This is a genomic window from Collinsella sp. SGI.033 (assembly GCF_050315135.1).
In the GTDB taxonomy this organism is placed as follows: Bacteria; Actinomycetota; Coriobacteriia; order Coriobacteriales; family Coriobacteriaceae; genus Collinsella.
The window spans coordinates 1-81,110 of sequence record NZ_JBNPOK010000009.1 but is presented as its reverse complement, the minus strand read 5'-3'; the positions used below and the strand labels follow the sequence as shown (position 1 = coordinate 81,110).

Genomic DNA, 81,110 nt, shown 5'->3' with positions numbered 1-81,110 from the left:
AACGTCCCTAACTGTCGCGTTCGGAGCAAGACGGCGCCGCAGGTAGAGGACGGACAGCGAGCGGGCCGCATTTGAGACAAGGTGACGTGAAACGAAAGGGCGCTGACCTTCTGGTCGCGCCCTTGAAGTTGAGCGTCAGATTGTCCAAATGCGGCCCGCGCAGCGTCGAGTAGTTACGCGGTTTGGTAAAACCGCGTAACTAAACCCGTTCTGCGATCTCGTGGATGAGGTAGTCGGTCTTTTCCCAGCCCAGGCACGGGTCGGTGATGGACTTGCCAAAGACGCCGCCGTCGACAGACTGGTTGCCGTCCTCCAGGTAGGATTCGATCATAAAGCCCTTGACCAGCTTGGAGATGGACTCGTTGCGGCGGCAGCTGTCGAGCACCTCCTTGCAGATGCGGTGCTGCTCCAGCGGGCGCTTGCCCGAGTTGTCGTGGTTGCAGTCGATGATCGCCGCCGGGTTGGCGTAGCCGGCATGCTCGGTATAGCGCTCAGCCAGACGCTCCAGATGCTCGTAGTGGTAATTGGGGTAGGTACGACCGTCGAGACCAATGTAGCCACGCATGACGGCGTGCGCGAGCGGATTGCCGTCGCACTCGACCTCCCAGTTGCGGAAGATGAAGCTTTGATGTGCCTGGGCGGCGTAGATGGAGTTGAGCATAACGGTGGTGGAACCGGCGGTGGGGTTCTTCATGCCCACAGGCACCGAAATGCCGCTCGACACCAGACGATGCTCCTGGTTCTCGACCGAGCGCGCGCCCACGGCGACGTAGCTCAGCAGGTCGACGAGGTACTGGTAGTTGGACGGGTAGAGCATCTCATCGGCGGTAAAGAAACCGGTCTCCTCGATGACGCGCAGGTGCATATGGCGGATGGCCTTGACGCCCTCGAGCAGGTCGTCGGGAGCCTCGGGGTTGGGGTTGTGCAGCAGGCCCTTGTAGCCAGTGCCCTTGGTACGCGGCTTGTTGGTATAGACGCGCGGAATGATGATGAGTTTGTCCTTGACCTCTTCGGCGACCTTGGCCAGTCGGCTCATGTACTCAAGCACCGAGTCCTCGCGGTCGGCAGAGCACGGGCCGATGATGAGCACCTTGCGCGCGTCCTCGCCGGTAAAGACCTTGGCGACCTCGGCGTCGAATGCCTGTTTTTTGGCGGTAAGATCGGCGGAAAGTGGCATTTCCTCGCGGATTTCCATGGGGATCGGCAGCCTGCGCTTGAATTCCATGGCCATACGGGGCCTCCTCAATCAAATAAGACAAAGTGTGCATTGTCGAATGCTCGGCATTATCCGCTGTCGCACGCTAAAGTGCAAGCCCTCATCACCCCAAAACCTGCCAAAAAGGGACAGGTTTATTTTGGCAGGTTTTAACTGGTCAAACGTCAACTGGCCCTGGAATGGAATGATGCCACGCGGCTTGGAAGAGGCCGTCGATTTGGTCCCAGGGGAGGCGGTTTGAGGGTCGCAGAACAAAAAACGGGAGCGCAGGTTGTCCTGCGCCCCCGTTCTCGGGTGTTATTCGTTCCCTGCGGCAGAATTTACGCGGCTTCGTCGAACTGCGAGTTGTACAGGTCGGCGTAGAAGCCGCCCTGGGCGAGCAGCTCGTCGTGCGTGCCCTTCTCGACGATGTCGCCGTCGCGAATTACCAAGATCACGTCGGCGTTGCGGATCGTGGACAGGCGGTGTGCGATAACAAAGCTGGTGCGGCCCTGCATCAGCGCATCCGTGGCGCGCTGAATAAGCTCCTCGGTGCGGGTATCGACGTTGGATGTCGCCTCGTCCAAAATCAGCGCCGGGCGGTCGGCCAAAATGGCGCGGGCAATGGTCACGAGCTGGCGTTGGCCCTGCGAAAGGTTGGTGCCTTCCTCGTTGATCATAAAGTTGTAACCGCCGGCGAGCGTATGGATAAAGTGGTCGCAGCGTGCAGCGCGTGCAGCGGCCTCGACCTCGGCATCGCTTGCATCGGGGCGTCCGTAGCGGATGTTCTCGCGGATGGTGCCGTTAAACAGCCACGTATCCTGCAACACCATGGCAAACTCGCCGCGCAGTGCCGCGCGGTCCCAATCGCGTACGTCGACGCCATCGACGCGCAGCGAGCCGCCGTCCACGTCGTAGAAGCGCTGTAGCAGCTTAATGAGCGTGGTCTTGCCCGCGCCGGTGGGACCGACGATGGCGATGGTCTGGCCGGGCCGTGCCTCGCAGCTAAAGTTGTGGATGATGGTCTTGTCGGGCGTGTAGCCAAACTTGACGTGGTCAAACTCCACATGGCCAGGGCGCTTTTCGGGAATCTGCGCGTCGGCCTTCTGCTCCTCCTCGGGCGCGGCCAGGAACTCAAAGACGCGCTCGGTGGCAGCGGCCATAGACTGCATCGTGTTGCTCACGTTGCCCAGCTGCTGCACGGGTTGCGTAAAGTTGCGAACGTACTGGATAAAGCTCTGGATGTCGCCGGGCGTGGCATTGCCGGTCAGCGCGAGCTGTGCGCCCACCACGACCACGCCCACGTAGCCCATGTTGCCCACCAAGCTCATAAGCGGCATCATCAGGCCCGACAGGAACTGCGAGCGCCAGCCACTAATAAAGAGGCGGTCGTTTTGACGGTCGAACTCTTCGATTGAGGCCTCGGCGCGGTCGAACACCTGAATGACGTTCTGGCCGGCAAAGTCCTCCTCGATAATGCCGTTGACGGTGCCCAGGACCTGCTGCTGCTCGCGGAAGTACGGCTGCGAGAAATGAATCATCACGGTCAGGATAATCGCGGCGGCCGGCAGTGTGAGCACGGTGACGCCGGTAAGCGGCAGGCTGATCGACAGCATCATGACGAGCACGCCGATAATCTGCGTCACCGACGTGATGAGCTGCGTCACGCTCTGGTTGAGCGACTGACCCAGCGTATCGACGTCGTTGGTGATGCGGCTGAGCACATCGCCCTTGCTGTGTCCGTTAAAGTAGCTCATCGGCACGACAGCGATCTTGGCGGCGATTTCCTTGCGCATGCGGTAGCAAATCTTTTGCGTGACGCCGGTCATGAGCCAGCCCTGGATGAGGCTGCAAACAGAGCTTGCCAGATACAGGCAGAGCAAAAAGCCGAGCGTCTTGGCGATCCAGGCAAAGTCGACATCGCCGGTACCGTTGACCTTGGCGACCAGGCCTTCGAACAGCTTGGTCGTAACCTGGCCGAGCACCTTGGGTCCCACAATGTTAAAGACGACCGAGCACACGGCAAAGGCGACGGCGGCAAGCACGGCAACCTTGTGTTGACCGATATAGCCGAGCAACTGCCGCATGGCGCCCTTAAAGTCCTTGGCCTTCTCGCCGCGGCCCATGCCACCCATGCGGCCCATGGGACCGCGCTGGCGGGTGGGCTTGGGAATCTGAGTCTTGGTCTCGTCTGCCATTAGTGCTCGCCTCCCTCCATAACGGCTGCAATTTCTTCTTGAGTGAGCCCCAGCTCCTCGGCGGAAAGCTGCGACTGTGCGATCTCCAGGTACGCCGGGCAGCTGTGCAGCAGCTCCTCGTGCGTACCAGTGCCCACCACGTGACCGTCGTCGAGCACGATGATCTGGTTGGCGTGCATGATGGTCGCGATGCGCTGGGCTACGACAACGAGCGCGGCGTCGGTAACGTTTTTGGCAAGCTCTTCGCGCAGGCGCGCGTCGGTCTTGTAGTCGAGGGCGCTAAACGAGTCATCGAACACCAGGACCTCGGGCTTTTTTGCCAACGCGCGGGCGATGGCCAGACGCTGGCGCTGACCGCCCGAGACATTGGAGCCGCCCTGGCTGATGGGGGAGTCGTAGCCGCCCTCGCGCTCGGCGATAAAGTCCTCGGCTTGGGCGATGCGCGCGGCCTCGTGCATGTTCTCGTCGCTTACCATGTCGCCGGCAAACTTAAGGTTGCTCTCCACGGTGCCCGAGAACAGACGCCCCTGCTGCGGGATGTAACCAATGCGGCGGCGAAGCTCGGAAAGGGTCATATCGCGCACGTCGATGCCGTCGAGTGAAATGCTGCCGCCCGTGACGTCGTATAAGCGCGGAATCAGCTGTACGAGCGTGGACTTGCCCGAGCCCGTGGAACCAATGATACCGAGCATCTGACCGGCATGCGTGGTGAAGTTCACGCCGCTAATGACGTCGGCGCGGGCATCGGGATACTGGAAGCTCACGTCGCGGAAGGTGAGCTCACCGCGCGGTGCGCTGGCGGCGGGCAGTTTGGGCGAGGCGGGGTCGTTGATGCTCGTGGGGCAGGTGATGACCTCTTCCACGCGCTCGGCTGCGACCTCGGCGCGGGGCAGGATGACCGAAACCATGGTGAGGATCATAAACGCCATGACGATCTGCATGGTATAGGAGATAAACGCCATCATGTTGCCGACCTGCATCACGCCATCGGACACGCCCTGCGCGCCAAACCAGACGATAAGCACGGTGATGCAGTTCATGACGAGCATCATGAGCGGCATCATAAAGCTCATGGCACGATTGGTGTAGAGCTGCGTGGTCATTAGGTCGAGCGAAGCCTTGTCAAAACGCTCGAGCTCATGCTCCTCGCGGTTGAACGAGCGGATGGGCATAAGGCCGTCGAGCAGCTCGCGGGCGGTGAGGTTCACGCGGTCCACAAAGCTCTGCATCTTTTTGAACTTGGGCATGGTGAGGCCCATAAGCACGCCGACGACGGCCGAGACCGCGATGATGGCCACAGCGATGGTCCATTCCAGGCCGGTGTGGTTGGCCAGGACGCGCATGACGGCGACGATGCCCATGACGGGGGCCATCAGGCACATGCGGATAAACAGGGTTGCGGCCATCTGAATCTGCTGAATGTCGTTGGTGCAGCGGGTGATGAGCGAGGCCTGGCTAAACTTGCCCACCTCGGCCGGCGAGAAGTGCATAACCTTGTTGAAGGTCTCGCGGCGCAGGTCGCGTGCGATGGAACAGGCGGTGCGCGAGGCCACGGCGCCGGTCAGGATGGTGGCGATGAGCGAGATCAGGCACAGACCAAACATCGTGGTTGCCATGCGGCCCAGATAGGCGTTCTGCACGTCGGCGGGGTCGATGCCCTGCGCCTTGTACTCGTCTTGTACATAGCTCACGGCGCGTTGGGTCACGATGGAACCCGACATGGAGCCCATTTTGTCCGCCATATCGTTGGCGCCCTCGACGAGCTTGCCCTGGTCGATTAGGCCGCCTTCAACGCCTAGGCGCAGGCTCTTCATGGTGATCTTACCGCCGTCGGTATCAATCTGCTTTTGCATGTTCTGCGCCGCCGCGGCCTTCTGCTGCATCTCGGCGAGCTGCTCGGGCGTCATTGCCGCCATCTGCTCGGGGGTGGGCATGGCCTGGGCGGCGTTGTTGTTATTCTCGCTGGACGAACCCATCATGTCATCCATGGAGTTGGCGTCAATGCCCTGGTTGAACGAAAGGACGACGGTCTCGGGCAGGCTCACGATGTCGGCAATCTTGCCGCCGTCGGCGCGCTCTTCCTCGGTGCCCTTGTACGTTCGAATGCCGTTATTATCCGCCTTGCTAAACACGGCCTCCACAGCTTTGGCGTCCTTATCGCTCATAAAGAGTTCGAGGTCGTCGAGCGATTCGGTGCGAATGGTGTCAGGTACGGGCGAGGCGATACCGCCTTGCTGCACGCCCACGTCGACGATGTCGCTCATATACGTAGGCAGCGCCAGATCGGCGTTGCAGCTGATTACGATAAGTACGATAGCTGCGAACAGTGCCAGGACATGCTTTTTAAAGAGCTTGAGAATTCTCACTCGGCATCTCTCCTTTCTTGATTGCGGTCGATAATTTCGTTGGCACGCCTAAGAAGGCGCACCATCTCTTGGGTATCTGTTTCGCCGAGCTGCTCGAGGAAGGCCGCGGTGCGGTCCTCGAATTCCCGATGCTTGATTTCGAGATCATGGAATCCCTTGTCGGTCACCGTGACGTGTACGCGACGACGGTCGGTCTTTGAGTGCTCGCGCTCGACCCAGCCTTTGGCTTCGAGAGCGCGCAGGATATTGGCGATGCGGGCGCTCGAGACCCAGGCACGATCGGCGAGTTCGCTTGGCGTGAGCGAACCGCCTGCGAGCATGAGGGCGCGCATGACGGCCATCTCACCACTGAGGGCTTTGTCCGCAAAGCGCGAAATGCGCTGATGCATACTGCCGAACTCGGTAAGGAGCTGACGCCCAAGTTCACGGAAATCGGTATCTTTCACCGAAAACCCCTAACACTAGAAACTATTTTTGGTAGAAGATGATACCCCCATATGCGGGCCTCATGCAGTGGGCAATATTAAGAGCGCATAAAGACTTAAAATAATTCAATTGCTGAAGCGTTTCAAAGAACTATCATGCCCGCGGTTAGGCGAGGGGTTGTCACCACCATGACGACTGGGACTCATTTATCGCCATGTGCGATGCTCCAACTTCCCGCAAGGAGACATCTGAATCAAGGGGGTTGGAGTCATGGCATTTGACTTCACGGGTAAAACCGCGATCGTTACCGGTGGCACTCAGGGCATTGGCCTCGAGATTGCCAAGGGTATCGTTGCGGGCGGCGGACACGTCGCGCTCATCGCAAGGAACGCTGCTAAGGGCGAGGCGGCTGTGGCCGAGCTTGGCGAGGGCAACAAGTTCTATCAGCTCGATGTCGCCGATGCGCCCAAGGCGCGCGAGACCGTCGAGCAGATTTTTACGGACCTGCCGCAAACCAACATCCTGATCAACTGCGCCGGTGTCATCAGCACCAAGAAGTTTGACGAGATCGACGACACCGAGTGGCGTCGCACCATCGACATCAACCTCAACGGCACCTTTACCATGATGAATGCCGTGTACCCGCACTTTAAGGCGGCACATGCCGGCACTATCGTCAACGTGAGCTCCGTTGCTGGCAAGATCGGCGGCGGCCTGCTCGGCACCGCGGCCTACGCGAGCTCCAAGGCCGGTGTCAACGGCCTTACCAAGGCGGTCGCCAAGGAGGGCGGTAAGTTCGGCATCCGCTGCAACGCTGTGTGCCCGTCGCTCACGCTTACCGACATGACGTCGATCCTTTCTGACGAGAACTCTCAGCGCATCATCAACGGTATTCCTCTGGGCCGCGCCGCCCAGGCCAGCGAGCCTGCGCAGATGGTGCTGTTCTTCGCTTCCGACCTCGCCAGCTTCGTGAACGGCGAGATCGGTGACTGCGACGGCGGCATCGTCCTGGACGGGTAATACCCCGCGGTAATCGTTTGGCGGCGACCCTGGCGAATCGGGGTTGTCGCCTTCTTTCTGACATAGGCGCGTGCGGCTACGATTCGCATGCATCCAAAGGAGATATATATGAGTGAATCGACTGCGGTGGAGGCGCCGGCTGCAAAGGAGCCGTTCTTTAAGATGTCCTCCATCCCGGGCGCCAATATTTTGGTGCCGCTTTTGCTGGGCTGCTTGCTCAACACGCTATTCCCCGACCTGTTCAAAACGCTCGGCAGCTTTACGCTTGGCATGACCCAGCTGGGTGCAAGCCCGCTCGTGGGCGCTTTTTTGCTCATCGTCGGTACGACGATTTCGTTTAAAAGTGCTCCTGCCGCCGCTGCACGCGGCGCCATCATCATCGCTGTCAAGCAGATCGTGGTCGTTGCCGTGTCGCTGCTCATCCTTTATGTATTCAACGACAACCTGTTTGGCATCTCTGCCATGGTGATGCTGGCGGCTTGCACCGGCGCCAACAACGCTATGTACGCTGGTCTGATGGGCACCATGGGCAACGAGGCCGAACGTGGCGCCGTCGCCATCACCACACTCGTTGTCGGCCCTCCGGTCACAATGATCGTGCTCGGCGCTGCTGGCCAGGCTCCGATCGGCTGGTCGCTCGTGGGCGCCATCCTGCCGATCGTCGTCGGCATTATTCTGGGTAACCTCTTCCCGAGCTTTAAGAAGATGATGGCTCCGGCACTTTCCGCCATCATCGTGCTCGTCTTCTTTGCCATGGGCTCGACCATGACCTTTGGCCAGCTCATCAACGGCGGTCTTCCCGGCATCCTGCTCGGCGTGATCTGCTCGGTGGTCTTTGCAATTCCCGTCATCGCGGTCGATAAGTTCACGGGCGGCACGGGTGTCGCAGGTGCGGCCATTTCGAGCTGCGCCGGAGCCAATGTGGCCACGCCTGCCGCCATGGCGAGTGTCAACGAGGCCATGTACGGTGGCGCCGTGCTCGCGACGGCTACGGCGCAGGTTGCAGCGTGCGCCATCGTGACGGCCATTTTGACCCCGCTGGTCACCAGCTGGTGCTACAAGCATTTTGAGGGCCAGGGTCACGGCGACAGCAAAAAGGCCGCGGCCGACAGGGTCACCGCAGCCGCTTAATGCCAAGCGGCAATCAAAGCTAAATAACTAGCCACGCCACAGGGCGGCCCCGGGGGAAATCCCGGGGCCGCCCTGCAGTTTCTGTGGGTCTCTGGGACACTTTACCCTGCTAAAGCTGGCATAACAGCTAGAGTGAACGTCGTACAAAGGCAAGGAAAAATACCAAACAAATCGGTGAACGGTAGTTGTTCACGCTCGCATTTCCTGCGGATTTGTTAAAAACGCCCTAATGGTATAAAAAAAGAAACATATAACAGCCCTGATGAAGGGGGTAGCTATGTTATCCTTCTCAAACGGGTGAAATCTTGGGTTTTGGGTTGCAGTTCCAAGGTGGACAAACGTTTTTCCCTGTGCTAACGCGCGATGGAAGGCGAATGAAGCCGGTCATGCAACCCGAACATTCAAGAATTCAATAAGCAGCGGTGTGAGAGAGCGCCGCATTATACGTAACTAGGAGCGTGGTTACACAATGCAGGAGGCATGGGAAGGCTTCAAGGAAGGCATCTGGACGGGAGAGGTTGACGTCCGAGACTTCATCCAGAAGAACTACACCCCCTACGAGGGCGACGAATCGTTCCTCGCCGGTCCGACCGAGCGTACCAAGGAGCTGTGGGGCGAGGTTCTCGACCTGCTGCTCAAGGAGCGCGAGCAGGGCGGCGTCCTCGATATGGACACCAAGACTGTCACGGGTATCGTGAGCCACCCCGCTGGCTACATCGATAACGCCCACCGCGAGAAGGAGACCATCGTCGGTCTTCAGACTGACAAGCCGCTCAAGCGCGCTCTGCACGTCAACGGTGGTATCCGCATCGCTTGCCAGGCTGCCAGCCAGCACGGCTACAAGATCGACGAGAACGTCGTCGAGCGCTACACCTTCGAGCGCAAGACCCACAACGCCGGCGTCTTCGATGTCTACACCCCCGAGATGCGTGCTTGCCGCTCGGCTCACATTATCACCGGTCTGCCCGATGGCTATGGCCGCGGCCGCATCATCGGCGACTACCGTCGTGTCGCCCTGTACGGCGTCGACTACCTGATCAAGGATAAGGAGGCCCAGAAGGCTTCCACCCCGACGGTCATGACCGCCGACAACATCCGCGATCGCGAGGAGCTGCAGGAGCAGATCCGCGCCCTCGGCGAGCTCAAGATGATGGCCGAGACCTATGGTTTCGATATTTCCAAACCTGCTACCAACACGCAGGAGGCCATCCAGTGGATGTACTTCGCCTACCTCGCTGCCGTCAAGGAGCAGAACGGCGCCGCTATGTCCATCGGCCGTACCTCTACGTTCATCGACATCTACGCTGAGCGTGACCTTGCCAACGGCACCTTCACCGAGGAGCAGATCCAGGAGTTCGTGGATCACTTCATCATGAAGCTCCGCATGGTCAAGTTTGCCCGTACCCCCGAGTACCAGGCCCTGTTTACCGGCGATCCGCAGTGGGTCACCGAGTCCATCGGCGGCATGGGTGTTGACGGCCGTACGCTCGTTACCAAGATGAGCTTCCGCTACCTGCACACGCTCGAGAACATGGGCACCAGCCCCGAGCCCAACATGACCGTTCTGTGGTCGACCCGTCTTCCCGAGAACTTCAAGAAGTTCTGCGCCAAGACTTCTGTCGCCAGCTCCTCGGTCCAGTACGAGAACGACGACCTCATGCGCGTTTACCACGGCGACGACTACGGCATCGCCTGCTGCGTGTCCTCCATGCGCATTGGCAAGGAGATGCAGTTCTTCGGCGCTCGTGCCAACCTGGCCAAGTGCCTGCTGTACGCACTCAACGGCGGTGTTGACGAGGTCTCCAAGAAGCAGGTCGGCCCCAAGTATCGCGCCGTCGAGGGCGACACGCTCGATTACGATGACGTTATGGCCAAGTACAACGACATGATGAAGTGGCTCGCTGGCGTGTACGTCAACTCGCTGAACATCATTCACTACATGCACGACAAGTATTGCTACGAGCGCATCCAGATGGCTCTGCACGACAAGCACGTGCACCGCTGGTTCGCTACGGGCATCGCTGGCCTTTCCGTCGTGGCTGACTCCCTGTCCGCCATCAAGTACGCCAAGGTTCACCCCGTCCGTGACGAGAACGGCATCATCGTCGACTTCGAGACCGAGGGCGAGTTCCCCAAGTACGGTAACGACGACGACCGCGTCGACCAGATCGCTCACGACGTTGTGCACCAGTTCATGGAGTACATCCGCATGAACGACACCTACCGCAACTCCGTGCCCACGACCTCGGTTCTGACCATTACCTCCAACGTCGTGTACGGTAAGAAGACCGGCTCCACGCCCGACGGCCGCAAGGCTGGCCAGCCGTTCGCCCCGGGTGCTAACCCCATGCACAAGCGCGATAGCCAGGGCGCCATCGCTTCGCTGTCTTCGGTTTCCAAGCTCCCGTTCCGCGATGCCCAGGACGGCATCTCCAACACCTTCTCCATCATCCCGGGCGCGCTCGGCAAGGAGGACCAGGTGTTCTTTGGTGATATCGACCTTGATCAGCTGGGCGAGTAACTATTGTTAGTGCTATACTAACAATAACGATTACTGATTAGTGCGCCGGTTTCGGCCGGCGCCGATCGATTGAAGGAGACACATTATGAAGGTTTCTGAAGTTTCCGAGACTCAGGCCGATAACTTGGTCCACATGCTCGACGCTTACGCCGAGAAGGGTGGCCACCACCTGAACATCAACGTCTTCAACCGTGAGACGCTGCTCGACGCTCAGGCTCACCCCGAGAAGTACCCGCAGCTGACCATCCGCGTTTCCGGCTATGCCGTGAACTTCCACACGCTCACCAAGGAGCAGCAGGACGAGGTCATTTCGCGTACCTTCCACAACAAGTTCTAAAGGGACTCAACTCCCACCGGAGACCCGGTAAGGCCTACGCACTTTGCCTCTCAAACGTCCTCGCCGCTTCGCGGCTGCGGAATGTTTGCGAGGCAAAGTGCTCCCGGCCTTGCCGGGTCTCCTGCGTTATCGCACTTTAGGGAACCACGCTAAATTAAATTGGTGTCCTCGGACATGCAAGAAGCCCTCGCTGCGCACTTCGTGCGGCGAGGGCTTCTTGCGTCCTGCGGAATGTTTTGGGAGGTAGCCCAAACAGCCCCGGCGGGGGTCCTGTGTAGTCACCCTTTAGGCGGAACTCTCCTAATGGGTTGAGCGTTCTGGATACTTACTTGCTACCGTTTATCGCATATAGCTACCGTTTGCGGAGTAAGTAACACTTAGTAATAAACCGTGTAAAATCTCAGTTAAGAACGGAGTTTTCCAGGGAGACGCTGTCCTTTGTTTTGTGCAAGGGACGGCGTCTCTTTGGCGCTTGGAGACCGTTCTGTAGCAGGACGGCGGACGTGCGTCACATATTAAAAAGTCAACGTCGAGATGGGTCGTGATGAGAATGGGCAAGTACGTAATCGTGGTTGAATCTGGTTCGGATGTGACGCCAGAGCTCTGCGAACGCTACGGCATCATGCGTGTGCCCATGCATGTCACGATTGGTGACGAGACCGTCGAGGACGGCTCGATCGATCCGCTCGAGATCTATTCGCGCTGCAACGAGTTTGGCGTGATGCCCAAGACCAGCGGCTGCGCGCCGGCAGATTTCTCTCGCGTGTACGACCGCATTCACGCCGAGCAGCCCGACGCGACCATTTTGCATCTTGCGTATTCCGAGGCCACGACCTGTTCGCATCAGTCCTCGAAGATCGCGGCAGAGGGGCGCGACTACGTGTTCTCCATGGACACGCGTTTTGTCTCGGTGGGCCAGTCGCTTGTTGTCGTCGAGACCGCCAAATACATCGAGGCTCATCCCGATGCCACCGTCGACGAGATCTTTGCTTTTACGAACTCCGTTATGGACCGCGTGTTGCTGGGCTTTGTTCCTACCGACCTTGCCTTCCTTAAGGCGGGCGGTCGCTTGTCCAACGTGGCGTTCCTAGGTGCCCATCTGCTCAAGATTAAGCCCTGCATTGAGGTAACGGGCGGCAAGTTCGTGGCGACCAAGAAGTTCCGCGGCTCTATGCTCAAGTGCGCCCGCGCCTTTATTGACCACATGGTTGCGAAGGGCGAAATTGACTACTCGCACATTGGCCTGGCGTATTCGGTAGGCCTTTCCGAGGAGCTGCGCGACGACATGGAAGTCTATGCGCACGACCTGGGCTTTAAGGACGTTACCTGGACTCAGGTCGGCGGCGTCATCTCGAGCCATTGCGGCCCGACCGCCTTCGGCGCGGTGCTCACGCTCAAGGCGTAACGCCTGGCGTCTATCGATTTCTATTGCCTCGGCGGCGGGCGGGTTGCGACAACCTTCCCGCCGCTTTTGCATGGGGCCAAATAGGACAATCCAATTGACCGCTAAACCGTTTCGCCATCAAGCATATAGGCTAGAATGACTCTGGCATTTATGTAGCTAAAACCAATGAGAGGTAAGGTAGCGGGAATGGCTGAGATGAAGCTCGAGGGTATGGACGCTCGTCCTGAGGACTCCGCGTTTGCCCTGGGCCGCGTGCATTCGATCGAGACGATGGGAACGGTCGATGGACCCGGCATCCGCTTTGTGGTGTTTGTTCAGGGCTGCCCCATGCGCTGTGCGTATTGCCACAACCCCGATACCTGGTCGGTTAACGGCGGCACCATGGTGACCGTCGAGCACCTGATAGACGAGTTCCAGAGCAACCATGAGTTTTACCGCAGCGGTGGTATTACGGTATCCGGTGGCGAGCCGCTCCTGCAGCCTGAGTTCTTGGCCGACCTGTTCCGCGCAATGCACAACAACCCCGATGGTCGCGTACATACCTGCTTGGATAGTTGTGGCTATGCGTTCGACCCCGCGCATCCCGAGAAGTTCGATGCCGTACTCAACGAGACCGATATGGTGCTGCTCGACATTAAACACGCCGATCCCGTCGAGCATAAAAAGCTGACCGGTTGCGATCCTGCGCGCATCCTGGCGTTTGGCGATGAGCTGGCGCGTCGCAGGATCAAGGTCGTTATCCGTCACGTGGTAGTACCGGGCATTACCGACACGGCAGAGGAGTGCGAGGCACTCGGTCGTCTGATTGCCCCGTGGCATAACGTGGTGGGCCTGGAAATGCTGCCGTATCACACGATGGGCGTCGTCAAGTATGAGCAGCTGGGGATTCCCTATAAGCTCGAGGGCGTTCCGCAGATGGATACCGCGCGCATGCCCGAGCTGCGCAACGCCGTCATGACGGGCATGAAAAAACGCCGCGCGGAACTCAAAAACGCCATCGGCTAGGGGTAGCTCATTTGGGGCCGGTAGGGTGGAGAAGTAGCTAAAAGAGCCCCGTCCTAAAAAGACTGCTCTCTGGGTTGCGGTGAGATGTGCAACAGAATCGTGCCATTTGGATAAATACGCTTGTGGTTTCTTTAAAGACACCTTAAACGCTTCTGAATATCTTTGGAAAGAAATGCCTGCTCGGTATTATGCTGCTCGTATATGAACGGGAGCAGCCAGGAGACCACGTGCGAAACGACGCATCGCGGGACGAGCATGTGCCGCAGCATAGCAGCAGATATGAGACGAAGGGCACGTCTTCGCGTGGCCTTGCCGACGCTCGCATCCGCGTGACGAAGATTGCCGCCATGGGGATACTAACGTTGGCGGTTATTATCCTCGGAATTACCGCTAAAACCTACGCGTCGGAGCGAATGGCACACTCAGATGCGTCAACGGTACAGACGCAAAACAAAAAGATCTCTGAATCTAAAGCCACCGCAAGTCAAACCCTGTCGACAGCGAGCCTCAAGACGAGGCTTTCGAAGGCGGACTTTAACGATATTCCCTCAGGCGATACCGTGCAGACCTTCTCACTGGTTGATGACCAGATCCCCGCCCTGGAGGATGAGAGCCTCGCCGCGCTCCAAGATACCCTTGATCAGGCCCAGGAATTGGGCGACGTGGGCGTGGTGTTTTACAATCTGTCGAGCGGCAAGGGCGTGACATATAACGCGGACGCCGAGGTGTACGGTGCGAGCAGCTACAAGGCGCTCTATGTACTCTACGTCTGCGAGTTACTGGTCGAGACAGGGCAAGTATCGCTCGATGATACTCTGGGCACCTATGGCGGCTACAGTATGGGCTGGCTGACGGTTCGCGACCTGATCGAGACCTCGGTCGTCAACTCGGATAACGACTCGTTTATCGCGTTGCGTGCAACGTTTGATCAAGATGGCTACGAGGATTGGATTGCCGCACTCGGCGTCGAAGACGAGGTCGCGCTCGATCCAATGAGCGATTTCCCAACCTACTGCCCGCGCACCTCGGCCAAGTTGTGGCGCGAGATGAGCGAGTATTTGAGCCGCGAGAGCGAGACGTCGCAATGGCTGTCGGGCCTTCTGGCCTCTACGACCCGGTCCTTTATCCGTGACGGCATTGCGGACGACCATGCCATGGTGCGTAACAAGGCCGGTTGGATCAGCGAGGCAGGTTGCAATGCGACGTGCGATGCTGGCCTCATCGATGTCGATGGCGACACCTACATTATGAGCATCATGTCATCGATGCCGTGGAGTGACCGTTCGAGTGAGGCCGTGGCCGCCATCGCCAAGGCGCTCTACGATACCCGCGCTGCGCTGGCCTAACGGCTTCGTATTGCGCGGTTGAGTCAAAATGCTGGTACCATACCGTGGATAAACAGTTTTCACGGGTTTGGGGGATGGTATGCCTACCATCGCAATCATCGGTGCACTCGAAAAAGAGGTTGCGCAGATTAAAGAAGAACTGAACGGCGTCCATGTGTCGCAAGAGGCAGGCTTGAGCGTTGTAAGCGGCGAGCTCAACGGTCTGTCAGTGGTCGCCACGACCGCTGGCATGGGAACCGTAAACGCCGCTGGCGCAACACAGCATCTCATCAGCAGATATGCTCCGCAGGCCGTTGTGTTTTCGGGCATTGCGGGTGGCTTAAACTCCAAACTCCATATCAATGACGTGGTTATTGGCAAGTGCCTGCGCTATCTGGATACCGACACGGCGCTCATCGCCGAGTCGGCGCCGGAGCTTGAGGAGTTTGCCTCGACACCGGCTCTGGTTGACATCGCCACCACCGTGCTTGCCGAACATGGGTTTATCGATGCTTACGCTTCTGATTCCGCTGCGGAGAAGGACCCTAAACAGTTCCTGGTTGGCACTATCGCTACAGGCGACCGCTTTGTAACGGGCGACGCCATGCGCACCGCCGCCATCGAGGCGACGCATGCCGATTGCGTTGAGATGGAAGGTGCTGCGATTGCCCATATTGCAGCCAAGAACGGTGTCGATTGTCTGGTGCTGCGTGCTATCAGCGATAATTGTGACGAGGCATATGACGCGTTTTGCGAGCGAGAGTTCGATTTGGACGAGTACGCCCGCACCGCGAGCGGCATTACACTCGATATCGTCCGCTGCATCGCCGCTGCGTAATCGTGCATCCCTATTGTAAGAACCTACGACCAAGGAGTATCCATGGCCGATTCCATTAACTACCAGCTTGCCAAGTTCGTTGCCAGCTACGGCAAGGTTTCGCAGATCCCCGAGTCCACCTGTCCCGAGGTGAGCTTTGTGGGCCGCTCCAATGTGGGCAAGTCGTCCATCATGAACAAGCTCTTTGGCCGCAAGAACCTGGTTAAGGTTTCGAGCACGCCGGGCAAGACGAGCAATATCAATTTCTTCGAGGCCGACGACGTGCACTTTGTGGACCTGCCGGGTTACGGTTTCGCCCGTCGTTCCAAGGCCGAGCGCGACCGCTGGGCCGATCTCATCGGCGACTTCTTCGACTCCGAGCGCAGCTTTAACCTGGTTGTGTCGCTGGTGGACATTCGCCATGACCCCAGCAAGCTCGACCATGACATGATCGACTACCTGCAGGGCAACGAGTTCAACTTTATCGTCTGCCTCACCAAGGCCGACAAACTCAGCCGCACCCAGCAGGCCCGCCAAGCGGCAGCCATCAAAAAGCAACTCAACGTCCCGGCCGAAAACGTAATCATCACAAGCTCCCAGACCGGCACCGGCATCGACGAGCTCAAGCGCCGCATTGCCGAGGCCTGCCTCTAGTAGGGGCCCCTATCAATAAAATGCAGAACATCAGCCCGGCGACTTTCCAGAGTGTAGGTCCCTGTAGCCGCCGCCGGCGAAGTTAACATAGGGGAGGCCAGGGGCTTTGCCCCCAAATCTTTCCGCAGGACGGCAGGACCCCCGCCGCACGAAGTGCGCAGCGGGGGTCCTGCCATGTCCGAGGACGATTTGGGGGCAAAGCCCCTGGCCTCCCCGGCGGGTATAAGGTACGGCGACTACAGGTATTCGATCTGGGCGCCTTCCGTGTCGCACGTCAGAATGTGCGTCTCACACTTGGGGAACTGCTCGCGCAGCTTGACCTGCAGGAATTTTGCCACGATGGTGTCGTCGGTCACAGCCATAAGGGTAGAGCCCGAACCGCTGATCCAGATGGTCTTGGCGCCGCCGTTAAGGCAGGTGTCGCGCACAGCGTTGTAGTCGGGAATCAGGCGACGACGATAGGGCTCCTGGATGCGGTCGTCATTGGCGGCGGCAATCAGGTCGAGGTCGCCGGCCTCCAGGCCTCGCGTCATGCCGGCGATACGGCCCATTTGCCATACGGCGGTGGAGAGCGGAATCTCCTGCGGCACGACCTTGCGCGCCTCGCTCGTGTGAACCTCGTAGGGCGGAATCACGGTAATAAAACGCAAGCGATCGCTTACCTCGTAGCGCAGGCACTGGGGGAGCGAATCGGTCGGCGTAAAGGAGCAGACGGCGCCGCCCAGAATGGCGGGAGCGACGTTATCGGGATGGCCCTCGACCTCGGTGGCAATGCGGACGAGCTCAGCGCGGTCGACGGTGTGGCCTGTCAGTGCGGCGGCGGCCATAATGCCAGCGACGACGCAAGTGGAGCTGGAACCCAGGCCGCGAGCGACGGGTACATCGGTTTGAATGTCGATGGCAACGGGAAAAGCCGGCTCGCCCCATGCGGCCAGCGCATCGACAAAGCTGACGTAGACCAGGTTGTTCTCGTTTTGGAACTCCTCGGGGCAGCCCGTGATGGTGAGCTTGTCAGCGCGCTCGAAGGTGAAGTGCGAGTAGAGGCTGACGGCCATGCCGAGGGTGTCGTAGCCGATGCCTAGGTTGGCGCTGGTTGCTGGGACGGTGATTTTGATCATGTGGGTCCTCCTGGCGTGCCTGGCTGTTTAGTTCGCTGCTCGGGCAGTCCTGCGCAAGACGGAAAGCACATTAAGTGCTTTCCTTTGCGTGCGGAACTCGCGACGAACTAAACAGCCAGGCACGCTGTGGGCGTTCGTCATCATCCCGGGGGTTATCTGATAAAAGAAGGTGCGCCGGCTTTCGCCGGCGCTTAATAAGGGTTTTAGTTGGTAGCCATCTTTTTTGCTGCAGACTCGACGTAGCTTGCCATCTCATCGACGTCACAGACGTCTTCGAAGCGGACGGGTTTGGACTCGAGCTCGGCGAGCTGTGCCGGTGCGGCCGTATTGGTGGCCTGCTCGAGCACGCGCATGGCCTCAAAGTCGTCCTCGGGAACGTTGAGCCCCAGAGCATCGCAGCAGGCACGCGGGAACTTGTAGGGGCTGGCGGTCGAAAGCAGCACACGGGCCTTGGCCCCCTCAGCGGGAGCGACCTTTTCAAAGACGTGATAGCCGCAAGCGGTGTGCGGGTCGATCACGTAGCCGTTCGCATCCCAGCAGCTCTTAATGGCAGCGAGGACCTCGTCCTCGCTGGCCCAGCCGCAGCCAAAGACGCTCTGAATCTTTGCCAGCAGGTCGGCGGGAACCTCATAGCGACCAGTCTTTGCCAGCTGCTCCATAAGGCTGGCAACAAGCTCGCAGTCGCCATCGGACAGGAAGTAGAGCATGCGTTCCAGGTTGGAGCTGATGAGGATGTCCATCGACGGCGAGATGGTCGTGAAGAACGGACGGTTGCGGTCGTAGACGCCGGTGGTCAGGAAGTCAGCCAGCACGTTGTTCTTGTCGCTCGCGACGACGAGCTTGGCGACGGGCAAACCCATGCGCTTGGCATAGTAGCCGGCCAGGATATCGCCAAAGTTGCCGGTCGGTACGCAGAACTCCACAGCGTCGCCGGCCTCGATGGCGCCGGCGCGCAACAGCTGCGCATAGGCGGCAAAGTAGTAGACGACCTGCGGCACCAGACGGCCGACGTTGATGGAGTTGGCACTCGAAAGCACCGTTCCGGCGGCCTCCAAGCGCTCGGCAAGCTCCTTATCGGCAAAGATGCGCTTGACGGCACTCTGGGCATCGTCGAAGTTGCCGCGAATGCCGCAGACGGCGACGTTATCGCCTTCCTGTGTGGACATCTGCAGATTCTGCACGCGGCTGACTTTGCCTTCGGGATAAAAGACGGTGATGCCCGTGCCCGGAGCGTCGGCAAAACCGGCGAGTGCGGCCTTGCCGGTGTCGCCCGACGTGGCGGTGACGATCATGATGCGCTCGGCGCCGCCGTCCTTGGCGGAAGTGCGGGCCATGAGGCGGGGGAGCATCTGCAGGGCGACGTCCTTAAAGGCACTCGTGGGGCCGCCAAAGAGCTCCATCACATAGGTCTGAGGGGCGTCAGCGCCCGGCGCAGCGTCGAGTTTGACGAGCGGCGTAACCTCTTCACTCGCGAACGTGCCGCGATATGCCTCATTCACACAGGCCGAAATTTCTTCGCCCGTGTAATCATTCAGTAACATTCCCAACACATCTTGAGCGATTTCAAAGTACGATTTATCTGCAAGCGAGCTGATATCGACCTGCTGGGTGCCGAGCTCGTCCGAGACAAACAAACCCCCGTCGGGAGCGATGCCGGTGCGGATTGCCACCTTACTTGAGCACGATAAAGTGCGTCCTCGTGTACTATGATAAGTTCCCATATAACACTGCTCCTCGGATGCCTTGGTCCCAATCGGTGAAACCATGGTATCAGAGCGCGCAAAACAGGTTCGCAGAGGCTTTTAGAAAGGTAACCTCCAGCCCATGATTAAGATTGCCAAATTTGGCGGCTCGTCGGTCGCCGACGCCGAACACTTTAAGAAGATCAAGGCCATCGTCGATGCCGACCCGGCCCGCCGTTTTGTGGTGGTTTCCGCCTGCGGTCGCCGCTTTAAGGGCGACACCAAGGTGACCGACCTGCTCTACCTGGTTAACGCGCACGTTAAGTATCACGTGTCGTGTGAGGAGCTGCTCGAGGACATTGGCCAGCGCTATTTTGATATCGCTGACGAGCTGGAGCTCACCTATCCCATCCGTGAGGAGTTCGCGGCCTTTGCCGAGCGCGCCCGCTCGGGCGGCTACTCCACCGAGGAGCTTGTGAGCCGCGGCGAGTACTTCACCGCTCGCCTGATGGCCGAGTACCTGGGCCTGCCGTTCCTGGACGCCGCGACGGTTGTGGCGTTCCATCACGACGGTACGCTCAGCATGAACCGCACCTCCGAGCTGGTGCAGGAGTACGGTCAGCAGGGCGGCTTTGTTATGCCTGGTTTCTACGGCGCGACGCGTGAGGGCCAGATTAAGCTGCTCGATCGTGGCGGCGGCGATATCTCGGGCTCGATTCTGGCCAAGTGTCTGGACGCCGACCTTTACGAGAACTGGACCGACGTCTCGGGCTTCTACTCTGCCGATCCGCGTATTGTTCCCGAGGCTCAGCCCATTGCGCGCGTTACCTACGAGGAGCTGCGCGAGCTTTCGTACATGGGCGCAAGCGTCCTGCACGAGGAGGCCGTGTTCCCCGTGCGCGAGGCGGGTATTCCGCTGGTCATCAAGAACACCAATGCGCCGCAGGACCCCGGCACCATCATTAGCGAGACGGCTGATGAGGGCGAGGCGGAGCCCATCATTACCGGCGTGACCGGCAAGCGCGGTTTTGTCGCCATCAACGTGGCCCGCGATCGCACCAAGCCCCGCGTCGGCTTTATGCGCCGTGCACTTTCGGTCTTCGAGCGCTATGACGTTTCCGTCGAGCACATGCCCACCGGCGTCGACCGCTTTGGCGCCGTGGTGCAGGAGCAGGATGTGCACGATTCGCTGTACTCGCTCGTGGGCGACATCCAGCAGGAGGTTGAGCCGCTCGAGATTGAGGTTGTCGAGGGCCTGGCGCTCATCGCGACCGTCGGTCGTAACCTGCGCGGCCGCGCAGGTATTTCCGGCCACCTGTTTGGCATGCTCGGCCAGGCTGGCGTGAGCGTGCGCATGATTTCGCAGAGCTGCGACGAGATCAACATCATTATCGGTGTCGAGGATAAGGACTTCGACCTGGCGATTCAGACCATTTACCGTGCCTTCTCCGACGAGAACGGCATTGTGAAGGTCTCCGATCTGGAGGCTCCTGCACCGATTGAACCTGCCCTGGCTGCCCTCCACAAATAGCGACCATTCCGGTAGATTTTTGGGATATGTCTAGAAATCTACCTTTTGGCGCATGAGTGGGTTTTGAGGCATGTTCCAAAAAATCTAGCGCGGGGCGTTTCGTTTCGGTTTCGTTTCGACGGGGTGGGTTTCGTGTCCGCCCCGTTCTTGTATACACTGGGCAAGAATATCCTGCCTGCTCGGCGTGCGGGCAAAAGCCACAACCTTTAAAGGGGGAAGCATGAAACAGTACACGGTTGCTATTTTGGGCGCGACGGGGGCCGTGGGCACCCAGATGCTCGAGTGCCTCAACGAGCAGGAGTTTCCGGTTGGCAAGCTCAAGCTGCTGGCGAGCGCGCGCTCTGCGGGCAAGACCGTCGAGTTCCGCGGCGAGCAGGTTGTTATTGAGGAGGCTTGTCCCGAGGCCTTTGAGGGCTGCGACATCGTACTCGGCGCTGCCGGCGACGATATCGCCAAGGAGCTGCTGCCCGAGGCTGTCAAGCGTGGCGCCGTCGTGGTCGACAACAGCCACGCCTTCCGCATGGATCCCGAGGTGCCGCTCGTCGTGCCCGAGATCAATGCCGACGACATCAAGTGGCATCACGGCCTTATCGCTAACCCTAACTGCGCAACCATCATCGGCCTGGTCCCCACCTGGCCGCTGCACAAGCTCGCCGGCGTGAAGCGCATGATCGTCTCGACGTACCAGGCGGCTTCGGGCGCTGGTGCTCCCGGTATGGCCGAGCTCGAGGCCCAGCTGGCCGCCCTGGGTCGTGGCGAGGAGATTCCCGAGCCGCGCGCATTTGCCGCCCAGTTGGCGAGCAACCTGATTCCGCAGATTGGCGGCATCAAGGAGGAGGGCTTTACCTCCGAGGAGATGAAGTTGCAAAACGAGGGTCGCAAGATTATGCATCTGCCCGAGCTGCGCGTGAACTGCACTTGTGTGCGCGTGCCTGTGCTGCGCTCGCACTCCGAGAGCATTACGCTCGAGTTTGAGCGCGACATTACGGTCGAGGAGGCCCGTGCTGCGCTGGCTTCTGCCCCGGGTGTCAAGCTGGTCGACGACCTGGGCGCCGAGGATGCGCACGACCGATTCCCCATGCCGATGGACACCTCCGACCAGGACCTGATCTGGGTCGGTCGCGTGCGCCGCGACATCTCGAACCCCGAGGCCGCGCGTGGCATCACCTTCTGGTGCTGTGGCGACCAAATCCGCAAGGGCGCGGCAACCAACGCCGTCCAGATCGCCAAGCTGCTCTGCGAGTAGCGGTGGAACTGTCCGGCGGTGGCCGGGCTCAGCTTTCAGCTTTCAGAACGTCCTCGACCATGTGCGGCGCCTTGTCCTGCTCCTTCGGAGCCGCGGACAAGGCGCCGCACTGGTCTGTGGAGTGTTCTGAAAGCTGAGCCCGGCCCCGCCTGCAGTGACTCGGCTGCGAGCGGCCTGCGATGGGGCCGTTGTTGGTTGGGGCCGCTGGGCTGATGTGAGGGCACGTGGCCGTTGCGGGCCCTGGTCCCGGCGGCGGCCTCGGCGCTTTGCGCCTGCCTCCTTTGGGGACTGCGGGTCCGTGACGGCAGCTGCGGCGCTTCGCGCCTGCTGCCTGAGGTGACTTTGGGGTTGGGGTTAATTGAAGTTGAATACTTTTCCCGAGAAGTGAACGACCTATTTTGGACCCCCGAAGCATTGACATATTTTGACCGCTATTTCCTGCGGTTTTGCTGCGCGAATCCTGCGGTTTTGTAATCAAAAAGTGTGGATGCTTTGGGGTCCTATTTTTACTCGTTCACTTCTCGGGAAAAGTATTAGAGCTCAGCTGGCATGGGTACCGCTCTGGCGTCGAAGCCCCGCGTCTTCTTCTCTTGATTGGGGAAAGCGGCCTCGCTTAAACAATTACGAGCCTGCCCGGGCGTATCAGACAGGTTGTCTGCACAATTCGCGGTATTATGGTGCGGAGTTTTGAAAGGAGCCGCTGGTGGTCACGACGACGTTTGCTTCGCCTTTGGGCGAAATCCTGCTTGCCGCTGATGGCCGCGGTCTGACGGGGCTTTGGTTTGAGGGGCAGGAGCACTTTGGCTCCACGCTTCTCCGGGAAGACTCCGAACATGTTGAAGGGGCCGATGCGGTTTCCGGTGCTGGTGGCATGTCGTCGGCGAGTCCGGCTCATGGTGCGGCTTCTTCGGTGCTTGAGCGTTCGTGGGCTTGGCTGAATGCTTATTTTGCAGGGCAGGAGCCTCTGTATACGCCGCCGTTGCATATGATCGGTACGGCGTTTCAGCGTGAAGTTTGGTTTGAGCTGCTTTCTATTCCGCGTGGCGAGGTCGCCACGTATGGCGAGATTGCGGCTCGTATCGCCGCCCGCCATCGGGTGCCGGGGAACGAGGACCCCGTTATGTCTCCTCGTGCGGTGGGGGCTGCGGTCGCTCGCAACCCTATTTCGATTATCGTGCCGTGCCATCGCGTGGTTGCCGCCGACGGCTCGCTTAACGGATATGCCGGCGGGCTCGATCGCAAGGAGTGGCTGCTTCGGCTTGAGGGCGCGTACGAGGACTAGCGCTCGAACACTTTGCATAGCCGAGATGCCGTGAAAGAACGGGACACGCTTTCCGAATGGAGACTCAGACGGAAACCACGTCCCGGAATTCCGTTTTAAAGCGGGATGCGCTTTCCGAATGGCGTCCCAAGCGGAAACCGTGTCCCGGAATACAGCCTCAGAGTGGGACGCCGTTTCCGGTTGAGACCACCTGCTTGGACATCTTTCTACGCCCGCTTCTGCAGGGCGTAGATCGACTTATCCATGTTGAACAGGTAAGCCACGACGCAGACAATAAAGAACATCGGCAGATTACCAAAGCCGAAGACCTCGCAGCCAATAAGGATGGGTGCGAGCAGCGTATTGGTGGCGCTGCCAAAGACGGCTGCGTAGCCCAGCGCGGCGCAGATTTCGGCGGGCATGCCGAGAATCCCGGCGAGTACGACGCCCAGGCTGGCTCCGATGGAGAACAACGGCGTTACCTCACCACCCTGATATCCTGCGGCAAGTGTGGCGATGGTGAGTACGAATTTGAGCGCCCAGTCCCAAGGCATGATGGCGACCTTACCGTTACCGTTGAGCGCCGCCGATATCAGGTTGGTGCCAAGGCCGCAGTATCGACCCTGCCACAGTGCGAACAGAATCGCCGATAGCGCGATGCCGATAGCGGCGATGCGCGCATAGGGGTTGGGGAGTAGCCGCGCCGCAAGGGTCTTGGCATGCGCAAGGCACCAGGCAAAGGCACCGCCTACCATGCCAAACGCGATGCCTAGTACCGCAAGCCGTCCAAGACCGGGGAGATCAAGCGCGCATGAGGCGACAACGGCGACCTCGAACTTCTCGAGTCCCAGGGCACCGGAGGTCATACTTGCGGCGAGCGAGGCTGTAAGCGCGGGAAACAGCGCGCGGTATTCCATGCGTCCTGCGACCAGTACTTCGATAGCAAAGACCGTGGCAGCAAGGGGCGTTCGAAAGAGCCCGGCAAAGCCGGCGGCCATGCCGATAAGCAAAAACGTGTTGCCGGGGTCTCGGAAAGGTAGACGTCGGCCGATCCAATGTGAGACGGTTGCACCGATCTGCACGGCCACGCCCTCGCGTCCCGCACTGCCGCCAAAGAGGTGCGTCCCCCACGTGCTCAGCATAATGAGCGGCACCAAGCGCGGCGAGATGGCGTCCTCACGCCCGTGGCCTACGTCGAATACCAGGCTCATGCCGCGGTCGGTGCCCTTGCCCCAATCGCGGTAGGCAAACACGATGGCAAGGCCCATAAGGGCGAGGAAGGGGAGGAGCAGGGTGATGTGTTCGTCGCGGAAGGCGCCGATCGCCAAAAGCACGCGTCCAAAGAGCGCGCAGATGGCGCCAACAATGATACCGACGGGGATTCCGACGGCACCCATAAGCACAAGACCGCTATAGGTGTTGAACAGACGTTTGATTCTGCTCGATGCGCTGCTTCCCGACACTTCTCCTCCAAAACAAAAAAGACTCCTGCCGCGGCGTGATGCCTAGGGGCATCACGTAACAGCAGAAGTCATCAGCAACAAGGCGGTTTAGGGTAACGCGGCAGCTTGGCTGGCGCACTCAACGGAGACATTCATTCCGCAGTGGCATCATAGCGGTGGATACGGTTTGGGTCAAATGGTTGCCGTGGACAGTCCTGGTGCCTGCCCGCACCCCTCGTTTCCCCATATAAAACCTGCCAAAATAAACCTGTCCCTTTTTGGTCGGTGCGAAATGGGTAATACTAAAGAGTTATCCGACCAGATGGGAATTAATCGATGGCTTATATCGAATTCAAAGACGTCGTCAAAGCATACGGCGAGGGTGACGCCCGCATTCACGCGCTGGACGGCGCGAGTTTTACGGTCGAGCGTGGCGAGCTCGCCATCATTTTGGGTGCTTCGGGTGCCGGCAAGACCACGGCGCTCAACATTCTGGGCGGCATGGATACGGCGACTTCCGGCACCGTAACGGTGGATGGGCGCGACGTGAGTTCCGCCAATGAGGCGCAGCTCGTGGAATACCGCCGCGCCGACGTCGGCTTTGTCTTCCAGTTCTATAACCTGGTTCCCAACCTGACGGCGCTCGAAAACGTCGAGCTTGCGGCGCAAATCTGCCCCGATTCGTTCGATGCCGAACAGACACTTCGCCAGGTTGGCCTGGGCGAGCGCCTCGCCAACTTTCCGGCGCAGCTTTCGGGCGGCGAGCAGCAGCGCGTGTCCATCGCCCGCGCACTGGCCAAGAATCCCAAGCTGCTTCTGTGCGACGAGCCCACGGGTGCCCTCGACTACAAAACCGGCAAGCAGATCTTGCAGCTGCTGCAGGACACCTGTCGCAAGCAGGGCATTACGGTCATCATCATCACGCACAACTCCGCGCTCGCGCCCATGGCCGATCGCCTGATCTGCTTTAAGAGCGGTCGTGTGGAGAGCGAGACGGTCCAGCAAAATCCCGTGCCTATCGAGACGATCGAGTGGTAGCGCCCATGGACCAAGATCGCCAAAACAGCCAAAACCACGATACGGAGCACGTGGGTCACGATCGGGAGTTCGCGACCTACCGTACCGCTCAAAGCTCAAATGATATGGCGCCGACGGTTTTTCGCCGTGGCATCTCCCGCACAATCCGAGGCAGTCTTAAGCGCTTCCTATCTATCGTGGTCATTACCGCGCTCGGCGTGAGCGTGATGTGCGGTCTTAAGGCGGGCTGCGAGGATCTGCGCGATTCGGTCGACGTCTATTTTGACCAGCAGAATGTCTATGACATTAACGTGCAGTCGACCTATGGCCTTACGCGCGACGATCTTGCGGCTATCCAAGAGGTCGACGGCGTCGAGACGGCCGAGGGCATCTACACCGAGACCGCCTACACCGCCGTGGGTACCACGCGCGAGCGTGTAGTCGTGCAGAGCTTTTCCAGGAAGAATATCGATCAACCGGTGCTGGTGAGCGGCGATTTGCCCGAGAGCGCCGGCGAGGTCGCGGTGACTTCGAAGTTCCTGAAGGCTTCGGGCAAAAAGCTCGGCGACACGGTGAGTTTTGCCGCCAATGACGCGAGCTCGTCGAACCAAAGCGCCAAGGACCAGTTTGCCGCGGGTGATTACACCATTACGGCCGAGGTCCTCGATCCTACTGATGTGAGCTCCGACTCGACAGTCAACGCCTTTCGCGCTGCTTCGGCTGCGGACTATAAGTTCTATGTGAGCGAGGATGCCGCGACATCTTCTTCCTACTCCGCGGTCCACGTGATCGTCGAGGGAGCCAAGAGCCTCAACTCCTATTCAGATGCCTACACGACAAAGATCAACGAGGTCAAGGGTAATATCGAGAAGATTCGCGACGAGCGTGAGAAGGTGCGCGCCCAAGAGCTGACGGTCGACGCGCCGGCAAGCTTGGATGCCTCCGAGCGCCAGGCGAATATGCTCTTTGGGATTGAGCAGGACAACATCAACCGCATGCCCCAGGGCAGTGAGGAGCGCGCTCGGGCTCAGGCCGATTTGGACCAGCGCCGCGCCGCCACCGACCAGCAGTTTGCCGATGCACGCGCCGAGCTTTCCGATCTGGGCGAATGCACTTGGTACATCCAGGATCGCGGTAACATCGCAAGCTACTCAAGCGTCGAGAGCGACAGCTCTTCGATTGAGGCCATCGCCACGGTTTTCCCATTTATTTTCTTTGTCGTAGCCGTACTCATCAGCCTTACCACCGCCACTCGTATGGTCGAGGAGGAGCGCACGCTCATTGGCCTGTACAAGGCGCTCGGCTATTCACGCGGGCGAATCCTGTCCAAATACGTGGACTACTCGCTGTGGGCATGTCTGTTCGGCGGCGTACTCGGCAACATCATCGGATTTGTGGGGTTGCCGCTGTTCCTGTTTACGGTGTTCGACGACATGTACTCACTGCCCCAGATGCTGCTTTCGTACGACATCGTGTCCTCGATCGTCTCGGTGGCGCTGTTTACCGTGGGCGTGGTGGGTGCCACGATTATCGCCTGCCGCCACGAGATGGCCGAGACCCCAGCCTCGCTTATGCGTCCCAAGGCCCCGCGAGCCGGCTCGCGCATCTTGCTTGAGCGCATCGGCTTTATTTGGCGCCGCATGGGCTTTTTGAACAAGGTGGCAGCGCGTAACCTGTTCCGCTACAAAAAACGTGCCTTTATGACCATCTTCGGTATCGCCGGCTGCACGGCGCTCGTGATCTGCGGTATGGGCATCCGCGATACGTCGGTGGCGCTTTCGCCCAAACAGTACGGGCATATCACGCGCTATGACTTGCTGGCGGTCGCCAATCCCGATGACTATGCTCAGACGTGTGCGGCGCTGGAAGAGCGTAGCGCGGCCGGCGACTCCGGCGTACGCGTGACCTCAACCCTGCCGATTATGACCGACAACGTCACCTTTACGTTTGGCGGTAAGAGCGAGACCGTACAGCTCATCGTGATTCCCGACGACCGCACGAATGACCTGGACGATTACGTGCGCCTGGAGGATGAGTCCAAAGAACCGCTCGCCCTGCGTGACGGGGACGTGTATTTAAGCAAGAGTTCACAGCTGGTGCTGGGGATTCAGCCGGGCGATACGGCGCAGGTCCAGGATTCGTCGCTCAATGTTACCAAGGTCAAGGTTAGCGATATCTCGCTCAATTATTTGGGCAACACGCTTTATATGACGCAGGGCACCTATGAGCGCGCGTTCGGTCGAAGCGCGCGTCTTAACGGCATCTTTGCGCTGCTTAAGGGCTCGTCGGCCGACCAGATTGCGTTTAGCAAGAAGCTTAAGAGTGACGGTTGGCTTACGATTTCGAGTACGGCCGAGCATTGGGAGAACTATGAGTCGAACTTTACGATTATCAATTCGGTCGTAGTGCTTGTGACCTTTATGGCGGCGTGCCTGTCGTTTGTGGTGGTGTTTACGCTGTCTAATACGAATATTTCGGAGCGCGAACGCGAGCTGGCGACCATCAAGGTGCTGGGCTTCCGCCGTGGCGAGGTGCACCACTACGTCAATAAGGAGACGTTGATCCTTACGGCGATTGGTACCGCACTGGGCGTGCCGCTGGGTGGCCTGCTTGCCGAGAGCTTTACGTACGTTCTTCAGATGCCGTCGCTGTACTTTGATGTTGAGGTCGAGCCGCTGAGTTTCGTGCTCGCTGTGGTGCTTTCGTTTGGCTTTACGTTTATCGTCAACATCGCCACCAACCGAACCCTCAACAAGATTGACATGGTCGGTGCCCTCAAGAGCGCCGAGTAACCTGTTCTTGGATTCAAGTTGTAGCGAGCTGTGACGTGCCGCAGTCGCTTTATTGCATAAACCGCCCTGCAGAATGCATATTTTGGCGGGGCGGTTGCTTTTTACCCGCAGGTACCCCCAGGGGCGGCGTGCAAATTCCGGAGAATTCAGCATTCCGGAGTCCACGAGTATGGGAGCGGGCGCACAAAACTGCGCTGAAAGCCCTGATTCTGAGCTCCCAACGCCTCAAGAGCCGCTCGTTTTTACAAGATGCGGCCCATGGCGCCTGCCTTTCGCCCAAAATTCAGTATGCAGGCACCCTCGGCTGCTGAAAACTCCCAAAAATGCACGGCGCCTCCTGCCCTAGGCACCCGCAGCAAGAAGACGAATAACCTCGGCGAGCATGTAAACGCAGGGCCCTCCGACCCCGACCGACGATTTCGATTGGCGACCTTTGACGGAGTCAAGGGAGGAGCCAAATCGAAATACGTCGGGCGGGGTCGGAGGGCCCGATGGGATGGATTTCGGCCGAGGCTATTCGTCGCCGAAGCTGATGCCCAGCGCCTTGGCCTCGCGTACCAGGTCGCTCTGGGGATCGACAAACTTGAGCTTGCCGGCGACCTCCTCGAGCGGCATGTGGCACATCTTGCCGTCACGCAGGGCAATCATGTAGCCAAACTCGCCGCGTAGGCAGCCCAGTGCCGCCTCGACGCCGCACTGGGTCGCAAAGATGCGGTCCTGGGCGTCGGGCTGACCGCCGCGCTGCGTGTGGCCGGGGATGGCGACGCGGGTCTCGCGACCGGTCTTGGCCTCGATTTCCTTGGCAATGTCGTAGACAATCGACGGACTCGTGCGCTCGGCGAGCTTCTTCTTGTACTCCTTCTTGGGCAGCGCCGCGTCCTCCTTGGAGATAGCGCCCTCGGCGACGGCCACGATCGTAAAGCGGCTGCCGGTCTCCATGCGATGCTCGATGGTCTTGATGACGTTACCCATGTCGTAGGGAATCTCGGGAATCAGGATGACGTCCGCGCCGCCCGCGACGCCGGCGTACAGCGGGATCCAGCCAACCTTGTGGCCCATGATCTCGATAACGAACACGCGGCCGTGACTCGAGGCGGTGGTGTGGATGTCGTCGATGCACTTGGTGGCGACGTCGATGGCGCTCGTAAAGCCAAATGTCATTTCGGTGCCCCAGGTGTCGTTATCGATGGTCTTGGGCAGAGCGATAACGTTGAGGCCCTCTTCGCGCAGGCGGTTGGCAGTCTTGGTGGAGCCGTTGCCGCCCAGCATAAACAGGCAGTCGAGTTGCAGCTTGTGATAGGTGTGGACCATCGCGGGCACCTTCTCGACACCGTCGGCCTCGGGAATGTCCAGGCGCTTGAACGGCGTGCGGCTCGTGCCCAAAATGGTGCCGCCGCGGGTGAGGATGCCGCTAAAATCGGCGGGCGTCATGACGCGGAACCTGCTGTAGATAAGGCCCTGGTAGCCGTCCTCAAAACCATAGATCTCGATAGGTTCTTCGCTATTGGTCATAAGCGTTTTGACGATGCCGCGCATGGTGGCGTTGAGCGCCTGACAGTCGCCGCCACTGGTAAGAAGACCGATCCTAAGCATGATGAATCCTTCCGGGCAAGTTATAACATGCGCATAAGTTTACCCCCGCACACTGTTGATACGGGGGTAAAACGTGTTAGCTCAAGCGTATAGAAATGTAAACAACGTCAGGCGAGCGTAAGGTCGACGGGCATGGCTCCTTACAGCGCGAAGGCGTCGACGTCGCCCCAGTGGCGGCGCAGCGTAATAGCGGCGGCGGGTTCGGTATTGTCAAAGACGACCGACCATTGCGTATTGCTGGTGATGTCTTCCGGATTGGGCTCTTGCGCTGCAGCGCGCAGGGCTTCCCAGGCAATCGTTTCGTCCTGGGCACCGACATGGGCGTCAAGGACATCGGCAATTGCGACGGCGCGCTCTTTACCATGGCCCAGCTCGCCGTTCCTTTGGTTGGGCAGCACTTCGTCGCCATAGCAGGGGTAGAAGTTCGTAACCTGGCGTACAGGAGTCGCTTTGAAAGCGCGGTCCGGATCGTGCGGATCCCACTCTACTACGCGCGCGTCACCGGTGGCGTCGTTGATAAAGAAGTGATAATCGCGTCCTGCCATGGCGTGCATGTCGTAGGCGGAAAGCAGGTCGACAGCTTCTTGCGTGGTGGCGGCACGGTCGAGCACCAGACGGATGGCGAGCGAGGTATTGATGACAGGGCGTTGCGTGTCCTGGTCACAGGGCTTGGAATCAAGGGTGAGTACGGCAACGGAAACGCCGCATTCGTTAACACCGTCGAGCTGGGCAAACGGACCCATGAGTGCGGCGGCGCGTCCGGCGACGGAGTCAAGCGGAGTGTTATCGCCCAGGTTGTTAAGGGCGGCAAACCCGATGGAGGCATAGCCGCCGCGTGGGTGATTGCGCACCAGCAGCGCCGAGGTGTCGTCCTTAAAGTCGTAATTGCGACCGGTGCGCACGCGGCCTTCGGCATCTACGGCGACAAAAGCGCTGCAGGCAAACTGGGGAGCCTGGACATGTGCCGGCATACCGGGCAGCACCTGCGCCACCACGGCATCGATGTAGGCCTGGTCGTCGCGCACGCCAGCGGCGATGATGCGATCAAGATCGTAGTCGTAGGCGATGTCGATTGCGTACAGGTCATAGCCATCCGCGTAGCCGGTCAAGCGTCTGAGCGACGCGGCGGACTTGATTTGCTTGCGGTAAACGATACCGGTGGCAGCGGCAAGGCCGACGGTGACTCCCGCGACACCGCAGGCGATGGCAATGTTACGTGGCTTCATGACGGCTCCTCTCGTCCTGTTGGCGTAATTATCGCAAAAGGAGCGCGGGCATGATGGCTCAACCTGGTGAGCGGCACGGGATTAAACATGGAATGAAGAGTGCGGCGCTGGCGTGGCGGGGTATGCTGGAGGGGACCATCAACCCAGCGAAAGGGGAGAGCATGACGGATCAGGAAACGCCCGAGCGCGCGCATGTGACGGCCGACGATATCGAGGCCGCCAACGACCTTATCGACTTTATCGAGGCGTGCCCCAGCATGTTCCATACGGCGGCGACCATTATGGCCGAGCTCGACGAGGCGGGCTTTACCTACCTGCCCGAGAATGCGGCGTGGGACATCGAGCCGGGCGGGCGTTATTACACGCAGCGCAACACCTCGAGCGTTATCGCCTTTAAGGTGGGCGAGGACCTGGCCGCGACGTGGGGCGAGGACGGCGTTGCCGGCGACTATCATTTTCAGCTCACGGCGTCGCACAGCGATTCTCCGACGTTTAAGGTCAAGGCCGTGCCCGAGCTTGACGGCGCGGGCGAGACGCTGCGCCTGAACACCGAGGCCTACGGTGGCATGATCGACTACACCTGGTTCGATCGCCCGTTGGCGCTGGCTGGACGCGTGTTGGTGCGCGAGGGCGACCGTATTGAGAGCCGCCTGCTTGCCACCGAGCGCGAGGTCGCTATCATTCCGAGTCTTGCTATCCATATGGACCGTGGCGTCAATGAGGGCTTTGCACCCAACCGCGCTGTCGACCTGTGCCCGCTCATCAGCGCCGGCGAGCTTAAGCAGGGCGACTTCGATGCTCTGATCGCCGACGAACTGGACGTCGAGCCCGAGCAGATTTTGGGCCGCGATCTGTTTCTGGTCAATCGTCAGGACGCGCACATTTGGGGCTGGGCCGACGAGTTTATCTCGACGCCCAAGCTCGACGACCTAGCCTGCGCCTACACCTCGCTGCAGGCATTTTTGGGCGCCGAGAATGCACATGACATCTCGGTCTTTTGCTGCTTCGACAACGAGGAGGTTGGCTCCGAGACCAAGCAGGGCGCCATGTCGACGTTCTTGGCCGATGCGTTGCGTCGCATTAACGGGTCGCTGGGCTTTGATGACGAGTCGTACCACCGTGCGCTTGCCGCCTCGATGCTCGTGAGCTGCGACAACGCGCACGCCGTGCATCCCAACCACGCCGAGAAGTGCGATGCCCACAACCAGGTCGTGCTCAACGGCGGTATCGTCATCAAGGAAGCCGCCAACCAGCACTACTGCACCGATGCCTTTAGCCGCGCAGTGTTCCAGGCCATCTGCGATGACGCAGACGTGCCCACGCAAGCCTTTGCCAACAAGAGCGATATGGCGGGTGGCTCCACGCTCGGCAATCTGTCCAATATGCAGGCGAGCATGCACGCCGTGGACGTGGGCCTGCCGCAGCTGGCCATGCACTCGAGCTACGAGACCGGTGGCGTGCGCGACGTGATGTACGCGATTCGTGCCCTCACGGCTTTCTACGAGCGCGACCTAAACATCAACGGTGCCGAAAGTGTGGAGCTCTAAAACCTGCCAAAAAAGGACGGGTTTATTTTGGCAGGTTTTATCTGGGCAAATGCCGCAATGTCAACGGTAAGACGGAGCTGCTAAGGCTTGCAGATGAAGCCGACGCCAGCGAAACCGCCTCAGGTAGAGCAAAAGTCAGCGAGAGCCCGCCGTTTGAGCCAAGGTGCCGTGAAATGAAAAGGCGCTGACCTTCTGGTCGCGCCTTTGAAATTGAACGGCAGATTGGCCGAACGGCGGGCTCGCAGCGTCGAGGGGTTCCGGCGTTTGGTAAAACGCCGGAACAATCTAATGCTCAATCCAACAACGTAAAGTTTCGCCGGCCAGCAGGTGACGCAGATTCTCCGCGGCGATGTCGACCACGTTATTGAGCGTGGCGGCTAGGTGGAACCAGCCGGAGACGTGCGGCGTGATGAGCATGTTGGGTGCATCCCACAGCGGGCTTGTGGCGGGCAGCGGCTCGGGATCGGTGACGTCGACCGCGGCGCCGGCGAGATGCCCCGATTCCAGAGCGGCAACCAGGTCGTCGGCGACCACAAGATCGCCGCGGCCGCCGTTGGCAAAGAACGCGCCCGGTTTCATCGCGGCGAAGAACTCGGCGTTCGCCAGGCCGCGGGTCTCGGGCGTGCTGGGCATAAAGGATGCGACGATGTCGGCCTCTGCCAGGCGCTCAGACAGGGCATCCATGTCGTCCATGTCCTCAAACACAATGGGGTAGACGAGCGGATGGCGCTTGATGCCGCGGACGTGCGCACCCATGCTGCGGCAGAGCGTGGCAAAGTGGCCACCGATATCGCCTGCGCCCAGCACCAGCACGTTGGCGTTTTTGAGCGAGGTGACCGGCCCCAAATCCTCCCAGCGATGCTCGCGCTGCAAGTCGTGATAGCCGGGCAGGCGCTTCATCATGGAAAGGACCATGGCAAACATGTGCTCGCTCACGGCCTGACCGTAGGCGCCGATCGAGCAAGACAGCTTGGCTTCAGCCGGCACGGTGCCGGCGGCAAGGTAGTCGTCATAGCCGGCGGTCTGCAATTGCAACAGCTGGAGATGGTCGCATGCCGTGAGCATGTCAGGGTCGATGTTGCCCAGGATCACGTCGGCATCGGCGACCTGTTCGTGCGTGATGTCGCCGGCGCTCGTGTAGATAAAATCCTCGCCCGGAGCGCTCGACTCAAGAATTGCACGATGGCGGTCGTTGACGGGCAGCAAAACCAGGATGTTCACAAGCATTCCTCTCCGCTCAACCTGCCAAAAAGGGACAGGTTTATTTTGGCAGGTTTTATCAGGCAAAACGTTCAAATAAAACGCCGGAGGCAAGACGAGCGTGCTCGTCAGCATCTGGCGCATCTACGGCTACCAGCTCAGCAGCTCGTAGCCGTTCTCGGTCACCACGAGCTGTACCTCGCACTGGGCCGAGTCGCTGCCGTCCTTGGTGCGCACGCACCACCCATCGCCCTTGCTAATCTTAATGTCGGGTGCTCCGGCGTTGACCATGGGCTCGATAGTAAAGACCATGCCCGGAACCATGATAGTGTCTACGTCGGGCGCCTCGGTGGTAAAGCCCACAAACGGGTCCTCGTGGAACTCCTTGCCAATGCCGTGGCCACCGTACTCGCGCACCACGCTAAAGCCGGCGTCCTCGACCGTCTTTTGTACGGCCTCGGCCATCACGGAGAGCGGCAGCCATGGCTTGACGGCTGCCAGGCCCGCCTCCACGCTGGCGCGGGTGACGTCGACCAAGCGCTGGCGCTCGGCCGAGACCTTGCCGATGCAGAACATGCGGCTCGAGTCGCTAAAATAGCCGTCTAAGATCGTTGAGCAGTCCACGTTGATGATGTCGCCCTCGTGCAGTACGTCCGTATCGCAGGGAATGCCGTGGCAGACTACGTCATTGATCGAGGTACACACGCTCTTGGGGTAGCCCTCGTAGTTGAGGTCGGCCGGCGTTCCACCATGCTCGACGGTGTAGTCGTAGATCATCTGGTCGATCTGGTTGGTGGTCATGCCCGCGGTGATATGCTCACCCACATAATCGAGCACGCCCACGTTGATGGCGGCCGAGCGCTTGATGCCCTCGATATCGGCAGGCGTCTTATAGAGCGTGCGGGGCAGGACGTTCCAGCCCTCTTCCCACAGGCGCTCGAGGCGCTCATCAAAGGAGCTGTGACATTTCTTGTATTTTTTGCCGCTGCCGCACCAGCAAGCGTCGTTGCGGCCAGGCACGGGTCCATTGTCAAACATGGCTAACTTCCTTTCATCCGAGGCTAGTATAGCCCACCCGCAGAGCAGCTAATTTGGGACGGGGCTTTTTTGACTGCTTTTGTCCGCGCGGCCTTGCGCCGCCCATATCGCTCCCAAAAGCAGTCAAAAAAGCCCCATCCCAAATTAGCTGCTCTTGGGCAGACGGGTGCTAGTAACTCACCTGGCAGGGGATGCCGAGGGCGCGCACGCGTGCGGCAATCGCGTCGAGCGCCTTGGGAGCCGCTTTAGCAAGGCCGGCGACTGGTGTCTCGCGCGCCACCGTGTAGATGGTCGCCTCCTGCGGACGAATGCGCTCGAGCGCCGCAAGCCAAGGGCCGACGTATTCGTCGCCCGTGTTGTCAATAGACTTGCCTTGGTACTCGCCGGTTAGGAATAGCGTCTGAATGATAACGTGGCCATCAAAGCTCGCGAACGTCTCGATCTGGTGCTCGACGTCGTAGGGACCAACGGGCTGGTCGAGCAGCTGGATAAATGCCGGATCGACCGTATCGAGCTTGAGGATGTTGTCGTCGACCATCATGAGCGCATCATGCACCTGGGGACGGTCGGCGCGCGTGCCGTTGGAAAGCACGGCGATCTTGGTGTTTGGGGCAAGCTCGTCGCGCAGCGCGACGGCACCGGCGATGGCCTGCGGAAACTCCGGTGCGGCAGTGGGCTCGCCGTTGCCTGCGAAGGTGATCACATCGGGGAGCTCGCCCTCGGCTGCCATCTCGCGCAGCTTTGCTTCGAGCGCGTCGAGTACTACGGCGGCTGTGTTGCACGGCTCATGGCAGGGGCGCTCGGCGTTGAGGCCGTTTTCGCAGTACATGCAGTCGAACGTGCAGATTTTGCCGCTGGCCGGCATCATGTTGACGCCGAGCGAGAGACCAAGGCGACGGCTGCGAACGGGCCCAAAGATAGGGCTGGCATTCAAAAACGTAGACATAGGCATATGCTCCTCTAGACAATTGTGCCTAAGCATAGCATCGGCTCCAAAACAAGGTGCGGGCTCTTGCTTTACAAGTTTCGTTTTTTCACGTCGCTCATGATGCTGTGCCATGAAAAGCCTCGGCTCGGGTACAGTTAATCTGTTAACAAGGCATAAGGCAATGCGGGTCCATCCAACCGTACTGACGTGCAACTGGATGGGCATTGATGATGGGGGCACAACATGGATTTTACGGTCGAAAATGCGGGCACCACGATTGCCTGCCGCGAGTATGCCGGCCCGGATGTATCGTCCGATGCGCCCGCCTTGGTGTGCGTGCACGGTGCGTGCGTCGACGGCACATTTTTTGACGGCATCGCCCGCGAGCTCGCCTGTGGCTATCGCGTCATTGCCTATGACCGCCGTGGTTGCGGCGAGAGCGACGATGCGGCAGACGGACGCTACGATCTGGCAGTTCAGGCTGCCGACCTGCGAGCTGTTATCCAACATGCCGGCGCCCCGGCAAATGTCCTCGCGCACAGCGCCGGTACGTTGGTGGCGCTGGAGCTTCTTCGCACCGAACCCCATCTCGTCGCCCGTGCGATTTTGCATGAGCCGGCTGTGTCGGCCGAAGGCGTCGGCATGGGCGCAGCTCCGGTTTTGCTCGATATGATTGCGGCTGGAAAGGTTTCAAGGGCGCTCCGGCTTTTCTTGGGAGCCCTCGGCGACTTGGACCCCGAGGCTCCTGGGACGACCGAAGCGGAAGCCAAACATGCCCTGCGCAATGGTCGTTGCTTCATGGCCAATGAATACGGAACAAATATGACTTACGTTCCCAATTGGGATAGTGTCCGCGCATCGAAGTCCGTTGCTGCTGTGCTTCTCGGCGAGCTTTCGGTCGGTACGCCCCGCGAGGCTGGTACGCGAGCGGCTGCCGAATATCTCGATTGCCCCCTCGTGACGATCCCGGGCGCGCATAACGGTCTGCGCGATCGTCCCGTTACGGCGGCAAACGCCGTTCGCGATGTCTTGGAGCGTTAGCGCGCTCGATGACCTGCGGGGAGGGAGACTGTTGGCGTTTCGTCATTGTTAACGAATGCGCCCATAACCGCGCGCCCGCGGCTCCATTACCGCTGTTTGCCAGGTCATAAAAATGCAACGATAATCGCGCATTTGCCTGCAGCTGTTAGATGATACCCTTGTATCATTTGATATGCGCCGTTGCCGTGCGTGACGATAGAAAGGGCCCCATATGCTCAATAATCACGAGGCAAATCTAACCGACGAGGAGGCTGCCGCTGAGGTCGCCCGCGTCGCGAAGACCTACCCCGTGGTGCGTTTGCTGTCGGCCGATCAGATTAAGAGCGAGCCTAACTGCTTGCTCGCCGGCGATCGCTGCCCTTGTCTGCGTCAGTCGAGTCTTGAGGCCTTGGCAGATTCGGGTGAGGTGTCGGAGCAACTGCTCAACGATGGTGTTGAGTACCGCGCCCGTCTGCGCCCTCTAAAGGTCGAGGGTGAGCCTCACGTCTTGCTGATGGTGCGTCCGATTGATGAGCAAGAGGCCACAGAAGAGGACCTTGTCTACACCGACGTGCTGACGGGCGTGCGCAATCGCCGATATTACGAGGAAAAGCTCCGTAGCGCCCGCATGAATGCCGGCGTTGCGATGATCGACCTTGATGATTTTAGGGTCTTCAACGATACGTGTGGCCGTCATGCCGGCGACCTTGCGCTCGGTGCTGTGGCGACAGCCATGCGCAGCGGAATCCGTTCGACTGACGAGCTTGTGCACTATGGCTGCGACAAGTTTGTGGTCGTCATGCCCAATATTCCCTCCGATGACTTCACCCGTCGCCTGCATCAGGTATCCGATGCCGTTCATGCCACGATTATTCCGGGCCATGAGCACGCGAGCTTGACGGCATGTGTTGGTGGCGTTCTCATTCATGGCGAGACGGTCGATGAGGGCGTTGGCCGCGCCGTCCAGTTATTGAGCCGCGCTAAGGCAAAAGCCGGTACGGTCGTGACCGATGCCGATTCCATCGAGGCCTTCCAAAGCGAAAAGCCTTTGGTGCTTATTGTCGATGACTCCGAGATGAACCGAGCCATTCTCAACGAGATGCTTAAGGATGAGTATTGCATCCTCGAGGCTGATAACGGTCGTGCGGCGCTCGACATGGTCGACCGCTATGGCGATGAGTTGTCGCTCGTGCTGCTGGATATTGTCATGCCGGGCGTAAGCGGCTTTGAGGTGCTGGCCGATCTGTCGCGCCGATCGGTTAGTGACAATCTACCTGTCATCATGATTTCGAGCGAAGATTCCGATGATATGGTTCTGCGCGCGTACGAGCTGGGCGCCTCGGACTATATCAGTCGCCCGTTCGATGACCGCATTGTGCGTCGTCGCGTCAACAATATTATTCGACTGTATGCCAAACAGCGTCGTCTGACGAGTCTGCTGTCGCAGCAGTACAATGCGCGCGTCAATAACAGCCGTATACTCGTCGACATCATGGCGAGCGTCATGGAAGTCCGTAATGGCGAAAGCGGCAGGCATGTCACGCATATCGAGAAGTTGACTGAGCTGCTGCTTGGCGACTTGGCGCGACGGAGCGACAAGTACTCTCTTGGCAACGAGGAGCGTTCTTCGATTGCGTTGGCGTCGGCGCTGCACGATATCGGCAAGATGTCGATCGACGATGCGATTCTCAACAAGCCCGGACGTCTGACGCCCGAAGAGTTTGAAATAATGAAGACGCATACTACCATTGGCGCCGACATGCTGCGCAATCTGGGCAGAAACCATGAAGGAAGTGCCCTTTTGGACTATGCGTACCAAATCGCCCGCTGGCATCATGAACGTTGGGATGGTACGGGCTATCCTGACGGTCTTAAGGGCGACGATATCCCCATTGCCGCTCAGGTGGTCTCGGTGGCCGATGTGTACGATGCGTTGACGAGCGTGCGTGTGTACAAGGACGCCATTTCGCAAGAAGAGGCGATTCGGATGATTCTGGACGGTGAGTGCGGCGCTTTCAATCCGCTGCTTATCGAGTGTCTGCTCGAAGTGCGCGATCGCATTGCCGAGACGCTGGAGCGCCCTGCGGACGTTGTCGCGTTCCCTTCGGTTTAAGCTAGGCAAAGGGACGCCCCGTCGGACCATGTGGCCGGCGGGGCGTCCTTATCTGTTGTGCGGTTCGCGAACTAGCGGGCCTGCTTTACCTTGGCCGCCGCCTCGACAAACGACTTCCACAGGTTAAAGTCGGTCTCGAGCGTCTGCCAGGTGTACTCGGGATGCCATTGCACGCCCAGGCAGAAAGGCTGGCCTTCGACTTCGATGCACTCGGGAACGCCGTCGGTTGCCTTGGCGACCAAGCGCGTGCTCTTACCCAGACGCTCGACGCAGCAGTGGTGTGCGGAGTTGGTCTGGATCAGCCTGTGCCCGCCAACCGCGCGCTCCAGAAGCGAGCCCGGCACGACCTCGACGGGATGCACGGGGTCGTTGAGCACGTGGGTATGGCGCCACTGCGTGCGGCCCTCGCGCGCGCCCAGGCTCGGTACGTCCATGCACAGGGTGCCGCCGGTGGCGACATTGAGCAGCTGCGTGCCGCGGCAGGTGGTAAAGAGCGGCTTTTTGGCGCGGAGCACCTCGTCGACCAGCTTAAACTCAAAGCTATCGCGGATCTCGCAGCAGAGGGTGGGGTCGTAGGGTCGATCATCGCCCCAACGTTTGGGATTGACATCGGGGCCGCCGGGAATGGCGATGCCGTCGGCGATATCGACGTAATGACGGATAACATCAATGTCCTCGGTGATGGACATCTGCAGCGGCAGGCCGCCGGCGGCAAGGATGGCATCGACAAAAACACTGGCGATTTCCTCGTTGGGGGAGAGCGTCTCGCTTAAAAACGGCTTTGCCTCTTCCCAACGCGGCGCCACCAGGATGAGCGGGCGGTCGGCGGGGGCAACGTCGACGTGCGGGGTATAGGACGAGGAAGTACGTGTTCCGATCATGGGTGCTGCTTTCGAATCTGTAGGTGACAGGGCGCATGAGAGACGTGGGACAACACTTTCAATGGATTTGTCCCACGGGGTTGCTGGTTAGTGGCCCTTGATGGAGTTGAGGAAGTCCTGGGCGCGCTTGGTCTGGGGGTGGTCGAAGAACTCGTCGGGCGTGCCGGTTTCCACGATTTGGCCGTCGGCCATAAACACGACGCGATCGGCCACGCGGCGGGCAAAGTTCATCTCGTGCGTAATGACGATCATCGTCATGCCCTGCTGGGCCAGACGGACCATGACCTCGAGCACCTCGTTGATCATCTCGGGGTCAAGGGCGCTCGTGGGCTCATCAAAAAGCATGGCCTTGGGTTGCATGGCAAGCGAGCGGGCGATGGCTACGCGCTGCTGCTGGCCGCCCGAGAGCTGTGCGGGCACCTTATCGGCCTGTTCGGCAACGCCCACGCGGCCCAGCAGGTCCATGGCGCGCTCGCGGGCCTCGTCCTTGGAGACGCCCAGCACGTCGACCGGTCCCAGCATGACGTTCTGCAGCACGGTCATATGTGCGAACAGGTTGAACTGCTGAAACACCATGCCCAGCTCGGCACGCATACGGGCAAGGTCCTTGCCTTCCTGCGGCAGGGGCTCGCCCTCGATGAGGATCTCGCCCGAGTCGATGGTTTCCAAGCGGTTGATGGTTCGGCACATGGTCGACTTGCCCGAGCCCGAGGGGCCGATCACGACGACGACCTCGCCGCGGTCGACCGAGAGATTGATGTCGTTGAGGACGTGCAGATCGCCATAGTGCTTATCGACGTGTTTGAGCTCGATCAGCGGCTGATTGCCGGTGGAAGAGGTGCTCTGTGCCATGGTGCTCGGCTCCTTATGACTGGAAATGGTAAAGCGTTAGCGGATGATGGTCGCGCCGGTCTTGTGCGAAACGTAGACAGCGGCCTTGTTGATCGCGACGTTGATGAGGATGTAGATGACCGCGATTACCAGGTAGACCGACACGAGGGCGTCGTAGTTGGTAATGAGCACGCGGGCATTTTGCATGAGGTCGGGGTAGCTCACCACGTAGGCGACGGTGGTGTCTTTGACTACGACCACAAGCTGCGAAATCAACGACGGAATGATAAACCGAATCGCCTGCGGCAGCACGATTTTAAAGGTGATTTTAGCTTTGGAGAGACCGAGCGCTTGGGCTGCCTCGACCTGCCCGCGCGGTACGGCGTTGACGCCCGCGCGAAAGATCTCGGCCAGCACGCCGGCTGCAGCGAGCGCGACGGGGAGCGTGAGCATCCAAAACGACGGCAGCGCAATTTTGTACTGAGGCAGCACCAAAAAGAAGAAGTAGATGAACAGCAGGCTCGGTACGCCGCGGAAGAAATCGGTGAGCACGCGGCAGACCAGCTGCAGCGGCTTAATGTCGCTGGTGCGGCCGAGCATAAGGGCTAGGCCCAACACCAGCGCGATGGCGCCAGCGGTGAGTGCGACTTTAACGGTGCCCTCAAAGCCGGCAAGCAGGAACTTCCAGGTGGTGAGGTGCGTAAAGAAATACCAATAGTGGACCGAAAGCTGACCGGTCACATAAAAGCGCTGCAATACGAGGACGACGAGCGCGGCGACGGCAACAAGTGAGATAGCGGTGCCGATGCGAATCTTGGCGCGCATCTTGGGGCCGGGAGCCTCGTAGAGCGCATCGCGCATGGTGAGCGCAGAAGAGGAGTGCTTGCTCATCGGAGGATCCTCACCTTCTTATCGATGTAGTTGCCAATGTGGCTCACCACAAAGGCCGTGCCCAGGTAGCCGAGCGCCGAGATAAAGAACGCGGCGACGCCGCCGAGCGAGCGCGTGTTGATGTAGCTCACCACGCCGGTGAGCTCCTGCGGTTGAAGCGGTACCTGGCTGCCGAGTGCGGTGGTGAGCATGACGGCGATAAAGAGGTTGGTCATGGGCAGCACGCTCGAGCGCAGTGCTTGCGGAATCACGATCTTGGCGAGGATGCGGCTGAAGCTCATGCCGAGCGAGCGAGCGGCTTCCACCTGGCCGACGCCGACGGTGTTGATGCCGCTCATAAAGTTCTCGGAGCCAAAGGCCGAGCCCAAAAGGACCGTGGCGACGATAACGCAGGTGCGGTAGGGCAGGACGACCTTGAGCGGCGGCAGCGCATAGACGACGATGATAAGCAGCGCGATGCCGGGGATGTTACGGAAGACCTGAACATACAGGTCGCCAAAAATGCGCAGCGGCTTGAGCGGCGACACGCGCATCACGGTGACAGCGACGGCCAGCACCATGGCGATGGCAAACGACTCAAGCGTCATGCCCCAGGTTGCTAGCAGCGCGTCGATATAGTTCTGGCCATAGAGCGACCAGAGCTCGGAGAGACTCATGCGGACCTCCCGCCGATAAGGAAAGGGGCTCCCGTGTGTACGGAAGCCCCGACAACTCAGTGTGGAAACAGTTTAGCGCAATAAAGCGCATCGTGCGTTTCCGTATGGTTTCGTAGCGGCCGTTACTGGGCTCGCTGTCTAGGCGCCGATCTCGGGCAGCTCGGGAACGTTGGTGTCGCCCGTGCGATCGCCGATGCAGATCTGCCACAGCTCGGTCCAGGTGCCATCGTCCTCGATCTTCTTAAGGAAGTCGTTGACAAAGGCGACGCCGTCGGAATCGAGCGGCAGGCCGATGCCGTAGGGCTCTTTGCTGCCGAAGGGCTTGCCGGCGATCTTGTACTTACCGGGCTCGCGGACCAGGGCGCTCTGCTGCATGTTGTTGTCGATGACGTAGGCGTCAACGCGGCCCTGCTGAAGTGCCTGGCGGGCCTCCTCGTCGGTCTTGAACTCCTGCTGGCTGGCCTTGGGGGCGAACTCCTCCAGGATGGCGGGGCCGTTGGAGCCGGACTGGACGGCGACGTTCTTGTCGGCCAGGTCGTCGACGCTCTTGATGTCGTCGTTGTCGGCGAGCACCAGGATGGCCTGCTGGGTGTAGTAGTAGGGGCCGGCAAAGGAGACAAGCTTCTTGCGCTCATCGGTAATGGTGTAGGTGGCAAAGACGGCATCGACCTGGCCGTTCTGCAGGACGGACTCACGAGTGTCCGAGGTCACCTGGGTGATCTCGACCTTGTTCTCGCCCAGAATGTAGTTGGACAGGAGCTGCGCGATGCCGGCGTCGAAGCCACGGGTCTTGCCGTCCTTCTCGTTGAGGAGGGAGAAGAGCGTGGAGGTCTGAACGCCACCGATCTTAAAGACGCCGGCGTCCTTGACGGCCGTGGCCCAGGTGCTGGCGGCGATGGCGTCATCATCGGCCTTGGGGCCGTTGTCGACGAGCTTGTCGAATGCCTTGGCATCGAGCGTGGTGGAAGCCTCGGTGTCCTCGGGACTCTTGGAGGAGCCGGCGGCGGAACCCTTGTCGGCCTCGGCGCTGGTGTCGGAGCAGCCGGCAAGACCAAGGCCGGCGACGGTTGCAAAGGTGGCGGCGATGAAGCCACGACGGTCGAGAACGACCTGCTGGGAGAGGTTCTTGCTCATGGTAGAACACCTTTCTCAATAAAATCCCTAGCGGTTGAATAGAGTTATACCCTATCGCGCTCAAATGGGTCAACACGAAATAACTCAGAAACATACTTACCTTATGGGTAATTCTACCTACCAAAAAGGGACAGGTTTATTTTGGCAGGTTTTATCTAGGCAAACGTCAGTTATTGCAGCTGAGATAGCGTTTTGCGGACGGCATGGTCGCTCGCGGCGGTCGCTATAATGGCGGCAACGCGACATATGGCGGCCTGCCTCGCTGTTTTGTCTCAATCTGTAACATCTGCAGCCATTTTTGCCGAGTAACTGTTACAGATTGAGATTTTCTCTTTAGGGGGACTTGAGTGTCTCGATCTGTAACATCTGGACGGACAAAAGGTTTCTATCTGTTACAGATTGAGACAAACAACAGGGGCAAAGACGGTTTGTCTAGATCTGTAACAATTGGGCGAGGATTTGTCCTCTAGGTGTTACAGATCGAGACAATTGAGTTGGGAAAATAAAAACCTCCGCAGGGGTGCTTCCCTTGCGGAGGTTTTTCTACTCGTTCAGCAGGCGTACTGCTTCGGCGGCCATGTTCTCAATCGTCATGCCGTTCTGAGCAAGCAACTCGTTGGGGTCGTAGCGGTCGGGAAAGCCCTTGGCGATGCCAAAGGTGCGCGTGCGCACGGGCGTGCAGGACAAGTAGCACGCGACGCGCTCGCCCCAGCCACCGTCCAAGATGCCGTCCTCGAGGGTGACGACAACGCGATGCTCGGCGGCAAGGCCATCGAGAGACTCGCGGTCAAGCTCGGTTGCAAAGCGCGGGTTGACGAGCGTGGCCTCTATGCCGTATTCGGCAGCCAAGCGGTTTGTCACGCGCTCGCCCAGCTCAAAGAAATCGCCAAGCGCGAGCACGGCAACGTCGCGGCCCTGACGCACCACGTCGTAGCGAACGGCGCTGTAGTCGGTGTCCTCGGCGGGCGCCAAATCGGGGCGGCTAACCAGGCCAATGCCCGGAACGCGGATCGCCACGGGATGCTCGCGGTGGTCGAGCGACCAGCTCAGCATGGACAGGTATTCCTCCATGCAGGCCGGTGCCAGATAGCGCATGTTGGGAAGTCCGCCCAGCATGGATATATCAAAGAACGAGAGGTGCGTCTCGGATGTGGTGCCAAAGATCGACGCGCCAAACACCAGGATGGTTGCGGGGGTGTCGTTGAGGCACAGGTCGTGCCACAACTCGTCGTAGGCGCGCTGTAAAAACGTGCCGTACACACCAAAGACTGGCTTGGCGCCCGAGCGCGCAAGCGCGGTGGCAAAGGTCACGGCGTGCTCCTCGGCAATGCCCACATCGACGAACTGTTTGCCGGCCGCGGCGCGAAGCTCGGGTGTAAAGCCCATGATGTAGGGCGTGGCGGCCGTGATGCCCACGACCTGCGGATCGCGCTCGATGGCGGCGCTGAGCGCCTCGCCCGTAATGTCGGCATAGGTGCGCGGCGCAGGCTCGCTCGGATGGCCCGGGCAGAGCTTGCGCCCAGTAGTCATGTCAAACGGACCCACATGGTGCCAGCGCTCGGGGTCGCTCTGGGCTGGCTCAAAGCCCTTGCCCTTGGCGGTGGAGACATGCAGCACGATGGGATGATCGATATTGCGCAGTTCCTGCAGCGCGTCGACGAGGGCCAACACATCGTTACCGGCGTCCAGATAGCGGTAGTCGAGCCCCATCGCGCGGAAAACATTGCGCTCACAGGTGCCGTTGCTGGCGCGCAGTTCGGCCAGATTGCGATACAGGCCGCCATGGTTTTCGGCGATGGACTGGTCGTTATCGTTGACGATGATGATCAAGTTGCTGTCGAGCTCGGCGGCGTTGTTAAAGCCCTCAAACGCCAGGCCGCCCGAAAGCGAGCCGTCGCCAATAACGGTAATGACGTTATACGTGTCGCCCGCCAGGTCACGAGCGTGCGCAAGGCCGCAGCCCAGGCTCACCGACGTGGAGGTATGGCCCATGGCAAACAGGTCGTGCTCGGACTCGTCGGGATTGGCAAAGCCAGAAGCCTCACCATAACGCTCCGGATCGATATAGGTGTACGCGCGCCCCGTCAGCGCCTTGTGGGCGTAGGTCTGGTGCGAAACGTCAAAGACAATCTTGTCGATGGGGGAGTTAAACACGCGATGAAGCGCAACCGTAAGCTCAACGACGCCCAGGTTGGGGGCAACGTGCCCACCGACGGCGGCGGAGCTTTCGAGGATTGCCTGGCGGATCTCGCCGCAGAGCAGCGGAAGCTCGGCGCGGTCGAGAGCCTTGACGTCCTCGGGCGTTGTCGTTTGCGTAAGCAGCATCGTTGTGGGTTACTCCATGCGAATCGAGCGCCGGCGCTCCCTCGGCCGGCACAATTGCACAAAACAGTCTCGCACATTTTGGCGTTTGATATGTGACGGCGGCGCGGTAATTCGCCAACTGGTGGGACAAAACGTTTTGTCCGATGCCATACTGGTAGATTCGATGATGATTTATTCAATGCGTGCAGGCTGTGGCTTGTCGCCGTGTGTCGCTGGAAGGAGGCAGCATGTCCGATGTCGTTCGTGCCGAGAAAATCGCGCACGAGGTCGACTATGCCGCCCGTCAGCTCGCCCAGGCGGGTCGTCTGGACCTGACGCGCGAGTTTATCCAGCATGGCGACGTGACGGTATATGCACATGTGACTTCGGTAGCGCGGGCGAGCCTGTCCTTTGCCGAGCGCTTGGGCCGTGTCGGTATCTCCGTCGACCGCGGCTCGCTGTTGCGAGGGGCCCTGCTGCACGATTACTTTCTTTATGACTGGCACGATCCCGACCCAAGCCATCGGCTGCATGGCTTTCGGCATCCGTTTTTTGCCCTGGCGCGTGCGGAGGAAGATTTTGAGCTGACGTCGCGCGAGCGGAATATTATCGTGCGGCATATGTTTCCGCTGGTGCCGGTGCCGCCGACGTGTCGTGAGGCATGGATTGTGTGCCTGGCGGATAAATGGTGCGCTCTGCGCGAGACGGTCGCCGGCCGTCTGCCGCGCAAAGACGGCGCGAACGATTCGAACGAGGGCTCGAGCGACGGCTCGAGCAAAGATTCGAGTGAAAAGAGGAGAGGATAGACGGTGGGGACCGCGATCGACATGGCATTTGACGGCGCGACGCTTGCCGCCTGCCCGCTCTCGGCGCTGGTGCTCTCGTTTGCCTTCTACGGTTTTTGCGGTTGGGCATGGGAATCGACAGTCTGCGCCATGCTCAACCACGGGCGATTTGCCAACAGTGGCTTTTTGCTGGGGCCGTGCTGCCCTATCTATGGCGCGGGCGGCATTGCCTGCTGGCTGCTGTTGCGCGGAATTCCTGACGCGTCGAGCCAGTTTGTCGCCGCGGCGCTTGTGTGCAGCGTAATCGAGTACAGTGTGGGCCTTCTATTGGAAAAGACAACAGGCGCACGCTTTTGGGACTATTCGCACCTGCCGTTTAACTTGCACGGACGTATCTGCCTGTACTGGGCCTGCGCGTTTGGCCTGGGCGCGTTGTGCATTTGTCGTTTAGTGGAGCCGGCATTGCTGGGACTGCTTGGCCATCTGCCGGTGCTGATTGTGCGGCTGTCCGCCTTTATCGTCGCGGTTGCGATGATGGTCGACGCGGTGTTCTCTTTGGCCAGTTGGCGTCGCCTGTCCGATCAGCTGGAGCGTGTGCGCGCCGACCTTGCCGACCGCATCAATGAGTCGCTTGCCGATGCCTCGGACTCCATGCTCGAACGTATTCCCGATTCGACGATTGACTCGGTAGCGCAGACGCATATCCGTAGCCGCGCCGTTAACGCGTGGCTGGCCGAGCTGGGCGACGCGGCGCTCGATGCCCTGCGCGAGAAGGCTTCGATGCCGACGTTTATCTCGGATGGTGCTCGCGGCCTGGCGCTTGCCGCCCGCCGCGTCGCCGATGCCGCGCCGAGCATGCCGCGTCCGTCGCTCAGTCGTCGCCTTGCCGGTAAGCGCATGAGCCGTCCGGTGCCGAGTGTGTCGCTCAGCCGTCGCGACCTGCGCTTCTTCAATGCCTTCCCGCGTCTGCGCATCAATCGCTACGAAGGTGTCATTCGAGCAACTAATCTCCGCGACCGCGCCCACGAGCTGTTTCGGCGCTAGCCGGGAAGGGCACGCTCACGGCTCCCTTGCTCGCGTATTTCCCGTTCGTTTCGCGTCCGTTGCCGCGCCGTTTCCAAGATTGCGGCACCGTTTCCATTCGACAACGCAGCGTTTAACAACGCCGTATCTGGTCTACACCAGTTGCCCCTCGGCCGCATTATGGGCGCCGACAACGTTCATGCGACCAAAGGGGAGCGAATGTACGATACGGGATCGACAACGTTTATGCTCATCTGCACCATGCTCGTGTTTTTAATGACACCGGGTCTGGCGTTTTTCTATGGTGGCCTGTCCAGGCGCAAAAATGTCATCAACACCATGCTTATGTGCTTTGGCGCCATTGGCCTGGTTGGTGTGCTGTGGATTGTTGCCGGCTGGTCGCTGGCCTACGGCGGCGACGGCTCGAGCCCGTTTATTGGAGGCCTTGACCAGCTGCTGTGCCTGCCGGTGCTCAACCAGGTGCTGCAGGCGGCCGAGGGCAATGCTGCGGACGGTGCCGTCTACCCTCAGATCATCAACATCGCCTTCCAGATGGCATTTGCCATGATCACGGCTGCTATCGTCACGGGCAGCCTGGCCGGCCGCGTTAAGTTTGGTGCCATGACGGCCTTCCTGGGCATTTGGCTGCTCGTGGTCTATGCGCCGCTCGCCCACATGGTCTGGGGCGGTGAGGGTTCCTTTATCGGCGACATCATCGGCGCGCTCGACTTTGCGGGCGGCGACGTGGTGCACATCTCGTCCGGTCTGACGGGCCTGATTCTCTGTTTAATGCTCGGCCGTCGTCGCGGCTTTGGCATGGTGAGCTACCGCCCGCATAACGTGCCGTTTGTGGCGCTGGGCGCCGGCCTGCTTTGGTTTGGCTGGTTTGGCTTTAACGGCGGCAGCGAGTTTAAGGCCGACGCCGTGGCCGCGCTCGCCATCCTCAACACCGTGACGGCCAGCGCGGCGGGCATGGTCTCGTGGCTTGTCGTCGAGCGCGTGCATACCGGTCGCCCCACGCTGGTGGGTGCCAGCACCGGTCTGGTTGCGGGCCTTGTGGTGGTCACGCCGGGTGCGGGCTTTGTCGAGCCGTGGGCGGCGCTGGTCATGGGCCTGATCGTATCACCTGTCTGCTACCTGGCTATCAGCCATCTTAAGACCAAGTTTGGCTACGACGATGCGCTCGACGCGTTTGGCTGCCACGGCATCGGCGGCATCTTGGGCGGCGTGCTCACGGGCCTGTTCTGCGTGCCGGAGCTCTCGTGGACCGGTAAGGGCGGCCTGTTCTACACGGGCGACGTGTCGCTGCTCATCTCGCAGATCTTGGGCATTGTGGTGACAGTCGCTATTGTGCTGGTGCTCGATTTGGTGATCGCCGCGGTGGTCAAGGCGCTGTTCCATGGCGGCCTGCGCGTGGACGAGGCAGACGAGGCGCTGGGCTTGGATGCGAGTCAGCACGGCGAGAGCGCGTATCCCTCGTTCTCCGGGCTCGATTAGCAGCTTCCCCAAGCACCGCACCTTGCCGTTCAATCGTCGCGCGGCTTTCCCAGGCACCCGACCTTACCCCTCAAACCGTCGCTTGCGTACCGAAGTACGCGGCGCTCCTCTTTCGGGGTAATCTCGGGCACCTCGAAAACCCGCGTCGTTGAATGGCAATTCATTTCTTTTATTGGGAGGAATTCATTATGAAAAAGATCACGGCTATCGTGCGTCAGGAAAAGCTTGAGGTTCTTAAAGATGCGCTGTTTGCTGCCGATGTTCGTGGCATGACTATTAACCAGGTGCAGGGCTGCGGCGCGCAGCATGGCTGGAAGGAATACGTGCGCGGCAACGAGTTGCTAGTCAACACGATCCCTAAGGTACAGTTCACCCTTATCTGCGCCGATGAGCATGTCGACGGAATTGTCGACATCATCTGCAACGCCGCCCGCACCGGCGCCGTCGGCGACGGCAAGATCTGGGTCGAGCCGGTCGAGGAAGTTATCCGCATCCGCACCGGCGAACACGGCCCCGCCGCGGTGTAGAATCGACCGCCTGACGGGTGTGCCTCTCTTGGGGCGCGCCCGTTCTCGTCTACAATATCGTGCAGACGAAGGAGAGGCATGCCCATGATCAAGATGTTTGCGAGCGACTTAGACGGAACGCTGCTGAACGCCCTGCACGAGGCAGACGGGACCATCCGCCGTGCCATTCGCGAGCTGACCGAAGCTGGCCTGCATGTGGTTCCCGCGACCGGGCGCTCGACGCTGCCGATCGGCGAGCATGGCTTTACGGGCCTGGCGCTTGACGCCTGCTGCTCCAATGGGTCCATCGTACGCAACAGCCATGGCGAGGTGCTCAAGACCTGGACCATCGACCCGCAGGTTACCGAGGAGCTGCTCAAGGCGTTCCCGGACATTTGCTTCGACTGCTCCACGCCCGATGGCATGTTCTCGAGCGGATCGTTCGAGATGCACCAGGCGGGCTTTAAAAAGGACAGTCCTATCAAGCGCATCGTGATGCGCGGCATGCGTGCACGTGGGGGGTATCACGAGGAGCAATATTTCGACCAGTCGATCGGTGACATCCTGCGCCATGACGTATGCAAGATCAATTGTCGCGTGACCTCGCCCGAGCTGGAGCGCGACCTTAAGGCGTATTTGGCCGAGCGCTCGGACCGCGTGGTCAACGCGCCGTTCGATCCGGTGATGTTCGAGATCACGGACGTGGCGTGCAACAAGGGTGAGAGCGTGGCCTGGTTGGCGGGCTACTACGGCATTGCCGAGGACGAGGTCGCGGTTTACGGCGACGGCGGCAACGACATCGCCATGCTCAAGCGCTTCCGCCACAGCTACGCGACCAAAAACGGCAGCGATGCCGCCAAGGCCGCCGCGAGCGCAACTATCGGCAGCTGCATGGTCCATGCCGTCCCCAAACACATGCTTGCCACCATGCATAAGCAAAATTCCCGCACCATCATCGAATAATGTGACAAAGGGACTGCCCCTTCGTCGCATCCAAATATTGCCTTTACGTGTTGATACACACGGTGTGCAATAATACTCGCACTGTGCAATAGCGCACAGGCAGAGTAACAAGGAGGACGCTTGTCCCAGCTCGAGAAATGCGATCGCCGGTCCCTTCGCTCGCAGCGTGCCCTTCGCCAGGCACTTGCCAGCGAACTAGCCGAAAGCGGCGATCTTTCGCGCATTAACGTCGCGTCGCTCACCGAGCGTGCTGGCCTCACGCGCCGTACGTTCTATTCGCACTACCGCGATATCCCCGACTTTATCAATCAAATCGAGGACGGCTTGCTGGCCGAGATCCGTGAGCGTATTGAGCTCATCACCGCAGCTCGGCTGCCCGATCTCTATCACAACATCGATGAGCTCGAGCCGGCGCCCGGTTCGGTTGAGCTACTGCGTTATCTTGCGGCCAACCGCGACTTGATCGGTGCGCTGCTGGGTCCGGGCGGCGACCAGGCCTTCATTAAAAGGATTATCGACACCGCACGTGAGGCTGTGGTGCCGCGTGCACAGACGGGCATTTTGGGCCTGGCGCTGGGCACGTTCTTTGACTACTACGTCACCTACGTCGTGAGTGCCGAGGTCGGCATGATTCAGCGCTGGTTTGAGCGTGGGCTCACCGAATCGCCCGAGGCCATGGCGCGCATGATGACGGTGCTCGCTTTTGTGCGTCCTGGTGACCTGTATGGCCAACCCATCGATATCAACGTGCCGGAGTACGGCATGAAGCTATTGAACTTGCAGCTCGAGGACGCGGCCGACACCCCCGCAACCGTCGAGTCCAACAACTAAGAGGAGAGACAATGAGCAAACTCGTCGAGGGCATCAAGGACCGCATGGTCGCCGCCGCACGCGAGGCTGCGCCCACCGTGGTGGACGCCGCGCAGAAGGCCGCGACCGCGGCTGCCGAGAAAGTTGCCGAGGCAGTTGCCGATGCCAAGAACTCGGTAGGGGAGACGTCCGTCGCTAGCGAGCCCGCAGCCACCGCCCACGCCCCCGAAGGCGCAATCTTCAACCCCGAGGCCGCCCACGGCAACCTGCACCTGGGCATCGATGTGGGCTCCACCACCGTTAAACTCGCCGTGCTCAACGATGACAACCAGATCGTCTACGCCAAGTACCAGCGCCACCACACCGACGTCCGCGCTTGCGCCCGCGACCTGTTCGAGGGCGCTGCGGCCGTGCTGCCGACGGCCCAGATGACCTGCGCCATTACCGGCTCGGGCGGTCTGCTGCTGTCCCAATGGCTCGACCTGGAGTTTGTCCAAGAGGTCATCGCCAGCAAACGCGCCGTCGAGACCCTCATCCCGGCCACCGATGTCGCCATCGAGCTGGGCGGCGAGGACGCCAAGATCATCTACTTCGATAACGGCATCGAGCAGCGCATGAACGGCACCTGTGCCGGCGGTACGGGTGCGTTCATCGACCAGATGGCAACCCTGCTGCACACCGACGCCAGCGGCCTTAACGAACTCGCGGCCAACGCCACCACCATCTATCCCATCGCCAGCCGCTGCGGCGTTTTTGCCAAGACCGACGTGCAGCCGCTGCTCAACGAGGGCGCCCGCCCCGAGGACGTGGCCGCCTCCATCTTCCAGGCTGTCGTGACCCAGACCATCTCGGGCCTGGCGTGCGGCCGTCCCATCCGCGGTAACGTCGCCTTCCTGGGCGGCCCGCTGCAGTATCTCTCCGAGCTGCGCCATCGCTTCTACCTCACGCTCAACCTGGACGAGGAGCACCGCATCGTGCCCCAAAATGCTCACCTGTTTGTGGCGAGCGGTGCCGCCATGGCGCACGAGTCCAATAAGCTCAGCACGTTCCCGCAGCTCATCGAGGCCATCGATGCCCTGGGTGACACACAGGGCGCCGAGGTCGAGCGTCTGGATCCGCTCTTTGCCACCGACGAGGACTTTGCCGAGTTCAAGACCCGCCACGACACCGAAGTCGTCCCCAAGGGCAAGCTCGAAGGCTACACCGGTCGCGTGTTCATCGGTATCGACGCCGGTTCCACCACCATGAAGGCCGCGCTTGTGGGTGAGGACGGCCAGTTGCTGCATACCTGGTACGGCAATAACAACGGTGACATCCTGGGTACGGCCAAGGTCATCATGGCCGATTTCTACAACCACATCCCCGCCGGCTGCACCATCGGCCACGTGACCACCACGGGTTACGGCGAGGCGCTGCTCATCGAGGCCCTCAAGGCCGACTCCGGCGAGATCGAGACCGTCGCGCACCTGCGCGGAGCCAAGGCATTCCTGCCCGGCGTCGAGTTTATCCTGGACATCGGCGGCCAGGACATGAAGTGCCTGCGCGTCAAGGACGGCGTTATCGAGCACATCATGCTCAACGAGGCCTGCTCGTCGGGCTGCGGTAGCTTTATCGAGAGCTTCGCCGTCTCTATGAACATGGACGTGCGCGCGTTCGCCGACGCCGCCATCCATGCCAAGGCTCCGGTGGACCTGGGCAGTCGCTGCACGGTCTTTATGAATTCGCGTGTTAAGCAGGCGCAAAAGGAAGGCGCCACGGTGGGCGACATCGCGGCCGGTCTGTCCTATTCCGTCATTAAGAATGCCCTGTTCAAGGTCATTAAGCTGCGCGATCCCAAGGAGATCGGAAGCCAGGTGATCGTCCAGGGCGGCACCTTTATGTCCGATGCCACGCTGCGCGCGTTTGAGCAGCTCACCGGCGTTCACGCCGTGCGTCCCGACATCGCCGGCTGCATGGGCGCCTATGGTGCGGCCTTGCTCGCCCGCGATCGCGCTGGCGCCGACGGCACCTCGACCATCCTTTCGGCCGAGGACATCGCGCACCTCACTGTGACGCAAAAGCACGTCCGCTGCGGTCGCTGCTCCAACAACTGCCAGCTCACCGTCAACGACTTTGGCGGCGGTAGGCGCTTCATTACCGGCAACCGCTGCGAGAAGGGCGCCGGCCACAAAAAGCAAAAGACCGAGGCCCCTAACCTCTTCAAAAAGAAAAACGAGTTGCTCTTTAATCGCGAGGTGCTGAGCCCCGACGAGGCCCCGCGCGGCACCGTGGGTATCCCGCGCGCACTCAACATGTACGAGAACTACCCCTTCTGGCACGCGTTCTTTACGCGCTTGGGCTTTAGCGTGCAGCTGTCCGACCAGTCGAGCAAGAAGACCTACCAGGCGGGCATCGAGTCCATGCCGTCCGAGAGCGTGTGCTATCCGGCCAAGATGAGCCACGGCCACGTGATGAACCTTATCGACCGCGATGTCGACTTTATCTGGATGCCGTGCGTGCGCTGGGAGCGCAAGGAGGATCCGACGGCTGGCAATTGCTATAACTGCCCCATCGTCATGAGCTACCCCACGGCGCTGGCGCTCAACATCGACGAGATCCGTGAGCAGAACATCGAGTTCCTGTACCCGTTTGTGCCCTATCACGACAAGACCGAGCTCAAGCGCCGCTTGTACCAGGTGCTTGCCGTCGACCGCGTGGCCGATGCTGAGGCCGGTCGCGGTCGCGTGCGCGGTCCCAAGATCACGCGCTCCGAGGTCGATGCCGCCGTCAACGCTGCCTTTGAGGCCGATGCACGCTTCCACGAGGACATCCAGACCATGGGCGAGGAGACCCTTAAGTGGGTCGAGGACCACGGCGGTCACGGCATCGTGCTCGCCGGCCGCCCCTACCACAACGACCCCGAGATCAACCACGCCCTGCCCGAGCTTATCTCGAGCTTTGGCTTTGCGGTCTTTACCGAGGATTCGCTTGCGCACCTGGTGAAGCCCGAGCGCCCCATCCGCGTCGTCGACCAGTGGATGTACCACAGCCGCCTGTACGCCGTCGCCCGTTTTGTGACGATGCGCAACGACCTGGACCTGATCCAGCTCAACTCTTTCGGCTGCGGCCTGGACGCTCTGACTACCGATCAGGTGCAGGAGATTCTGGAGGCCAGCGGCAAGATCTATACCGTGCTCAAGATCGACGAGGTGTCCAATCTGGGCGCCGCGCGCATCCGCATCCGCTCGCTCATGGCCGCGCTTAAGGACCAGGAGGCCGAGCGTTTGGCCGAGGCCGCGGCCGCGGGCGAGACCTACGAGCAGGGCGATGCCGCGCCGGTGGCTCCCTCCACGGATGCCCCCGCATTCGCGAGCCGCAAGTACACGTTCGAGGCTCAGCGCGAGAGCGCATCGACCGCGTGGCCCAAGGTGCCCTTTACCGAGCAGATGCGCGAGGAGGGCTACACCATCCTGTGCCCGCAGATGGCGCCGATCCACTTTGACCTGGTCAAAGAGGTGTTCCGCGGTGCCGGCTACAACTTGGAGCTGCTGCCCTCGACCGATCACGACGCCGTCGAGGCCGGCCTGCGCTATGTGAACAATGACATTTGCTATCCGTCCATTTTGGTGACCGGCCAGATTATGGAGGCCATCGAGAGCGGCCGGTACGACCTGTCCAAGACGGCCGTGGTTATCAGCCAGACAGGCGGCGGCTGCCGTGCCACCAACTACATCGCACTCATCCGCAAGGCCCTGCGCGAGAGCGGCCACCCCGAGATTCCGGTGATCTCGCTTTCGGCGGTGGCGCTCGGTGAGGACAACCCCGGCTTTAAAATTACGCCGGCGCTGCTTAAGCAGGCAGTCTACGCGGTGCTCTTTGGCGACGTGATGATGCAGATGCTTTATCGCTGTCGTCCATACGAGGCTACGCCCGGTGCCGCCAACGCACTCTACGAGGAGTACATGGCGCGCGCCCGCAAGCTGGCGCCCAAGTTCAACCGCCACAACTACACCAAGCTGTGCCGCGAGGCCATCCGCGCGTTCGACACCATGCCGCTCGTGGGTGAGGGCACCAAGCCGCGCGTGGGCGTGGTCGGCGAGATCTTGGTCAAGTTCCACCCCACAGCCAACAACCACGTGGTCGACGTTATCGAGCGCGAGGGCTGCGAGGCCGTGGTGCCGGGCCTGCTCGACTTCTTCCTGTACTCCATGAGCAACGCCGAGCTGCAGAAGGATGAGCTCGGAAGCTCTGCAACCACGCGCGCTGGTATGCAGGCGCTCATCAAGCTCGTGGACTGGATGCGTACGCCGGTGGAGGAGCTGCTCCAAAAGTCCCGCCGCTTTGAGGCGCCCGAGCGCATCGGCACCATGGCGGACAAGGCCCGTACGGTGCTTTCGGTGTGCAACAACATGGGCGAAGGCTGGCTGCTCACGGCCGAGATGCTCGACCTGATTGACCATGGCGCGCCCAACATCATCTGCACGCAGCCCTTTGCGTGCCTGCCTAACCACGTGGTGGGCAAGGCCGTGATCAAGGAGCTGCGCCGTCAGCACCCCGAGAGCAACATTGTCGCGGTGGACTACGACCCCGGCGCGTCCGAGGTCAACCAGCTCAACCGCATTAAGCTCATGATCAGCGTGGCCAAGGAAAACATGCGCGCCGGTAAGGGCTTTAAGCTCGAGAAGGTGGCGCCGCTCGCGATGGACGAGGTCACCGGCCAGATGCGTGACCATGGTGGCTGCGTGAGCTGTGGCTCGGCCAGCGAGGAGGCCGTTGCATCGGTCGCCAAGCGTCTGGGACGCGGCATTAAGAAGTAGTTGGCCTGCTATGCGCTAGATATGAGGCAAACGGGTGGCAGCCGTACCGGCTACCACCCGTTTTTGCTGGACATATGTTGCGTAAATCGTTTTGTTGCAGCATTCTGTGCACTCGAATTTCGGAAGTGCGGGGAAAACGCGAACCTCCTGAGCACACCGCCTTTTTAGACTCTCGCGACCTGCGGTTTTGTTGTAAAAAAAGCCAGTCTGGTCGGCGAACCCCGATTTTTCCCCGCACTTCCGAAAACAGCGGTTCAGCAGCGCCAAAAAATGCCCTCAAAATCGAGAGTTAATGAACAGGTGTAGCCGTTCGCCGCAAATTACCGTCCGTTTATGGAACCCACCCCCAGCGCGCGTCATCCTTACGGTTGAATAAATACACATCCATGGAATTACGTAAGAGAGGACTGTTCCTATGAGCTACAAGACCGTTTGTGTTGCCGGTGGCGGCGTGTTGGGAAGCCAGATTGCCTTTCAGGCTGCCTACTGCGGCTTCGATGTGACGATCTGGCTGCGCAGCGAGGGCAGCATCGGCCGCACTCAGCCCAAGATCGATCATGTGCGCGAGGAGTACATCGCGGCTATCGAGGGCATGGCGGACGGCACGGGCGAGTGGTGTGCCGGTATCGCCGATAGCGACCAGCCCTTCGACAAGGAGGCGGCGCTCGCCGCCGTCGAGCGTGCCTACTCCACACTCAAGCTAGAGCTCGATCTTGCCAAGGCAGTGGCCGACGCCGATCTGGTTATCGAGTCGATGGCCGAGGACACCCAGGCAAAGATCGACTTCTACAAGAAGCTCGCCCCGGTTCTCCCGCAAAAGACCGTTGTCGTGACGAACTCCTCCACGCTGCTGCCGAGCACTTTTGCCAAGTACACCGGCCGCCCCGAGAAGTACCTGTCGCTGCACTTTGCCAACTCCATCTGGAAGAACAACATGACCGAGGTCATGGCTCAGGACCAGACCGACAAGCGCTATTTCGATGAGCTCGTCGACTTTGCTAGCGACATCCGTATGCTTGCCCTGCCCGTCAACAAGGAAAAGAACGGCTATCTGCTCAATTCCATGCTGGTGCCGTGGCTGCTTTCGGGCCTTGATCTGTACGTCTCGGGCGTCAGCGACCCCAAGAGCATCGACCTCGCATGGACGCGCGGCACTGGCGCGCCCAAGGGCCCGTTCCGCGTGTTCGACACCGTGGGCATCCAGACGGCCTACAACATCGTCATGCAGTATCAGAAGGTGCCGGGCTTGGTGAGCCCGCTGCTCAAAAAGATGATGATGCCCTACAACTTTAAGGCCATGGCATCCGTCCTCAAGCAGATGCTCGACGAAGGCAAGCTGGGCGAAAGCTCGGGCGAGGGCTTCTTCAAGTACTAAAAAGATTCCTCGGCAACATTGAGAAACGTATCTTTTGCATTGTCAGTGCGCCGCATGGCCCGTGTGCCATTTTGGCGCATGACGCAAATGCAACTGATGCGTGGGGATAGAGGGGAACGGCAATGGATCGGCAAATCGTGCTTAAGCAGGATATCCTCGACGCGCTCTCCGCCGTCGGTATGTGCGCGGGGCAGACGGTTATGGTCCATTGCTCGCTCAGCGCACTTGGATATGTGTGCGGCGGCGCTCAACCAGTGATCGAGGCGCTGCTCCAGACGGTGGGCGAAACCGGCACCGTCATGATGCCGACGCAATCATGGAAAAACTTGGACCCCGAGAGCGGCGTTCATTGGCAAGAGCCCCAAGAATGGTGGCAGTTGATTCGCGATAACTGGCCTGCCTATGACAAGCGCATCACGCCCACCAACACGATGGGAGCCGTAGCCGAAATGTTTCGCACGTGGCCGGGTACGCTCAGGAGCGATCACCCGGCGCGTTCGGTGGCGGCAAATGGCCGGCATGCGCAGTTCCTGACGGAGAACCACGACCTAAGCAATATCTTTGGCAACGGATCGCCCATCGCTCGCCTGTACGATTTGGACGGCTACGTGCTGCTTGTGGGCGTGGGCTACGACAAGAATACGTCACTGCATTTAGCAGACGCCCGTGCACAGTACCCCCGCAAACACGACTGCGTTGAGCACAGTGCGGTCATGGAAAACGGCCGACGCGCATGGAAGGAATACCGCACGCTCTATGTCGACGGCGAGGACTTCGACGAGATCGGCGCTGCTTTTGAGCGGGAATGTACGGTCAGCACCGCGCCGCTCGGCAACGGGACAATCCGCTTTATGCGCCAACGTGAACTTGTCGACTTTGCCGTGGACTGGATCGAGCACCATCGCGGCCGCTCCGATTGATCACTTGGGAGCGGAAGGGTTGCGGATTCCCTTCGCGCCCCGCGTTTCCGTATCGCTACAAGCTTTAACTTGCATTAAGGGGCGTTTGTTAAACTGCGAGTCATAATTAGACAGGGCTGGGCAAACGCCGTGGTATATGAGGGAACAACAATGGTATTCAAAGACGGTAACGATATGGAATTGAGTGACAAGGACAGCAGACTGTTTTCGCGTCGAGCGGCTCTTGCGGGTGCGGCGGGCGCGCTGGCGCTTGCCGGGACAGGGCTCATGGGCTGCTCGGTCGGCGGGGCCGGCACGGGCGCCGCATCTACTGCGAGCAACGAGCTCACTGACGAGCAAAAGAAACTCCACAAGCAGATTGTCGCGACCTACGACGTCGAGAAGCAGGCGGCCATCAAGGAGCGGCTCGATGCCGAGTACGCTGACGGCGGCTACAACGAGACTACTCCGTTTATCGCGCAGGATCCCTTTGGCACCGATACCCTGAGCTGCTACGTTCGCTTTGCGACAACGGATTCCGTAACCGTCTCCTACAAGGTCGCCGGTCGCAAAAAGACTGGTGACACGCCCAAGGTCGCCGCGTTTTCCCATACGCCCCACGGCGGCGACGCGCCGGCCACGGAACACGAGTTCAAGGTCATCGGCCTCATTCCCAACCACAAAAACACGGTAACCATCATTTGCACGGCACAAGATGGTATCAGCCGCACCTCGACGTTCACGGTCAAGACGCCGGCTCTCAAAGGCGAGGAAGAAGAGCAGCTCGCCGTCACGTCGGGGGAGTCCAATACGCCGCTTGCCGATGGTCTCTTTACTATTCTGGGCAACGACTCGTCCAAGCTCGACTTTATGTACCTCTACGACAACGACGGCCAGATTCGCGGCGAGGTGCCGATTGTCGGCTACCGCAGCCACCGCCTGCTGTTCCCGGGCGACGGCAGCATGATCATGAGCGTCTCGACTACCAAGATGGCCCAGATCAACGCCATCGGCCAGGTGGTAAACGTCTGGAGCACGGGCGACTACGAGCTACACCACGACTACGCTTTCGATGACGATGGCAACCTGCTGGTGCTGGCGAGTCACGCCGGCTCCGAAGCCGATTTGGACGTCGATCGCGCGGCTGCCAAAAAAGATAAGGATGATCGCGTTAATGTAGAGGACCTCATCATTAAGGTCGACATAACAACAGGTGACGTCTCTCTCGTCGTGGACCTGGGCGATATATTCCCCGACCTCAAGGCAAGCGCCAAGGTTGCCTCGGACGGCGACCTGGATTGGATTCACATCAACACGATCCAGTGGCTCGGCGGCGGCACCGTTTTGCTCAGCTCGCGCGAGACCTCAACGGTCATCAAGCTCACGGATATCTACGGTACGCCTACGGTCGATTGGCTTATGGGCTCGCCAGAGTTTTGGGCCGGCTCGGGCTTTGAGGACAAGTTGCTGCAGGCTCAAGGCGATTTTTCGCTCAACGCAGGCCAGCATAGTGTGACCTATCTGCCAAACGACGAGACGACCGCGACTGGTCGCTACCAGGTGCTGCTATACGACAACAACTTTGGTGTTGCCGAGAGCTATCCCAAGTTTGACTGGGGCCAGCTGGGCGCTGCGGTAGTGACCGACTACAGCAAAGGAACGCATTCGTTTGGGCGCATTTTTACGGTGGACGAGACCACGCGCACCTACGAGCTTGTGGACCAGATCGCAGTGCCGTTCTCAGGTTACGTAAGTAGTGCGCAGCGCGTCGGCGATTCGAATAGCATGCTCGTGGCATCGGGCATAGCCAAGACCTTTGCCGAGTACGATCGCTATGGACTGCCCATTGCCTCGTACGAGATGGAAGCCGAGAAGTACATCTACCGCGTGTACAAGTACGAGCTGTAGCGCTGCGCTTGGCTGTGCCTGTGCCCCGCGGCTGCGCGCGCTCGTACCGGGCCTACCTCACGTTCCGCATCACTCCACGTCAAACTCCACGCGATCGAGTTCGGGTACGTTGAGGTCGATGAGCTTGCGGGCAACACGGCGGTCGTGCGCCCCGAGCGTCTCGCTTGTCGTTACGCGAGCGACAGTCTGGCGCTCGACAACGCCCTCCTTGTCGCCCTCGGTAGCCGAGGTCTCGACGGCGACGGTGTAATCCTTAAAGCCCGGCAGCACCGCCGCAAGTTCGCGCGTGGTTTCAGTGACGCCGTAGCCGTCTTGCACGCCGGCCTGCGCCGAGCCAATAGACCCCGCCGTCATAATAATGCAGGGGATGGCAAAGATCACCGTGCCCACGATGATGCGGCGGCGCACCTTGCGCGATAGCTCGTTGACCTCGGCGTTTTCTTCAGCAGTCACAATACCGTCGCCGTTCAGGTCGCGCTTGAGCGGCACGCGCAAAAGAAGCAGCACGGCTTCGGCAGCCAGTGCGATAAAGACCACGTTGACGCCAAACTCATAAAGCGCCGAGAGAAACAGTGACCCGCTTGCAATGGCGATGCCATAGCCCGCCGCGCACAGGGGCGGCATGAGCGCGGTCGCCACGGCCACGCCGGCGATAAGCGTGGCAGGTTCCTGGTCACGCGAGTTGCCCAGCCCGCCCGCAAAGCCGCCCGCGAGCGCGACGGCAAGGTCCCACACAGTGGGCGTCGAGTTGTCGATGATGGCGGCCGTGGTGGTGCCAAGGGGCGAGAGCTTAAAATACAGCGTAGACGTGATCAGACAAAAGGCCATCTGTAGCGCGAGGCCGGCGACGGCCTCGACGGCAATCTCGCGGTCGAGCGTGGCGATGCCATATGCCATGGCAAGGACCGAGCCCATGAGTGGGCAGATGAGCATGGCGCCCACGATGGCAATGTCCGAGTCGATATCGAGGCCGATGCTCGCGATGAGCATAGCGATGATGAGGATGCATAAGTGCGAGCCGGTCAGCCGCGCCCCGTTTACAAAGCGCTTGCGAATCACGTGATAGGGCGCGCGACCCTCGCGAATGTTGAATGCGCGCTTTAGGAAGCGGCCGGTGTTCTCCAGGGCCTCACTATGGGCAGGTCGAATGCCGTGGCGCCGGTGATGGCGTTTGCGTAGTCGCTTGATCTGTTGTTTGTCGAGTTCCATGTCCACCTCGTATTGCCGCAGGAACGCGGGTGCGCTCGCAGCATGTACTCTACACCGTGGCGGGCGGGGTGGTCATCTTGACGTGAAACTTAGACGAGCAGGTAAGGGGGACGTCAAATGCGGTTGCGGCCGAGTGTTTCGACAGATACAGAGCGCGGGGCCGGATGGTCTCCGGCCCCGCGCTCTGTACGGGTACATTGTTGTTGGGTTTAGCCCAGCAGACTCAGGCCGACGGAGACAAACGCCAGGATAACACCAACGACGGACTCGCCTCCCAACAGGCCGCTGGCGACGACCAGGCCCTGCTCCTGGAAGGCAGCATCCTTGGAAGCCTTCTCTTTGCCCGAAAGACCGGAACCGGCGTCGCGGTGGGCTGCCCACTTGTCGTAGGCGAGCTTGGCGCAGGAGCCCAAGAAGGCCGTGAGCGACATGTAGAACGGCAGGTACACGCCCAGACCGATCATCATGGCCGGAATGCCGAGCCAATACATGACGATGCCGGCGATAAAACCGCCTGCGAACCACGGCACGCTCGGGATGCCCGAGACCATGGTGGCGACTACGCTTGCCTGCGCGGCCACAAAGCTCTTGTCGGGACCAAAGGCGTCCGGACCATAGGCGGTGACGAGCGCGACCATGACGGCGGCAGCGACCAGTGCGCCCACGATGCCGCCGATGGCCTGGCCGATCCACTGTGCGCGCGGGTTGGTGCCCAGCACGGCGCCGGCCTTAAAGTCGTTCATGACGTCGCCCGCAAGGCCGCACGCCACGGCCACGATGCCGGCGATAAAGAACAGCTTGACCTGCGCAATCTGCGCGAAGGCCGCTACGATGAGCATGACGATGAGGCCAAAGATTTCCATGGGGTCGATACCCGTCTGGCCGCAGCTCTGCGCACTCATGATGGTGGTGACAAAGGTGAACAGCGTGACGATGACGGCTGGGACGGGGCCAAGGTCGAGCGCGATGGCGATGATCACGGCGATGGCGGCGGTGCCCAGGCCGATGATGCCGGCGTCGAGCTTAAGCGAGCCCGAGATGAGCGACTGCTCGTCGGTGTCGGTGGAGCTGTCGGCGGCAAGACCGCGGACGATACCGGCGACCTGCGGCAGGATGTCTTTGAGGACGACGGCGACGCCAAAGCCCATCATAAGGCCCATACCTAAGGACTTGACGATACCCTGCGCGGTCACAATATCGAACAGGCCGGCAGCGGTGCCGCCGACGATAATGCCAAAGTTGCCCAGCAGCGCGCCGGCAAACCAGAAGGCGACGGGGGCAAAGCCCACCAAAAAGCCGATGGACAGCAACATGGGCGAGTTGTAGATGGCAAAGGTCACGCCGGGGATATTGAGCGTGCACAGCATGCTGGGCACCACGCCCAGGGCGTCGCGCAGCACGCTATAGATGCCTGCGATGGCCATGGAGCCAAAGAGCTGCTTGCCGGTCTTGCCGCCGGCCTCGGTAGCACGCAGGGTCTGGGCTGCGGCGTTGCCGGTGGGAAACTCCAGCGCGGCGTCCACGATAAAGTGACGGTGGATGAGCGCCGTTGCCAGAAGGCCCAAAATGGTGCCGGCGAGCGCCACGATAAACATGTCGAGCCAGCTGATCTGGTCGGCATAGCCCAGCATCCAGGCGCCCGGGATGGTAAACGCCAGGCCGCCGGCGACCATGGCACCCGCGGACATGATGGTGTGGGTAACGTTGGCCTCGTTGAGGCTGGCATTGCCCATGAGCTTAAGGAAGAACAACGAGATGACGGCAGCGAAAATGATCGGCCAGGGGAGGGCGCCCATCTTGAGGGCCGTGTAGGCCGAGCTTGCCGTGATAATCACGCAGCCAAGGGCGCCGATGACGACGCCGCGCAGCGTGAGTTGACCGCGCATAGAAGTGCGGTTCGAGGGATTGCCCATATAGAACTCCTTTGCGTATATCCGCTTCCCCCGAAAGCGCCGCTACGGATACGGCGCGGGAAGTCGGGTTACCAAGGGCCGCCGCGTGAGCTCGCGCACGACTGCGCATCAGTATAGCGGCAAGGTAGTCATTTTGGGACGGGGCTATTTTAGCTACCCTTTGACAGTCGACGAATTATCTGGGATTGGGGCAAATATCATCCGACATATTGGGGTAGCTAAAATAGCCCCGTCCCAAAATGACTACCTGGGATGGCTGGTTCGGGTAGGCGATATACTGCTGGGCAGACGAAAGGAGCGCCGACGATGCTTAATGGGTGCGCATATATATTGACGGTCGACGTGGGCAACACGTTCATTCGCTTTGGTCTGTTTGCCGAGGATTCGGCCGCGGCGCAGGAATGCCCGCTTGCGACGTGCGAGATCACGACGCCGCCGAGCGTTACGGCCGATGAGGCGCGTATGAGGCTCGCGCGGGTCATGGGCGCACTGGCAGCCGATGCGGGCATGCCTGGTGTGCTCGTTCCCGCGGCAGCAGTGCTGAGTTGCGTGGTGCCGGCGCTCGAGCGCCCGTGGAAGGCGGCACTTTCCCGTACCTGCACGGGGCGCGTGCTCACCGTGGGGCCAGGACTTAAGACCGGCATGCCCGTGCATTACGACGACCCGGCCGAGATCGGTCCCGATCGCATCGCCGACGCCGTGGCGGCCCGTGCCGTCTACGGCTCTCCGTGCATCGTGATCGACCTGGGCACTACGACCAATATCGAGGTCATCGATGCACGCGGAACCTTTGTCGGCGGTGTTATCGCGCCGGGGCTGGCGCTCGGCGCTCGCTCGCTCTCGGCCGCTGCGGCGCGCCTGCCGCAAGTCGAGCCCTCGGCACCCACGCATGTGATCGGTCGCAACACGCGCGAGGCCATGCGCTCGGGCGTGGTCTTGGGCGAGGTGGCCCGTATCGACGGCATGCTCGACATGGTGCTTGCCGAGATGCGCTCGACCAAGGCGGCAGGCGAGGGCAGCGTGCCCATTGTCATCACCGGCGACGATGCCGAGGCGCTCGCGGCGTTGGTCGGCCACAGCCTGACGGTAGACGACGCGCTGACGCTGCGGGGTCTCGCCGAGCTGTACCGCATCAACCAAAAGCCTCGCCGCGCATAAAGCCAAGGACGTCGGCGCCGGGAGAAACAGCCCCACCTTTCACCTGCTACAATGGGCCAAACTATTTCGATTTCGGAGGTGTCTGCCATGTCGGACGATCTTCATCAAACCGCGTCGGGCAAGCGCCGCGACGTTATTAGCTGGGACGAGTTCTTTATGAGCGTGGCAATCGCCGCGCAGCGCCGCAGCAAGGATCCCAATACGCAGGTGGGCGCGTGCATCGCCAGCACTAACCACCGCATTCTTTCGGTGGGCTACAACGGTACGCCCTCGGCGCTCAACGACGACTTTTTCCCGTGGGGCACGAGCGATGACCCGCTGCAGGACAAGCATAACTACGTAGTTCATGCCGAGGCCAACGCCGTGCTCAACTACCGCGGCTCGCTCAAGGACCTTGAGGGTTCCACGGTCTACGTCACGCTGTTCCCGTGCCACGACTGTGCCAAAATCCTGGCGCAGGTAGGTGTGGGCGAGGTTGTCTATCTGGACAATAAGTACGCCGACACCGACGACGGCCGCATCAGTCGCCGCATTCTCGACTCCTGTGGCATTAGCTTCCGCCAGGTTATCGTCGATGTCCACATTGGTACCGGGGAACAAACTCAGCAGTAGCGGCAGCGTGTACGAGCGCCGGGCGTTGGCAAAAGCGGCTAATTAAGCCCCGTCCCAAATTGACTGTCAAATTAACTGCTCGTGAAAGTCGTGTCCGCGCGCATGGACGGCTCGCGAGCGGGTACATGGCTGTAGTAACATAGCTCTGTCCGCGGGCGCGCCCGCGTTATTGTGAGAAAGGAGCCCCTGTGGCTGTTAACGAAGAGCTGCTTAAGAAGGTTCTTGAAGAGATTCGCCCCAACCTGCAGGCCGACGGCGGCGACATGGAGTATATGGGCGTTGATGACGAGGGCGTCGTCAAGCTGGAGCTCCAGGGTGCCTGCGCCGGTTGCCCCATGAGCGCTCTGACGCTTTCCATGGGCGTCGAGCGTATCCTCAAGGAGCACGTGCCCGGCGTTACGCGTGTCGAGCAGGTCAATGCCTCCGGCGAGGCCGAGGATCTGTACGACGAGTATGCGCCGTTCTGAGAAGCGAAAGCTGCGGGCGATGTGCTCCGCATAGACGTCATGCCCAAATGTGCGGCTGCGAGCGAAAGGCCCGCGGCCGCATTTGTATGTAGGGAGCAGGGGGACCGATATGCTCAACGACCTCTACCATATGCTTGATCCTGTCGCCATTTCGGCGGGGCCCATCACCATCTACTGGTACGGCTTGGCCTATGTGGTCGGAGCTCTGCTCACGGCGGTCGTCATGTACCGCACGCAGCGTCGTTGGGGTTTTGACATTACGGTCGACGACCTGATGAGTGTCGTGGTTGGTGTGGTCTTTGGCCTCATCATTGGCGCCCGTCTGTTCTACGTCATCTTTTACGGTGACGGCTACTACTGGGCGCATCCGCTCGAGATCTTTGCCACCAACGAAGGCGGCATGAGTTTCCATGGCGGCCTGGTGGGCGGCATCATCGGCGGCGTGCTCGTGTGCCGCATGTACAAGCTCGACGCCTGGACCATCGCCGACCTTGCCGTTATCGGTGCTCCGCTGGCCTTGTTCCTGGGGCGCTGCGCCAACTTTGTCAACGGCGAGCTGTGGGGCAAGCCGACCGATCTGCCCTGGGGCGTGATCTTTGGCGGGACAGCGGGCGATATGCCGCGCCATCCATCCCAGCTCTACGAGGCATTTCTCGAGGGCATTGTGCTCTTCTGCATTCTGCAGGTGCTCAGCCGCAAAAAACCGCTGCTGCCCCAGGGTACGTTTATGGGTGTGTTTGTGATGGGTTACGGCATCGTCCGCTTTTTCGTTGAGTTCGTGCGCGTGCCCGATGCCCAGCTGGGCTATCTGCTGGGCGGCGTCATCACCATGGGCCAGCTGCTGAGTCTGCCACTCGTGATTGCGGGCCTGGCGCTCATCATTTTTGCCCTCCGCCGCAACCGTCCCCAGCGCATCTATCTCGACGCCTAACCACCACATACACCACAAAGGGGACAGGCACCTTTGTGGTGGTTTTGCCAGGCAACGATGACAGAACCGTAACGTTTCCCCAGATAAAACCTGCCAAAATAAACCTGTCCCTTTTTGGCAGGTTTCTAGAAAGGCTTTTCGGACTGTGAAGGATTCCGATCTCTCCACAACGGCTGCACGCGACGCCGCCCGCATCGTTTGGTTTAAGCGCTATCCCGCCAAGCAGACGCTCGTCGCATTTTTGCTCGCCCTGCTGGCGACCACGGCGTTTTCCATCGATCCCGCCCCGGTGTCGAGCAACGCGGTCCTGGCGATCGATCCAAAGGCCTCGGGCATGCTTTACGTGTGCTACGAGGTACTCCTCTCATTTGCCGGCCATACCGACGCTGTGATGCTGCTCGCGCTGGCCTGCCTACTCACGCTGCCGTTTCGCTATGTGTTCTTTGGCCGCGGTGACGCTTGGCGCCCCTCGGTCGTGCTGCCGTCGCTGTTCTTTGCCGTCTGCATGGTGTTCGGCCGCAGTTACGACCTCACCGATTCGGCCGAGATTGTGCTGGGCGACAAGGCGCGCGTTATCTGCGCCTGGATTGGCGGCGCGGGCTGGATGCTTCTGGCGATTGTGTCCTTCTATCTGGCTTTTGAGTTTTTGGATTGGTTGAGTTCCCGCCGCATTCCGTTTTCGGAGGCGCATTTTGGCCGCGTGTGGCGTGTTACCCACGCCGTGCTCTCGGTCCATCCTTTTGTTGGGCCGTTTCTTGTGCTCATGATTGTCTGGGCGCCCACGCTTATCGCCTCGCTGCCCGGCCTCTTTATGGGAGATACGGGCGCGCAGATCCGCCAATGGTTCAACTACCCCAACGGCACGAGCGACTACCTGCGCCTGCTTAACCCCAACGTGCTGCTCAACGGCCATCATCCGGTGGTGCACACGGCCATCATCGGCTCGTGTGTGCAACTGGGGCTTTCGCTATTCAATAGCGCCAATGCGGGTCTTGCCATCTACACCTGCGCCCAATTTGTCATCACGGCCGCCTGCGTGGCCTATTCCATATCGTCGCTGCGCAAGCTGGGCGTGAGCCTGCCGGTCCGCGGCGTCATCTTGCTGTTCTTTGCGTTTATGCCGATGTTCTCCAACTACGCGGCGCTGCTGACCAAAGACGTACTGTTTGCCGATGCGTTTCTGGTACTGCTCGTTCAGACCGTCAAGCTCGTGGCATGTGGCCTGCCCCGTCGCGATGTCAATGCCGAGCGCGCGGGCGAGCGCACGCCTGTGCTCTTTGCGCGCCACGACTGGCTGTTGCTCGTGCTGGGCGCCATGGGTTCCACGTTTTTGCGCAATGGCGGCCTGGTCTTTCCGTTGGCGGCCTGCGTGATTGCGGCGGCGTTTTGCGCCTGGGACGCGCATGTGGCCCGTCGCGTGGTCAAACAATCTGGCGTCGCACCCTCATGCGCCACGCCGCGCTTCCGCTGGGCCGGCGTTCTCGCGGTGCTCGTGCTCTGCCTTGCCTCCAACATGTACTTTACCAAGGTCTTTATGCCCGCGCACGATATCACGCCGGGCTCCAAGCGCGAGATCCTCTCGATTCCGTTTCAACAGACGGCGCGCTTCGTCCAAAAGCACGACGGCCTTAATTCGGGCGTTAACCCCAAGGTCAAAGACGACGGCACGATTGAGGAAGCTCCCTGCGACGGTCTGGTGACCGATAAGGAACGCGCTGCGATCGATCGGGTGCTCAAGTACGAGAATCTGGGCCGCCGCTACAACCCCGACAAGTCGGATGCCGTAAAAAACTGTTTTAACGAGTACGCCTCGCAGGAGGACATCAAGGCCTATTTTGAGGTGTGGGCCCAGATGTTCAAAAAGGATCCCGAGTGCTATATCTCGGCACTCATCAATAACTACTACGGCTACTTTTATCCGAGTGCCCGCGATGCGTGGGTCTACAGCACGGCGCGCAGTGCCGAGATCATGGCGAAGCCCGATAACCTCAAGTACTTCGACTTCCATCCGGTCGATAGCAAGGTTGTGCGCTGGTGCGACCACCTGATCAACCTGTATCGCGTGGCAGTACAACGCATCCCGTTTATCTCGCTCACCATGAGCTCGGCCACCTATGTGTGGATCATGATCGCTGTGGTGGTCTATCTGCTACGTCGTCATTCGTGGCGCGGGCTGGCCATTTGGGTGCCGCTGCTGGGCGTGCTCGCCGTGTGCCTGATCGGTCCCTGCAACGGCTCGACCTACATGCGCTACCTGTATCCAGTCATCGCCTGCATGCCCTTCGCCATCGGCGCCACCATCACCCGCAGCGACCTTCTCTGGTTCTAACTTGGTGCAAAGGGGACAGGTTACTTTGCACCAAGGGGGCTGCATCATCACGACGCCTTCATTTTGGGGTTTATCTCGCAGGCCACTAGGTATATCATAACGACGTTTGTTTATATTGCCCGAGCATCTGCGCTGGGCTTTAGGTCGAAACCGATAGGAGACACGTATGTCCGGACACTCTAAGTGGGCCACAACCAAGCATCGTAAGGGCGCGCAGGACGCCAAGCGTTCCGCCCTCTTCTCCAAGCTGAGCCGCAACATCACCGTTGCTGCCCGTCTCGGCGGCGACCCGCTGCCCGAGAACAACGCCAGCCTCGCCGCTGCCGTTGCCAAGGCTAAGGCTCAGTCCATGCCCAAGGACAAGATCAAGTCCGCTATCGACAAGGCCTTCGGTTCGGGTGCCGATGCCGCCGTCTACGAGAACATCGTGTACGAGGGCTATGGTCCCGCCGGCGTTGCCGTCTACGTCGACTGCCTGACCGATAACCGCAACCGTACCGCCGCCGATGTCCGTTCCGCCTTCTCCCACGCTGGCGGCAACCTGGGCACCTCTGGCTCCGTCGCCTTCCAGTTTGAGCGCAAGGGCCAGATCGTCGTCGCCAAGGAGATCCTGGACGAGAACGCCAAGAAGGAGACCATGATCGCCAACGGTGCTGCCGGTGACGAGGAAGAGTTCATGATGGCTATCGCCGAGGCCGGTGGCGACGACTACGAGGACGCCGGCGAGGAGTGGATCGTTTGGACCGCCGCCAACGACGTCATGGCTGTTTCCAAGGCGCTCGAGGAGCAGGGCATCCAGGTCAAGGGCTCCGAGACCACCATGGTTCCGACCACCCCGACCGAGGTCTCCGGCGCCGATGCCAAGAAGGTCCAGCGCCTCATCGACCGTCTCGAGGAGCTCGACGACGTTCAGGATGTTTACAGCACCATGGACATGACCGACGAGGTCATCGCTGCCCTCGAGGAGGAGTAGCGCCTGCACGGGTTAAGCCGTGCATATCTGGGCATAATGAAGCGAGCATACAAGCCTCGTGGAATAGATGAGCCGGATCCGCGTGCGTATGGCACCGGACCCGGCTCTTTTATAATGATGCGAATCGTTTTGCATTCTGTGGACCGAAACCTGAAGGGAGCGCGCGTGCGCGTACTCAAACGAGCCCTAGCAATCGTGTACCTTGCCGCCGCCATCGTGGCGCTGGGCACGCTTGTCTGCCAGTTCTGGGGACCGTATACGTATCGCTTTATGCTGCTGTTGCGTGACACCATGCCTCGCGTCGTCGTTACGGTGTGCGCCGCCATCGTGGCACTTGGCGTGCTCATCGGGTTTTTCCGCCTGATGTTCGCGCGTCGCGAGCCGTCCTGCGTGCATCCGGCGGGGGAGCGCAACATCGAGGTCACCCTCGCAGCGCTTTCCTCGTGCGCCCGTGCCGCGGCGGAGTGCGATGATCGCGTGATGGTTGAGCGTATCGAGGCACGCGTGCAGGGTTCCGACGAATCGCTCGTCCGTTTTAAGGTCGAAGCCATCGCGCTCGACGACCGGGACGTGGCCTCCCTTGCAACCGCGATGCAGCAACGTATCGAGGAGGCCTGCGACACCATGCTCGGCACGCCGGGCACGATCGCGCGCGTCCGTTTTTTGCCGTCCAAGACTACCGTCCAGACCGTGGAGGTTTCCGGTGAGTGATACCAATCAAGACAAGACTGTCCGCACCCCGCGCCTGACCATCGATCAGAGCGCAGCGCCGGCGAGCGAGGTCGTCGATTCCAAGGCGGAGAGCACCGAGTCGCATGACGCGGTCGCCAACGACTTTGACGAGGCCATGGGTCTCATCAAGGGTACGGGGGCGGCCATCTGGAGCTATGCCGTCCGTCATCCCAACACCACGCTCGGAGCCGTCGCTGGTTTTGTGCTCGCCGTGCTGGTGCTCACGCTCGGCCTATGGGACACACTCGTCATCGCATTCTTTGTGCTGATCGGCGCCGTGATTGGCCAGATCCGTGACGGCGAGAACGGGATCGTCAACTTCTTCGGCCGTCTGTTTAGCGGCCGCTAGTATGTATTCGACCGCCGCGTGTGCGGTGGGCATAAGGAGGAACCATGGCTTTTAACACGAAGGTCGATGTGGCCGATACCGAGCTCGAGGCAGACGAGACCGTCGCCGCCGAGGCTGAGGACGTAACGCTCGAGGACGGGGCGCTCGTCGAGGCCGAGCCCGCCGACGATGCGGACGAGGATGACGAGGAAGCGGACGAGTCCGAGGATTCGCTGACCTATTCCAACGGTGTGATCGAGAAGATCGTCGCCATGGCCACCCGCGAGGTGCCGCACGTCCTGGGCATGAAGGGCAACCTTATGCACTTTGTGCAGGAGCAGTTTGGTGCCGAGAACCTGACCAAGGGCGTGACGGTCGAGGTCACCGATGACAACCGCGTGGTCGTCAACATTTCCGTCATTATCGAGTACGGCGCCTACGCACCCGCGATTTTCGACGACGTTAAGGCGCGCGTGACCGAGCGTCTGGCCGCGATGACCGGCCTTGAGGTGGCAGGCGTCAACCTGCGCATCGAGGATGTCATCACCCCCGAGGAGTACGAGCACCGCACCAGCCAGCACGAGTAACCTACCAAATAGGGACAGGTTTGTTTCGATAGGTTTTACCTGCGAAAACGCTAAACGGTCGACCGCGCAAGAAAAAGTGCGGTCGACCGTTTTCTATATGCCCTCGATGTAGTCATACCGCTCGTCTAACTAGGGGTTGCAATCTTCGCGCTCCGCGTTACCCTAATGGGCGCATTGTTTCCAAATTGTTAACGAGGGGTTGCCGTAATGGCCGACGAGCACGAAACAGAAAGCAAGGCATGGGCGATTGAGGCCGCCGCGGCAGAGGCGGCATCGCGTGCCGCCGAGGAGGTGCATCGTCCTCCCGTGGTGCCGATGGAGCGCGTGGTCGATCGTGCCGATATTGAGCGCGGCGAGCGCGCCGGCCGCAAGCGCAGCCAGGAGCCGGGCTTCCCGCGCTTTTTCGCCGAGCTCAATCTGGGCCTGATTCTCACGGCGTTCGCCATCGTTGCGTTTAAAACCCCCAATCACTTTGCCTTCGGCGGAACCTCGGGCGTGTCGGTCATTCTTTCCACGCTGTTCCCGACTCTGCCCGTCGGCGTCTTTATGTGGATCATCAATGCGGTTCTCGTCGTCTTGGGCTTTATCTTTTTGGAGCGCAAGGCAATCCTTTGGAGCGTTTTTGCCTCGTTTGCGCTTTCGGCCTACGTCTCGCTGTTTGAGCTCTTCATTCCGACGGATGTTTCGATGACGGGAGATATGTGGCTCGACCTGTGTTTTGCCGTGATTTTGCCGGCGCTGGGCAGTGCCATTGTCTTTGACATTGGCGCCTCAACGGGTGGCACCGATATCCTTGCCATGATCCTCAAGCGTCGCACGACGCTCGAGATCGGACGCGCCTTGCTACTGGTCGATATCGGCATCGTGACCATCGCGGCCTTTTTGTACGGTCCGCGCGTTGGCCTGTACTGCGTGCTCGGCCTGTTTGCCAAGACGCTTGTGGTCGACAAGGCCATCGAGAGCATTCACTTGCGCAAGGTCTGTACGATTATTTGCGCAGAGCCACGCAAAGTCGAGGAGTTTATCGTCAAGCATCTCAACCGCACGGCAACGATCAGCCGCGGCTACGGTGCCTTCTCGGGCAATTGCGTCACAGTGATTATGAGCGTGCTGAGCCGTCGCGAAGCAGTGCAACTGCGCCGCTATACCCGCGATATCGATCCAGATGCGTTTATCACGATCGTTGACAGCTCCGAGATCGTGGGCAAGGGCTTCCGCGGCACGAACTAGCGCGGATATACCCTTCGAACCATTGAATAAAGCCGCCTACGTTTCAAACCGGTCATCTTGGGGTATTTGTCCCCACATTGCGCGATAATGTTGCCAAAGACGTCGTTTGCGATCCAGGTGATTCACTCTAGATACGAAGGGATGATTTCGATGTTCTGTTCGCAGTGTGGCGCCCCCATGGGCGATAACGACAAGTTCTGCGGCGTGTGCGGTGCCCCTAATACCGTGGTCAAGGCCGCCGGCCCCGCTCCCCAGGAACAGTCTCAGCCCCAGCAGTTTGTTCCGCAACCGCCCGTGGCGAATGCGCCAAAGGGCTGTGTGGCTCAGGCGTTCCAAGACATGACCAAGACTCCGGGCGTGCTGCAGCGCGTGTGCCAGATTGCTTTTTTGCCGGCGCTTATCTGTGTCGTGTCGGTGCTCGTGCTGTTCATTCCCGTTATCGGCGGTATTGCAGCTGCCATCGGCTTTTTGGCCGCCTGCGTGGCGAGTGTGTGCGGTTCGGGCTTTGGCATCGAGTGGGGTCGCGACCTGTCGCTTAAGATCGATGACGGCATGGATCGTCCGTTGATGCGTTCCACATCGTTTGGCCTCGGGGTCTTTTCGAGCGTTATTTCGGTCGTGCTCGAGATTATCGCTGCCATTCCCGTTATTGGTGTAGTGCTTTCGCTGGTGGAGAGCGTGGTAATTGGCGCGGCGGGCTCGTATTCGTATTACGGCTCTTCTGCGCTCGAGACTGCGCTGTTTGGCTCGCTTGGCCTGCTTGTCCTGGCTATGATTGCCACGGCGGTCCTGGGAGTCTTCTTTAAGATGTTCGCCGATATCGCCGTGATGCACTTTGCGGTGACCGGTCGCGTCGAGAGCGCGTTTTCGCTCGACAAGGTCTGGGCGGCCTTTAAGAACAATAAGACCAAGCTGTTCTGCGCTTCATTCCTTCCCGAGTTTTTGACGGGCCTGGTCGCCAACGTTGTCACATGGATCTTGACGGCGGTCTTTGGCGCCATTGCCTCTGTCGGTATGTATAGCTACTACTATCGTCCTACGGGTATTGAGGCAATTGTTAGCGGCGGTGGCATCTCACTCGTGCTGTTCCTGGTGCTGATCGCTTTCGTCACCGTATTTCTAACGGTCTTTGGCAAGATGCTCAAGCACCGTGCCGTTGGCTATTGGGTCGCACGTTATGCAAGCGAGTGGGCCGACGAGGATAAGGACGACGTCCTGACGTTTGTATTGCCCTTCGAGAAGAAGTCCGCTCCTTCGGGTTACAGCGCTCCGGATGTCGCGCCTGAGCCCGAGCCTGAGTCTGTCCCGGGATCTGCGCCGGAGTCCGAGCCCACGACGGAGCCCGAGCCCGAGACGGAACCCGCGCCCGAGACGGAACCCGCGCCAAGCTCCGACGAGGACCCGCAAGACGAGTAGCCCTGTCACCTGCCATTTGGGGACGGGATAGAAATGGTAGAAATAGTGCTTGACGAATGAGCGGGGGCGGACGTGTCGAAACGTCCGCCCCCGCTTTGACATCGCGATGTGGCTACGGCTGCGAGATGGTCGCGATTCGACTACTCGTTGTGCTTCTCCTCGTGGCGAGCGGCGGCACGGGCATCGTGAATGCCCTTGATGGCGGCATGGCGGGCGGTACGGGCGTCGTGCATGGCGTCGCGGGCCTCGGCGGCTGTTGCCTTGGCAGAGCGCAGTTTGGCGGCCAAGTCGGGATTGGTCTCGGCAACCGCGGCGATAGCGGGGCCGTCGAGCTCCTCTTGCGTGGGCTCGGCCAAAAAGTCGATAGCATACTGAGCGGCTACCATGGAGCCCTTGGCGAGCACGCTCTCGTCGATCTTATAGAAGCAGGAGTGCTGGGCATAGGTGGCGCCGATCTGGGGGTTGCGCGTGCCCACAAAGGCAAGCACACCCGGTACACGGCGCAGGTACTCCGAAAAATCCTCGCCCGAAAGCGTGCCGCGATAATGGCCTTCGCCGGCTGTACCCAGACACTTGACCACGGCCTGACGGCAACGCTCACTCGAGGCGACGTCGTTTTCGACCTTGTAGTTGGCGATGGTGTAGTCGGTAAGTTCAGCCTCGGCGCCCAGGGCCGCCGCAGTGTGCTCTACGATGCGGCGCATGAGCTCGGGCATTTCCTCGTGCGTCGAATCGCCATAGGTGCGCACCGTGCCGGCGAGGTAGGCGGTACCGGCGATAACGTTGCGCGCGGTGCCGCCGTGCAGCTCGCCGACGGTAATGACGGCCGGCTCGTAGGGGCTGATCTCGCGCGAAACGATGGTCTGCAGGGCGTTGACGATCTCGGCCGCCACCATGACGGCGTCGTGGCCGCGCTGGGGCATGGCGCCGTGGCACGAGGTCCCGCGGACATCAATGCGGAACCAGTCGGTATTGGCCATGCGCGGACCGGGCTCGCAGCTTACGGTGCCGGCGTCGACCTCACTCCAGATGTGTGCGGCGTAGGCGCCATCGACGCCGTCGAGCACACCCGTGCCGATCATGAGTTTGGCGCCTTGGCCGTTTTCCTCACTGGGTTGGAAGACGATGCGGACCTCGCCGTGGATGTCGTCGGTCATATGGCGCAGGATCTGCAGCGTGCCGAGCATCATGGCAATGTGGCAGTCGTGGCCGCAGGCGTGCATGCAGCCCTCGTTGACGCTGGCGAACTCCTCGCCGGTCTGTTCGGTGACGGGTAGGGCGTCGATATCCGCGCGCAGCAGGATGCGGCGGCGCGGCGTGCCGTCCTCGCGGTAGGCGTCGGGTGCGGTGCCGCGAAGGGTCGCCACCAGGCCCGTCTTAAGCGGGCGCTCGTAGGGGATATTCATGGCGTCGAGCTGGTTGGCGATGTCAGAAGTCGTGCGCTCTTCGGCGAGGCTCAGCTCCGGGTGCTTATGGAAGTGCCGGCGCTGCTTGATGATGTAGGGCTCAAACTCGGCGGCGATATCTTGGATGGCTGCGGTGACGTCATCAGCCGCGCGGGCCTCGGTCGCTGCCATAATCTGCTGTGCCTTGGTCTTCGTCATGGTCGATTTGCTCCTTGCTGGTTTATCGCAAAATCGTACAGGCTCTTTCCAGTATGCCACCTGCCACTTGGGGACGGGGCAGAAATGGTAGAAATGAATACCTCCGTAACCTTGACAGGTCCAAATTGCTTGTGCACGCAGCCTTGAATGCGGCTTTCAAGCTTGAAATCTACCATTTCTACCCCGTCCCCAAGGGGCAGGCGGGGCCGTTGGGGTTGGGAAAGGTGCCGTTTACCGCTTGACGTTTTGCAGCTGTGGCGGTGGAGTACACTCGGGGGTGTTGAATTTCCTGCCAGAGATGGGGATGCCCATGCAACATATCGATCGGATTATCCGCTCTAAGAACGTCTTTACCTCGCAAGACGGCATCGATACCGCCCGTGAGCTGGCGATTGCCATCGCAGGCGACCGTATCGTCGCAGTCGGCAAGCCCGATGACGTGGTCGCCGCCGCGCCTGCCGCCACGCCGGTTATCGACTACGGCGAGCAGTTTGTCTGCCCCGGTTTCCATGACGCTCATCTGCACTTCTTTCATACCTCGGTCGGTTCCTCGCCGTATATGCTCATGGATGGGGGCACGTCCGAGGTGGCGCTGGTGCAGCACGTGCTTGAGTTTTCCCAGAATCTGCCCGACGACGCTTGGGTTGTGACGCAGGGCTGGCGCGACTACCGTTGGGATCCGCCCGAGCATCCTACCAAGGCGTCGCTCGATGCGGTATTTCCCGATCGTCCCTGCGTTATGTACTCGGGCGACGGCCACACGCTGTGGCTCAACAGTCGCGCTCTCGAGGCGCTCGGCGTCACGCGCGATAGCGAGCCGCCAGCGGGCGGCAGCTACGACAAGGACGCAAACGGTGAGCTCACGGGCATTGCTCACGAGGCGGCCGCCATGCAGCTGTTGCCGCGCTGCCTTGAGTGGCTGGGCGAAGATCGCATCGCAAGCGCTTACGCCGATCAAATGAGGCGCATGGCCGAGCAGGGCATCACCTCTATCTGCGACATGTCGCTCATGCCCATGCCGGGCTGCGATTTTATCCGCGACGACGTCTACGACAAACTGCAGACAGCCGGCAAGCTGGGCATTCGTGCCCATCTGTTCCCCACGCTGCTGGATGACCAGTCGCGTCTAGAAGAGCTGCAGGCACGTTACGCGAACAACGCACTGCTTTCGGCGCCGGGCTTTAAGCAGTTCTTTGACGGCGTGTCGAGCGAACATACGGCATATCTCACCGAGCCCTATACCAATCCGCGCTTCCCGGGCGACCAAGGCCGTCTGACGGTTTCCGCCGAGCGCATGCGCAAGCTGGTTCTGGCGGCTGCGGAGCGCGGCCGCGCCGTGCGCATCCACGTTATCGGCGACGGTGCGATTCATGCCGCGCTGGATATCTTCGAGGAAGCCGCCGGTCTGTACGGCCTGCCCCAGCACGGCCACAACACGCTCGAGCACCTGGAGAACCTCCTGCCCGAGGACATCGACCGCCTGCGCAAGCTCAACGTGGTCGCCTCGAGCCAGCCTTGCCACATTACGCTCGACCCGGGTGGACCGGAGCGCGATTTGGGCTTGGAGCGCAGCCGCATCATGTGGCCGTTCGCAACCTATAAGCAGCGCGGCATTCGCCAAGCCTTCGGTACCGACAGCCCCATCACGCCCGTTACCAGCATGGACGTGCTCTACACAGCTATCACACGCCAGGACCCCAAAAGCCACTGGCCCGAGGGCGGCTGGTTGCCGAGCGAGCGCATCGACGCGGCAACGGCTTTGCGCAACTACACCTTGGGCAGCGCCTATGCAGCAGGCGACGAGCAAAACCTCGGCAGCTTGGAGCCCGGCAAGTATGCTGACCTGGTGGTCTTGGACCAAAACCCGCTCACCGTTGACCCCCAAGAGCTACAAGCCACCAAGGTTCAGGCCACCTACCTGGCAGGTAACGTAATCTACGAGCGCTGATGCTCATGCCGTGTCGTTAAACGCGGCCCGGGCGACTTATTTTGGGATGGCGCTCGAGCCACGTCTGCATATCGGTGGGGACTCGTTATGAGCGTCCCTGCTCTGCCGGATTTGTGCGTGGGGCGGAGGCGCTGCTGCCCCGCGCGTTCAAATTGGACATTTGCAATGCTGCCTCATGGTGTTTTGCATACTTCCCATTACAGATTGCATAAAAAGGTTGGGATGTTCTTTCTGGCCCTGATGTACCCCCGCCTGGGCCGTGCAAAAAACGGAGTATTCAGCACTGCGAGCTCTGCCGGCGCCGTTGCGGTCGGGTAATGTCATGGGGATTGACGTCATTTTGGCGTCCGGGCAGGCACGAGGCATGCCTTTATGCCCTGATGGGGTCTGCCTGCCGACCCAAATCGCCGGTCGAAGGCGTCCTTGGGACCAATAAGATGTGTCTGGCGCGTATACAGCCATCCTGGTCTGCTGAATACTCCCAAAAATGCACGGTGCTCCCCAGGGGACCCGTGCGTGCAGCGAAAGCCATGCCCATGTTCCTATCCGCATCGCCATTTTGCTGCACTGACGTTTCTGAATGCCGCGCCCGAACTAGTTAACTTGGCTCCCGTGTGGCGCCGGAGGGGCGGGATATAAGGTTTATCGCGAGTTCCGCACGATCCGAAGGCCACGTAATGTGGCCTTCGTGCGAGCAGGACTGCCCGAGCAGGAAACCTTATGCCCCGCCCCTCCGGCGCCACACGGGAGCTGCGCACAAGTTATCCCCCCGGCATTCAGAAAATCTAAGTGCCAAAAAATAAGATTTTTTGACTCTGTGTTGTATAACCCGCCATTCGTGGGTACCATTCAACGCGTACGCAAACAAATAGGGTTAATTCGCGTGGCATAACCACGCGGCCCAAAAAGGAGGAGACAAGCATGTCGTCTTTGAAACCGCTTGCAGATCGTGTTCTGGTCAAGCCCGACGAGGCCGAGCAGAAGACCGCTTCTGGTCTGTATATCGCCAGCAACGCTCAGGAGAAGCCGCAGCGCGGCACCGTCGTTGCCGTTGGCGCTGGCAAGGTCAACGACAAGGGTGAGCGCATCCCCATGGACGTCAAGGAAGGCGACGTTGTCATCTACGGCAAGTTCGGTGGCAACGAGGTCAAGGTCGACGGCGAGAAGTATCTGCTGATGCGCGCCGACGACATCTACGCCGTCGTCGAGGCCTAGTCTCATCAGGCTCTCTGATTCGTCTTTGAACGCGGTCGCCGCATAGGACTCGGAAGCGGCGACGTGAGTCACATTTCTTTTGGAGGATTACCTACCATGGCAAAGAACATTACGTTCAATACCGATGCCCGCGCTAAGCTCGCCAAGGGCGTCAACACTCTGGCCGATGCCGTTACCGTCACCATGGGCCCCAAGGGTCGCTATGTCGCCCTGCAGCGCACGTTCGGTGCCCCGACCATCACCAACGACGGCGTTTCCGTCGCCAAGGAGATCGAGCTCGAGGACAACATCGAGAACATGGGTGCCCAGCTGGTGAAGGAGGTCGCCACCAAGACCAACGACACCGTGGGTGACGGCACCACCACCGCAACCCTGCTCGCTCAGGCCATCGTTAACGACGGCCTGCGCAACGTCGCCGCTGGCGCCAACCCGCTGGCCATCCGTCGCGGCATCGACAAGGCCGTCAACGCCGCCGTCGCCGAGATGAAGAAGCAGGCCAAGCCGGTCGAGACCAAGGAGCAGATTGCTTCCGTCGGTACCATCTCCGCCGGTGACCCCGAGGTCGGCGAGAAGATTGCCGAGGCCATGGAAGTCGTGGGCAAGGACGGCGTCATCACCGTCGAGGATTCCCAGACGTTCGACATCACCATCGACACCGTCGAGGGCATGCAGTTCGATAAGGGCTACGTCTCCGCTTACTTCGTCACGGACAACGACCGCATGGAGGCCGTGATGAAGGATCCGTACATCCTCATCACCGACCAGAAGATCTCCAGCGTCCAGGACATCATGCCTGTTCTCGAGGCTGTCCAGCGCGCTGGCCGTGGCCTGCTCATCATCGCTGAGGACATCGACGGCGAGGCTCTGCCCACCCTCGTCCTCAACAAGATCCGCGGCGCCCTCAACGTCTGCGCCGTCAAGGCTCCGGGCTACGGCGATCGCCGCAAGCGCATTCTCGAGGACATCGCCGTCCTCACCGGTGGTCAGGCTGCTCTGGACGAGCTGGGCGTGAAGGTCGCTGACATCACCGCCGATATGCTCGGTACCGCTAAGTCCGTCACCATCTCCAAGGACAACACCGTCATCGTCGGCGGCGCTGGCTCTAAGGAGGCCATCGACGCCCGTATTGCTCAGATCAAGGGCGAGATGGAGAACACCACCTCTGACTTCGACCGCGAGAAGCTCCAGGAGCGCCTGGCCAAGCTCTCCGGTGGCGTTGCCGTCATCAAGGTCGGCGCTGCCACCGAGTCCGAGCTCAAGGAGATCAAGCACCGCGTCGAGGACGCCCTGCAGGCAACCCGCGCTGCTGTCGAGGAGGGCATTGTCGCTGGCGGCGGCGTCGCCTTCATGGACGCTGTGCCTGCGCTCGATGCAGTCGAGATCGACGACCCCGAGGAGAAGATCGGCGTCGACATCGTCAAGAAGGCTCTGACCGCTCCGGTCGCAACCATTGCCAAGAACGCTGGCTTTGAGGGCGCTGTCGTGGTCGACAAGGTCGCCGAGCTGCCCGCTGGCCAGGGTCTCAACTCTGCCAGCGGCGAGTGGGGCGACATGATCGAGATGGGCGTCCTCGACCCCGTCAAGGTCAGCCGCGTCACCCTGCAGAACGCTGCTTCTGTCGCCAGCCTGATCCTCATCACCGAGGCCACGGTTTCCGATGTGCCCAAGAACACTCAGCTTGAGGATGCTATCGCTGCTGCTACCGCTGGTCAGCAGGGCGGCGGTATGTACTAAGGCCGACAAGGTCTAGAACTCCCACCGGGGATCCGGGGGCGTGACGGGGTTTCTCTCCGGAACGTCCTCGGACATGCAAAGAGGCTCCGCATCGCGCTTCGCGCTGCGGAGCCTCTTTGCGTCCTGCGGAATGTTCCGGAGAGAAACCCCGTCACGCCCCCGGATTCCCTGCGTTTACGGCCTTGAGGTCGGCTCGCGGAGAAGGACATGGTTGTTGGGGATACGTATCCCGGACGCTGTTTCGCGCTTTGCGCGAAAGGCGCGTTACTGTGGGATGGGTGGGGAACGTGGTTGTTGCGGCAACTGATCCC

Annotated in this window: 62 protein-coding genes; 41 read left to right on the top strand and 21 right to left on the bottom strand. The window is 60.4% G+C overall.

The features are described from left to right. Positions 1–199: 199 nt before the first annotated feature. The 4 genes from ACQRC0_RS04510 to ACQRC0_RS04495 all read right to left on the bottom strand — a co-directional run bounded on the left by ACQRC0_RS04510 (position 200) and on the right by ACQRC0_RS04495 (position 6,205). Complete coding sequence (locus ACQRC0_RS04510; RefSeq protein WP_427728119.1) at positions 200–1,231, bottom strand: 3-deoxy-7-phosphoheptulonate synthase; 1,032 nt, start codon at positions 1,229–1,231, stop codon at positions 200–202. 305 nt (positions 1,232–1,536) lie between these two features. Continuing rightward, a complete protein-coding gene (locus ACQRC0_RS04505; protein ID WP_427728116.1) occupies positions 1,537–3,393 on the bottom strand; it encodes an ABC transporter ATP-binding protein in 1,857 nt (618 codons plus the stop codon). Beyond that, the gene (locus ACQRC0_RS04500; RefSeq protein ID WP_427728114.1) at positions 3,393–5,759 is read right to left on the bottom strand and encodes an ABC transporter ATP-binding protein; all 2,367 of its coding nucleotides are present in this window, start codon (positions 5,757–5,759) and stop codon (positions 3,393–3,395) included. Before ACQRC0_RS04500 ends, ACQRC0_RS04505 begins: the two co-directional genes overlap by 1 nt. Beyond that, positions 5,756–6,205, bottom strand: coding sequence for a MarR family winged helix-turn-helix transcriptional regulator (locus tag ACQRC0_RS04495; protein ID WP_154514934.1), 450 nt, complete (start codon positions 6,203–6,205; stop codon positions 5,756–5,758). The genes ACQRC0_RS04500 and ACQRC0_RS04495 overlap by 4 nt, the downstream gene beginning before the upstream one ends. 250 nt (positions 6,206–6,455) lie before the next feature. Here ACQRC0_RS04495 and ACQRC0_RS04490 point away from each other — a divergent pair, with 250 nt between their 5' ends. From ACQRC0_RS04490 to yihA, 9 genes are all read left to right on the top strand, one after another. Then, complete coding sequence (locus tag ACQRC0_RS04490) at positions 6,456–7,205, top strand: SDR family NAD(P)-dependent oxidoreductase (protein WP_427728112.1); 750 nt, start codon at positions 6,456–6,458, stop codon at positions 7,203–7,205. Positions 7,206–7,313: 108 nt separating this feature from the next. Next, positions 7,314–8,336: a 2-keto-3-deoxygluconate permease gene (locus ACQRC0_RS04485; protein WP_427728110.1), complete on the top strand. Its 1,023-nt coding sequence runs from the start codon at positions 7,314–7,316 to the stop codon at positions 8,334–8,336. Between the two features lie 469 nt (positions 8,337–8,805). Further along, complete coding sequence (gene pflB, locus ACQRC0_RS04480; RefSeq protein ID WP_427718174.1) at positions 8,806–10,857, top strand: formate C-acetyltransferase; 2,052 nt, start codon at positions 8,806–8,808, stop codon at positions 10,855–10,857. 85 nt (positions 10,858–10,942) lie between these two features. Beyond that, entirely contained in the window at positions 10,943–11,194 is a 252-nt protein-coding gene (gene grcA3 / locus ACQRC0_RS04475; RefSeq protein WP_055252439.1) for an autonomous glycyl radical cofactor GrcA3, read from the top strand. 544 nt (positions 11,195–11,738) lie between these two features. After that, positions 11,739–12,599, top strand: coding sequence for a DegV family protein (locus ACQRC0_RS04470; RefSeq protein ID WP_427728108.1), 861 nt, complete (start codon positions 11,739–11,741; stop codon positions 12,597–12,599). Between the two features lie 186 nt (positions 12,600–12,785). Then, positions 12,786–13,604, top strand: a complete 819-nt coding sequence (gene pflA, locus ACQRC0_RS04465) for a pyruvate formate-lyase-activating protein (protein WP_427718181.1) — start codon at positions 12,786–12,788, stop codon at positions 13,602–13,604. A gap of 257 nt (positions 13,605–13,861) precedes the next feature. Further along, positions 13,862–14,950, top strand: a complete 1,089-nt coding sequence (locus tag ACQRC0_RS04460) for a serine hydrolase (RefSeq protein WP_427728105.1) — start codon at positions 13,862–13,864, stop codon at positions 14,948–14,950. A 79-nt stretch (positions 14,951–15,029) separates the two neighbouring features. After that, positions 15,030–15,767, top strand: a complete 738-nt coding sequence (gene mtnN / locus ACQRC0_RS04455; protein WP_427728104.1) for a 5'-methylthioadenosine/S-adenosylhomocysteine nucleosidase — start codon at positions 15,030–15,032, stop codon at positions 15,765–15,767. Between the two features lie 42 nt (positions 15,768–15,809). Continuing rightward, positions 15,810–16,400: a ribosome biogenesis GTP-binding protein YihA/YsxC gene (yihA, locus tag ACQRC0_RS04450; protein WP_427728102.1), complete on the top strand. Its 591-nt coding sequence runs from the start codon at positions 15,810–15,812 to the stop codon at positions 16,398–16,400. A 236-nt stretch (positions 16,401–16,636) separates the two neighbouring features. On the opposite strand, the gene thrB is transcribed toward yihA, so the two are convergent. Continuing rightward, positions 16,637–17,518, bottom strand: coding sequence for a homoserine kinase (gene thrB / locus ACQRC0_RS04445; RefSeq protein ID WP_154514914.1), 882 nt, complete (start codon positions 17,516–17,518; stop codon positions 16,637–16,639). A gap of 203 nt (positions 17,519–17,721) precedes the next feature. Continuing rightward, a complete protein-coding gene (gene thrC, locus ACQRC0_RS04440; protein WP_427728100.1) occupies positions 17,722–19,239 on the bottom strand; it encodes a threonine synthase in 1,518 nt (505 codons plus the stop codon). Positions 19,240–19,342: 103 nt separating this feature from the next. Between thrC and ACQRC0_RS04435 the strand changes: the two genes are divergently transcribed. The 3 genes from ACQRC0_RS04435 to ACQRC0_RS04425 all read left to right on the top strand — a co-directional run bounded on the left by ACQRC0_RS04435 (position 19,343) and on the right by ACQRC0_RS04425 (position 23,259). Beyond that, positions 19,343–20,731: an aspartate kinase gene (locus tag ACQRC0_RS04435; protein ID WP_154514910.1), complete on the top strand. Its 1,389-nt coding sequence runs from the start codon at positions 19,343–19,345 to the stop codon at positions 20,729–20,731. A gap of 220 nt (positions 20,732–20,951) precedes the next feature. Beyond that, positions 20,952–21,977 (top strand): aspartate-semialdehyde dehydrogenase, encoded by a 1,026-nt coding sequence (locus ACQRC0_RS04430; protein ID WP_427728098.1) that lies wholly within the window; start codon positions 20,952–20,954, stop codon positions 21,975–21,977. A gap of 703 nt (positions 21,978–22,680) precedes the next feature. Beyond that, on the top strand, positions 22,681–23,259 hold the full coding sequence (locus ACQRC0_RS04425; protein ID WP_427728096.1) for a methylated-DNA--[protein]-cysteine S-methyltransferase: 579 nt from the start codon (positions 22,681–22,683) through the stop codon (positions 23,257–23,259). 206 nt (positions 23,260–23,465) lie between these two features. On the opposite strand, the gene ACQRC0_RS04420 is transcribed toward ACQRC0_RS04425, so the two are convergent. Further along, entirely contained in the window at positions 23,466–24,701 is a 1,236-nt protein-coding gene (locus tag ACQRC0_RS04420; protein ID WP_427728093.1) for a chloride channel protein, read from the bottom strand. Positions 24,702–25,016: 315 nt separating this feature from the next. On the opposite strand from ACQRC0_RS04420, the gene ACQRC0_RS04415 reads away from it, so the two are divergent. After that, positions 25,017–25,718, top strand: coding sequence for an ABC transporter ATP-binding protein (locus ACQRC0_RS04415; RefSeq protein WP_427718202.1), 702 nt, complete (start codon positions 25,017–25,019; stop codon positions 25,716–25,718). Between the two features lie 5 nt (positions 25,719–25,723). Further along, positions 25,724–28,489, top strand: a complete 2,766-nt coding sequence (locus tag ACQRC0_RS04410; RefSeq protein WP_427728090.1) for an FtsX-like permease family protein — start codon at positions 25,724–25,726, stop codon at positions 28,487–28,489. 513 nt (positions 28,490–29,002) lie between these two features. Here the strand turns inward: ACQRC0_RS04410 and ACQRC0_RS04405 are convergent. Together ACQRC0_RS04405 and ACQRC0_RS04400 are read right to left on the bottom strand one after the other, a co-directional pair. Continuing rightward, positions 29,003–30,082, bottom strand: coding sequence for a 6-phosphofructokinase (locus ACQRC0_RS04405; protein WP_154514896.1), 1,080 nt, complete (start codon positions 30,080–30,082; stop codon positions 29,003–29,005). Positions 30,083–30,222: 140 nt separating this feature from the next. Next, on the bottom strand, positions 30,223–31,308 hold the full coding sequence (locus tag ACQRC0_RS04400) for a carcinine hydrolase/isopenicillin-N N-acyltransferase family protein (protein WP_427728088.1): 1,086 nt from the start codon (positions 31,306–31,308) through the stop codon (positions 30,223–30,225). Positions 31,309–31,469: 161 nt separating this feature from the next. Here ACQRC0_RS04400 and ACQRC0_RS04395 point away from each other — a divergent pair, with 161 nt between their 5' ends. Further along, the gene (locus tag ACQRC0_RS04395; RefSeq protein ID WP_427728085.1) at positions 31,470–32,855 is read left to right on the top strand and encodes a M18 family aminopeptidase; all 1,386 of its coding nucleotides are present in this window, start codon (positions 31,470–31,472) and stop codon (positions 32,853–32,855) included. A 285-nt stretch (positions 32,856–33,140) separates the two neighbouring features. Here ACQRC0_RS04395 and ACQRC0_RS04390 read toward each other — a convergent pair whose 3' ends face one another. The 3 genes from ACQRC0_RS04390 to ACQRC0_RS04380 form a co-directional block, all read right to left on the bottom strand. After that, a complete protein-coding gene (locus ACQRC0_RS04390; protein WP_427728083.1) occupies positions 33,141–34,082 on the bottom strand; it encodes a D-2-hydroxyacid dehydrogenase in 942 nt (313 codons plus the stop codon). A gap of 123 nt (positions 34,083–34,205) precedes the next feature. Then, positions 34,206–35,093, bottom strand: a complete 888-nt coding sequence (gene map / locus ACQRC0_RS04385; RefSeq protein ID WP_427728080.1) for a type I methionyl aminopeptidase — start codon at positions 35,091–35,093, stop codon at positions 34,206–34,208. Positions 35,094–35,262: 169 nt separating this feature from the next. Beyond that, positions 35,263–36,039, bottom strand: a complete 777-nt coding sequence (locus tag ACQRC0_RS04380; protein WP_427728079.1) for a radical SAM protein — start codon at positions 36,037–36,039, stop codon at positions 35,263–35,265. Positions 36,040–36,264: 225 nt separating this feature from the next. On the opposite strand from ACQRC0_RS04380, the gene ACQRC0_RS04375 reads away from it, so the two are divergent. Both ACQRC0_RS04375 and ACQRC0_RS04370 read left to right on the top strand, forming a co-directional pair. Further along, positions 36,265–37,062 (top strand): alpha/beta fold hydrolase, encoded by a 798-nt coding sequence (locus tag ACQRC0_RS04375; protein WP_427728076.1) that lies wholly within the window; start codon positions 36,265–36,267, stop codon positions 37,060–37,062. 211 nt (positions 37,063–37,273) lie between these two features. Then, entirely contained in the window at positions 37,274–39,154 is a 1,881-nt protein-coding gene (locus ACQRC0_RS04370) for a diguanylate cyclase (RefSeq protein ID WP_427728073.1), read from the top strand. Positions 39,155–39,225: 71 nt separating this feature from the next. Here ACQRC0_RS04370 and ACQRC0_RS04365 read toward each other — a convergent pair whose 3' ends face one another. The 6 genes from ACQRC0_RS04365 to ACQRC0_RS04340 form a co-directional block, all read right to left on the bottom strand. Then, positions 39,226–40,035: a gamma-glutamyl-gamma-aminobutyrate hydrolase family protein gene (locus ACQRC0_RS04365; RefSeq protein ID WP_427728070.1), complete on the bottom strand. Its 810-nt coding sequence runs from the start codon at positions 40,033–40,035 to the stop codon at positions 39,226–39,228. Between the two features lie 87 nt (positions 40,036–40,122). Further along, on the bottom strand, positions 40,123–40,887 hold the full coding sequence (locus ACQRC0_RS04360) for an amino acid ABC transporter ATP-binding protein (RefSeq protein WP_117840240.1): 765 nt from the start codon (positions 40,885–40,887) through the stop codon (positions 40,123–40,125). Between the two features lie 36 nt (positions 40,888–40,923). Further along, a complete protein-coding gene (locus ACQRC0_RS04355) occupies positions 40,924–41,757 on the bottom strand; it encodes an amino acid ABC transporter permease (protein WP_195543997.1) in 834 nt (277 codons plus the stop codon). Continuing rightward, complete coding sequence (locus tag ACQRC0_RS04350) at positions 41,754–42,413, bottom strand: amino acid ABC transporter permease (RefSeq protein ID WP_154514877.1); 660 nt, start codon at positions 42,411–42,413, stop codon at positions 41,754–41,756. Before ACQRC0_RS04350 ends, ACQRC0_RS04355 begins: the two co-directional genes overlap by 4 nt. 138 nt (positions 42,414–42,551) lie before the next feature. After that, the gene (locus ACQRC0_RS04345) at positions 42,552–43,547 is read right to left on the bottom strand and encodes a glutamate ABC transporter substrate-binding protein (protein ID WP_427718227.1); all 996 of its coding nucleotides are present in this window, start codon (positions 43,545–43,547) and stop codon (positions 42,552–42,554) included. Positions 43,548–44,090: 543 nt separating this feature from the next. Next, positions 44,091–45,872: a 1-deoxy-D-xylulose-5-phosphate synthase gene (locus tag ACQRC0_RS04340; RefSeq protein WP_427728065.1), complete on the bottom strand. Its 1,782-nt coding sequence runs from the start codon at positions 45,870–45,872 to the stop codon at positions 44,091–44,093. A 227-nt stretch (positions 45,873–46,099) separates the two neighbouring features. Between ACQRC0_RS04340 and ACQRC0_RS04335 the strand changes: the two genes are divergently transcribed. The 10 genes from ACQRC0_RS04335 to ACQRC0_RS04290 all read left to right on the top strand — a co-directional run bounded on the left by ACQRC0_RS04335 (position 46,100) and on the right by ACQRC0_RS04290 (position 60,413). Beyond that, positions 46,100–46,657 (top strand): HD domain-containing protein, encoded by a 558-nt coding sequence (locus tag ACQRC0_RS04335; RefSeq protein ID WP_427728062.1) that lies wholly within the window; start codon positions 46,100–46,102, stop codon positions 46,655–46,657. 3 nt (positions 46,658–46,660) lie between these two features. Beyond that, the gene (locus ACQRC0_RS04330) at positions 46,661–47,680 is read left to right on the top strand and encodes a putative ABC transporter permease (RefSeq protein WP_427728060.1); all 1,020 of its coding nucleotides are present in this window, start codon (positions 46,661–46,663) and stop codon (positions 47,678–47,680) included. A 198-nt stretch (positions 47,681–47,878) separates the two neighbouring features. Then, positions 47,879–49,156, top strand: a complete 1,278-nt coding sequence (locus ACQRC0_RS04325; RefSeq protein WP_427728057.1) for an ammonium transporter — start codon at positions 47,879–47,881, stop codon at positions 49,154–49,156. A gap of 188 nt (positions 49,157–49,344) precedes the next feature. Beyond that, complete coding sequence (locus ACQRC0_RS04320; protein WP_099432138.1) at positions 49,345–49,683, top strand: P-II family nitrogen regulator; 339 nt, start codon at positions 49,345–49,347, stop codon at positions 49,681–49,683. An 84-nt stretch (positions 49,684–49,767) separates the two neighbouring features. Further along, on the top strand, positions 49,768–50,625 hold the full coding sequence (locus ACQRC0_RS04315) for an HAD-IIB family hydrolase (RefSeq protein ID WP_427728054.1): 858 nt from the start codon (positions 49,768–49,770) through the stop codon (positions 50,623–50,625). Between the two features lie 120 nt (positions 50,626–50,745). Then, positions 50,746–51,456, top strand: coding sequence for a TetR/AcrR family transcriptional regulator (locus ACQRC0_RS04310; RefSeq protein ID WP_427728052.1), 711 nt, complete (start codon positions 50,746–50,748; stop codon positions 51,454–51,456). Between the two features lie 11 nt (positions 51,457–51,467). Continuing rightward, complete coding sequence (locus tag ACQRC0_RS04305) at positions 51,468–56,231, top strand: acyl-CoA dehydratase activase-related protein (protein WP_427728049.1); 4,764 nt, start codon at positions 51,468–51,470, stop codon at positions 56,229–56,231. A 415-nt stretch (positions 56,232–56,646) separates the two neighbouring features. Next, positions 56,647–57,606 (top strand): 3-hydroxyacyl-CoA dehydrogenase, encoded by a 960-nt coding sequence (locus ACQRC0_RS04300; RefSeq protein WP_154514839.1) that lies wholly within the window; start codon positions 56,647–56,649, stop codon positions 57,604–57,606. Between the two features lie 122 nt (positions 57,607–57,728). Further along, complete coding sequence (locus ACQRC0_RS04295) at positions 57,729–58,526, top strand: aminoglycoside N(3)-acetyltransferase (RefSeq protein WP_427718255.1); 798 nt, start codon at positions 57,729–57,731, stop codon at positions 58,524–58,526. 150 nt (positions 58,527–58,676) lie between these two features. Then, positions 58,677–60,413: an aryl-sulfate sulfotransferase gene (locus tag ACQRC0_RS04290; RefSeq protein WP_427728047.1), complete on the top strand. Its 1,737-nt coding sequence runs from the start codon at positions 58,677–58,679 to the stop codon at positions 60,411–60,413. A gap of 69 nt (positions 60,414–60,482) precedes the next feature. Here the strand turns inward: ACQRC0_RS04290 and ACQRC0_RS04285 are convergent, their stop codons facing one another. Together ACQRC0_RS04285 and ACQRC0_RS04280 are read right to left on the bottom strand one after the other, a co-directional pair. Further along, positions 60,483–61,622: a DUF389 domain-containing protein gene (locus ACQRC0_RS04285; RefSeq protein ID WP_427728044.1), complete on the bottom strand. Its 1,140-nt coding sequence runs from the start codon at positions 61,620–61,622 to the stop codon at positions 60,483–60,485. 209 nt (positions 61,623–61,831) lie between these two features. Beyond that, positions 61,832–63,535 carry an OPT/YSL family transporter gene (locus ACQRC0_RS04280; RefSeq protein WP_427728042.1) on the bottom strand — a complete coding sequence of 568 codons (1,704 nt, stop codon included), beginning with the start codon at positions 63,533–63,535 and terminating at the stop codon, positions 61,832–61,834. A gap of 306 nt (positions 63,536–63,841) precedes the next feature. Between ACQRC0_RS04280 and ACQRC0_RS04275 the strand changes: the two genes are divergently transcribed. The 11 genes from ACQRC0_RS04275 to ACQRC0_RS04225 all read left to right on the top strand — a co-directional run bounded on the left by ACQRC0_RS04275 (position 63,842) and on the right by ACQRC0_RS04225 (position 74,298). Next, positions 63,842–64,693, top strand: a complete 852-nt coding sequence (locus ACQRC0_RS04275; protein ID WP_427728039.1) for a type III pantothenate kinase — start codon at positions 63,842–63,844, stop codon at positions 64,691–64,693. Positions 64,694–64,780: 87 nt separating this feature from the next. Continuing rightward, on the top strand, positions 64,781–65,305 hold the full coding sequence (locus ACQRC0_RS04270) for a deoxycytidylate deaminase (protein ID WP_154514829.1): 525 nt from the start codon (positions 64,781–64,783) through the stop codon (positions 65,303–65,305). 188 nt (positions 65,306–65,493) lie between these two features. Next, on the top strand, positions 65,494–65,772 hold the full coding sequence (locus tag ACQRC0_RS04265; protein ID WP_370450539.1) for a NifU family protein: 279 nt from the start codon (positions 65,494–65,496) through the stop codon (positions 65,770–65,772). A gap of 109 nt (positions 65,773–65,881) precedes the next feature. Then, positions 65,882–66,703 (top strand): prolipoprotein diacylglyceryl transferase, encoded by an 822-nt coding sequence (gene lgt / locus ACQRC0_RS04260; protein ID WP_427728036.1) that lies wholly within the window; start codon positions 65,882–65,884, stop codon positions 66,701–66,703. A gap of 145 nt (positions 66,704–66,848) precedes the next feature. Then, the gene (locus ACQRC0_RS04255; RefSeq protein WP_427728033.1) at positions 66,849–69,032 is read left to right on the top strand and encodes a DUF6020 family protein; all 2,184 of its coding nucleotides are present in this window, start codon (positions 66,849–66,851) and stop codon (positions 69,030–69,032) included. 166 nt (positions 69,033–69,198) lie between these two features. Then, positions 69,199–70,005 (top strand): YebC/PmpR family DNA-binding transcriptional regulator, encoded by an 807-nt coding sequence (locus ACQRC0_RS04250; protein WP_154514825.1) that lies wholly within the window; start codon positions 69,199–69,201, stop codon positions 70,003–70,005. Between the two features lie 165 nt (positions 70,006–70,170). Further along, entirely contained in the window at positions 70,171–70,716 is a 546-nt protein-coding gene (locus ACQRC0_RS04245) for a hypothetical protein (RefSeq protein ID WP_427728030.1), read from the top strand. Next, complete coding sequence (locus ACQRC0_RS04240) at positions 70,709–71,086, top strand: DUF2273 domain-containing protein (protein ID WP_427718277.1); 378 nt, start codon at positions 70,709–70,711, stop codon at positions 71,084–71,086. The genes ACQRC0_RS04245 and ACQRC0_RS04240 overlap by 8 nt, the downstream gene beginning before the upstream one ends. Positions 71,087–71,130: 44 nt before the next feature. Continuing rightward, the gene (locus tag ACQRC0_RS04235; protein WP_154514821.1) at positions 71,131–71,652 is read left to right on the top strand and encodes an Asp23/Gls24 family envelope stress response protein; all 522 of its coding nucleotides are present in this window, start codon (positions 71,131–71,133) and stop codon (positions 71,650–71,652) included. A gap of 207 nt (positions 71,653–71,859) precedes the next feature. Continuing rightward, on the top strand, positions 71,860–72,882 hold the full coding sequence (locus tag ACQRC0_RS04230) for a YitT family protein (protein WP_427728028.1): 1,023 nt from the start codon (positions 71,860–71,862) through the stop codon (positions 72,880–72,882). Between the two features lie 150 nt (positions 72,883–73,032). Then, a complete protein-coding gene (locus ACQRC0_RS04225; RefSeq protein ID WP_427728026.1) occupies positions 73,033–74,298 on the top strand; it encodes a zinc-ribbon domain-containing protein in 1,266 nt (421 codons plus the stop codon). A gap of 140 nt (positions 74,299–74,438) precedes the next feature. On the opposite strand, the gene ACQRC0_RS04220 is transcribed toward ACQRC0_RS04225, so the two are convergent. After that, entirely contained in the window at positions 74,439–75,902 is a 1,464-nt protein-coding gene (locus ACQRC0_RS04220) for a M20 family metallopeptidase (RefSeq protein ID WP_427728024.1), read from the bottom strand. 304 nt (positions 75,903–76,206) lie between these two features. On the opposite strand from ACQRC0_RS04220, the gene ACQRC0_RS04215 reads away from it, so the two are divergent. From ACQRC0_RS04215 to groL, 3 genes are all read left to right on the top strand, one after another. Further along, complete coding sequence (locus ACQRC0_RS04215) at positions 76,207–77,850, top strand: amidohydrolase (RefSeq protein WP_427728022.1); 1,644 nt, start codon at positions 76,207–76,209, stop codon at positions 77,848–77,850. Positions 77,851–78,771: 921 nt separating this feature from the next. Beyond that, positions 78,772–79,065, top strand: coding sequence for a co-chaperone GroES (groES, locus tag ACQRC0_RS04210; protein ID WP_427718293.1), 294 nt, complete (start codon positions 78,772–78,774; stop codon positions 79,063–79,065). Positions 79,066–79,161: 96 nt separating this feature from the next. After that, positions 79,162–80,799, top strand: a complete 1,638-nt coding sequence (gene groL / locus ACQRC0_RS04205) for a chaperonin GroEL (RefSeq protein WP_154514811.1) — start codon at positions 79,162–79,164, stop codon at positions 80,797–80,799. The last annotated feature ends 311 nt before the right edge of the window (positions 80,800–81,110 follow it).

Excerpts from the sequence above, each read along its gene's own strand:
- ACQRC0_RS04435 (WP_154514910.1), top strand. The coding sequence starts at position 19,343 with ATGATTAAGATTGCCAAATTTGGCGGCTCGTCGGTCGCCGACGCCGAA.
- ACQRC0_RS04300 (WP_154514839.1), top strand. The coding sequence starts at position 56,647 with ATGAGCTACAAGACCGTTTGTGTTGCCGGTGGCGGCGTGTTGGGAAGC.
- ACQRC0_RS04470 (WP_427728108.1), top strand. The coding sequence starts at position 11,739 with ATGAGAATGGGCAAGTACGTAATCGTGGTTGAATCTGGTTCGGATGTG.
- ACQRC0_RS04215 (WP_427728022.1), top strand. The coding sequence starts at position 76,207 with ATGCCCATGCAACATATCGATCGGATTATCCGCTCTAAGAACGTCTTT.
- groL (WP_154514811.1), top strand. The coding sequence starts at position 79,162 with ATGGCAAAGAACATTACGTTCAATACCGATGCCCGCGCTAAGCTCGCC.
- map (WP_427728080.1), bottom strand. The coding sequence starts at position 35,093 with ATGTTTGACAATGGACCCGTGCCTGGCCGCAACGACGCTTGCTGGTGC.
- ACQRC0_RS04290 (WP_427728047.1), top strand. The coding sequence starts at position 58,677 with ATGGTATTCAAAGACGGTAACGATATGGAATTGAGTGACAAGGACAGC.
- pflA (WP_427718181.1), top strand. The coding sequence starts at position 12,786 with ATGGCTGAGATGAAGCTCGAGGGTATGGACGCTCGTCCTGAGGACTCC.
- ACQRC0_RS04340 (WP_427728065.1), bottom strand. The coding sequence starts at position 45,872 with ATGCTGCTTACGCAAACGACAACGCCCGAGGACGTCAAGGCTCTCGAC.
- ACQRC0_RS04390 (WP_427728083.1), bottom strand. The coding sequence starts at position 34,082 with ATGCTTGTGAACATCCTGGTTTTGCTGCCCGTCAACGACCGCCATCGT.
- ACQRC0_RS04395 (WP_427728085.1), top strand. The coding sequence starts at position 31,470 with ATGACGGATCAGGAAACGCCCGAGCGCGCGCATGTGACGGCCGACGAT.
- pflB (WP_427718174.1), top strand. The coding sequence starts at position 8,806 with ATGCAGGAGGCATGGGAAGGCTTCAAGGAAGGCATCTGGACGGGAGAG.
- ACQRC0_RS04320 (WP_099432138.1), top strand. The coding sequence starts at position 49,345 with ATGAAAAAGATCACGGCTATCGTGCGTCAGGAAAAGCTTGAGGTTCTT.
- ACQRC0_RS04345 (WP_427718227.1), bottom strand. The coding sequence starts at position 43,547 with ATGAGCAAGAACCTCTCCCAGCAGGTCGTTCTCGACCGTCGTGGCTTC.
- ACQRC0_RS04485 (WP_427728110.1), top strand. The coding sequence starts at position 7,314 with ATGAGTGAATCGACTGCGGTGGAGGCGCCGGCTGCAAAGGAGCCGTTC.
- ACQRC0_RS04280 (WP_427728042.1), bottom strand. The coding sequence starts at position 63,535 with ATGGGCAATCCCTCGAACCGCACTTCTATGCGCGGTCAACTCACGCTG.
- ACQRC0_RS04375 (WP_427728076.1), top strand. The coding sequence starts at position 36,265 with ATGGATTTTACGGTCGAAAATGCGGGCACCACGATTGCCTGCCGCGAG.
- ACQRC0_RS04235 (WP_154514821.1), top strand. The coding sequence starts at position 71,131 with ATGGCTTTTAACACGAAGGTCGATGTGGCCGATACCGAGCTCGAGGCA.
- ACQRC0_RS04415 (WP_427718202.1), top strand. The coding sequence starts at position 25,017 with ATGGCTTATATCGAATTCAAAGACGTCGTCAAAGCATACGGCGAGGGT.
- lgt (WP_427728036.1), top strand. The coding sequence starts at position 65,882 with ATGCTCAACGACCTCTACCATATGCTTGATCCTGTCGCCATTTCGGCG.
- ACQRC0_RS04250 (WP_154514825.1), top strand. The coding sequence starts at position 69,199 with ATGTCCGGACACTCTAAGTGGGCCACAACCAAGCATCGTAAGGGCGCG.
- ACQRC0_RS04350 (WP_154514877.1), bottom strand. The coding sequence starts at position 42,413 with ATGAGTCTCTCCGAGCTCTGGTCGCTCTATGGCCAGAACTATATCGAC.
- ACQRC0_RS04230 (WP_427728028.1), top strand. The coding sequence starts at position 71,860 with ATGGCCGACGAGCACGAAACAGAAAGCAAGGCATGGGCGATTGAGGCC.
- ACQRC0_RS04365 (WP_427728070.1), bottom strand. The coding sequence starts at position 40,035 with ATGATCGGAACACGTACTTCCTCGTCCTATACCCCGCACGTCGACGTT.
- ACQRC0_RS04410 (WP_427728090.1), top strand. The coding sequence starts at position 25,724 with ATGGACCAAGATCGCCAAAACAGCCAAAACCACGATACGGAGCACGTG.
- ACQRC0_RS04510 (WP_427728119.1), bottom strand. The coding sequence starts at position 1,231 with ATGGCCATGGAATTCAAGCGCAGGCTGCCGATCCCCATGGAAATCCGC.
- ACQRC0_RS04270 (WP_154514829.1), top strand. The coding sequence starts at position 64,781 with ATGTCGGACGATCTTCATCAAACCGCGTCGGGCAAGCGCCGCGACGTT.
- ACQRC0_RS04360 (WP_117840240.1), bottom strand. The coding sequence starts at position 40,887 with ATGGCACAGAGCACCTCTTCCACCGGCAATCAGCCGCTGATCGAGCTC.
- ACQRC0_RS04325 (WP_427728057.1), top strand. The coding sequence starts at position 47,879 with ATGTACGATACGGGATCGACAACGTTTATGCTCATCTGCACCATGCTC.
- ACQRC0_RS04505 (WP_427728116.1), bottom strand. The coding sequence starts at position 3,393 with ATGGCAGACGAGACCAAGACTCAGATTCCCAAGCCCACCCGCCAGCGC.
- ACQRC0_RS04430 (WP_427728098.1), top strand. The coding sequence starts at position 20,952 with ATGAAACAGTACACGGTTGCTATTTTGGGCGCGACGGGGGCCGTGGGC.
- groES (WP_427718293.1), top strand. The coding sequence starts at position 78,772 with ATGTCGTCTTTGAAACCGCTTGCAGATCGTGTTCTGGTCAAGCCCGAC.
- ACQRC0_RS04400 (WP_427728088.1), bottom strand. The coding sequence starts at position 31,308 with ATGAAGCCACGTAACATTGCCATCGCCTGCGGTGTCGCGGGAGTCACC.
- ACQRC0_RS04220 (WP_427728024.1), bottom strand. The coding sequence starts at position 75,902 with ATGACGAAGACCAAGGCACAGCAGATTATGGCAGCGACCGAGGCCCGC.
- ACQRC0_RS04370 (WP_427728073.1), top strand. The coding sequence starts at position 37,274 with ATGCTCAATAATCACGAGGCAAATCTAACCGACGAGGAGGCTGCCGCT.
- ACQRC0_RS04305 (WP_427728049.1), top strand. The coding sequence starts at position 51,468 with ATGAGCAAACTCGTCGAGGGCATCAAGGACCGCATGGTCGCCGCCGCA.
- ACQRC0_RS04275 (WP_427728039.1), top strand. The coding sequence starts at position 63,842 with ATGCTTAATGGGTGCGCATATATATTGACGGTCGACGTGGGCAACACG.
- ACQRC0_RS04335 (WP_427728062.1), top strand. The coding sequence starts at position 46,100 with ATGTCCGATGTCGTTCGTGCCGAGAAAATCGCGCACGAGGTCGACTAT.
- ACQRC0_RS04380 (WP_427728079.1), bottom strand. The coding sequence starts at position 36,039 with ATGTCTACGTTTTTGAATGCCAGCCCTATCTTTGGGCCCGTTCGCAGC.
- ACQRC0_RS04355 (WP_195543997.1), bottom strand. The coding sequence starts at position 41,757 with ATGAGCAAGCACTCCTCTTCTGCGCTCACCATGCGCGATGCGCTCTAC.
- ACQRC0_RS04315 (WP_427728054.1), top strand. The coding sequence starts at position 49,768 with ATGATCAAGATGTTTGCGAGCGACTTAGACGGAACGCTGCTGAACGCC.
- mtnN (WP_427728104.1), top strand. The coding sequence starts at position 15,030 with ATGCCTACCATCGCAATCATCGGTGCACTCGAAAAAGAGGTTGCGCAG.
- thrB (WP_154514914.1), bottom strand. The coding sequence starts at position 17,518 with ATGATCAAAATCACCGTCCCAGCAACCAGCGCCAACCTAGGCATCGGC.
- yihA (WP_427728102.1), top strand. The coding sequence starts at position 15,810 with ATGGCCGATTCCATTAACTACCAGCTTGCCAAGTTCGTTGCCAGCTAC.
- ACQRC0_RS04490 (WP_427728112.1), top strand. The coding sequence starts at position 6,456 with ATGGCATTTGACTTCACGGGTAAAACCGCGATCGTTACCGGTGGCACT.
- thrC (WP_427728100.1), bottom strand. The coding sequence starts at position 19,239 with ATGGGAACTTATCATAGTACACGAGGACGCACTTTATCGTGCTCAAGT.
- ACQRC0_RS04285 (WP_427728044.1), bottom strand. The coding sequence starts at position 61,622 with ATGGAACTCGACAAACAACAGATCAAGCGACTACGCAAACGCCATCAC.
- ACQRC0_RS04295 (WP_427718255.1), top strand. The coding sequence starts at position 57,729 with ATGGATCGGCAAATCGTGCTTAAGCAGGATATCCTCGACGCGCTCTCC.
- grcA3 (WP_055252439.1), top strand. The coding sequence starts at position 10,943 with ATGAAGGTTTCTGAAGTTTCCGAGACTCAGGCCGATAACTTGGTCCAC.
- ACQRC0_RS04225 (WP_427728026.1), top strand. The coding sequence starts at position 73,033 with ATGTTCTGTTCGCAGTGTGGCGCCCCCATGGGCGATAACGACAAGTTC.
- ACQRC0_RS04405 (WP_154514896.1), bottom strand. The coding sequence starts at position 30,082 with ATGCTTAGGATCGGTCTTCTTACCAGTGGCGGCGACTGTCAGGCGCTC.